At 70.1% G+C, this 113,503-nt stretch carries 99 protein-coding genes (2 of these 99 cut by a window edge); 60 read left to right on the top strand and 39 right to left on the bottom strand.

What is annotated here, in order from left to right:
- Positions 1-175 carry the final stretch of a YkgJ family cysteine cluster protein gene (locus BB334_RS06190; RefSeq protein WP_068805754.1) on the top strand. The gene continues 185 nt to the left of window position 1, outside the view, so 175 of the gene's 360 nt are visible here — the last part of the coding sequence; the start codon falls outside the window, past its left edge; it ends in the stop codon at positions 173-175.
- Between the two features lie 15 nt (positions 176-190).
- On the opposite strand, the gene BB334_RS06185 is transcribed toward BB334_RS06190, so the two are convergent.
- Positions 191-1,072 carry an ATP adenylyltransferase family protein gene (locus tag BB334_RS06185; RefSeq protein WP_068805751.1) on the bottom strand — a complete coding sequence of 294 codons (882 nt, stop codon included), beginning with the start codon at positions 1,070-1,072 and terminating at the stop codon, positions 191-193.
- 83 nt (positions 1,073-1,155) lie between these two features.
- On the opposite strand from BB334_RS06185, the gene BB334_RS06180 reads away from it, so the two are divergent.
- Positions 1,156-1,377: an RNA-binding S4 domain-containing protein gene (locus BB334_RS06180; RefSeq protein WP_068805748.1), complete on the top strand. Its 222-nt coding sequence runs from the start codon at positions 1,156-1,158 to the stop codon at positions 1,375-1,377.
- Between the two features lie 83 nt (positions 1,378-1,460).
- A complete protein-coding gene (locus BB334_RS06175; RefSeq protein WP_068805745.1) occupies positions 1,461-2,639 on the top strand; it encodes a glutaredoxin family protein in 1,179 nt (392 codons plus the stop codon).
- A gap of 28 nt (positions 2,640-2,667) precedes the next feature.
- On the opposite strand, the gene BB334_RS06170 is transcribed toward BB334_RS06175, so the two are convergent.
- Complete coding sequence (locus BB334_RS06170; RefSeq protein ID WP_068805743.1) at positions 2,668-3,057, bottom strand: YchJ family protein; 390 nt, start codon at positions 3,055-3,057, stop codon at positions 2,668-2,670.
- Positions 3,058-3,194: 137 nt separating this feature from the next.
- Here BB334_RS06170 and BB334_RS06165 point away from each other — a divergent pair, with 137 nt between their 5' ends.
- The gene (locus tag BB334_RS06165) at positions 3,195-3,875 is read left to right on the top strand and encodes a DUF502 domain-containing protein (protein ID WP_068805740.1); all 681 of its coding nucleotides are present in this window, start codon (positions 3,195-3,197) and stop codon (positions 3,873-3,875) included.
- A gap of 92 nt (positions 3,876-3,967) precedes the next feature.
- Here BB334_RS06165 and BB334_RS06160 read toward each other — a convergent pair whose 3' ends face one another.
- The 3 genes from BB334_RS06160 to acnA all read right to left on the bottom strand — a co-directional run bounded on the left by BB334_RS06160 (position 3,968) and on the right by acnA (position 7,422).
- The gene (locus tag BB334_RS06160) at positions 3,968-4,276 is read right to left on the bottom strand and encodes a type II toxin-antitoxin system RelE/ParE family toxin (protein ID WP_068805737.1); all 309 of its coding nucleotides are present in this window, start codon (positions 4,274-4,276) and stop codon (positions 3,968-3,970) included.
- Between the two features lie 2 nt (positions 4,277-4,278).
- Positions 4,279-4,563, bottom strand: a complete 285-nt coding sequence (locus tag BB334_RS06155; protein ID WP_068805734.1) for a ribbon-helix-helix protein, CopG family — start codon at positions 4,561-4,563, stop codon at positions 4,279-4,281.
- Between the two features lie 147 nt (positions 4,564-4,710).
- The gene (gene acnA, locus BB334_RS06150; RefSeq protein ID WP_068805730.1) at positions 4,711-7,422 is read right to left on the bottom strand and encodes an aconitate hydratase AcnA; all 2,712 of its coding nucleotides are present in this window, start codon (positions 7,420-7,422) and stop codon (positions 4,711-4,713) included.
- A 495-nt stretch (positions 7,423-7,917) separates the two neighbouring features.
- On the opposite strand from acnA, the gene acnB reads away from it, so the two are divergent.
- Positions 7,918-10,515, top strand: a complete 2,598-nt coding sequence (acnB, locus tag BB334_RS06145; RefSeq protein WP_068805728.1) for a bifunctional aconitate hydratase 2/2-methylisocitrate dehydratase — start codon at positions 7,918-7,920, stop codon at positions 10,513-10,515.
- A gap of 101 nt (positions 10,516-10,616) precedes the next feature.
- Here the strand turns inward: acnB and BB334_RS06140 are convergent, their stop codons facing one another.
- Positions 10,617-11,507: an MBL fold metallo-hydrolase gene (locus tag BB334_RS06140; RefSeq protein WP_068805725.1), complete on the bottom strand. Its 891-nt coding sequence runs from the start codon at positions 11,505-11,507 to the stop codon at positions 10,617-10,619.
- A gap of 123 nt (positions 11,508-11,630) precedes the next feature.
- On the opposite strand from BB334_RS06140, the gene BB334_RS06135 reads away from it, so the two are divergent.
- From BB334_RS06135 to BB334_RS06115, 6 genes are all read left to right on the top strand, one after another.
- Complete coding sequence (locus tag BB334_RS06135; RefSeq protein WP_068805722.1) at positions 11,631-12,602, top strand: GlxA family transcriptional regulator; 972 nt, start codon at positions 11,631-11,633, stop codon at positions 12,600-12,602.
- A 153-nt stretch (positions 12,603-12,755) separates the two neighbouring features.
- Positions 12,756-13,709, top strand: coding sequence for a restriction endonuclease (locus tag BB334_RS06130; protein ID WP_068805719.1), 954 nt, complete (start codon positions 12,756-12,758; stop codon positions 13,707-13,709).
- Between the two features lie 826 nt (positions 13,710-14,535).
- Positions 14,536-15,078, top strand: a complete 543-nt coding sequence (locus BB334_RS06125; protein WP_158014366.1) for a hypothetical protein — start codon at positions 14,536-14,538, stop codon at positions 15,076-15,078.
- An 85-nt stretch (positions 15,079-15,163) separates the two neighbouring features.
- Positions 15,164-16,294, top strand: a complete 1,131-nt coding sequence (locus BB334_RS06120; RefSeq protein WP_083200306.1) for an ISAs1 family transposase — start codon at positions 15,164-15,166, stop codon at positions 16,292-16,294.
- A gap of 37 nt (positions 16,295-16,331) precedes the next feature.
- Positions 16,332-16,853 (top strand): hypothetical protein, encoded by a 522-nt coding sequence (locus tag BB334_RS18125; RefSeq protein ID WP_158014365.1) that lies wholly within the window; start codon positions 16,332-16,334, stop codon positions 16,851-16,853.
- Between the two features lie 57 nt (positions 16,854-16,910).
- Entirely contained in the window at positions 16,911-18,041 is a 1,131-nt protein-coding gene (locus BB334_RS06115) for an ISAs1 family transposase (protein WP_083200305.1), read from the top strand.
- Between the two features lie 265 nt (positions 18,042-18,306).
- Here the strand turns inward: BB334_RS06115 and BB334_RS06110 are convergent, their stop codons facing one another.
- The gene (locus BB334_RS06110) at positions 18,307-22,179 is read right to left on the bottom strand and encodes a DUF3427 domain-containing protein (RefSeq protein WP_068805707.1); all 3,873 of its coding nucleotides are present in this window, start codon (positions 22,177-22,179) and stop codon (positions 18,307-18,309) included.
- Between the two features lie 207 nt (positions 22,180-22,386).
- On the opposite strand from BB334_RS06110, the gene BB334_RS06105 reads away from it, so the two are divergent.
- Genes BB334_RS06105 through BB334_RS06095 form a run of 3 tightly spaced genes read left to right on the top strand, consistent with a single transcriptional unit; the run spans position 22,387 to position 26,713 of the window.
- Entirely contained in the window at positions 22,387-24,453 is a 2,067-nt protein-coding gene (locus BB334_RS06105; protein WP_068805704.1) for a TonB-dependent receptor plug domain-containing protein, read from the top strand.
- A 2-nt stretch (positions 24,454-24,455) separates the two neighbouring features.
- Complete coding sequence (locus tag BB334_RS06100; protein WP_088179158.1) at positions 24,456-25,388, top strand: ABC transporter substrate-binding protein; 933 nt, start codon at positions 24,456-24,458, stop codon at positions 25,386-25,388.
- A complete protein-coding gene (locus BB334_RS06095) occupies positions 25,385-26,713 on the top strand; it encodes a diguanylate cyclase (RefSeq protein ID WP_068805698.1) in 1,329 nt (442 codons plus the stop codon). The genes BB334_RS06100 and BB334_RS06095 overlap by 4 nt, the downstream gene beginning before the upstream one ends.
- A gap of 42 nt (positions 26,714-26,755) precedes the next feature.
- Here the strand turns inward: BB334_RS06095 and BB334_RS06090 are convergent, their stop codons facing one another.
- Together BB334_RS06090 and BB334_RS06085 are read right to left on the bottom strand one after the other, a co-directional pair.
- Complete coding sequence (locus tag BB334_RS06090; RefSeq protein WP_068805695.1) at positions 26,756-28,147, bottom strand: hypothetical protein; 1,392 nt, start codon at positions 28,145-28,147, stop codon at positions 26,756-26,758.
- Positions 28,148-28,203: 56 nt separating this feature from the next.
- Complete coding sequence (locus BB334_RS06085) at positions 28,204-29,115, bottom strand: LysR substrate-binding domain-containing protein (protein WP_068805692.1); 912 nt, start codon at positions 29,113-29,115, stop codon at positions 28,204-28,206.
- 143 nt (positions 29,116-29,258) lie between these two features.
- Here BB334_RS06085 and BB334_RS06080 point away from each other — a divergent pair, with 143 nt between their 5' ends.
- The 26 genes from BB334_RS06080 (at position 29,259) to BB334_RS18415 (ending at position 65,375) form a co-directional block, all read left to right on the top strand.
- Positions 29,259-30,638 carry an L-serine ammonia-lyase gene (locus BB334_RS06080; RefSeq protein WP_068805689.1) on the top strand — a complete coding sequence of 460 codons (1,380 nt, stop codon included), beginning with the start codon at positions 29,259-29,261 and terminating at the stop codon, positions 30,636-30,638.
- Positions 30,639-30,719: 81 nt separating this feature from the next.
- A complete protein-coding gene (gene sstT / locus BB334_RS06075) occupies positions 30,720-31,958 on the top strand; it encodes a serine/threonine transporter SstT (protein WP_068805687.1) in 1,239 nt (412 codons plus the stop codon).
- Positions 31,951-32,238, top strand: a complete 288-nt coding sequence (locus BB334_RS06070) for a hypothetical protein (protein ID WP_232756661.1) — start codon at positions 31,951-31,953, stop codon at positions 32,236-32,238. Before sstT ends, BB334_RS06070 begins: the two co-directional genes overlap by 8 nt.
- A gap of 309 nt (positions 32,239-32,547) precedes the next feature.
- Entirely contained in the window at positions 32,548-32,796 is a 249-nt protein-coding gene (locus tag BB334_RS06065; RefSeq protein ID WP_068805680.1) for a hypothetical protein, read from the top strand.
- A gap of 22 nt (positions 32,797-32,818) precedes the next feature.
- Positions 32,819-33,406 (top strand): DUF4255 domain-containing protein, encoded by a 588-nt coding sequence (locus tag BB334_RS06060; protein WP_068805678.1) that lies wholly within the window; start codon positions 32,819-32,821, stop codon positions 33,404-33,406.
- Positions 33,403-34,221 carry a hypothetical protein gene (locus BB334_RS06055; protein WP_068805675.1) on the top strand — a complete coding sequence of 273 codons (819 nt, stop codon included), beginning with the start codon at positions 33,403-33,405 and terminating at the stop codon, positions 34,219-34,221. Before BB334_RS06060 ends, BB334_RS06055 begins: the two co-directional genes overlap by 4 nt.
- A gap of 25 nt (positions 34,222-34,246) precedes the next feature.
- Positions 34,247-36,004 (top strand): phage tail sheath subtilisin-like domain-containing protein, encoded by a 1,758-nt coding sequence (locus tag BB334_RS06050; protein WP_068805672.1) that lies wholly within the window; start codon positions 34,247-34,249, stop codon positions 36,002-36,004.
- Between the two features lie 17 nt (positions 36,005-36,021).
- The gene (locus BB334_RS06045) at positions 36,022-36,465 is read left to right on the top strand and encodes a phage tail protein (RefSeq protein ID WP_068805669.1); all 444 of its coding nucleotides are present in this window, start codon (positions 36,022-36,024) and stop codon (positions 36,463-36,465) included.
- Positions 36,466-36,516: 51 nt separating this feature from the next.
- A complete protein-coding gene (locus BB334_RS06040) occupies positions 36,517-38,127 on the top strand; it encodes a hypothetical protein (RefSeq protein ID WP_068805668.1) in 1,611 nt (536 codons plus the stop codon).
- A complete protein-coding gene (locus BB334_RS06035; RefSeq protein WP_083200304.1) occupies positions 38,127-38,645 on the top strand; it encodes a phage tail protein in 519 nt (172 codons plus the stop codon). The genes BB334_RS06040 and BB334_RS06035 overlap by 1 nt, the downstream gene beginning before the upstream one ends.
- A 1-nt stretch (position 38,646) precedes the next feature.
- A complete protein-coding gene (locus tag BB334_RS18775; RefSeq protein WP_068805665.1) occupies positions 38,647-39,843 on the top strand; it encodes a CIS tube protein in 1,197 nt (398 codons plus the stop codon).
- 27 nt (positions 39,844-39,870) lie between these two features.
- Entirely contained in the window at positions 39,871-40,044 is a 174-nt protein-coding gene (locus BB334_RS18120; protein ID WP_158014364.1) for a hypothetical protein, read from the top strand.
- A 37-nt stretch (positions 40,045-40,081) separates the two neighbouring features.
- A complete protein-coding gene (locus BB334_RS06025; protein ID WP_068805662.1) occupies positions 40,082-41,167 on the top strand; it encodes a phage late control D family protein in 1,086 nt (361 codons plus the stop codon).
- Positions 41,167-41,853, top strand: coding sequence for a phage baseplate assembly protein V (locus BB334_RS06020; RefSeq protein ID WP_068805660.1), 687 nt, complete (start codon positions 41,167-41,169; stop codon positions 41,851-41,853). The genes BB334_RS06025 and BB334_RS06020 overlap by 1 nt, the downstream gene beginning before the upstream one ends.
- A complete protein-coding gene (locus tag BB334_RS06015) occupies positions 41,847-43,649 on the top strand; it encodes a hypothetical protein (protein ID WP_068805656.1) in 1,803 nt (600 codons plus the stop codon). The genes BB334_RS06020 and BB334_RS06015 overlap by 7 nt, the downstream gene beginning before the upstream one ends.
- A complete protein-coding gene (locus BB334_RS06010) occupies positions 43,646-44,059 on the top strand; it encodes a GPW/gp25 family protein (protein WP_068805653.1) in 414 nt (137 codons plus the stop codon). Before BB334_RS06015 ends, BB334_RS06010 begins: the two co-directional genes overlap by 4 nt.
- A 1-nt stretch (position 44,060) precedes the next feature.
- Complete coding sequence (locus BB334_RS06005; protein ID WP_068805650.1) at positions 44,061-46,382, top strand: baseplate J/gp47 family protein; 2,322 nt, start codon at positions 44,061-44,063, stop codon at positions 46,380-46,382.
- Positions 46,382-48,967: a phage tail protein gene (locus BB334_RS06000; RefSeq protein ID WP_068805647.1), complete on the top strand. Its 2,586-nt coding sequence runs from the start codon at positions 46,382-46,384 to the stop codon at positions 48,965-48,967. The genes BB334_RS06005 and BB334_RS06000 overlap by 1 nt, the downstream gene beginning before the upstream one ends.
- Positions 48,968-49,004: 37 nt before the next feature.
- Entirely contained in the window at positions 49,005-49,316 is a 312-nt protein-coding gene (locus BB334_RS05995) for a hypothetical protein (RefSeq protein ID WP_068805644.1), read from the top strand.
- A 16-nt stretch (positions 49,317-49,332) separates the two neighbouring features.
- Complete coding sequence (locus BB334_RS05990; protein WP_068805641.1) at positions 49,333-49,695, top strand: hypothetical protein; 363 nt, start codon at positions 49,333-49,335, stop codon at positions 49,693-49,695.
- Complete coding sequence (locus BB334_RS05985; protein WP_068805638.1) at positions 49,692-50,681, top strand: hypothetical protein; 990 nt, start codon at positions 49,692-49,694, stop codon at positions 50,679-50,681. Before BB334_RS05990 ends, BB334_RS05985 begins: the two co-directional genes overlap by 4 nt.
- A gap of 70 nt (positions 50,682-50,751) precedes the next feature.
- A complete protein-coding gene (locus BB334_RS05980) occupies positions 50,752-52,827 on the top strand; it encodes a hypothetical protein (protein ID WP_068805635.1) in 2,076 nt (691 codons plus the stop codon).
- A gap of 46 nt (positions 52,828-52,873) precedes the next feature.
- Entirely contained in the window at positions 52,874-57,892 is a 5,019-nt protein-coding gene (locus tag BB334_RS05975) for a hypothetical protein (RefSeq protein ID WP_068805634.1), read from the top strand.
- 6 nt (positions 57,893-57,898) lie between these two features.
- A complete protein-coding gene (locus BB334_RS05970; RefSeq protein WP_158014363.1) occupies positions 57,899-59,746 on the top strand; it encodes a hypothetical protein in 1,848 nt (615 codons plus the stop codon).
- Complete coding sequence (locus tag BB334_RS05965; RefSeq protein ID WP_083200303.1) at positions 59,743-61,752, top strand: ATP-binding protein; 2,010 nt, start codon at positions 59,743-59,745, stop codon at positions 61,750-61,752. The genes BB334_RS05970 and BB334_RS05965 overlap by 4 nt, the downstream gene beginning before the upstream one ends.
- Positions 61,749-65,375 carry an eCIS core domain-containing protein gene (locus tag BB334_RS18415; RefSeq protein ID WP_068805626.1) on the top strand — a complete coding sequence of 1,209 codons (3,627 nt, stop codon included), beginning with the start codon at positions 61,749-61,751 and terminating at the stop codon, positions 65,373-65,375. The genes BB334_RS05965 and BB334_RS18415 overlap by 4 nt, the downstream gene beginning before the upstream one ends.
- On the opposite strand, the gene BB334_RS05955 is transcribed toward BB334_RS18415, so the two are convergent.
- The 3 genes from BB334_RS05955 to BB334_RS05945 all read right to left on the bottom strand — a co-directional run bounded on the left by BB334_RS05955 (position 65,372) and on the right by BB334_RS05945 (position 67,968).
- Positions 65,372-65,710: a hypothetical protein gene (locus BB334_RS05955; RefSeq protein WP_068805623.1), complete on the bottom strand. Its 339-nt coding sequence runs from the start codon at positions 65,708-65,710 to the stop codon at positions 65,372-65,374. The two genes, BB334_RS18415 and BB334_RS05955, sit on opposite strands and share 4 nt — an antisense overlap.
- Positions 65,711-65,909: 199 nt before the next feature.
- A complete protein-coding gene (locus BB334_RS05950; protein WP_068805620.1) occupies positions 65,910-66,266 on the bottom strand; it encodes a hypothetical protein in 357 nt (118 codons plus the stop codon).
- 22 nt (positions 66,267-66,288) lie between these two features.
- A complete protein-coding gene (locus BB334_RS05945) occupies positions 66,289-67,968 on the bottom strand; it encodes a hypothetical protein (protein ID WP_068805618.1) in 1,680 nt (559 codons plus the stop codon).
- Between the two features lie 435 nt (positions 67,969-68,403).
- On the opposite strand from BB334_RS05945, the gene BB334_RS05940 reads away from it, so the two are divergent.
- The 3 genes from BB334_RS05940 to BB334_RS05930 all read left to right on the top strand — a co-directional run bounded on the left by BB334_RS05940 (position 68,404) and on the right by BB334_RS05930 (position 70,973).
- Complete coding sequence (locus BB334_RS05940; protein WP_068805616.1) at positions 68,404-69,381, top strand: sigma-54 interaction domain-containing protein; 978 nt, start codon at positions 68,404-68,406, stop codon at positions 69,379-69,381.
- Positions 69,382-69,473: 92 nt separating this feature from the next.
- Positions 69,474-69,965 carry a globin family protein gene (locus BB334_RS05935; protein ID WP_068805613.1) on the top strand — a complete coding sequence of 164 codons (492 nt, stop codon included), beginning with the start codon at positions 69,474-69,476 and terminating at the stop codon, positions 69,963-69,965.
- A 78-nt stretch (positions 69,966-70,043) separates the two neighbouring features.
- Positions 70,044-70,973 (top strand): ATP-grasp domain-containing protein, encoded by a 930-nt coding sequence (locus BB334_RS05930; RefSeq protein ID WP_068805610.1) that lies wholly within the window; start codon positions 70,044-70,046, stop codon positions 70,971-70,973.
- A gap of 90 nt (positions 70,974-71,063) precedes the next feature.
- Here the strand turns inward: BB334_RS05930 and BB334_RS05925 are convergent, their stop codons facing one another.
- From BB334_RS05925 to BB334_RS05915, 3 genes are all read right to left on the bottom strand, one after another.
- Positions 71,064-72,059, bottom strand: coding sequence for an LLM class flavin-dependent oxidoreductase (locus tag BB334_RS05925; protein ID WP_068805608.1), 996 nt, complete (start codon positions 72,057-72,059; stop codon positions 71,064-71,066).
- Between the two features lie 112 nt (positions 72,060-72,171).
- A complete protein-coding gene (locus BB334_RS05920) occupies positions 72,172-73,161 on the bottom strand; it encodes an HpcH/HpaI aldolase/citrate lyase family protein (RefSeq protein WP_068805606.1) in 990 nt (329 codons plus the stop codon).
- A gap of 101 nt (positions 73,162-73,262) precedes the next feature.
- Entirely contained in the window at positions 73,263-74,252 is a 990-nt protein-coding gene (locus BB334_RS05915) for a malate dehydrogenase (RefSeq protein WP_068805603.1), read from the bottom strand.
- Between the two features lie 212 nt (positions 74,253-74,464).
- Here BB334_RS05915 and BB334_RS05910 point away from each other — a divergent pair, with 212 nt between their 5' ends.
- From BB334_RS05910 to zapE, 11 genes are all read left to right on the top strand, one after another.
- The gene (locus BB334_RS05910; protein WP_068805600.1) at positions 74,465-75,193 is read left to right on the top strand and encodes a GntR family transcriptional regulator; all 729 of its coding nucleotides are present in this window, start codon (positions 74,465-74,467) and stop codon (positions 75,191-75,193) included.
- 96 nt (positions 75,194-75,289) lie between these two features.
- Positions 75,290-75,679, top strand: a complete 390-nt coding sequence (gene sdhC / locus BB334_RS05905; protein ID WP_068805597.1) for a succinate dehydrogenase, cytochrome b556 subunit — start codon at positions 75,290-75,292, stop codon at positions 75,677-75,679.
- Complete coding sequence (gene sdhD / locus BB334_RS05900; protein ID WP_068805594.1) at positions 75,673-76,023, top strand: succinate dehydrogenase, hydrophobic membrane anchor protein; 351 nt, start codon at positions 75,673-75,675, stop codon at positions 76,021-76,023. Before sdhC ends, sdhD begins: the two co-directional genes overlap by 7 nt.
- Positions 76,024-76,025: 2 nt before the next feature.
- Positions 76,026-77,819: a succinate dehydrogenase flavoprotein subunit gene (gene sdhA, locus BB334_RS05895; protein ID WP_068805591.1), complete on the top strand. Its 1,794-nt coding sequence runs from the start codon at positions 76,026-76,028 to the stop codon at positions 77,817-77,819.
- A 19-nt stretch (positions 77,820-77,838) separates the two neighbouring features.
- Entirely contained in the window at positions 77,839-78,549 is a 711-nt protein-coding gene (locus BB334_RS05890; RefSeq protein WP_068805588.1) for a succinate dehydrogenase iron-sulfur subunit, read from the top strand.
- 15 nt (positions 78,550-78,564) lie between these two features.
- Positions 78,565-78,801, top strand: a complete 237-nt coding sequence (locus BB334_RS05885; protein WP_068805585.1) for an FAD assembly factor SdhE — start codon at positions 78,565-78,567, stop codon at positions 78,799-78,801.
- Positions 78,802-78,870: 69 nt separating this feature from the next.
- On the top strand, positions 78,871-80,163 hold the full coding sequence (gltA, locus tag BB334_RS05880; RefSeq protein ID WP_068805582.1) for a citrate synthase: 1,293 nt from the start codon (positions 78,871-78,873) through the stop codon (positions 80,161-80,163).
- Between the two features lie 168 nt (positions 80,164-80,331).
- Positions 80,332-83,184 (top strand): 2-oxoglutarate dehydrogenase E1 component, encoded by a 2,853-nt coding sequence (locus BB334_RS05875; protein WP_068805579.1) that lies wholly within the window; start codon positions 80,332-80,334, stop codon positions 83,182-83,184.
- 23 nt (positions 83,185-83,207) lie between these two features.
- Positions 83,208-84,404, top strand: coding sequence for a 2-oxoglutarate dehydrogenase complex dihydrolipoyllysine-residue succinyltransferase (gene odhB / locus BB334_RS05870; RefSeq protein ID WP_068805576.1), 1,197 nt, complete (start codon positions 83,208-83,210; stop codon positions 84,402-84,404).
- 75 nt (positions 84,405-84,479) lie between these two features.
- Entirely contained in the window at positions 84,480-85,904 is a 1,425-nt protein-coding gene (lpdA, locus tag BB334_RS05865) for a dihydrolipoyl dehydrogenase (protein ID WP_068805573.1), read from the top strand.
- Positions 85,905-86,006: 102 nt separating this feature from the next.
- Positions 86,007-87,122 (top strand): cell division protein ZapE, encoded by a 1,116-nt coding sequence (gene zapE / locus BB334_RS05860; protein WP_068805570.1) that lies wholly within the window; start codon positions 86,007-86,009, stop codon positions 87,120-87,122.
- A gap of 10 nt (positions 87,123-87,132) precedes the next feature.
- On the opposite strand, the gene gspN is transcribed toward zapE, so the two are convergent.
- The 13 genes from gspN to BB334_RS05795 all read right to left on the bottom strand — a co-directional run bounded on the left by gspN (position 87,133) and on the right by BB334_RS05795 (position 99,947).
- Positions 87,133-87,906, bottom strand: coding sequence for a type II secretion system protein N (gspN, locus tag BB334_RS05855; RefSeq protein WP_068805566.1), 774 nt, complete (start codon positions 87,904-87,906; stop codon positions 87,133-87,135).
- Positions 87,903-88,400: a type II secretion system protein GspM gene (gene gspM / locus BB334_RS05850; RefSeq protein ID WP_068805564.1), complete on the bottom strand. Its 498-nt coding sequence runs from the start codon at positions 88,398-88,400 to the stop codon at positions 87,903-87,905. Before gspM ends, gspN begins: the two co-directional genes overlap by 4 nt.
- Positions 88,401-88,475: 75 nt before the next feature.
- Complete coding sequence (gene gspL / locus BB334_RS05845; protein ID WP_068805562.1) at positions 88,476-89,669, bottom strand: type II secretion system protein GspL; 1,194 nt, start codon at positions 89,667-89,669, stop codon at positions 88,476-88,478.
- A 3-nt stretch (positions 89,670-89,672) separates the two neighbouring features.
- Positions 89,673-90,608 (bottom strand): type II secretion system minor pseudopilin GspK, encoded by a 936-nt coding sequence (gene gspK, locus BB334_RS05840; protein WP_068805560.1) that lies wholly within the window; start codon positions 90,606-90,608, stop codon positions 89,673-89,675.
- On the bottom strand, positions 90,589-91,176 hold the full coding sequence (locus BB334_RS05835; protein ID WP_068805557.1) for a type II secretion system protein GspJ: 588 nt from the start codon (positions 91,174-91,176) through the stop codon (positions 90,589-90,591). Before BB334_RS05835 ends, gspK begins: the two co-directional genes overlap by 20 nt.
- Positions 91,173-91,556, bottom strand: a complete 384-nt coding sequence (gene gspI / locus BB334_RS05830) for a type II secretion system minor pseudopilin GspI (RefSeq protein ID WP_232756660.1) — start codon at positions 91,554-91,556, stop codon at positions 91,173-91,175. Before gspI ends, BB334_RS05835 begins: the two co-directional genes overlap by 4 nt.
- On the bottom strand, positions 91,553-92,056 hold the full coding sequence (locus BB334_RS05825) for a prepilin-type N-terminal cleavage/methylation domain-containing protein (protein ID WP_083200302.1): 504 nt from the start codon (positions 92,054-92,056) through the stop codon (positions 91,553-91,555). The genes gspI and BB334_RS05825 overlap by 4 nt, the downstream gene beginning before the upstream one ends.
- Positions 92,044-92,475: a type II secretion system major pseudopilin GspG gene (gene gspG, locus BB334_RS05820; protein WP_068805555.1), complete on the bottom strand. Its 432-nt coding sequence runs from the start codon at positions 92,473-92,475 to the stop codon at positions 92,044-92,046. Before gspG ends, BB334_RS05825 begins: the two co-directional genes overlap by 13 nt.
- A gap of 4 nt (positions 92,476-92,479) precedes the next feature.
- Positions 92,480-93,682, bottom strand: a complete 1,203-nt coding sequence (gspF, locus tag BB334_RS05815; protein ID WP_068805552.1) for a type II secretion system inner membrane protein GspF — start codon at positions 93,680-93,682, stop codon at positions 92,480-92,482.
- Between the two features lie 4 nt (positions 93,683-93,686).
- Positions 93,687-95,162: a type II secretion system ATPase GspE gene (gene gspE, locus BB334_RS05810; RefSeq protein ID WP_068805550.1), complete on the bottom strand. Its 1,476-nt coding sequence runs from the start codon at positions 95,160-95,162 to the stop codon at positions 93,687-93,689.
- Positions 95,159-97,324 (bottom strand): type II secretion system secretin GspD, encoded by a 2,166-nt coding sequence (gene gspD, locus BB334_RS05805; protein WP_083200301.1) that lies wholly within the window; start codon positions 97,322-97,324, stop codon positions 95,159-95,161. Before gspD ends, gspE begins: the two co-directional genes overlap by 4 nt.
- Before the next feature lie 11 nt (positions 97,325-97,335).
- Positions 97,336-97,848 (bottom strand): type II secretion system protein N, encoded by a 513-nt coding sequence (locus tag BB334_RS05800; protein ID WP_158014361.1) that lies wholly within the window; start codon positions 97,846-97,848, stop codon positions 97,336-97,338.
- 95 nt (positions 97,849-97,943) lie between these two features.
- Positions 97,944-99,947, bottom strand: coding sequence for a PhoX family protein (locus tag BB334_RS05795; protein ID WP_068805542.1), 2,004 nt, complete (start codon positions 99,945-99,947; stop codon positions 97,944-97,946).
- Between the two features lie 235 nt (positions 99,948-100,182).
- Here BB334_RS05795 and BB334_RS05790 point away from each other — a divergent pair, with 235 nt between their 5' ends.
- The 5 genes from BB334_RS05790 (at position 100,183) to moaE (ending at position 104,709) form a co-directional block, all read left to right on the top strand.
- Positions 100,183-102,135: an ATP-dependent DNA helicase gene (locus BB334_RS05790; protein WP_068805539.1), complete on the top strand. Its 1,953-nt coding sequence runs from the start codon at positions 100,183-100,185 to the stop codon at positions 102,133-102,135.
- Positions 102,136-102,275: 140 nt separating this feature from the next.
- A complete protein-coding gene (gene mobB / locus BB334_RS05785) occupies positions 102,276-102,770 on the top strand; it encodes a molybdopterin-guanine dinucleotide biosynthesis protein B (RefSeq protein ID WP_068805535.1) in 495 nt (164 codons plus the stop codon).
- On the top strand, positions 102,767-103,972 hold the full coding sequence (locus tag BB334_RS05780; RefSeq protein WP_068805532.1) for a molybdopterin molybdotransferase MoeA: 1,206 nt from the start codon (positions 102,767-102,769) through the stop codon (positions 103,970-103,972). The genes mobB and BB334_RS05780 overlap by 4 nt, the downstream gene beginning before the upstream one ends.
- A gap of 11 nt (positions 103,973-103,983) precedes the next feature.
- Positions 103,984-104,238: a molybdopterin converting factor subunit 1 gene (moaD, locus tag BB334_RS05775; RefSeq protein WP_068805529.1), complete on the top strand. Its 255-nt coding sequence runs from the start codon at positions 103,984-103,986 to the stop codon at positions 104,236-104,238.
- 3 nt (positions 104,239-104,241) lie between these two features.
- Positions 104,242-104,709, top strand: a complete 468-nt coding sequence (gene moaE / locus BB334_RS05770; protein WP_068805526.1) for a molybdopterin synthase catalytic subunit MoaE — start codon at positions 104,242-104,244, stop codon at positions 104,707-104,709.
- Between the two features lie 101 nt (positions 104,710-104,810).
- Here the strand turns inward: moaE and BB334_RS05765 are convergent, their stop codons facing one another.
- The 8 genes from BB334_RS05765 to BB334_RS18110 all read right to left on the bottom strand — a co-directional run bounded on the left by BB334_RS05765 (position 104,811) and on the right by BB334_RS18110 (position 110,316).
- On the bottom strand, positions 104,811-105,320 hold the full coding sequence (locus BB334_RS05765) for a phasin family protein (protein WP_068805523.1): 510 nt from the start codon (positions 105,318-105,320) through the stop codon (positions 104,811-104,813).
- Between the two features lie 217 nt (positions 105,321-105,537).
- Entirely contained in the window at positions 105,538-106,083 is a 546-nt protein-coding gene (locus BB334_RS05760; RefSeq protein ID WP_068805521.1) for a TPM domain-containing protein, read from the bottom strand.
- 1 nt (position 106,084) lies between these two features.
- Positions 106,085-107,017, bottom strand: a complete 933-nt coding sequence (locus BB334_RS05755) for a TPM domain-containing protein (RefSeq protein WP_083200299.1) — start codon at positions 107,015-107,017, stop codon at positions 106,085-106,087.
- On the bottom strand, positions 107,014-107,631 hold the full coding sequence (locus BB334_RS05750) for a LemA family protein (RefSeq protein WP_068805516.1): 618 nt from the start codon (positions 107,629-107,631) through the stop codon (positions 107,014-107,016). Before BB334_RS05750 ends, BB334_RS05755 begins: the two co-directional genes overlap by 4 nt.
- A gap of 157 nt (positions 107,632-107,788) precedes the next feature.
- Positions 107,789-108,103, bottom strand: a complete 315-nt coding sequence (locus BB334_RS17850) for a hypothetical protein (protein WP_068805513.1) — start codon at positions 108,101-108,103, stop codon at positions 107,789-107,791.
- A gap of 116 nt (positions 108,104-108,219) precedes the next feature.
- Entirely contained in the window at positions 108,220-109,203 is a 984-nt protein-coding gene (locus BB334_RS05740; RefSeq protein ID WP_068805510.1) for an SGNH/GDSL hydrolase family protein, read from the bottom strand.
- A gap of 177 nt (positions 109,204-109,380) precedes the next feature.
- Positions 109,381-109,953, bottom strand: coding sequence for a glutathione peroxidase (locus BB334_RS05735; RefSeq protein ID WP_068805507.1), 573 nt, complete (start codon positions 109,951-109,953; stop codon positions 109,381-109,383).
- A 180-nt stretch (positions 109,954-110,133) separates the two neighbouring features.
- Positions 110,134-110,316: a hypothetical protein gene (locus BB334_RS18110; protein WP_158014360.1), complete on the bottom strand. Its 183-nt coding sequence runs from the start codon at positions 110,314-110,316 to the stop codon at positions 110,134-110,136.
- A gap of 64 nt (positions 110,317-110,380) precedes the next feature.
- Here BB334_RS18110 and BB334_RS05730 point away from each other — a divergent pair, with 64 nt between their 5' ends.
- Positions 110,381-111,217, top strand: coding sequence for a gamma-glutamyl-gamma-aminobutyrate hydrolase family protein (locus tag BB334_RS05730; protein WP_068805500.1), 837 nt, complete (start codon positions 110,381-110,383; stop codon positions 111,215-111,217).
- A 31-nt stretch (positions 111,218-111,248) separates the two neighbouring features.
- Here BB334_RS05730 and BB334_RS05725 read toward each other — a convergent pair whose 3' ends face one another.
- The 3 genes in view from BB334_RS05725 to BB334_RS05715 are tightly spaced (at most 4 nt apart) and all read right to left on the bottom strand, a layout consistent with a single transcriptional unit that may run on beyond the window.
- The gene (locus BB334_RS05725; RefSeq protein WP_068805485.1) at positions 111,249-112,649 is read right to left on the bottom strand and encodes a sensor histidine kinase; all 1,401 of its coding nucleotides are present in this window, start codon (positions 112,647-112,649) and stop codon (positions 111,249-111,251) included.
- Entirely contained in the window at positions 112,627-113,292 is a 666-nt protein-coding gene (locus tag BB334_RS05720; protein ID WP_068805482.1) for a response regulator transcription factor, read from the bottom strand. Before BB334_RS05720 ends, BB334_RS05725 begins: the two co-directional genes overlap by 23 nt.
- 4 nt (positions 113,293-113,296) lie before the next feature.
- Positions 113,297-113,503 carry the 3' portion of a PepSY domain-containing protein gene (locus BB334_RS05715; RefSeq protein WP_068805480.1) on the bottom strand. The gene runs 126 nt beyond the window's last position, so the window shows 207 of its 333 coding nt (coding positions 127-333); its start codon lies beyond the right edge, outside the window — the gene reads right to left on this strand; its stop codon occupies positions 113,297-113,299.

Raw genomic sequence — 113,503 nt, 5'->3', positions numbered from 1 at the left:
CTCCGGCACGGTGGGCGAGCAGGTCGCGTGCACGATCTACGAGAACCGGCCGACGCCCTGCCGCGAGTTTCCGGTCTATTTCGAGGACGGCAGTCCCAATCCCAAGTGCGACGAGTTGCGGGCGACGATCGGCCTGCCGCCCTTGCCCGACTTTTCGCTGCCGCACGCCGCCTGAGCGGGGCCGATCCCCTTACCCGTTCGCGGGGAAGCAGACCGCCGCCAGTACCGCGAGCGGGCCGGCGGCGCGGATGCGCTCGATCTGGCCGCAGTTGCGCGCGAAAAGCGAGCCGGCGAAGCCGAGCGAATTGACCGAGACGTCGGTCCACTTCTCGCAGCGACGCGGTACCAGCAGCAGCCAGTCACGGATCACCAGCAGGTTGTAGGGGGGCATCGGGTCGGCCGCAGGCGGCAGCCCGACGCGCGCGCAGGCGGCGGCGAAGGCGTCCGCCAGCATCGCGCCGCCCGCCTCGGCGGATGGCCACGCGCGCGGCAGGCGGACCAGGGCGTGGCGCCAGGGCAGCAGCGCGCTGCTCACCACCTCGCCCTCGCGCACGTCGGGCAGACTGGCGGCGAGCGCACCCAGGCCATGGTCGGGCACCCACTGCAGGTGTTTGTGGGCCTGGCTGGCGCCGGCCTCGGTGCCGCCGTTGTAGAAGCCGAGCCCGCCGTGGCAGCGGATCACCGCCGCGAGCGCGTCGAAGTCGGCGGCGGTGAGCGGCGCCGTCTGCGCCTCGTAACGGCGGGTGACGATCAGCAGGTGGCGCGCGATCACCGGGAACTTGTTGAGCACCACGAGGTGGTCGGTGCCGAGTTCGGCCACGGTCAGCGCCGGCTCGGGCGGGAGGAAGGGATTGAAGGCCGGGTCGCGCCGGATCACGGTGTCGACCCGCGCCTGCTCCTTGAGCGCGAGCGACGAGATCCAGCGTACAGAAAAGGGCAGGCCCGCCTCGCTGAGCTCGGTGCACTCGGTGCGGATCGGCTGCAGCGCGCCGCTCTCCAGCGCAAGGGTGGTCACCCGGTCGGCCCGGGCAAGGAGGTCGTCGTCAGCGGCGAAAGGGTACGGGCTGTTCATCTTGGCGGGTGGCGGGAGACAATCCCGTAATTCTGACATGGCCGCGGCGCCCTTTGCCGGGTGCCGCCTGCGGGAGCAAGACGATGACGATCACCTTTGCCGTGCGCGGCGACCACATCCAGCTCGACCAGCTGCTGAAGGCCTGCGGCTTGGTGGATTCGGGCGGCGCCGCCCATGCCGCGGTGGAGTCCGGCCAGGTGCGGGTCGATGGTCGCCCGGAGAACCGCAAGCGCGCCAAGTTGCGCGCCGGGCAGCGGGTCCGCTTCGGCGACCAGGACATCGTGCTGGTCGCCGCCCAAACCTGAACCCCGCGTCGCGCCGGCCGCGGGCCGGGCCGCCATTGCCCGTGGTCAACGCCCGACGCGCCGGTGCGGCCTATGCTGTCTCCATGACCTGGCTGCGTGCGCTCGTCTTCCTGTTGAGCTGCCTGTCCGTGCCGGCAGCGGCGGCGGAAGTGGCGGTGCATCTGTTCGAGCGCGAGGGCTGTCCGCACTGCGCGCTCGCCGCCGCCGAACTCGAGCGTCAGGTGGGGCAGGGCGTCGACGTCGTGCTGCGCCGCCACGAGATCGATGGCGACGAAGCCGCACGCCAGCGCTTTGCCGCGCTGGTCGCGCTGTTCGGCATCGAACGGCCGGCGGTGCCGCTGGTGCTGATCGGCAGCCGCGGCTTCATCGGCTTCGACGATGCCGGGGGCGTGGGTGCCGCCTACGCCGAGGCGATCGCCGCTTGCCGCCGCGACGGTTGCGAGGACCTCGTCGCGGGTCTGGCTGCGGAGGGCGGCACGGAAGGGGATGTCGGCGCCGCCACGGCGCCGGTGCGCAGCCGCGTCAGCCTGCCGCTGTTCGGCGAGGTCGAGCTCGCCAACCTGTCGCTGCCGCTGCTCACCGTGGTGCTCGGCGCCCTCGACGGCTTCAACCCCTGCGCGATGTGGGTGCTCGTCTTCCTGCTCGGCCTCCTGCTGCCGATGCAGGACGCCGCGCGGCGCTGGATCCTGGGCGGCGCCTTCATCCTCGCCTCGGCGGCGGTCTACTACGGGTTCATGGCGGCCTGGCTCAACGCGCTGCTGCTGCTCGGCATGTCGCAATGGGTGCGGCTGGCGGTCGCGCTGGTGGCGCTCCTCGCCGGTGCACACTACCTGCGCGAGTGGCTGCGCAACCCGGCGATGGTGTGCGAGGTCACAGCGCCCGAGCGGCGGCGGGCGGTGTTCGCGCGACTGCGTGCCGCGGCGGGTCAGCCCGGCCTGCTGCTCGCGCTCGCCGGCATCGTCGGCCTCGCGGTGGCGGTGAACCTGGTCGAACTATTGTGTTCGGCGGGCCTGCCCGCGGTGTATGCGCAGATGCTGACGATGAGCGCGCTGCCGGCCTGGCAGCACTACGCCTACCTCGCGCTCTACGTCTTCGTCTTCATGCTCGACGACTTGCTGGTGTTCATGATCGCGATGACGACCCTGCGCATCACCGGCGCCTCGGCGCGGCTGACCCGGGCCTCGCGCCTGCTCGGCGGGGTGCTGCTGCTCGCCATCGGCCTGGCGATGCTGTTCCGGCCGCAGTGGCTCGCCCTCGGCTGAGTCCTGCGGGCGGGGCCGCGCGGCGGCGTCAGTCCGCGTGGATGTCGCCGTCGACGTAATACCAGCGGCCGTCCTCGCACACGAAGCGGCTCGTCTCGTGCAGGCGATGGGCGCGGCCGCCGATGCGGTAGCGGGCGACAAACTCGACGGTGGCTTGCGTCGCGTCCCGCTTCGCGTGCGCCTTCAGCCGGAGGCCGATCCACTTCGGCCGCGGCTCCTCGTCGAGCGCGAGCTCGGCGGGCCGGGTCGAAGGGTGCCAGGTGGCGAGGAGGTAGGCGGCGTCGCCGAGGGTGAACGCGGTATAGCGCGAACGCATCAGCGCAGCGGCGTCGGCCGCCGGGCGGGCGCCGGCGAGCGCCGGGCCGCAGCACTGGTCGAAGGGCTTGCCGGTGCCGCAGGGACAGGGGGCGGGCTTCATGGAAGGTGGGGGGCGATCGGGGAGGGGTGCGGAGGCCGCCATTGTGCCGCGTCCTTCGGTCGCCGGCGCAGCGCTGTTCGTGGCGGCGCCATGTCGATGCGGTATGCTCGGCCGGTTCGAACTCTCGCCTGCCCGCCATGCAACCCGAAACCCAAGTGCGGATCCGCCACACCCGCCGCTATCTGCTGCTCGGCCTGCTGACCGCGGCGCCGCTGTGGGTGACCTGGCTGGTGTTCGACTTCATCTTCTCCCAGCTGTCGCGGCTGGGCGCGCCCGGCGTCGCGGCGATCGCGCGCGGCCTGCGGCGCAACTGGCCGGAGATGGCCGATTTCGTGCTGCTGCCGGTGTTCCAGTCGGTGCTCGCGGCGGTGTTCACCCTGCTGGTGTTCTACGTGCTCGGCTGGTTCGCCTCGCACGTGATCGGGCAGCGCATCATCGGCTGGCTCGAGCGCCTGGTGCAGAGCATCCCGCTGGTGGCGGCGATCTACGGCGGCACCAAGCGCCTGCTCGCGGCGGTCAAGGAAAAGCCCGCCGGGGTGCAGCGGGTGGTGCTGATCAACTTTCCCTCGTCGGAGATGAAGGCGGTGGGCTTCGTCACCCGGGTGATCCAGGACGAGCACAGCGGCGAGGATCTCGCCGCTGTGTACGTGCCCACCTCGCCCAACCCCACCTCGGGCTACATCGAGATCGTGCCGGTGTCGCAGGTAGTGTCGACCGACTGGACGATGGACGAGGCGATGAGCTTCGTCATGACCGGCGGCGCCACCTCGCCCGACCGGATCCGCTTTCGCAACCCGCCATCGGGGCCGGGCGCCTAGTCGGCCAGACAGCGCATTGCTCCGGGATTTCGCCCGCTTCCCCAATCGCACCCTTTGCCCAACTCCAGCGGGTGCGCCGATGTCTACGCGCTTCAGGTATTCGGGGCCTGGCTCGGGTAGCCGGCTTCGCGCTGGCTTCGGATGGCGAGAATGAAGACGGTGTCGATCACTTCAACGTAGCGATACAGCGCAACGTAGCCACGTTCACGCCGTCCGATGATCAGTTCGCGTTTGCCGGCGCGCACTGGCCGTCCGATCTGCGGGCTGTGCGCCAGCACGTCGATGGCATCAATGATGTCGCGGATGCGCCCCTCAGGATCTCGCGCCTGATGGCGCTCGAGGTGATCGAGGATACGGTCGAAGTCGTCGGCCACCTTGGGCGCCAGTTCGATCGTCGCCATCCCTAAGGGGTGGGCTTGCGCACGGCGGGCCGCGCTGCGGTTTCACCGCGAACGCGAGCCTCGAGGTAGCGGCGCATTTCGCTCCAGGAGATCGTTTCGCCACGCTGGATCAGTGTGGCGTACCGCTGATCGGCTTCAGCGTCGAATGCGTTTTGCCGCTCGGCTTGCGCCGTCTTCTCGGCAATCGCCTCCAGGATGAAGCCGTGCGCGCTTGTGCCCGCCCGCGCTGCGGCCGCAGCGACCCGGGCCTTGAGCTCTTCCGGTAGGCGGATGGTCGTGGTGGACATGGCTTTTCCTGGCGATTTCTCTCCCGGTCAATGTAGCACATGCGTGTCACAACCGAGACCCGAATGATCGCCGCTGAAGCGCCTTGTGGGGTCTGCTGCGCGGCCCGCCGACATCCGGTCCGGCGGGCCGCCAGCCGGCCCCCTTCATCAGTCGGCGAGGATCTCCCGCAACACGTAGGGCAGGATGCCGCCGTGGCGGTAGTACTCGATCTCGATCGGGGTGTCGATCCTGCACAGCAGCGGCACCGCCAGCGTCGAGCCGTCGGCGCGGCGCACCTGCAGGGTCAGCGTCTGCTGTGGTTCGAGCCCGCTTGCGATGCCCTCGAGGGTGAAGTGCTCGCTGCCGTCGAGACCGAGGCTCTGCCAGCTGTCGGCGGCGGCGAACTGCAGCGGCAACACCCCCATGCCGACCAGGTTGGAGCGGTGGATGCGCTCGAAGCTCTTCGCCACCACCGCCTTCACCCCGAGCAGCGCCGTGCCCTTGGCTGCCCAGTCGCGCGAGGAGCCGGTGCCGTATTCCTCGCCGGCGAACACGATCGTCGGCACGCCGCGCGCCATGTAGTGCGTGGCGGCGTCGTACACCGTGGTCTGCTCGCCGTCGATGAGCGTGTAGCCGCCTTCCACCCGGGTGCCGTCCGGATTGAGCGGCAGCATCAGGTTCTTCACCCGCACGTTGGCGAAGGTGCCGCGCACCATCACGTCGTGGTTGCCGCGGCGCGAGCCGTAGGAGTTGAAGGCCTCGCGCGGGACGCCCTGTTCGAGCAGCCAGTGGCCGGCCGGGCTGGTCTCGCGGAACGAGCCCGCGGGCGAGATGTGGTCGGTGGTCACCGAGTCGCCGAGCAGCAGCAGCGCCTTCGCGTCGCGGATGTCGCCCACCGGCGCGGGCGTCATGGAGAAGCCGTCGAAGAAGGGCGGCTTGGCGATGTAGGTGGAGGGCGGCCAGTCGTAGACCTGGCCGTTGGGCGCGGCGATCGCGTTCCACAGGTCGTGGTCGCGGGTGAAGTCGGCGTACAGGCGGCGGTAGGTCGCCGGGTCGGTGGCGAAGGGCATGACCTCGGCGATCTCGTCCGAGCTCGGCCACAGCTCGCGCAGGAACACCGGCTCGCCGTCGCTGCCGGTGCCGAGCGGCTCGGTGGTGAGGTCGATGTTGGCGCGACCGGCGAGCGCGAAGGCGACCACCAGCGGCGGCGAGGCCAGGTAGTTGGCGCGGATGTTCGGGTGGATGCGGGCCTCGAAGTTGCGGTTGCCCGACAGCACGGCCGCCACCACCAGGTCGTGCTCGACGATCGTCTCGTTGAACTCCCGCGCGAGGTCGCCCGCGTTGCCGATGCAGGTGGTGCAGCCGTAGCCGGCGAGGGCGAAGCCGAGCGCGCCGAGCGGCTCGAGCAGGCCCGCCTTGTCGAGGTAGTCGGTGACCACGCGCGATCCGGGCGCGAGCGAGGTCTTGATGTGCGGCTTCACCTGCAGGCCGCGCAGCACCGCCTTCTTCGCCAGCAGGCCGGCGGCGATCAGCACCGCCGGGTTGCTGGTGTTGGTGCACGAGGTGATCGCGGCGATCAGGACGTCGCCGTGGCCGAGATCGATGTCGTCACGCCCGCTGTCGAAGCGGTCCACCAGCTGGCCGGGCTCGTGGCCGAAGCCGTTCTCGGTGACCGGCGCGGAGAACAGGGTCTCGAACGCGTGACGCATCGCGGGCAGGGCGATGCGGTCCTGCGGACGCTTCGGCCCGGCGAGCGAGGGCACGATGGTGGCGAGGTCGAGCACCAGGCTGCGGCTGTAGTCGATCTCGCCCGCGCGCGGCACGCCGAACAGGCCCTGGGCGCGGAAGTAGGCCTCGAGCAGCGCGCACTCGGCCTCGTCGCGGCCGGTGGCGCGCATGTAGGCGACGGTCTTGTCGTCCACCGGGAAGAAGCCCATCGTCGCGCCGTACTCGGGCGCCATGTTGGCGATGGTGGCGCGGTCGGTGACCGACAGGCTGGCGGTGCCCTCGCCGTAGAACTCGACGAACTTGCCCACCACCTTCTCGCGGCGCAGCATCTCGGTGACGGTGAGTACCAGATCGGTGGCGGTCGCGCCCTCGGGCAAGCTGCCCTTGAGCTCGACGCCGACCACGTCGGGTGTGAGGAAATACACCGGCTGGCCGAGCATGCCGGCCTCGGCCTCGATGCCGCCCACGCCCCAGCCGACGACGCCGACGCCGTTGATCATGGTGGTGTGCGAATCGGTGCCCACCAGGGTATCGGGGAAGACGAGTTCGCCGCCGTCGCTCGCCAGGCTGCGCACGCCGCGGAAGAGGTATTCGAGGTTCACCTGGTGCACGATGCCGATGCCCGGCGGCACCACGCGGAAGGTGTCGAAGGCCTGCATGCCCCACTTCATGAACTGGTAGCGCTCGCGGTTGCGCTCGAACTCGAGCTCCATGTTCTGGCGCAGCGCCTGCGGCGTGCCGTAGTAATCGACCTGCACCGAGTGGTCGACCACGAGGTCCACCGGCACCAGCGGCTCGATCAGCTTCGGGCTGCGCGCCTGCTGCACGGCGACGTTGCGCATCGCCGCGAGGTCGGCCAGCAGCGGCACGCCGGTGAAGTCCTGCAGGACCACGCGCGCGACCACGAAGGGAATCTCCGCGCTGCGCTCCGCGTTCGGCTTCCACGCCGCGAGTTCGCGCACGTGCTCTTCGGTGACCTTGCGGCCGTCGCAGTGACGCAGCACCGCTTCGAGCACGATGCGGATCGACACCGGCAGCCGAGAGATCGCACCGAGGCCTGCGGCCTCGAGCGCGGGCAGCGAGTAGTACTGCGCGCTGCCGCCGTCAGGCTTGGTGAGGGGCTTGAGCGTGTCGAAAAGGTTGTGCGGCATCTGCGTTCTCCTTGTTCTGCCGGTGGGATAGGGAAGGAATAGCATACAAACATGCGACTTGCCCCCACCGCGAGCGTTCCCCGCGGGGAGACGCGTCGCCCCCGGCAAGCCGCGGTAGGAGCGCAGCCCTCTGCGCGATGGCGGCGCTTGTGCGGGCGACGCGGCTGCTATCGCCCTGGGGGCAGGGCTCCTACACGGGAGGGCGGTGGCGGGTAGCGGGTGGCGGGGTAGGAGCGCAGCCCTCTGCGCGATTTGGCGGCTGTGCTGGCGATGACGGCTGCTATCGCCCTGAGGGCAGGCCTCCTACGGGGCGTCGCGGGCGCGTGCTGCGCGGGGCCGCGGGGAGTAGAATTCGCGGCTGTTGTGCCGCTTTTTGGCGAATCGGTGGTGCGCTGCACCGCAAGTCTTATAAAAGACATATAATTCGCCCCGATCCGCGCGGGAGACCCCCGTGGGGAGCCCTGATCACCGCCACGAACAAGTGAGGAAGTCACCGTGCTTGAAGCCTACCGTGCCCATGTCGCCGAACGTGCCGCCCTCGGCATCCCTGCGCTGCCGCTGAGCAAGCAGCAGGTCACCGAGCTGGTCGAACTGCTTAAGAACCCCCCCGCCGGCGAGGAGGACTTCCTCGTCGAGCTGCTGACCTACCGCGTGCCGGCCGGTGTGGACGACGCCGCCAAGGTCAAGGCCGAATTCCTGGCCAAGGTCGCCAAGGGCGAGGAAAGCTGCGGCCTGGTGTCGCGCGCGAAGGCCACCGAACTGCTCGGCACCATGCTGGGCGGCTTCAACATCAAGCCGATGATCGACCTGCTGGGCGACGCCGAGCTCGGCGAGATCGCCGCCGAGGGCCTCAAGAAGACCCTGCTGATGTTCGACTATTTCCACGACGTCAAGGAACTGGCCGAGAAGGGCAACGCCAACGCCAAGGCCGTCATGCAGTCGTGGGCCGACGCCGAGTGGTTCACCAGCCGCCCGGAAGTCCCCGCCTCGCAGAAGCTCACCGTGTTCAAGGTCACCGGCGAAACCAACACCGACGACCTCTCGCCCGCCCCCGATGCCTGGTCGCGCCCCGACATCCCGCTGCACGCGCTGGCGATGCTGAAGAACCCGCGTCCGGGCATCGAGCCGGAAGAAGCCGGCGTGCGCGGCCCGGTCAAGTTCCTCGAGGAGCTGCGTGCCAAGGGCAACCTGGTCGCCTACGTCGGTGACGTCGTGGGGACCGGCTCCTCGCGCAAGTCCGCCACCAACTCGGTGCTGTGGTTCACCGGCGAGGACATCCCCTTCGTCCCCAACAAGCGCTTCGGCGGCGTATGCCTCGGCTCCAAGATCGCCCCGATCTTCTTCAACACCATGGAAGACGCCGGCGCGCTGCCGATCGAGATCGACGCCGGCAACATGGAGATGGGCGACGAAATCGAGCTCCAGGTCGACGACAAGTCGGGCAAGGTCACCGCGCTCAAGAACGGCGAAGTGATCGCAGAATCCCAGCTCAAGACCCTGGTGATCCTCGACGAAGTGCGCGCCGGCGGCCGCATCCCGCTGATCATCGGCCGCGGCCTCACCACCAAGGCGCGCGAAGCGCTCGGTCTGCCGCCCTCGACCCTGTTCCGCCTGCCGCAGGCGCCCGCCGATTCCGGCAAGGGCTTCTCGCTGGCGCAGAAGATGGTCGGCCGCGCCTGCGGCATGCCGGAAGGCCAGGGCGTCCGTCCGGGCACCTACTGCGAACCGCGCATGACCACCGTCGGCTCGCAGGACACCACCGGCCCGATGACCCGCGACGAACTCAAGGACCTCGCCTGTCTCGGCTTCTCCGCCGACCTGGTGATGCAGTCCTTCTGCCATACCGCCGCCTATCCGAAGCTGGTCGACGTCAAGATGCACCGCGAGCTGCCGAGCTTCATCAGCACCCGCGGCGGCGTCTCGCTGCGTCCGGGCGACGGCGTGATCCACTCCTGGCTCAACCGTCTGCTGCTGCCCGACACCGTCGGCACCGGCGGCGACAGCCACACCCGCTTCCCGATCGGCATCTCCTTCCCGGCCGGCTCCGGCCTGGTCGCCTTTGCCGCGGCGACCGGCGTGATGCCGCTCGACATGCCGGAATCGGTGCTGGTGCGCTTCAAGGGCACGATGCAGCCGGGCGTCACCCTGCGTGACCTGGTCAACGCGATCCCGCTGTACGCGATCAAGGCCGGCCTGCTCACCGTCGAGAAGAAGGGCAAGAAGAACATCTTCTCGGGCCGCATCCTCGAGATCGAAGGCCTGCCGGACCTCAAGGTCGAACAGGCTTTCGAGCTCACCGACGCCTCGGCCGAGCGCTCCGCCGCCGGCTGCACGGTCCACCTCAACAAGGAACCGATCGTCGAGTACATGAACTCGAACATCACCCTGATGAAGTGGATGATCGCCAACGGCTACGAGGATGCCCGCACCCTCAAGCGCCGCATCAAGGCGATGGAAGAGTGGATCGCCAAGGGCGAGCTGCTCAAGGGCGACGCCGATGCCGACTACGCCGCGGTCATCGAGATCGACCTCGCCGACATCAAGGAGCCGGTCGTCGCCTGCCCGAACGACCCGGACGACGTCAAGCTGCTGTCCGAAGTCGCCGGCGACAAGATCGACGAAGTCTTCATCGGCTCGTGCATGACCAACATCGGCCACTTCCGCGCCGCCGGCAAGGTGCTCGAGGGCAAGTCCGACATTCCGACCCGCCTGTGGATCGCCCCGCCCACCAAGATGGACGCGATGATCCTCAACGAGGAAGGCTACTACGGCGTGCTCGGCAAGTCCGGCGCCCGCATGGAGATGCCGGGCTGCTCGCTGTGCATGGGCAACCAGGCGCAGATCCGCAAGGGCAGCACCGCGATGTCGACCTCGACCCGCAACTTCCCCAACCGCCTCGGCATCGACACCCGCGTCTATCTGGGCTCGGCCGAGCTGGCCGCGGTGTGCGCGCTGATGGGCAAGATCCCGACCGTGCAGGAATACATGGCGCAGGTGGAAGTGGTGAACAAGAAGGCCGGCGACATCTACCGCTACATGAACTTCGACCAGATCGAGGAATTCCGCTCGGTCGCGGACACGGTGGAAGTCTGAGTCGGTAAGTAGCCGGAAGGCTGGGACGGCCGGGAGGCCGTCCTGGTGGAGAGACCCCTCGTCAGCGATGGCGGGGGGTTTTGCTATTGCGGCGCTCCCGGTCAGAACTTCAGGATCTCGCCATCCGCCGGAATCCGCACGCGATCCTGAATGCCATGCTGCTCGACGTATTCCTGCAACTGCTCGCGGCTCAGGGTCATGTGGTTGATCGCATCCATATGGACGGCGACGATGGTCGCATTCGGCGCGGCACGGTAGGCACGGAGCACGTCGTCCTTGCTCATGATGATCGAACCGGGGTAGCCGATCAGACGGGCGTCGCCTGCGTTGAGGAGGACCACGTCGGGGTTGAATCGGGCCAGGCTCTGCTCGACCTCGCCACGCCACACGGTGTCGCCGACGAGATAGACGGTGGGCGAATCCGGTGCCTGAAAGACGACCCCCATGGCCTCGCCCAGGAAGCCCGCCAAGCGCTCATCGGCGTACATTTCGTCGGTGCCGTGCTGGCCGCCCGTCTTCGTCAGGCGCACCCCTTCGAAATCCGTCTCCGTCCCCATCAGGCGAACATCGGTGAAGCCCTGCCCACGAATGATCTTCGCGTCGGCTTCATGCTGCACGAACAAGGGGAGGTCTTTCGGAATGTACTGATGCTCACCGCCGTCCCAGTGGTCGAGATGCGTATGCGTCACGATCACCGCATCCACGCCCTTCAGCACCTCCGGGGCCGGCATCGGCAGCTCGACCATCGGGTTGCGGCGATCGCTGCGAACCGTTCCTTCAAAGCCCGGATAGGCGCCCTTTTTCGCGAGCAGGGGGTCGATGAGGAAGACCTTGCCTGCATAGTCGATCTTCGAGGTGGCGTTGCGGATGTGCTGCATCTGCGCCGTCGCGGGGGTCGGCGTTGCGGTGTCGTCGGCGGCCTGCGCCGGCAGACCTGCCAGCCCGAGGGAGAGGGAGATCGCGAGGGTACGAAGGACTGCGGTTGGCTTCATGTTTCGGCTCCAGAAATGGCGTTGGTCGAAAGCGCCATTGTCGGCCGGTCACGGCATTCATAGAATTGGCCTGAAGGTCATCTATCGAAACATTCGGGCCACAGCACCCGGAGCGATCGTGCCATGTTGAAACCCCTTCCCGCCGTTGCGCTGATCGTTCCCCCCGGGGTCAGTGCGTTTCACTTTGCCGTGCCGTACACCGTGTTCACCCTGGCGCTGCCGGAAGGACCGCTATTCGACCTGAAGGTCGTCACCTCGGGCGCTCGAGCGCTGCGGGCCGAGCGTGCTCTGATGGTGCTGCCGGACGGCGGGCTGGAATTGACCGAAACGGCAGACATCGTCGTGGTGCCGAGCTGGCACGACCTGAGCGCGCCCCCGGAGCCCGACTTGCTCGACGCGCTGTCGCGCGCGCATGCGCGCGGCGCCCATGTCGTGGGGCTGTGCTATGGCGCCTACGCACTCGCCTATGCCGGGCTGCTCGACGGCAAGCGGGCCGCCACGCACTGGATGGCCGAACAGGATTTCTGCGTACGGTTTCCGCGCGTGAAGCTGGACATGAACGCCCTCTACGTCGAAGAGGATCGGCTGATCACCTCCGCCGGCACGGGCGCCGGGCTGGACTGCTGCCTGCATATCGTGCGCGCCTACTACGGCCCCAAGGCCGCCAACAAGGTCGCGCGGATGATGGTCATCCCGCCGCACCGGGAGGGCGGGCAGGCGCAGTTCATCGAGCAACCGATCGCCTCTTCGACGCAGGACGCACAGATCAACCGGCTTCTCGACTACCTGCGCGCCAACCTCACCGCGCAGCACAGCGTCGACGACCTGGCGGCGCAAACCGCGATGAGCCGGCGGACCTTCACCCGGCACTTCAGCAAGGCGACCAGCATGACCTTGGTCGAGTGGCTGGTGAATGAGCGCCTGCAGCGGGCCCGCGAGCTGCTCGAGACCACCTCGCTTCCGGTCGAGAAAATCGCCGAACTCGTGGGGTTCCAGACGCCGGTGTCGCTCAGGCAGCACTTCCGCAAGCGGTTTCAGGTGAGCCCGCGGGACTGGCGCCGGACATTCGGTCAAGGCGAAGCGATTCCTGCCTAGAAGGACGGTTTCAGGCGCTTCCAGATTACGCGTGCCGAATGGCAGTCGCTGACGGAGGCCACCGACCGACCGGCACTACCGGAGCCGAGAAGTAGGTCTCGCTTGGCATCAAATTCGCATATCTGCGTCTCCCGCCTTGGGGATAATCGCGGCATGAGTCGTCGTTACCACAAGTCCAGGCGCGAACCCGGCCTGATCGAAATCGCCGCCACCTCCAACTGGAAGGTGGCCGCCGGCATGTCCCTCGTGTGCGTGGTGGGGGCCCTCTTCGTCATCCCCGCCCTGTTCGGCAGCAGCAGGGTGCTCGGTGCGCTGGTGCCGATGCTGAGCGCATTCGCGTGGCTGATCGCCTGCGTCTTTGGTGCGATCTCGCTGCTCCGATTCATGAAGGAGCAATCATCCGCTCCCGTCCCAGCAGCGAACATGGCGGCCCGGCGGACGGTGCCGCCGCGCGTCGAGCCTGCTATTCGGCAGAAACCCGAAAGCAACAACGCGTTGAATTCGAACGAATGGGGGCAATCCGCCGCCGCATCCGCGACGGAGGCGAAGCCAACGAAGTGGTCGCGCGAAGTCGTCAACCGCATCGAATGGAAGCGCTTCGAGGATCTGTGCTGCGAGTTCTACAAAGTGCTGGGCATCCGCGCGGAGACCACGGCGCTCGGCGCGGACGGCGGGGTGGATGTGCGTCTTTTTCAAGACGACACCGATCCGCAGCGCTGCACCGCGGTCGTGCAGTGCAAGGCCTGGAACCAATTAGTGGGTGTGAAGGAAATCCGCGAGCTGCGCGGCGTGATGGCGCACGAGAAACTCGACAAGGCGTTCTTCATGGCGCCGAACGGCTTTACCGACGATGCGCGCGCCTTCGCCGCAGCGAACGGAATCACACTGCTGGACAGCAGGCTGTTTCTCGCGATGGTGGAGCGATTGCCGGAAGCCTCGGCTCAGCATCTTTTGACGTTCGCGACGGCAGGCGAGTGGGCGATTCCGACGTGCCCGAGTTGCGGCGACAAGATGGTCGCGCGCGACGGCAAACGCGGACGGTTCTGGGGGTGTGTCCGTTATCCGAAGTGCCGGGCGACGATGCCGATGCGGGCATCGGCATTCTGAGATTGCCGGCGCGGGAGCTGCGAACTGCGTAACAACGGCGTGCTGATCGATAGCGGATTATGCCTTTGGAGTTTTATGGTTTTCATTTCTACTGATCTCGCCTCTTGCTCTCGCAAAAGGCACAGGCTGCTTCTTTCTGGTTGCCAGCCCACGGATCAAGATCGGGGTGAAGTCGGCGGCCTATGTACAGACGTGGGCACAGAAATCACTCAGTCCGATCCGCTTTGATATTGCGCATAAGCGAGCGTGGTATGCAGAGACCAACACGTACGCGACGGAGGCAGCCCGATCCGCTGATATCTACGTGCTCTGCGTGTTCGCTGCGATCGCGCGGGCTTCCGCGAATCCGCGTGACCCCGACCAATGGTTCTTCCTCGCATGCAGGGCATCCCTTTTGAATGAGAGATTTCCGACGCAGAAGACTGTGGCCCTTTCGGCCTTAGAGAGGTTAGGCTTGGCGAGGCTGAAGTATGACGCTCTTGATGAGCATATTCGCGTGCTGGGAACTACGAATGCGATACAGCCGGGTTTGCCCTTACGGGCTTGGGGGTGGAGGTCTCAGTCCGGCCAGAAGCCGTCATTGGCAACCCAATCCGGATAGCGGCTATCCGGGCAAGGCGGTATGCTCACGGCCTTTGTGCCAGATAGGTCGCATCGCGCCGTAAGGCCGTCGGCTGCTGCTTTTCCTGAATTTTTATTCTGTGTTGCGCGTAGTTTCTGTTTCTAGACAGAAAATCGTAGAGCAAGTTATCAGGCATTCCGATGTTACGCGGCAGAAGTGCCGCCAGAAAACAAAGCTATGACTCACGAAAGGAAGGGGGGTATTTTGAGCGAAATCGTCGAACATGCTGACGGCGGGAATGGGCAGCCCGCTCGGATCGGCGACTCGAACCTGCCGGTTTCGATGAAGGTGTACCAAGACATTTACCACCAGATCACGGGACGAACCGAGCAGATTCGAAAGAGGTACACGGACAATATCCTCTTGGAGATGACAGAGCTGGAGCAGCTGCATCACAAGATTCTGCAGCTGTGCGACGTGCATGATGTCGTGGCGAGGAACGAAACCATTTCAGTGTTTCATGACAAGGAGCGAAAGGAGCAGTTCACGTCATTTGAGCGCTTTCGGAGATACAACGCGAACAGCCCTAGCCCCTGCGTCAACGTCGTCCTCAAGTACAACTTTTCCATTGTTCCCGCGGGTCGGCAGCGTCCGCAGGAGTACGTGGTAACGGTTCGCCTCACCTCTCGTGTTGCGATCCTGCGGCAAGCCGAGGAAGAGGCGCCCCCCTTTATTCGCGGCCGAGTTATTGCTCTCATTGGAGACAACACCGCAGGGCGATCGCACCGACATTGCATACCCATATGACGTAAACGGTTTACGATCATGCACTTAGAGACCCCCTGTTCACAACGTCATATTTTGTGTAGTTTCCTACCTTTTTGGGCCTCCCATGAAGGCAGGAAACGTCATGCCGCTGACGCAGGTGTTTGTCTCGATTTCCGATCCACGCAGCACACGTCACAACCGCCACGATCTGGCCGAACTGCTCACGGTTGCGGTGTGCGCGGTGCTGTCGGGCGTCGACGACTTCGTCGACATCGAGTTGTGGGCCGAGGCCAAGATCGACTGGTTGCGCAGCTTTATGAAGCTTGAACACGGCGTTCCGTCTCATGACACGATAGGCCGCGTGTTCGGCATGATCGCGCCGGACGAGTTTGAAGCCGCGTTTCGACGCTGGGTCGGCATGGTGGTGCCGGTGTTGGCCGAGGATACTGTCGTCGCCATTGATGGCAAGAGCAGCCGGCGAAGTGGGAACAAGGGCAAGACCCAAGCTAGTCCGCTGCACATGGTCAGCGCCTTCGCCGCTGGCATGGGCGTCGTGCTGGGCCAGACCGCCACGGCCGAGAAGTCGAATGAGATCACCGCCATTCCGGAACTGCTCGCTACCCTGGCGCTCGAGGGCTGCGTGGTGACCATCGATGCGATGGGCACGCAAACCAAGATCGCACGCACGATCCGAGAACGTGGCGCCCACTACGTCCTGTGCGTCAAGGACAATCATCCGAAGCTCCTTGATTCGATCCTGCTCGCGAGGCTCGGCGTGAAGGAAGTGCTCAAGCCGGCTTCGACCCACGAGACGACCACTCCCGGCCACGGTCGAATTGAAGTCAGGCGCTGTTGGGCCTTCGACGCGGTCGATCGGCTCTACCAAGGTGGAGAATGGAAAGATCTGGCCAGCTTTGCCGTAGTCGAACGCGTGCGCACTGTTGGCGATCGTACAAGTACCGAGCGTGCTTACTACATCAGCAGCCTGCCCGCGGACGCAGAGCGAATCGCTCGGGCCGTACGCAGTCACTGGGAAGTAGAAAATAGGCTTCACTGGTGTCTCGATGTGCAGTTCAACGACGACCAATCACGCGTGCGAAGCGGTCATGCCGCCAACAACCTGGCCATCGTGCGCCATATCGTGATGAACCTGCTGCGGCTCGATACCACGCGCAAAGCGAGCATCAAGTCCAAGCGAATGTTGGCTGCTACAGTTGATCATTATCGTGCTGAATTGCTAGGTGTTATGACATGAAGGTGCGATTGCCCTGGACAACACCGCTGAAGTCACGGTGGACTACGCCGACTACGTCATCGCTCGCGGCTTCTTGGAAGCCTTCGATGAGTGGATACGAGGATGCAAGTGCGTCCCGAAGAAGGACTGGTTACGCCGACTGCAAGGCTGGTCACATCTAATTCCACAGGCGCTCCAGCTTGGCGTCGCGCTCCTGATCGTTTGGTACGCACTTGCTGCGATACCTAGCTACTTCGCTTCGGGATCCTCGCCTGAGGCGTGGGCGCGATTCGTCGTCTTGTATATGGGGGCATCGTATGTGCTGCTTGCAGTGGCACAAGCGGCAGGCCGCATGATCGAGGAAGCAATCGATACGTTTCCGACGCTTTCATATCTAAAGCTCAATAAGGGCGACGAGCGAATGATCTCCGAGTTCCAACGGCGCGCTCGAGGTGCTTCGATGACGTTGGTTGGAGGTGCGGTTCTCACGGTCATTCTTGGGATCATCTCGGCTAAGCAGGGCGATCGCACCGACATTGCATACCCATATGACGTAAACGGTTTACGATCATGCACTTAGAGACCCCCTGTTCACAACGTCATATTTTGTGTAGTTTCCTACCTTTTTGGGCCTCCCATGAAGGCAGGAAACGTCATGCCGCTGACGCAGGTGTTTGTCTCGATTTCCGATCCACGCAGCACACGTCACAAACGCCACGATCTGGCCGAACTGCTCACGGTTGCGGTGTGCGCGGTGCTGTCGGGCGTCGACGACTTCGTCGACATCGAGTTGTGGGCCGAGGCCAAGATCGACTGGTTGCGCAGCTTTATGAAGCTTGAACACGGCGTTCCGTCTCATGACACGATAGGCCGCGTGTTCGGCATGATCGCGCCGGACGAGTTTGAAGCCGCGTTTCGACGCTGGGTCGGCATGGTGGTGCCGGTGTTGGCCGAGGATACTGTCGTCGCCATTGATGGCAAGAGCAGCCGGCGAAGTGGGAACAAGGGCAAGACCCAAGCTAGTCCGCTGCACATGGTCAGCGCCTTCGCCGCTGGCATGGGCGTCGTGCTGGGCCAGACCGCCACGGCCGAGAAGTCGAATGAGATCACCGCCATTCCGGAACTGCTCGCTACCCTGGCGCTCGAGGGCTGCGTGGTGACCATCGATGCGATGGGCACGCAAACCAAGATCGCACGCACGATCCGAGAACGTGGCGCCCACTACGTCCTGTGCGTCAAGGACAATCATCCGAAGCTCCTTGATTCGATCCTGCTCGCGAGGCTCGGCGTGAAGGAAGTGCTCAAGCCGGCTTCGACCCACGAGACGACCACTCCCGGCCACGGTCGAATTGAAGTCAGGCGCTGTTGGGCCTTCGACGCGGTCGATCGGCTCTACCAAGGTGGAGAATGGAAAGATCTGGCCAGCTTTGCCGTAGTCGAACGCGTGCGCACTGTTGGCGATCGTACAAGTACCGAGCGTGCTTACTACATCAGCAGCCTGCCCGCGGACGCAGAGCGAATCGCTCGGGCCGTACGCAGTCACTGGGAAGTAGAAAATAGGCTTCACTGGTGTCTCGATGTGCAGTTCAACGACGACCAATCACGCGTGCGAAGCGGTCATGCCGCCAACAACCTGGCCATCGTGCGCCATATCGTGATGAACCTGCTGCGGCTCGATACCACGCGCAAAGCGAGTATCAAGTCCAAGCGAATGTTGGCTGCTACAGTTGATCATTATCGTGCTGAATTGCTAGGTGTTATGACATGAAGGTGCGATTGCCCTGCTCGGCTAAGCTCGAGAAGATGCTGTGAAACATAACATGGCAGTCGACGCGGACGTCCTATCGGCCGGCTCTCGCCGGCCCATTGTCCGCCGGTCACTTCTACGTTAACGACAGCTTTCCCCGAAGCTCGACGGCAGCAACGGGCCGGCACCGGAAGTAGGGCGCCAGGCTCGGTTCGATTCGTGATTCGCTATCGCACCGCCATAGCATGGCTCTTGCTATTGGCCGCGAACGCTCAGTGGAGATTTCTCAGGCACGGTAATTCAAGGCCAACATGACACTCATCGGCGCACTCCCGCTATGCCCCTCATATCGCGCCTTGCCGCAATAAACGAACGGAGCAGCCTTACCCCCGGCCAGCTTGGCTTCGCGAACGAATAGATGCAGCGCGATCCCTCGCTTTTCATGCTCGATGATCTCCCGCCCGCGTTTGCTCTCCGGAGTCGTCGAATTCTGGCTCGACCACTGGAAGGTGTCCTCGTCGATCCAGCGGTCCAGATACCGATGATCTTCCGACTTGCCTTGCTTGTTCAGCGTAACCAACAGCGTGTGAGCATTGCGTTCCGGCAGCACGACATGGCCGCTGTTCCAGTTCCCCGGGTTGAATTCGACACCGAACAGTGCCGGGATCTCTTCGCGCATGAAGGATTCTCCCACCGCGAGTTCCAGGGGATCGATCACTGCCTTGAGGCGGGCGAGGGTGCGTAGCTCTTCGGCCATTTCGGTGGTGACCACAATGTCTTCGTAGTCGGGGTTGTTCGCGACGAGCACGTAGCTTCCGTCAGGTTGTTTGTTCACCACGCGCAGCAGGTATTGATCGTCGCCCGTGCGGTCCTGGCGTTCGATCGCCATGACGTTGCCGGTGATCGAGCCTGCGGTGGTGGGACTGATCAGCTCCAGCAGCAGGTAGTCGCCGTCGCGGATCGGGTTCTTGCCGCCGTTCATCGAGTTGCCCGAGGCGCGCGCGATGAAATGGCGGGCGGGGTCGAGTCTGCCGTAGCCTGGGCCGAGGCGGCGATGTTCCTCGGCGTCGGCATGGGCGGTGCGGAAGTGGCCGCAGGCGATGCGGAGATTCGGGAAGTAGGGGAGTTCGGTTCCTTCGGGCCGTGAATGCGGAAAGGCGATGACGTTGTCCGCGTTCGGCGTGGTCGCGCGCCGGGCTTCGTAGGCGGCGAAGCGGTAGTCGATGAGTTCCTGCGCCATCCCCGCCAGGATTTCCCGCCGTTCGGGTGCGACGGAAAAAGCGGGCTCGAAGCGTTCGCCCTCGATCCGAAAGAAGGTCCGCGCATTCTTGCCCTGGTTGCCGCCGATCCAGGCGTTGACCGGGTTGCTCTGCCAATAGCGTCGCCAGGCCGCGCTCGTGCCTTCTTCTGTGTCGTCGGGCGTTTCCGGTAGGTCCGCCAGCAGCGGACGGCGGCGCTGCAGGACTTGCCATGAACGCTCGGCGAGCTGTGCGAGCGTGGGGGCGGCGCGCCAGCCGTCGAGCTCCTGAAAGGCCTCGAGCAGCACCATCTTGAAGCTCTTGGTCATGGCGGTGGTTTCCAGCTCGCGGAGGAAATCCGGATGAGCGGCATGGACGGCCAATTCGGCCTCGTCGAGATCGTTCATCGACTGCACCAGACCGAACCAGCTCGTGTTTTCCTTGCGCATCCGCGCGAGGCTGGCCCCGCTGCGGTAGAACTCGGCGAGCGTCGGTCGGCGGCCGAGGCCTTTCTTCAGCGCTTCGTATTCCCGCGCGATGCCGTGGCCGTCGAGCGATTTTAGGAACTCGATCAGCTTCAGGTCGTAGTTGATGTAGCAATCCGCCGGCAGTTCGAGGCGCCGCGATTCGAGCCTGCGCGCGAACTCGGCGAGCTGCTTGTAACTGCTGCCGATCTGACCGAGCGCCTGCGATTTGTGCAGGAAGCTGTGATGGTTGCCGATGAAGTCGAGGACGACGAGGCGCTCCTTGCCTTCTGCCTTGCGCAAACCGCGGCCGAGTTGCTGCAGGAAGAGGATCTTCGACTCGGTCGGCCGCAGCATCAGCACGGTGTCGATTGCGGGCAGGTCGACGCCTTCGTTGAAGAGGTCGACCGAGAAGATCACCTTCAGGTGGCCGTCCGCGAGTTGCTCCAGTGCTTCGCCGCGCGCCAGCGTCGAGCCGGCGTAGACCGCGGCGGCGGTGATGCCCTGGAGCTGGAATTGAGTCGCCATGTACTCCGCGTGGCGCACCGATACGCAGAACGCAAGGGTGCGCTGCTGCGCCCGCTTGCCCCATTCCTTAAAGGCGTGGCGGGCGCGGGCGAGGGTGGCGAGCTTGTTGGAGAGCTTGTCCGGGTCGAAACGGCCGTTGCGCCAGGGGATCTCCTCGTAGTCCACCGACTCGTCCCAGATGCCGAAGTAGTGGAAGGGGGCGAGCAGCTCGGCTTCGATACCGGCGAAGAGGTCGCGGGTGAAGACGAGGTTGTCGTCGCACAGGGAGAGGATGTCCGACTGATCGGTGCGGTCAGGCGTGGCGGTGAGGCCGAGCAGGAAGTGCGGTGCGAAATGGGCGAGCAGGCGGCGGTAGGTCGGCGCGGCGGCGTGGTGAAATTCGTCGACGACGATGTAATCGAAGTGCTGCGGCGAGAAGCGCTCCAGATGGGTGTTGCGGCCCAAGGTTTGAACCGACGCGCACAAGACGTCCACCTGGGTGTCGCGGGTCTGCCCCATGTAGTAACCCACCCGCGCCCCCGGCCGGATGCGCACGAAGGTTTCCGCCGCCTGGGTGAGGATCTCTTCGCGGTGGGCGACGAACAACACCCGCCGGGCGCCGAGTTGGGCGGCGTCGAAGGCGGCGAGCCAGGTTTTGCCGAGGCCGGTGGCGAGCACGACCAGGCCGCGCCGGTAGCCTTCGCGACGGCTCTGGGCGAGCGCGGCCAGCGCTTCGTTCTGAATCGGCGTCGGGGGCGGCGGCGGATCGCCATCTTCGCTGCCCGGTTCGATTTGCCGGGGTGGCGGCACGCGGCGCGCTTCGTAGCGGTCGATCCAAGGGTCGCTCAGTTCGACGGTGCGGGGATCGCGGAACAGTTCCTCGAAGCGGGCGCGCGCTTCGAGAAAGCCGTCGTCGCCCGGGTAGTCGACCCGGTAGTTCCATTCCAGCCCGTCGGTGAGCGCCGCGCGGCTGATGTTGCTGGAGCCGATGAACACCGTGCCGTGCAGCGCGTTCGGATCGGGGAAGTGGGCGAACAGATAGGCCTTCATGTGAAAGCTACGCCCGCGCGATTCGAAGATTCGGACCTGCGCCCCTTGCTCCTGCAACAAGGCCAACAGCCGCAATGCCTCCGGGTCGGTGATGTCGAGATAGTCGCTGGTGAGGACGCGGACGCGGGCGGGCGGTCGCGCGCCGTCGGCGTCGCGGCCGAGCGCGTCGTGCAGGTCCGGCAACAGCAGCCGCAGGCCGCTCGCCTTGACGAAGGACACGGCCAGATCGATCTCGTCCGCTCGCGCGATGGACTGGCAAAGCTGGGGAAGGAAGGGGTGGTGCTGCTCGCCAGTGAAGAGCCGATGGACGGGACGGGCGCCGCGCCGCAGCAGCGCATTCAACCACTGCTCGCTCCGCTCGGGCCGCTGGTCCTGCGTTATCCAGCACTCCAGCGCTTCGAGCTCCGGCAGCCCGCTGGACCATTGCGCAAGGCGTTGTGCGGTCGCGTCGGTGAAATGCCGTTCGCCATCGCTGCGTTCGCCTTCGCCATGCTTGAAGCTGAGGTAGAAGACGCCGCTCGGCTTGAGGCTGGCCCAAAGCCGGGCGAGGGTTGCGGGCAACTCGGCTTCGGCCACGTGCAATAGGCTGGCGCAGGCCCAGATGCCGTCGTAGCAGGCATGCTCTCCGACGTCCTGGAAGTGTCTCACCTCCACCGCCTGGCCGATGAGGGCTTCCGCCCGCCGCGCGAGTTCGGCCGAGGCGTCGAAGGCGCGCACCCGGAAGCCGGCGTCGAGGAAGGCCTTGCTGTCGCGCCCCGAGCCGCAGCCGGCGTCGAGGATCAGCCCGCCCGCCGGAACCTGCGCCAGAAAACGTTCCTGCAGCGCCGACATGTCCACATGCAGCGTGCCCTCCACGAAGCGGGCGGCATTGCTGTCGTAATAGCGGACGGTACGGGGCATGAGCGAATGCGACCGCGAGGAATTTCCGCCTCTGGCCGGGCAAGGTTGTCGGTTCGAATGCTCGCAAGGCTACCAGGTCCCCCCATCCCACACCCGTGATCCACGACCGCCGCGCGGTTTTTCTCACTGCGCCCGCTTCTCCGGTGGACGCCGCCCGCCCGCTCATGCAAAGTTCATGCGCCCAAAAATCCGAACGGAGTCGATGCCGTGTCTTTCCGCCGTCCAGCCCGCTCTCTCGCGCTCGGCCTCGGCGCGCTCGCAGGCGCGCTCGTGCTGCACGACGCGGCCGCGGCGGATCCGTTCTTCGACGACATCCCGATCGTGCTCACCGCGTCGCGCATGGCGCAGTCGCCGGTGGATGCGCCGGTGGCGGTGAGCATCATCGACCGCGAGATGATCGAGGCCTCGGGCTTCACCGAGATCCATGACCTGCTGCGCCTGGTGCCCGGCTTTCTCGTCGCCGACTGGGCCGACGGGTCGCCCACGGTGGCCAACCACGGCGTGGGCGACGCCTACGATCGCCGGATCAAGGTGATGATCGACGGCCGCACGGTCAACAGCCCCCTGTTCGGCAACACGGCCTGGCAGGATCTTCCGCTGCGGGTCGACGACATCGAGCGCGTCGAGGTGGTGCGCGGGCCGAACGGTGCGGCCTACGGCGCGAACGCCTTCCAGGCGGTGATCAACCTCATCACCCGTCCGCCCTCGACCGAGCGCGGCGCGGCGCTCATGAGCCGCATCGGCCGGGACGGTTTTCACGACCACGGCTTCCGGCTCAACGGCAGCGCGGAAGGCGCGATCGACTGGCGGCTCTCCGGCTCGCACCGGCGCGCGGTGAATTTCCGCCCCTTTCTCAATGACAACGGCGCCCTGAACGGGCGCGAGACGATCGCGCGCTCCGTGCTCAACCTCGGCGTCGAGACCCAGCTCAACACGCGCGATGCGCTCGAGCTGCTGGTGGGGCTGAGCGAGGGCGGTAGCGAGCGCGGCATTCCGGGCGATCTCGCCGAGCCCGAGCGCGAGGACGACACGCGTTCGCGTTTCCTGCATCTGGCCTGGCGGCGCAGCTTCGCGGCCGACTCCGAGTTCTCGCTGCAGTACTATCATCAGGACGAGCGCGTCCGCGCGGGCTGGCTCAACACCGCCTACGCGCCGCTGGTGATTCCCGTGGAGCTCGACGGCGATTCCCGCCGCGACGATCTCGAGCTGCAGTACAGCGCGAGCCTCTCGCCGGCCTGGCGCCTCCTGCTCGGGGCCGGCGTGCGGCGCGAGGCGGCGCGGGTGTCGTCGATGTTCAACACCGGCAGCACCCTCAGCGGCACCAGCAGCCAGGTCTTCGGCAGCGTGGTGTGGTCGCCGCTCGCGCGCCTCAAGGTCGATCTCGGCGGCACCCTCGAGGACCACCATTACAGCGGCTCCCTGTTCTCGCCGCGCGTCGCGTTCAACTACGCGCTGACGCACGAATCCGCGCTGCGCCTGTCGGCCGGGGTGTCGTACCGCACCCCCTCGCTGGTCGAATCGCGGGCAGAGCAGGTGGTGCGGGTCGGCTCCGAGATCAAGCAGCTGCAGTTGCGCGCGGGCGAGAACATGCAGCCCGAGCGCGTGAAGCATCTCGAGATCGGCTACGCCGCGATGTATCGCGAGCTCGGCCTCGGGGTGGATGTGCGCGCCTTCTACAAGCGCTACGACGACTACATCGACGACCAGCGCTGCTTCTATCCCTCGCGGCCCTGGGAGGAGCCCGGTTCGCCGGCGGACCGGATGTGTCCGCCGCCGCCGCCGGGTTTCGCGCCCTACGAGTACGACTTCCACGTGGCGCGTAGGCCGCGCTCCTACCTGTTCCAGAACGCCGGCACCTTCTCGATGAGCGGCGGCGAGTTCAGCGTGGACTGGCGGCGTCGCGGCTGGGGCCGGGTGGTGCTGTCGCAGGCGGTGATCGACATCGACGCCGACGAGGACATCCTCGATCGCGACTTCGAGACCAGCGCGCCGCGCTCGATCACTTCGCTGCTGCTGATCAAGGACTTGTCGCCGCGCTGGCGGGCCAGCCTCGGCTATTACCACCACGCAGGGATGAACTGGCTCAACGACGGCGACCGCGTGCCCGCGGACGGGCGACTCGACCTCAAGCTGGCGCGCACCTTCGGTCCGGCGGGGTCGGACAACGAGCTGGCGATCGTGGCGCAGAGCGTGAACGGGCGGTATGCGGACTTCCATGAAGGCCGTTACCGTCACGAGCCCGCGCTGTTCGCCAGCCTGCGACTGGGGTGGTGAGGGTGCGCCTGCCTCATCGGCTCGTCCTGCACGGCTGGTTCGGGTGCGGCCTGCTGTGGCTCGGGCTGCTGCTGCCGTCGACCGTGTTCGCGCTCGAGGTGGCGGTGGTGGTGTCGCAGCCCGCCGGCCCACACCAGGCCTTCGCCGACGCTTTCGGCCGGGTGACCGCCGGTCTCGGCCACCGCATCGTCCTCGCCGGCAGCGCACGGCAGGGGGTGGACGACCGCGTGCTCGCGCGCGCCGACCTCGTGGTGGCGAGCGGCGAGGCGGCGGCGGCGGCGGTGCTCGGCCGGCATCGGCGGCCGATCCTGGCGACGATGCTGAGCCGCGAGGCCTTCGAGCGGCTGCGCCGGCGGCATCCTGAGGCGGCGCTGTCGGCCTTCACCCTCGACCAGCCCGCTGAGCGGCAGCTGCGGCTGCTGCGCGCGCTGCTGCCCGAGAGCCGGCGGGTGGGCGCGCTCGTCGGTGACGCCGGGTTCGACCGCGAAGCGCTCGCGTCGGCGGCGGACCGGGTCGGCCTCGCGCTGACGACGGCCGTGGTCGCCGGCGAGAGCGCGCTGATCCGCGGCCTCGAGAATGTGCTGCGCGACAGCGACGCCTTTCTCGCGATCCCCGACCCGTTGCTGTCGAGCCCGTCGGCCGCGCGCGCGATCCTGCTCACCAGCTACCGCTTCCGCAAGCCGGTCATCGCCTTCTCGCAGGCCTATGTGGAGGCGGGCGCGCTCGCCGCGGTGTACACCACGCCGGAGCAGGTCGCGACCGAGGTGGCGGCCTGGCTCGCCCGCGCCAGGAAGGACAAGCCGCGCCTGCCGGCACCGCGCGGGCCGGCCGCCTTCGAGATCGCGATCAATCACCAGGTGGCGCGCGCCCTCGGCGTGCGGGTGGACGACGAGGCCTCGCTTCGCCGGCTGACCGAAGGCGCGGCCTCACGATGAAAACTTCGCGTCTGAGCCTGCGCACCCGCCTCCTGCTCACCGTGCTGCTGCCGGTATCGCTGCTGCTCGCCGTGGTGGCGGGGGGGGCGGTGGTGCGCGGCGACCGCATGACCGCGAGCGCGATCGCCGAGCGCGGGCTGGCGATCGTCAGCTTTCTCGCCCCGGCCGCCGAGTACGGCGTGATCTCGGGCAACGCCGGGATCCTCGGCGACGTGCTCGCGGCGCTGCGGGCGCAGAAGGACGTCGTCGCGGCGACGCTCTACGACCGCGAAGGCAACGTGCTCGCCCAGGGCGGCAGCCCCCGCTTGCTCGACGCCGCGGCGGTGCTCGCTGCCCGCGCCCCGGTTCATCTGCACCGGGGCGCCGGACGCACCGGCTTCGCCGCCCCGGTGCTGAGCCTGCCGCTGGTGGTGGACGCGTTCGCCGCGTCCGCCGCAGCGCCCGAGCCGCAGCCGGTGGGCTGGGTGTATGTCGAGATCGACACCAGCGCCCGCGAGGCCGAGCGGCGCACGGTGCTCTTCGCCACGATCGCGGCCGCGCTCGGCGTGCTGGTGCTGACCGCGGGGCTCGCGGTGCGCCTGGCCGACTCGGTCGCCGAGCCGGTGGCGCGCCTGGTGGAGGCGGTGCGGCGGATGGCGGCGGGCGAGCTCGGCGTGCAGGTGCCCGACCGCGCCGGCAGCGAGGAGTTGCGCGAGCTGCAGCGCGGCTTCAACACCATGGCGCGTGCGATCACCGATGCGCACCAGACCATGCAGGCGCGCATCGACGAGGCCACCGCGCAGCTTGCCCATCAGGCGATGCACGATGCGCTCACCGGCCTGCCGAACCGACGCGCCTTCGAACGCGCGCTGGAGGATGCGGTGGCGCACTCGCGCCGCGCCGGCGGCCGCAGCGCGCTGTGCTTCATCGACCTCGACCATTTCAAGGAGGTCAACGACAGCGCCGGCCATGCGGCGGGCGATGCCTTGCTGCGCGCGGTGGCCGAGCTCATCGGCAGCCGGCTGCGCACGGACGACCTGGTGTGCCGGATCGGCGGCGACGAGTTCGCGCTCATCCTGCGCGGCTGTTCGCGCGAGGACGCACGGCGGATCGCGGAGAGTGTGTGCGAGGCGGTGGCCGGCCTGCGCTTCGCGTGGGAGGGGCGCGAGTTCCGCATCGGCGCGAGCATCGGCTTCGCCACCATCGACACCGGGGTGGCGAGCGTCGCGGACGTGCTGCACAAGGCCGATCACGCCTGCTACGTGGTCAAGCGCGCCGGCCGCGGGCGGGTGTCGGAGTTCGAGGCGGACGCTGACGGCGGGGCCGCGGCGCTGCCGCCGGGGTAGGCCGCGTTCGCGTTCGGGGAGGGATGCTCCCCGGCGCACCGCTCACTCCTCGCCGTCGGCCGGCATGTTCGCCCAGATCGTCTTCATCCTCGCCTCGAACAGCGCGGGGTCGGCGAGCAGCGAGGGCGTCGCCAGCCGCCGGGCGCCGCGTGGTGCGGCCATGGCCGGGAGGGCCTTGCGCACCACGTCGTCGATCACCGCGAAAACGAAGCTGCGCACCTCACGCGTGAAGATGTCGTTGTGGCCGTCCATGACGGTTTCGTCGGTCTTGAGGAAGTACAGCGGGTAGTGCGCGGGCAGGCCGCGGATCGCCGGCTGGCCGCGCAACGTGGTCCAGCCCTTCGGTTCGCAGCCGGCCGGGTTCACTGCGCACGGAGTGAGCTCGAAGCGGATGTCCTCGCCTTCGGCGCGGGCGGCGAGGCGGTGGGTGAGGAAGGGCGCGAAGTTGCCCGCGGTGGTGGCGTCGAGGTGGCGCTCGCGCAGCGGGATGCTGACCTCCGGGGCCTGGCGGTCGTAGAAGTAGCTGCGCGTGAGATCGTGCTGGCGCCAGGTGAGCAGGCCGATCGTCTGTCCGAGCGGAAAGGCGCGGTGGGTCGCGCCGTCGGCGTCGGTGCTGAGCGAGATGAAGATCGGCAGCTGGTCCGCCACGTGGCTGCGGGCGCGCGCGGCCTCGACCAGCGGCAGCACCTGGTTCGCCTCGATCGCCGGGTTGAGCACGAGCACGCCGTCGCCGAAGATGCGCGCGCCGCCGTCGGTAGCGTTGCTGATGCGCTCGGTGAGCACGTCGGCCAGCGCGCGGACGACGATCGCGCCGCCGAAGCTGTGGCCGACGACGACGAAGACGTTGCGCGGGTCGTCGGCGGTGGCACCCTCGAGCTCGAGCAGCAGGCGGGTGACGCCGCCGCTGCCGAGCTCTTCGGCGACCGCCTTGCGGTCCCAGAAGGTCAGCTGCTCGAGCACCGGAACGTCGATGCTCGCGCCGCGCCAGCCGACGTAGACGCCGATCAGCCGCCGCTTGCCCATCGCCTCCGCGTAACGCGCGTCGAGCAGCCGCGCCATGGTGTCGAGCACCGCCTTGAAGCTGCGCACGTTGCCATCCTCCTCGCTGGCGTTGTGCTTCCAGCCATGGACGAAGGCGACGACTACCGCGCCTCCGCCGTCCGCCTTGCGCCGGATCCGCTGCACCACGTCATCGACGCGGGCGTCGTCGAAGGCGTTGCCGCGCTCGCTGAACTCGACGAAGGCGACGTCGTGGGAGGCGAACTCCTGATAGTAGCTGCGCAGGCATTCGGCGCTGGCGGGGGAGGCGAGGCAGACGCCTGCGCCCGGGGGCTCGGGGTGATAGGGGTCGTTGTGCGCGCAGCCGACCAGCGTGGCGGCGAGCAGCGCGATGCCGGAGCGGCCGCGCAGGAAATCACGTCGTGTGCCGCTCATGCCCGCCTCCTGCGATGCCATCCGGTGATTCACGCTAGCTCAGGCGGGGAGGCCTTTCAAGGCGGGGCCTCGCCGACGATCCAGTCGTGGACGGTGGCCACGCGCGGGTCGGCGAGCGCACCGGCCGAATACACGAGGCAGTAGCGCTTGCCGGTGGACACCGGCTGCGTGAAGGGCGCGACCAGCCGGCCGCTGTCGAGCTCGTCGGTGATCAGGGTGCGGCGCGCGATCGCCACCCCCATGCCGGCGATCGCGCACTGCATGGTGATGTGGTTGCGGTTGAACATGTAGCCGCGTCGCACCTCGACCTGCGGCGCACCTATCGCGCGCAGGTAGCGTTCCCATTCGGCGTAGGGCGGGCTGCCGCGCCAGGCGGTCATGTCGTGCAGCAGCGGGTAATGGCGCAGGTCGTCGGGCGTGCGCAGCGGCGGGCGGCCCTCGAGGAGTTGTGGCGCGCAGACGGGGAAGATCTCCTCTTCGAGCAGCACCGTGCTCTGGAAGCCGGGGTAGGTGCCGTCGTTGAGGTCGATCGCGAGGTCGAACTCGCCGTCGCGCAGCGAGTAGGTGCTGTCCTCGGCCACCACCTGCAGCTCGATCTGCGGAAAGCGCGCCATCAGGCGCGGCAGCCGCGGCGCCAGCCAGGTGGCGAGGAAGGAGGGCAGGGTGCGCACCCGCACCACGCCACTCAACGCGCCGCCGCGCAGGCGGTCGATCGCGAGCTCCACCGCCGCGTACGCCGGGTCGACCGCGGCGAGCATGCGCTTGCCCGCGTCGGTGAGCTCGAGCCGGCGCGGCAGGCGGCGGAACAGGCGCTGGCCGAGCCAGTCCTCGAGCAGCTTGATCTGCTGGCTCACCGCGCCGGTGGTGATGTGCAGCTCCTCCCCCGCGCGGGTGAAGGACAGATGGCGCGCGGCGGCGAGGAAGACGCGCAGCCGGGTATGGACCTGGGTGGAGCCGCCTGTGCTCATGGTTTAGCCACGCTAAAGCCGCGATGAAAAACAATCGATTGAGTGCCTGCCGGTACCGCAAGAGAATCCGCTTGATGCAGCCATAAGCATTTTCATGCTTAGCGGAATTAAAGCAAGACCGTTTCTCCACCGGAGCGCCCACCATGTCAATCAGCGTCCTCGACCTCTTCAAGATCGGCGTCGGCCCATCCAGCTCGCACACCGTCGGGCCGATGCGCGCGGCGTACGATTTCGTCGTCGAGCTGGCGCGGCACACCCCGCTCGACGCGGTACGGCGGATCGAGGTCAGGCTCTACGGTTCGCTGTCGGCGACCGGTATCGGCCACGGTACCGATCGCGCGGTCGTCGCCGGCCTGATGGGCGCGCGCCCGGACGAAGTCGATCCGGATTTCCTGGTCGACGCGGTGGACGCGGTGCGCATCGATGCTCGCCTGCCCCTGCCCGGCGGGATGGTCGTGCCCTTCGACTGGGCGCGCGACATGCGCCTGCTGCCGGTGAGCCTGCCTTACCACCCCAATGCGATGCGCCTCGCCGCGCATGGCGAAGCGGGTGTGCTGTACCAGAACACCTACTACTCGGTCGGCGGCGGTTTCGTGGTCGACGAGGCGCAGGCACAGTCGGGCGCGCCGGTCGTGGCGGCGGTCGACGTCCCCTATCCCTTCGAGGACGGCGCCGAACTGCTCGCGCAGTGTCGTCGACACGGTCTGCGCATCAGCGAGCTGATGATCGCCAACGAAAGCGCCTGGCGCAGCGAAGCCGAGACGCGCGCCGCCCTGCAGCGCATCTGGGCCGTGATGCGCGCCTGCGTGAAGCGCGGCGTCGGCCACGAGGGCGTGCTGCCCGGCGGGCTGAAGGTGCGCCGTCGCGCGCCCGCGCTGCATCGCAAGCTCAGCCAGCAGACCGCCGGACGCAACATGATCAGCGACTCGATGGCGGCGCTCGACTGGGTCAATCTCTATGCACTGGCGGTCAATGAAGAGAACGCCGGCGGCGGCCGGGTCGTCACCGCGCCGACCAATGGCGCGGCCGGCATCATCCCGGCGGTGCTGCACTACTACATGAAGTTCATGCCCGGCAGCAGCAGCGGCGACGTGGAGGATTTTCTCCTCGCCGCCGCCGCGGTCGGCGTGCTGTGCAAGAAGAACGCCTCCATCTCCGGCGCCGAGGTCGGCTGCCAGGGCGAGGTCGGCTCGGCGTGCGCGATGGCCGCCGCCGGCCTCACCGAGGTCCTCGGCGGCACGCCCGAGCAGGTCGAGAACGCCGCCGAGATCGGCCTCGAGCACAACCTCGGCCTCACCTGCGATCCGGTCGGCGGCCTCGTGCAGGTCCCCTGCATCGAGCGCAACGCGATGGCCTCGATCAAGGCGATCAACGCCGCCCAGCTCGCCCTGCGCGGCGACGGCGCGCACACGGTGTCGCTCGACCAGGTGATCCGCACCATGCGCGACACCGGCCGCGACATGCTCGACAAGTACAAGGAAACCTCCCGCGGCGGCCTCGCCGTCAGCTTCCCCGAGTGCTGAGGGCGGCGCCTGCGCGCGTCCCGCATCCGCCGATCCGGGCGACCGACCAGCCACACAAGACACCCCACGAGGAGACACTCGATGACCACCGCAACTCCGACGGCCCTGCAGCGCGTGATGCGCCTGAGCCTCATCTCCCAGATCGCCATCGGTCTGGCCCTGGGCGTCGCCTTCGCCCTGATCGCGCCCGGCGCCACCCGATCGGTCGCCCTGCTCGGCGATCTCTTCATCGCGGCGCTGAAGGCGGTCGCGCCCATCCTGGTGTTCGTGCTGGTGGCGGCCGCGATCGCCAATCACAAGCACGGCCAGCCCACCCACATCCGCCCGGTGCTGATCCTTTACCTGCTCGGCACGCTCGCGGCGGCGCTGCTGGCGGTCCTGGTGAGCTTCGCCTTTCCGACCACGCTGGTGCTCGATGCCCCGGCGGCCACCGGCAACCCACCGGGCGGCATCCTGCTGGTGCTCAAGAACCTGCTGCTGAGCGCGGTCTCGAACCCGGTGAAGGCGCTCACGGACGCCAACTTCATCGGCATCCTGGCATGGGCGATCGGCCTGGGCGTCGCGCTGCGCCACGCCAGCGACGGCATGCGCAGGGGGCTCAACGAGCTCGCCGACGCGATCTCGAAGATCGTGCATGTAGTGATCCGTTTCGCGCCGCTCGGCATCTTCGGCCTGGTCGCCGCAACGCTGGGCGAGACCGGCTTCGACGCGCTGCTCGGCTACGGCCGCCTGCTGCTGGTGATCGTCGGCTGCATGCTGGTCGTCGCGCTCGTGATCAACCCGCTGTTCGTGTTCTGGAAGCTGCGCACCAACCCCTATCCGTTGGTGTTCGCCGCCCTGCGCGGCAGCGCGGTCACCGCCTTCTTCACCCGCAGCTCGGCCGCCAACATCCCGATCAACCTCGAGATGTGCCGCCGCATGGGCCTGCACGAGGACACCTACGCGATTTCGATCCCGCTCGGCGCCACGATCAACATGGCCGGCGCGGCGATCACGATCTCGGTGATGACCCTGGCCGCTGCCCACACCCTGGGCATCCCGGTCGACATCCCCACCGCGCTGCTGCTGTGCGTCGTGTCCTCGCTGGCCGCCTGCGGCGTCTCGGGGGTGGCCGGCGGCTCGCTGCTGCTGATCCCGATGGCCACCGCGCTGTTCGGCATCGACGCCGACGTGGCGATGCAGGTGGTGGCGATCGGCTTCGTCATCAGCGTGGTGCAGGATTCTGCCGAGACGGCGCTCAACTCCTCCACCGATCTGGTGTTCACCGCCGCCGCGAGTGCGGCCGCGACCGGCGAGCCGCTGAAACTGGAGCGTGCCTGACTGCCATGCCAGGCATGCAACATTTCGCCAGCGACAACTACGCCGGCGTCTGGCCGCCGGGCTGATGCAGGTGCCGGGGGCGAAGCTGATGTTCCCGGTCGAGGCCAACGGGGTCTTCTGCGAGCTGCCGCCGGCCTTGCTCGACGGCCTGCGCGCGCGCGGATGGCGCTTCTATACGTTCATCGGCGCCGGCGGCGCACGTTTCATGTGCGGCTGGGACACGCTGCCCGACAGCGTGGATGCGCTGCTCGCGGACGTGCGCGCATTGTCGGGCGCGTAATCTCGACTCGATCAGCCCCCGGCGGGGTCGCCGCGCGCTCCGCTGCGGCATGAGTCTCCCCGACCCGGGTCATGGATGACCCGCTGCGGTCCGGACCGACCCAGGCACCGGTCGCGACCCGGGACGGCGCTTGTGCCCGAAGTGGGCAGTGGGCGCCCAGCGCGCCGTGGGTCTGAAACGACCCGGCGCGATTGCCTCCAGATCCGCGGCCCGCCTCCGAAACCCGCGCCAGCGCTGGGTCGCGCGCCTCCCGCGACGCCTGGCCCGCCTCTTGCGTATCCATTGCCGACACAACCCGGAGTCGGCCCGATGTCCGATGCCAAGCTCTCGAGGGTGGTCGAGGCGATCGAGGCTTACTTCGCCCGCCACCCGGACGCCGCCGACAGCGCCGAAGGCATCGCGAGCTGGTGGCTGGCCGGCGCCGGGATCGAGGCGAGGGCGGACGAGGTGCGCAACGCGCTCGCGATCCTCGCCGAGCGCGGCACGGTGGTGGCGCGGCGCATGCCGGACGGGCGACTGATCTACGTCCGTGGGCCGCGCCGACGGGACATGCATTGAGGGAGCTCGACGGCAGGCGACGATGGCGAACGTGTTCGGGGTGCATTCGGTCGGCAGTTCGATAGCGACCTTCCTGCGCAACACCTATCCGCAGGCGCTGGCGGGGCGCGCGATGCCGGCCTGCGAGTTCGCGCTCGCCAGCGCGGGGCAGCTCGCCGGCGAGCCGGAGGAGGGCAACCGCGTGACCCTGTTTCTCTACCGCATCGCGATCAACGAGCACGGACGCCAGCGCGGCCGTCCGGGCGTGCCCACCGAAGGCGCGGGCGGGCTCGGGCTCGACCTCCACTATCTGATGACGGCCTGGGGCATGACCCCGCAGGACGAGCAGGTGGCACTGACCTGGGCGCTGCGCCAGCTCCACCAGTACCCGGTGCTCGACGCCTCATCGCTTTCGCCCGAGGCCGGCTGGGCGGCCGACGAGGTGATCCAGATCGTGCCTTCCGAACTCTCCACCGAGGACATGATGCGGATCTGGGATGCGCTCACGCCGTCCTACCGGCTGTCGGTGTCCTGGGTGGCGCGCCTGGTGCGGATCGACCCGGACGACGCCGGCGGCAGCGCGCGACCGGTGGTGGCCGGACGCTTCGCCTTCGGCGAGGAGGCGAGATGAAGGCCGCGGCGCTGCACGAACTCGAGCGGGTGGAATGGCGCGTGCTGGGCGCGCTGCGACCGGTCGACGGCGTCACCGGGATGCCGCTCGGGCGTGACTGCCCGGCGCTGCAGCTCGCCGGGGAGGGCGCTCGCTTCGTGCGCAACCGAAGCGGGCTCTACGTGATCCGTGAATGGGCGCAACTCGCTGCCCACGCCGGGAGCTTCGAGCAGCCGCCGGCCGCGCCGGCGCCGGGCAGCCGCAGCCTCGAGATCGCGTTCGATGATCCCTCCGGCCGCTGGCTGCCGCGGCTGGTGCGCGTCGCCCTGCCGCGCGACCCCGACCCGGGCGCCGCTGCCGGCGATTCGCTGTTCTCGCCGATCGATCTGCCGCTCTATCCCTCGCCAGCCGCCGAGCTCGGCACCAACTGGTGCGCGCTGCGCCTGAGCGTGGCCGATGCCGCCGACGGCGCTGCACTCGGCGGCGTGCTGTTACGGGTGCTCGCCGGCGGCGCGGTGCTCGCCCGCGGCCTCAGCGACTGGCGGGGCGAGGCGCTGGTGCCGGTGGCAGGCGTGCCGGTCACCACCTGGTCGGAAGACGAGGACGCGGTGGTGGTCAGCACGGTCGCCGCCACCGTCGAGGCGATCTTCGACCCGGCGCGCGGCCGCCGCACCGCGCGCGCCGCAGTGGCCGCCGGCCGTGCGCCGGCGCGCCTGCCGCGGGTCGATCCCGACGATCTCGAACGCCGCCGCGCGAGCCTGCCGGGCGCCACGGCCGACGTGAACCTCGCCGCACGCGGCGCCCTCCACCTCAACCTGGGCCTCGACCTGTCCTGAGCTCGTCGCCCGAAGGAGACCCACCATGCCCGAGTACCTCGCACCCGGCGTCTATGTCGAGGAAACCAGCTTCCGCGCCAAGTCGATCGAAGGCGTGGGCACGAGTACCACTGCCTTCGTCGGTCCGACCCGCAAGGGACCCTACCGGACCGGCGAGGACGCGCAGGAGGTGCCCGAGCTGCTCACCAGCTTCGGCGACTTCGAGCGCATCTATGGCGGCATCGGCGATCTCGCGCTGAGCGCGAACGCGCCGCGCACTAACTATCTCGCCCACGCGGTGCGCGCCTTCTTCAATGAGGGCGGCTCGCGGCTCTACGTGTCGCGCGCGGTCGGGGCGGATGCGACGGCGGCCAGCGGCGCGGTGACCGCCGAGGGCACGGCGGCGGACGAGGCGGTGGGCTTTCGCGCGCGCTTTCCCGGCACGATCGGCAACGGCCAGGTGGTGGTGCGCGAGGTGGTGGCGCCGGCGGCGCTGCCGGCGATGCACAACGCCCCCGCCGGCAGCCTGCTGGTCACCGGCAGCGGCGAAACGAGCGCGTATCACCTCAAGGTCGGCGAGGGCTGGCATCCGGCGGCGAACCCGACCGATGATGCCGAGTCGGCGACCACCCTGGCCGGGCTCAGCCCGCGCATCGTGACGCTGCTGGTGGTGGCGGTCGATGCCGACGGCGACAGCCTGAGCTTCGAGGGCATGGGCTTCGACCGCAGCCATCCGGCCTGGGTCGGCCATGTGATGTCGGCCGCGCCGGCGCGGCGCGCCGACCACCTGCAGAACCTGTTCGCGATCGCGATCGGCGCCAACGTCAGCGCGCTCGAACTGCGCAACGCGCTGTTCGCCGGCGCGGCGCCCAACGCCGCCGGCCAGCTCGAGCGCGGCTTCGCGCTCGCCGGCGGCAGCGACGGCGCCGCACCCACCGCGAGCGCCTATGCGCTGGCGCTCGGCGAGCTCGCCAGCCTGGAGGACGTCTCCATCGTCGCCGCGCCGGGCGCCTCCGCCTATGCCGAGGCGCAGGCGGTGAATAACCTGCTGATCTCGCACGCCGAGGCGCGCCGCGCCTACCGCATCGCGGTGCTCGACCTGCCGCCGGCGCAGATCCCCGGCCAGGCGCGCACCCTGCGCGGGCTGATCGACTCGCGCTACGCCGCGGTGTACTACCCCTGGGTGGTGGTGCCCAACCCGCTCGCGCGCCCCGGGCGCGAGGACATCCCGCGCGAGCTCGCGCTGCCGCCCTCGGGCTTCGTCTGCGGCATCTACGCGCGCAACGACGTCGAGCGCGGGGTGTGGAAGGCGCCCGCCAACGAGGTGGTGCGCGGCGCGCTGCGCTTCGAGCTCGACATCAACTTCGCCCAGCAGGAGATGCTCAACCCGATCGGGGTGAACTGCCTGCGCTACCTGTCGGGACGCGGCTTCCGGGTGTGGGGGGCGAGGCTGGCCTCGTCCGATCCGGAGTGGAAGTACGTCAACGTGCGGCGCTACTTCAACTACCTCGAGTCCTCGATCGACCGCGGCACGCAGTGGGCGGTGTTCGAGCCCAACGGCGAGCGCCTGTGGGCGAACGTGCGGCAGACGATCTCGGACTTCCTCTACAACGAGTGGCGCAACGGCGCGCTGCTCGGCACCAAGACCGAGGAAGCCTATTTCGTGCGCTGCGACCGCAGCACCATGACCCAGAACGACCTCGACAACGGTCGGCTGGTGTGCCTGATCGGCGTGGCGGTGATCAAGCCGGCCGAATTCGTCATCTTCCGCATCGGCCAGAAGACCGCCGATGCGAGTGCCTGAGCGAGGGGGACTGAACCATGGCTGAACGCACCACGCCCTACGGCGCCTTCAACTTCGTCGTCAACTTCGACGGCGGCGAGGAGTTCGGCGGCTTCTCCGACGTCTCGGGCATCGGCACCGAGCTCACCGTGGCCGAGTACCGCGCGGGCAACGACAAGGAAAACCACGTGCGCAAGGTCGCCGGCATCCACAAGGTCGCCGACGTCACCTGCAAGCGCGGCATCGTGAACTTCGACAGCCTGTGGGCCTGGATCCAGCAGTCGCGCACCGACGGCCCCGCCGCGCAGAAGACGGTGGCGATCACGATGATGGACGAGGCGCGCAAGCCGGTCCGCACCTGGGTGCTGCGCGGCTGCATCCCGATGAAGTACACCGGCCCGACGCTCGCCGCGAAGGGCGGCACCGACGTCGCGATGGAAGAGATCGTGCTGTCGGCCGAAGGCTTCGAGATCCAGGCCTGAGCCCCGCACGCCGGGATAACACGCACCGCACGAGTTCGCCACGAGTTTGCCATGAACGGCCTGCGCTTCGAGACTGCCGCACCGCTGCTGCGCCCGGATCCGAACCGGGTCGATGTCGCCTGCTTCATCGGCCACGTCGCCCGCCGGCCCGGTGCCCTGCCGCCGACCGTGATCGAAGGGCTGGCGGCGCAGGGCTGGGTCGTGCGCGACCCGGGGCTCGCGCGCGGCTGGAGGCCCGGGCCGTGGCGAGCCGATGCGGCCGAGATCGAGGCCTTGCTGCACCTGCCGGTGGCGGTGGAGAGCTGGGCCGCCTTCGACGCCCTGTTCGCCTGGGAGGCGCGGCCGCTGGAGGTGGCGGGTACGCGCCGCTGCACCACCTATCTCGGTGCCGCGGTGCGCAGCTTCTTCGCCCACGGCGGACGGCGCGCGCTGATCGTGCGCACCGGCGATCCCTGGCCGGTGCTCGAGCCGGCGGGCGGACGCGCGGCGGCGCGCGACGGCCGGCTCGCCGAGCTGCTCGGCCCCGCTTCGAGCCCGGTCGAGCCGGCGAGCTGGCGCGGGCTGGGCCAGCTCTTCGGCCTGCCCGAGGTGGCGCTGGTGGCGCTGCCCGACCTCGCCGACGCCTGCGCCGCCGATGTCGCGACGGTGGCGGTGGCGCTCGAGCCGCCGGACTCACCGGAGGTCTTCGTGGAATGCAGCGAGGGGCGCGAGATGCCGGTGCGCGAGGACGTCGGCCTGCGCAGTCTGGCGCCGCCCCGCTGCGACGAGGCGGGCTTCCTCGCCTGGCGTGACGCGATTGCCACCGTACGCGGGCGCATTGCGCGCCACCACCGTGAGATGGAACTCGTCGCCGCCTTGCCGCTGCCGCGCGCCGACCTGCGCAGCACCGCGGTGGCGGGCACGGTATGGGCGCAGGCCGACTTCGCCGCCTGGCTCGCGCGCGCCGGCATCCTCGCCGCGGGCATCGACGACGAGAAAGACGAGCGCGGCCGCGGCCGGCCCGAGTCGGCCTTCGTGCAGTTCGCCTGGCCCTGGCTGAGGACGCGACATGGCGCCGACCTGCCGTCGCTGCTCGAGCCGCCCGACGGCCTGCTCGCGGGCCTGCTCGCGCGCAACGCGCTGGCGCGCGGCACCTTCCGCTCGGTGGCGGGCACGCCGCTGGCGGCGGTGCACGGCAGCGAGCCGGTACTGAGCTGGAGCGGCGTCGCCGAGACGCCGTCCGAGCGCCTCGCCGCGCGGGTGTGCGTGGTGGCGCCGGCGGTCGACGGCTGGGCGCTGCGCTCGGACGTCAGCGCCACCGCGCTCGAGCCCTGGCGCGCGGGCGGCGTCTCGCGGCTGCTCGGCGCGGTGCTGCGCGCCGCCCGCCGGGCCGGCGAGGCGGCGCTCTTCGAGGCCAACGGTCCGGCGCTGTGGACCGAGGTGCGGCGCAGCCTGGAGCAGACCCTGCTCGCCTTCTGGCGCGAAGGGGCGCTCGGCGGCGCGAGCGCGGAGCAGGCCTTCGTGGTGCGCTGCGACCGCAGCACGATGAGCCAGAACGATCTCGACGGCGGTCGGGTGCGCGCCGAGATCGCGCTGCTGCCGGTCGCCGCGGTGGAGCGGATCACCGTGGTGCTGGAGCTCAGCGGCGGCGGTGCGGCGCTGCCCGTTCGGGAGGTGGCGTGATGGCCGAACCGATCAGCCCCCAACAGCGCGAGCGGCTGGACTACGCACCGTTGCCCGTGTTCCGCTTCCACGTCAGTTTTCGCAGGCAGGCGCTCGGGCATGCGGCCGCGAGCGGCGCGGAGCTGCCGATCTGCCAGGGCGCGTTCTCCGAGTGCACCGGGCTGGAGGCGACGATGGAGCCGAAGGTGATCAAGGTCGGCGGCGCGAACTATGGCGCCGTGCAGCGCGCCGGCCCGGTGAGCTTCGCCACCGTGGTGCTCAAGCGCGGCATGACCCGGACGCGCGACCTGTGGAACTGGTTCAGCATGGTCGGCGGCGGCGCCTACGCCTACCGGCTGATGGTCGAGATCGAGTTGCGCAACGCGCGCGACGAGGCGGTGGTGCGCTGGGCCTTGCGCCGCGCGCTGCCGGTGAAGTTCAAGGCGGCCGATCTCAACGCCAGAGGCAACGAGATCGGCATCGAGGAACTGCACCTGGCGCACGAGGGCCTCGTGCTGCTACCGGTGAGCGGAGGCTGAAATGCCCGAACTGCCCGAAGACCGCGCCGACACCCCCGCCAGCTTCCAGACCCTGACCGGCCCGCCGCTGAAGGTCGATGTGCATTTCAACCCGGCCAGCCTGCAGTACCAGGTCAGCAACACGCTGCGGGAGGAGGGGCGGGGCGCCAGGAAGAAGCAGTACGTCAGCCAGACCTCGGCCAAGCTGACGATGGAGCTGGTGTTCGACACCACCGACACCGGCACCGACGTGCGCAGCGTCACCAGCCAGATGGCGCAGATGCTGCAGCCGATCGCCGAGGGCAGCAGCAAGTTCGTGCCGCCCACGGTGAAGTTCTCCTGGGGGGCCTATTCCTTCACCGGCCTGGTCGAGCAGTACAAGGAGACGATCGACTTCTTCGCCCCCGGCGGGCTGCCGCTGCGCGCCTCGATCAACCTCACTTTGGCCAACCAGGACAAGGTCTTCGAGACCGGCGCCAGCGGCAGCCGGGCGAGCGTCGACGGCGACCTCGCGCCCGAGCCGGTGGTGGTGCCGGACGACGGCGGGCCGGTGGGCGGTGCCCAGGGCCTGGCCAACGCGCTCGGCGCGCCGCGCGCGGCGCGCGCGATCGCGGCGGCGAACGGCGCCGCCAGCCTGCGCTTCGGTGGCGGTGGCGGGCTCGCGGTGGGCGCTTCGGCGAACGCGGGTTTCTCGGCCGGCGCCTCGATGGGGGCTGGCTTCGCGGCAGGCATCGGCGCGTCGGCCGGCGCCGGGCTGGGTGCGGGCGCGAGTGTGAGTGCGAGTGTGAGTGCGAGTGGCGGCGTGAGCCTGCTGCCCGCGGCGGCCTTTGCGGCCGGCGGCGGCGCGGGACTCGGCGTGAGCGCGGGCCTCGGGGTGGGAGGCGGAGCCGGATTCGGCGTGGGCGCAGGCGGCGGGGCGGAGTTGTCGCTCGGCGGCGGCGCCGGTGCCGGGCTGTCGACCGGGGGCGGGGTGTCGCTCGGGAGCGCGGGCGCGGGCGGCTTCGCCGTCGGGGCGAGCGCCAGTGCGGGGTTTTCCGGGCTGCGCAGCGAGACGACGATGTCGAACCACGCGCTGTCGACCGGCCCGCTGCTGCACGCGGGGGTGTCGAGCTCCACCCGCGGCGCGGTCGCGGCCGGCGGGCGCCTGGTCGGGGAGGGCGGCAGCGGCCTAAAGGTGGATGTCGGGGCCGAGGCCGATTTCGTCATCGGCATCCGCTGAGCGGACTGCCGGCGAGGGAGGAAGGACATGCCGATCACGATCGAAGAGATGCAGGCCGAGATCGCGCCGGAGCGCGACGCGCCGGCCGAGCCGGCGTCGCGTGGCGGTGCCGACGGCGCGCGCGAGAGCGAACTGATGGAGCGCATCGCACGCGAGCAGCGCGTGCGCGAGGAGCGCGCGCAAAGGGTGGTGGCCGATTGACGGCCGCAGCGGAATCGATACGGGAGGAGCAGCGACAATGCCCGAAATCTCGGTCAGTGAGCAGGCGGTCTATCGCGCACGCCCGACCCTGCGCCTCGCGGGGCAGGCCGACGAGCGCGCATCGGAGCTGCTCATCGCGATGTGCGTCACCGAGGCCGAGGGCGGCATGAGCAGCGCCGAACTGCGCTTCTCCAACTGGGCGAGCACCCCGGACGGCGCCGAGAGCGGCTTCGAGGACGGCTCGCGGCTCGCGCTCGGCACCGCGATCGCGGTGTATGCGGGCGAGGAGACCCAGCCCCGCGAGATCTTTCGCGGCGTGGTGAGCGCGCTCGAGGCCGAGTTCGGCCAGGGCAGCCCGCCCGAGCTGACGGTGATGGCGGAGGATCCGCTGGCGCGCGCGCGCCTGGCCCGGCGCAGCAAGGTCTACACCGACATGGCGCCCGACGAGGTGGTGCGCGAGGTGGCGAACGAACTCGGCCTGCGGCCCACGGTACAAGGCCTCGATGCGCCGGTAGGCACCTGGGCCCAGCTCAACGAGAGCGATCTCGCCTTCCTGCGCCGCCTGGTCGGCCGCTTCGACGGCGACCTGCAGGTGGTCGGCGACGAGCTGCAGGTGGCGCCGCGTGCCGAGGTGCGCCGCGGCGATCTCAGCCTCGAGCTGCACGGCCAGCTCGCGCGCGCGCGGGTGGTGGCCGATCTCGCCCAGCAGGTCACCGCGGTCACCACCGGGGGCTGGGACCCGGTCGGCGGCAGCGCGGTGAGCGGCGAAGCCAGCCGCCTCACCCACGCCGGCCCGGGCAGCGGTACCAGCGGCGCCGACTGGCTGCGGCGCGCGCTGGACGAGCGCGCGGAGCACCTTGGCCACCTCGCGGTGAGCACCGACGCCGAGGCGCAGGCGATCGCCGAGGCCGCCTTCGACCGTCGGGCGCGCCGGTTCGTGCGCCTCGACGCGGTCGCCGAGGGCAACCCCCGGCTGCGGGTCGGCACGAACGTCGCGGTCAGCGGCATGTCGGTCCGCTTCGACAACACCTACTACGTGGTCGAGGCGAGGCACCGCTACGACGTCCATGCGGGTTACCGCACCGAATTCATCGGCGAATGCGCCTGGCTGGGAGGTCGGTGATGGATCGCGCGCCCCACTTCGAACGCAGCGCGGGCTGGATGCAGGCGGCCTATCTCGCGCGCGTGGTCGATATCGACGACCCCGAGGGCCGCGACCGCGTGCAGGTGCGGCTGTACGCCTTCGACGAGGCCGGAGGCCAGGATGCACCGCTGTGGGCGCGCGTGGTCTGCCCCTTCGCCGGGGCGGAGCGCGGCGCCTTCTTCATGCCCGATGTCGGCGACGAGGTGCTGGTCGTCTTCGTGCAGGGCGATGCGCGCCATCCGCTGGTGGTGGGCGGGCTGTGGAACGGCGCCAACGCCGCACCCGCCTCGCTGGCGGGCGGCAGCAACCGACTCAAGCGGATCCGCTCGAAGAACGGCGTCGTGGTCACGCTCGACGACGAGCAGGGCCAGGAGAAGCTCGTGCTCGAGACGCCCGCGGGCCAGAAGCTCACTCTGTCCGACGGTCCGGGCAAGGTCCGCATCGAGGACAGCAACGGCAACAGCCTGGTGATGGAGGCGGCCGGCATCACGGTGACCGCCGCGGCGCAGGTGAAGGTGGAGGCGGCCAACGTCAAGGTCAGCGCCGGCATGGTCACCGTCGATGCGGCGATGGCCAAGTTCTCGGGGGTCGTCAAGTGCGAGGTGCTGATCGCGACCTCGGTGGTCGGCACCAGCTACACGCCCGGAGCGGGGAACGTATGGTGAGCCATCACGACATCGTGCTGCGCGCGCCGCGCGGCCTCGCGAACGACCACGCGCCCGCCATCCTGCAGCGCAGCGACGAGGACTTCGTCGAGGCGGTGCTCGCCGCGCTGGGCGACGAGCAGGGCCGCGCAGCGCTGCGCGAGGATCTGGCACAGGAGGCGAGCGTCGCGACCGGCACCGACACCCGCGAGGGGGCGCGCAAGGACGGTCGCTCGCTGCTCGGGCGCCTGCTCGGCTTCGGCGCCAAGCAGGGCGCGCAGGAGAAGGCGGCACGAGGAGCTGGCAGTGCCGAGGGACCCGCTGCGGAGTCGGTCGCCGAGCTCGCCGCGCTCGCGGAAAACACGCGCCGCGTCGCCGAGCGCCGCCGCGTGCTGAAACTGTTCCAGCCGATTCAGCGCCAGTTCCATCTCGCGCTGATCGAAGCCCATTGCCTCGAGCCCAGCAACCCGCGGCTCGACCCGGCGAAAGTCGATGGCGCAGGGTTGGTCATCCGGCGCCTGCGGCGCGACGCGAAGGGGCGGGAGGTGAAGCAGGGCTGGATGCGCGCCGGCGAGCAGCTGCGCGGCTGGGCGCGGGTGGACAGCGATGGCGCCGCTGGCGGCACCGGTCGCCGCGACGATCCCGAGGCGGTGCGCCGACTCGCGCGCCCCACCACCGGCCAGCCGGTGCTCGACCGCGAAATTCTCGCGCTGCTCGGCGAGGCGCAGGACGCGCTGCTCAGCGAGCAGGTGGTGCCGATGTTCGTCGCGCCGCCGGAAGTGTGCCGCAAGGCCGGGCACACCTTCTTCTATGGCCTCGTGCCGACCACCAGCAGCGAGCGCGCCGAAGGCGGCGCGCCCGCCTTCGACAGCACCGGCTTCGGCCCGCAGTCGGCGGACTTCCTCGCCCATCTCGCCGGCCCGCTGCGCGGCCTGGCCGACAGCTTCCCGCGCGCCGGCCAGGCGCTGACCCCGGCGCTCGCGGCGATCGCGCGGCCGGCCTCGGCGGGCGACGGCGACCACGCGCGCATGAAGCGCCTGTTGCTGCTGCTGCGCCAGCTCGCGATCGAGTTCGACGCCTTCGGCGAGCATGCCGACAGCGCGGCGCTGCGCGCGGTGCTCGACCGCATCGGCCTGCCGCTGCGCGGCGACGACGGCCTGCCCTCCGGCCTCACCGTGCCAGCGGGCGCCTTCCTCGCCACCGCGAGCCGCGTCCTGCTCGACGGCGAGGCGGTGGCGACCCCGCCGCCGATGCCGATCGGCTGGCCCGCGCTCGATGCGGAGACCGTCGCCGCGCTCGCCAGCGCGCTGTCGGTGACGCTGATGAACCGCTTCGAGGCGGTGGCGGGCACCGCCGGGCGCTACGACGATCCCGAGGCGCGTTACGTGCTGCGCGCCTTCGTGCGCCTGAAGCCGGACGGACGCTGCCCGGCACGCACGGTGTGGAGCGACTACAGCCCGGCTTTCGTCATCGCGCCCTGGTACGAGGGCGGCGGCGCGCCGCCGGTGCAGGTGGCGCTGCCGGACCCGACCGACAAGGCGGTGCTGAAGAAGCTCAGGCCCAACGTCGCCTTCACCGTGCCGCCCTCGCTGCACGACCTCCTCACGGGCGATCCGCAGGACCTGCTCGACGGCAAGAAGCCCGCCGCCAGCGGCATGAAGCTGGGCTGGATCTGCAGTTTCAACATCCCGATCATCACGATCTGTGCCTTCATCGTGCTGAACATCTTCCTCTCGCTGTTCGACCTCTTCTTCCGCTGGATGATGTTCATCAAGGTCTGCATCCCCTTCCCGAAGAAGGGGGGAGGTGAGGAATGAGCCTCGACAACCCGCGCAACGGACTCCCCCGGCCGCTCATCGGCTGGCCGCTGTTCGCCGTGCCCGACGCCGACGGCCGGCTCGACTGGCCCGGGCTGGAGGCGAGCGTGCGCCAGCAGATCCGCGTCATCCTCAGCACCCGGCCGGGCGAGCAGCTGATGCGCCCCGGCTTCGGCGCCGGCCTCGACCGCCTGCTGCACGAGCCGAACACGCTCGGCACCCGCCGCCAGATCCGCGACTGGGTAATGGAGTCGCTCGAGCGCTGGGAGCGGCGCATCGTCCTCGACCGCGTCGAGGTCCTCGAGGTGGCGGGCGCGCCGGCCGAGCTCAGGGTGGAGATCGCCTACCGGCTGGCGCGCACCGGTGCGCCGGCGGCGCTCGCCGTGACCGTTCGACTGGAGGACGGCTAGCATGCCCATCCTGCCCCCCCGTCTCGACGACCGCAGCTTCGACGACCTGCTCGAGGATCTGCTCGCCCGCATCCCGGCCCATACCCCGGAATGGACCAACCCGCGCCTCGGCGACCCCGGCCGCACCCTGCTCGAGCTGTTCGCCTGGCTCGGCGACGCCCTGCTCTACCGCGCCAACCTGATCCCCGAGCGCCAGCGCCTGGTCTTCCTCAAGCTGCTCGGCCAGGGCTTGCGCCCGGCACAGGCCGCGCGCGGCATCGTCAGCCTCGCCTTCGCCCAGCCCACCGAGCTCGCCGGCCTCACGCTGGCGGCGGGCGCGCGCATCAAGGCACCGGTGCCCTTCGAGACGCTGACCGAGACCACGGTGCTGCCGATCACCGCCGAGGCCTACTACAAGCGCCCGCTGCCCGATGCCGACCGCCTGCGCCTGGCCGAGGTGCTCACCGGCCTGCAGCGGGTGCACCGCATCGCCGAGGAGGTCGCCGGCTACCTGAGCACGCCGCTGTTCGAAGGCGGCCAGGCGGTGGGCGAGGGCGTGGATGTGTTCGCCGACAGCACCGACCGCGCGCTCTGGCTCGCGCTGCTCGCGCCCGCCGCACCGCGCCCGGAAGCGCAGGCCGCGGTGAACCTCGCCGCACGCACCGCCCTCGGCGGCGGCGACAGCGGCGCGGCCGCGCTGCTGTCGGTTGGGGTGGTGCCCGCGATCGCGGCACCCGCGCTGTTCGAGGAGATCGGCCCGCGTGCGCGGGTGGCGGTGATGTGGGAGGTGGTGAGCGCGGCCGCGAACCGCATCGACGCCGACTACCTGACGGTGGAGCCGCTGCCGGGCGAGGCCGGCGACACCACCGCCGGGCTCACCCGGCCGGGCGTGCTGCGCCTGCCGATGCCCGACGAGAGCCTGATCTTCACGCCGAGCAACGACGTCGGCGACAACCCGCGCGCGGGGGTCGGCGACAATCCGCCCCGGATCGACGACCTCGCGCGCGCGGCGCGCATCGTCGGCTGGCTGCGGCTGCGGCCGGTGCCGGGCAGCGGGGTGGAGAGCCTGCGCCTGTCCTGGGTCGGCGTGAACGCGGTCGAGGTAGACCAGCGGCTCACCCTCGCCGGGCGGGTGCTCGGCGCCTCGACCGGTGCCGCCGACCAGGTGTTTCAGCTCCCGGCCGGCTCGGTCGACCCGGCGAGCCTGATCCTGGAGGTCGAGGCGCCGGGGCAGGGCTACCGGCCATGGACGCGGGTCGACGACCTCGCCGCGATCTCGGCCGATGCGGTGGTCGCGCGCGAGGCGCCGGCCTTCGAGCTCGATGCCGAGGCGGGCACGGTGCGCTTCGGCGATGGCGTGCGCGGTCGCATCCCCGAGCGCGAGATGCGGATCCGGCTGGCGAGCGGACGCTTCGGCGGCGGACGCGCGGGCAATCTGCCGCCGTCCAGCCTCACCGAGGTGTCGGCCGCGACCCTGGTCGGCCCGGCGCGTCCGATGCCGGCGATCAAGGTGTGGCAGCCGTTGCCGACCGAGGGCGGCGAGGACGCCGAGACCCTGGCGCGCGCCGAGCAGCGCATTCCCGCCCGCCTGCGGCATCGCGAGCGCGCGGTGACCGCCGAGGACTATCGCCGCCTCGCCGCCGAGACCCCCGGCACCGACGTCGGCCGCGTCGAGGTGCTGCCGCGCTTCAAGCCGCGTGAGCGCCGGCCCGGCGTGCCCGGCGTGGTCAGCGTGATGGTGCTGCCCGCGCGCGCGCCGGCGAGGCCGGGAAGCACTCCCGACGCGCCCAACCCGCGGCCCGACCGGCCATTCATCGAGCGTGTGCACGCCTGGCTGTCGGCGCGCACGCCGCTGGCGACCGAGCTCTACGTGATCGGCTGCGAGTACGTGCCGCTCGGCGTCGCGGTGGCGGTGGAGATTCGCGACGGCTTCGCCCGCGAGGCGGTGCTGTACGAGGTCCGCGAGGCGCTACGCCGGCTGCTCTGGCCCTTGCCGCCGGGCGGGCAGACGGGCAGCGGCTGGCCGCTCGATCGCGACGTGCGCGAGCGCGAGCTCGAGGTCGAGGTGTCGCGGGTGGCGGGCGTCGCGGAGGTGGCGGGCCTGAACCTGTTCGGGCGCACGACGGTGGACGCACGCGACCAGTGGGCGCTGCTGAGCCGCGCCACGGTCGACGGTACGCAGACGCTGGCGCTCGCCGCCTGGCAGCTGCCCGAGCTGCTGAGCGTGGTGGCCGTCGACGCCGCCGGCGGCACGCTGGGCGTGCCGGCCGACCTGTCCGCGGCACCGAACCCCTTCGCCAGCGACACCGCGGTGGCGGTGCCGGTGGTCCCCGAGGTGTGCTGATGGACGCCAACGGTCTGCGCTTCTGGCTCCTCGCCGACGACCGTCACTGGCCGCGGCGCAGCCATGTCGAGTGGCGCAGCGGCTGCCGCGCGCTGCGCCTGGCGAGCGAACGCACGCTCGGTGCGCCGCCGGCCGATGCCGCGGGCATCGCCGCCTCGGCGCTCGAGCGCCTGCCGTACGCGCTCGATCGCGAAGGCGCGATCGCCTGGTGGGACGCGGCGGCCGCGGCGATCGTCGCCCGCAGCCACCTGCCGGACAGCGCGCTCACGCTGGCCTTGGCCGAGCGGCCGACGGACTTCGCCGTCGGCCACGACGACGTGCTCTACGTGGCGCTGGCCGGGCGCATGCTGCTGCACGACCTGCGCGGCCGCTGGGCGGACGAGCTGCTCCCGACGCCGGAGTTCGAGCCCTGGCGGGTGGCGCCCGACCCGCGCGGCGGCGTCTGGTTGCTCGCGCGCGCGCGCGGCGCGCTGGCGCGTCTGGCCGGCTGCATGCAGCCGGCGCGGCCGGCGGCCGACTACACCCACGACACCTTCCGGCCCGCACCCGAGAACCCGGTGCCACCCCGGTCGCTGTCCTGCGAGGGGGTGAGCTGGCCGGCCGGCGAACGGCCGCAGGCGCTCGCGGTGGATGGCGAAGGCCGCGTCGTTCTGCTGTCGTGGACGGGCGACGGCGAGAGCGGCCTGCGCCTGTTCGATGCCGAGCGTGGCCGGCTCGGGCCGCGCCAGACGCTCGAGAGCGTGCGGTTCGCGTATGCGGTGGACTGGCTCGCCGGCGAACGCGTCGCGCTGCGCGTGCCCGGTCGGCGAGACGCGCCGGTGTTCGCGCCGCGCCTCGCGCTCGACGCCGACGCCGACGCGGCGATCGTGCTGCGCGCAGCGGGCGACATCTGTCCGCTCGCGAGCGATGCGGAGGAGGCGCCCTTCGCCCACCGGCTCGAGGGCCCCCCGCGCTATCCGGTGGCGGGCCGGCGGGTCGAGCCGCTGCACCGGCTCTCGCTCGCCAACCTGGCGCGGCGCGGCGAGGCGGCGAACTTCGGCGGCGCCGGGACGCCGGGCATGCACCTGATCGACAGCGGCGAGCAGCAGACGGTGTGGCACCGCCTGCATGCCGAGGCGCGGCTGCCGGCCGGCTGCGGCTTCGTCGCCTGGCTGGCGGCCACCGCCGAACCGGCGCCGCCCGCGGCGGACGACGCCGAAGCCTGGCACCCCCACCTGTTCGGCGATTCGGGCGCGCTCGAGGCCGAGACGGTGCCGGGCGGCGAGGTGGCAAGCGGCGAGGGGCCCGCCGGCGCGCTGCCGCACGCGGCTTGGGAGCGCCTGCCCTCCGAGCTGCCCGGCCATCCGGGCATGGGCGCCTGGGGTGCGCCGCAGCCGGGCCGCGCCGGCCTGTGGACCGTGCTGGTGCAGCGCCATGGCCGCCGCGTGCGGCGGCTGGTCGGACGCTATCTGTGGATGCGGGTGGTGCTGCGAGGCGACGGCCGCGACTCGCCCGAGCTCGCCGCGCTGCGGGTGTATGGCGGGCGCTTTTCCTGGCGCGACCACTACCTGCCGCGGCTGTATCACGAGACCGAGTTCGGGGCTGCCGCCGAGGCGGGCAGCGCAGCCGAGCCCGCGGTGGCGACGCCGGCCGACTTCCTCGAGCGCCAACTGGCGACGGTCGAAGGCTGGCTCACCGTGCTCGAGGACCGCGTCGCCGCCGCCCACCTGCTGAGCGACCCGGCGGTCGCGCCGGCGCCGGCGCTCGAGTGGCTCGGCGGCTGGGTCGGGATCGCCTTCGACGGTGCGCTGCCGGCCGCGCGGCGGCGCGACTGGCTCGCCCATGCGGCGGCGCTCGCCCGCTTCCACGGCACCCGCCATGGCCTGCGCCTGGCGCTCGACCTCGCCACCGACGGCGGCGTGCGCGGCGGCGAGATCGTGGTGCTCGAGGGATTCCGGCTGCGTCGCCTGATGGCGACCCTGCTCGGGGTCGAGCTCGAGAGGGAGGACGATCCGCTGCTGCCCGGCCTGGTGATCAGCGGCAACTCGGTCGTCGGCGACACCCTGATGCTCGGCGAGGCCGAGCGCCTCGAGCTGCTCGCGCTGTTCCGCGACGAGGTCGCGAGCGCGGCCGAGCGCGAGGCGGTGATCGCCTTCTACGACCGGCTCGCCTATCGCGCCCTGGTGCTGGTGCATCAGACGGTCGACGCGCAGGACCTCGGCCTCATCCGCCGCATCGTCGAGCTCGAAGCGCCTGCCCACGTCGAGGTGGAGGTCGCGACGGCGAGCTGGCCGCTGCTGGTGGGCGTCGCCAGCCTGGTCGGGGTCGACACCTACCTCGGTCCGGGGCGCGCGCCCCGGCCGGCGCGGGCGAATGTTTCCAGCCTCGGCAATGGCGACCTGGTGCTCGGCGTTGGCAGCCTCGACCCGCGTCTGTCGGGGGCGGTGGCCGAGATGCCCGGGGCGCCGCTGGCGGCGCGACCGGTCGCCGATGCCGGGCCGGATTTCAGCACGCCGCACGCACGCAGCTTCGGTCTCGACGGCTCACGCTCGTCCGCGGCCGAGGGCCGACGCATCGCGCAGTACCGCTGGCGCCGGATCGACTGAGGCGCCGTCAATAAGTCACCCAGCAAGGAGCACCGAAATGGCCGAATTCATCATCAACCAGGAAGTGAAGACCGAGACGCCGACGGTCGAGGTCACGATCAGCCCGAACGCCCCGCTGCCGCTGGGCCGCCACACCTTCCGCCTGGTGGTGGTCGACGACTCGGGCAACACCTCGGTCCCGGACGACGTCGTCGTCATCGTCGCCGACCAGGAGAACCCGACCGCGGTGCTGAGCGCGCCGCGCACCGCCGGCCTCGGACAGAGCTTCACGCTGAACGGGGAACGCTCCTTCGACGCCGGCGGCGGCCGCATCACCACCTACCTCTGGACCTATCTCGGCCAGGGCTGAGCGCGAGGCTATCGCCATGGTCACCTTCGTTCGGGGACGCCCGGTCACCACCACCAAGCCGGTGATCGAGGTTGACGCCGGCCTGCCGCTGGGCGTGCACCGCTTCCAGCTCCAGGTGCTCACCGACGACGGCCGGCGCAGCCCCGCGGACGTGGTCGCGGTATCGGTGCAGCGGTTGGTCGTCGGGCCGCTCGAGCCGGTGGTGAGGCCGACCGTGCTCGAGCCGGTGGTCCGCCCCACGGTGAGCCCGACCGTGATCGGCACCACCACCGTGATCCGGCGCGGCGCGGCGGGGCAGCCGGCGCCGGCTGCCGCTGCCGGGACGCCGCCGGCGCGTCGCGGCCGCAAGCCGCGCGCCAAACCCAGGAGCGAATCATGAACGGACCAGCCCGCCCGCCCGCGGACGACCCGCTGTACCGCCTGTCCGACGCGACCCGCCCGCACTACGCGACCGGCATGCTGCTCGACGCCGGCGACTTCGCCGCCGAGCAGGCCTACCACCGCAACCGGCTGGCGCGCGCGCTCGCTTTCGCGAGCGGCGCCGGCGGCCGCCGCCTGCCTGCCGGCGCGGGCGAAGCGCCGGGTGCCACCGGGCTCTTCGGCGGCGGCACGCTGGCCGGGCTGCGCGTCGGTCATCGGCCGGCGGCCGAGGGGCAGGTCGAGGAGATCCGCGTCGCTCCCGGGCTCGCGGTCGATCGCCTCGGCCGCCTCGTCGAGCTGCCGCGCCCGGTGTGCCTGCGGCTGCAGCGCTGGTTCGACGGCGAACTCGCGCGTGACGGTGGCGACGACCTGCGCCGCGCCGCGCTCGGCGATCCGGCCCGCTTCGCGAGCGCGCGGCTGACCGAGCAGATCGCCGCCGGCGCCGAGCCGCTGCCGGCGCGCGCGGTGATCGTCGACGTCTTCGTGCGCTTCGTCACCTGTCGCCAGGCGCTCACCCCGGCCTTCGCCAGCGGCCCCTTCGACGCCCTCGACGCGGTGGAGACCGCGCGCCTGCGCGACGCCTGGGAGGTGCATTTCGTGCCGCGCGGCGACGGCCTCGACGACGGCTTCGACGGCCTGCCGCTGCGCGACCGCGACCTCTCGGCGCTGAGTGGCGGCGAACGCCGCGACGCGCTGCAGGACGCGGTGCTCGACGGCTGGCCCGACCTCGCCGCCACGCTCGGGATCGACGGCGAAGTCGCGCCGCCGCCCGGACACCCGCCGGGGCTCGATCCCACCGCGGTCTTCCTCGCACGCGTCTTCATCGCGGTTGGGGCGGGCGACCCGCCGGCGCGCAGCGGCGCGGTCATCGTGGACAACGGCGGGCGGCGCTTCCTGCCCCACCTCGGCATCATGGCCGGCGCCCTCGGCCTCGGAGTGGACTGAAGAGCCCGGGACTGAAGGGCTCGGGACTGAACGCAAACGCGGCGCCTCGGGGCGCCGGGGAGAAACAGCCATGAACTTCACCAAGGGACCCGCCCGCGTGAGCCTGCCGGCCGCCGAGGTCGCCGCGCTGCGCAGCGTCGGCGCGCTGATCGAGGATCCCCGCCGCGAACGGCCGCGCTACTTCGACGGCCGCTTCCTCGCCGCGCGCGACCTCATCCGCGACCAGCAATACATCCTGACGCGCGAGGCCGACCTCGGCCAGGCCGCGGGCAGCGGGGTGGCGGCCGGGCTCGAGGTCGAGCCGGGCAGCGCCGGCGACCGCCTGCGGGTGGGCGCCGGCCATGGCGTGACGCCCGCGGGCGAGCTGGTGCTGCTGCCGCGCGAGATCGAGCTGCGCCTGTCCGACGTGCCGCGCGCCGAGCAGCTGTCGGCGCGCTTCGGCCTCGGGCGCATCCCGCATCCACCGCTGCGCAGCCGCACCGGGCTGTTCGTGCTCGCGCTGCGGCCGGTGGAGTTCACCGGCGGGCCGGTCGGTGCCTATCCGACCTCGATCACCGGCCCACGCACGGTCGAGGACGGCGACATCATCGAGGCGACCGCGGTGGTGCTCGTGCCCTGGGACGACGACGGCGCGGCCGATGCGCCGGCGGCGCGACGCGGGCACGCGGCAGCGACGATCTTCGCCGCCGGCGGCGGGCGCGCGCTGTCGTCCAACGTGCTGCCGCTGGCGATGGTCGCGCTGCAGAACAACCTGGTGGTCTGGGTGGACGCACCGATGGTGCGGCGCGAGCTGGGCGCCGATCGCGCCGATCTCCCCGGTCTCGGCCATGTGCCGCGTGCGCTGCGGCTCGCCCACCTGCTTCAGCACCAGCTCCACCTGGCCGATCTGCTGCGCGACAACGGCGGCCAGCCCTTCGCCGCGCACGCGCATTTCGCGGTACTGCCGCCGGCCGGCCCGCTGCCGCCGGGGCTGATCGACAGCGCCGATTTCACCCAGCGCTACTTTCCGCCCGAGATGGCGGTCGACTTCTCGATCATCCCGGAGGACGAATTGCCGGCCCTGGTGGAGGAGGCGCTGAGCCTGCCGCCGATCGATCTCGAGGCCGACAGCGAAACGCTGGAGGCGACCTCGGTGCTGATCCTCGCCCCGGTGCCGCGCAACCAGTGGCGCGCGGTGAGTTCCCGCCTGAGCACGCACATCCAGCCGCTGCGGCCGGCGGCGATCAACCTGGTGGCGACCCGGCGGCCGCTCGAGATCCTGCAGAAGCTGCGCCTGCCGCGGGTGCCGCCGGCGCTGGCGCCCGCCGATCCCTCGACCGCCGAGTGGGCGCGGCTGGCGGCGATGCCCGACCTGTGGTTCGTGCGCCGGCGCAATCTCGCCTACCGCGATGAACTCGCGGGCGCGGCGGTGCGCGTCGCCGGCCGCGAGACCCTGCGCGTCGATGTGATCGAGCGTCTCGGCACGATCGGGCTGGACGGCACCCTGAACCGGGTGTTCGAACGCGCTACGCCGCTGGCCGCGAGCGAGGCCGCCAGCCTGCTCGCCAGCCCGCGCATCGCCGATTCGCCCACCCTGACCGCGGCGGCACTCTCCGAGCTGTCGCGCGCCGAGACCATCGACCAGGCCACGGTGCTGCGCGTCGCCGCCGATCTGTCGGCGCCCGGCGTGGGCGACGGCCTGGTGCGGCTCGAACGCGCCCGCGCCGATGCGGTGCCGAGCACGCCTGCGCTGCGCGAGATCGCCGACGGCGGCGACTGGCGCGGCGCCGATACGAGTGCCGCGACCGCGACCCGCGCCGAGCTCGTCCCGCTCGCCAACAGCGTGTTGCGCCTGCAGCCGGTGCGGCCGCGGGCGGGCGAAGGGGAGGGCGGCGGCGGGGTGGTGCGGCCACGTGGGGCGCCCAAGCCCGCCGATGCGGCCGATGCGGGGACGGCGGAGGCGGCGACGAAAGCAGCAACCAAGGCGGCAAGGTCAGGCGTAGCCGCGCCCGCGACCGCTGGCGCCAGCAAGAAGGCACCTGCCGCGAAGACCGCCGCTGCGGCGAACCGCGCCAAGGTTGCGCCCGGCGAAGGCGGGGAAGGTGGCAAACGGGCCGCGACCTCGCCCTCCGGCCGCAGGCGCAAGCCCGCCGGCGGGGCGAAGTGACGCGCCGCCCCCGCGAAGGCGGCTTCAAGGACGACGGAGGTGTAGCGTGAGCATCACACCGATCAAGGCTTCACTGCCGGGCGAACAGCTGATCCACCTCGCCCCGGAGAACGCGGTCGAGCTGGCGCGCTGGTGGCTGCGCCGGCCACGGCTGTTCGCCGGCCGCACGCTCACCGGACCCACCCTCGAGGCACGCCAGCAATGGGCGGCCGCCCACGTCGCGTTGCGCGGCCAGGCCCTCACCGCCGGCGTGGTGCGCGGGCTGGAGACGGCGCTGATCGCCGGCACTGGCGGCCTCGCGAGCGCGCGCGTCGCGCTCATGCAGGGCAGCGGGCTCACGATCGACGGCCAGGACGTGCGGGTGCCGGGCGCGCTCGAGTTCGCGCTCGCCGACCTGTCGGTGGTGGCCGATCCGTCGGCCTTCGTCGCGGCGGGCGAGGGCGGCGAGGACGCCGAAGGCAGCGGTGAGTCCGAAGGAGGCGGCGCGGGCGGCGCGCTGCGCAGCAAGGCGATCGGGCCGCGGCTCGGCGATCTCGTCGCCGCGCGCCCCGACGCGGTCCCGCCGGTCGGCGTGCTGCTGTTGCAGCCGGTGAGCGCCGACCGCATCGGCGCCTTCGACGCGACCGACCCCTGCGCGCTCGCCGCCTGCGGCGAGGGTAATGCGGTTTCCTACGAGGACTGGCGCATCGGCGACGGCGCACGGCTGCTCTGGTACGCCTGGCCCGAGGAGGTCGCGGGCTTCGCCCTCGACGTCGTGCTCGCCGGCGCGCCGGCGCGCTGGCGTAACCTGCTCGCCTGGCAGGTGTTCGACGCCGAGCGCAGGCTGTACGGCGATGAAACGCTGCCTTGGGAAGCCTTCGGCGTGCCGATCGGACTGGTGTGCTGCGATTCCGCCTGGAATCCGCACTTCCTCGACCGCGCCAGCGTGGTGCGCGCCGGCGGGCGTGCCCGCTTCGCTCGCCTCGGCGGCGGCGCCGACGGCCTCGGCACGCACTGGCGCCTGCCCGGTCTGTGGCAGGCCCAGGTCGAGCAACTCGCCGAGCAGATCGCCGCCGCCGGCGATCCGCCCACGCCGCCGGCCGAACTCGCCGCCGCCTTCAGCCGCCTGCCGCCCTTCGGCCTGTTGCCGTCAAACGCGGCCGAGCTGGACGCGCTGCGCAGCGGCTTCTTCCCCGCCACCTTCGAGCTCGACGCGGTGCCGCTGCCGCTCGAGCAGCTCGATCTTGCGCTCGCCGAGGTCGCCGCGCAGACGCCGATCGACACCGCGCTCGGCGGCCGGGTGCGGCTGCTCGTGCCGGTGCCGCAGGCGGTGTACGAGCCGCGCCTGCTGCTGCGCGAAGCGATCGACCCCGAGTTCGCGCAGACCCTGGCCGAGTTCCTGCTGGTGCGCGCGCGCCGGCTGGGCGAACGCCAGGGCCTGCGCACCCGCGCTGCCCTGCTGGCGCGGGCGATCACCGGCAAGGCGCCGGCGGTGCCAGCGATCGCCGACGACGCCGACGCGCTCGAGCCCGAGACGCTCGCGCCCTGGGGGCCGCCGCCCGCAGGCGGCGGGCACCGATCGAGCTTGCGCGCGGGCATCCACCAGCACTTCTTCGAGGGCGCGACCGAGACGATGACGGTCGCAGAGGGCGAGCGCCTGTTCGCCTGGGTCCATCTCGACCCCGACGCGCCGCCCCGCACCCTGATGCTGCAGTGGCTCGCGGGCGACTGGAACCACCGCGTCTACTGGGGCGAGAACCTCGTGCCCTGGGGCGAGGACGGCAGCGCGTCGCGCCAGCGCGCGGGCGATCTGCCGCCGGTCGGTCAGTGGGTGCGGCTGAGCGTGCCGGCGGCGCAGGCGGGGCTGGTGGGCACCGAGCTCGTCGGCATGGCCTTCACCCTGTATGACGGTCAGGCCGCCTTCGCCGCCACCGGCGTCGCTGCGCCCGACGGCATCGAGCGCAAGTGGTTCTGCTCGGTGCTACCCGCCGGCGCGCTGCAGGGCGGCGACGAGGCCTGGACCTTCCTCACCCACAACGACCTGTGGTCGCCGTTCGAGCCGGCCGGGGCGCTGTTGCCCGCCGAGGGCAGCGGCGCACCGGCCGGTGGCGGCCACATCGAGCCCGCCGTCGCCGGGCTGCACCAGCACTTCTTCGAGAATGCCGCGAGCCCCTTCAGCGTCGCGGCCGGCGAGCGCCTGTTCGCCTGGGTCTTCATCGACCCGAACGAGCCGCCCACCCAGCTGATGTTGCAGTGGCACAGCGCGGGCAGCTGGGCGCACCGCGCCTACTGGGGGCTGTCGCGCATCGAGTGGGGCGAGGAGGGCTCGGCCTCGCGCCGGCGCATCGGCGCAATGCCGCGACCCGGGCGCTGGCTGCGGCTGGAGGTGCCGGCGCAGGCGGTCGGGCTCGACGGTGCTGCGCTCGACGGCATGGCCTTCACCTTCTTCGACGGCACCGCCGCCTTCGGCCCCGCCGGCGCGATGACGCCGGCGATCGCGAACGCCGCGCCGACCGAACGCGAGTGGTTCGCCGGCAGCCTGCCACCGCGCACGACGGCGCGCGGGCACTGGCAGTTCCTGTCGGCGCGCGATCTGCGGGCGCCGACCTCGGCCGGCGCGAACGGCCAGGTCGCGGCGCTCGCCCGGCTCCATGACGATCCCGCGCTCGCCCACCTGTCAGCGCACGAGCGCTACCAGCTGTTCCGCCTCGGCGTGGACGGCTTCATCGCCTACCTGAAGGGGCGCGCCGACCGCGCCGACGATCTGGTCGACTTCAACTTCCTGAAGGTGCAGACCGACATCTACCGGGTGCGCCAGCTCGTGCTCGGCAGTACTGCGGCGACCCGGCTGGCGGTGTCGCCAGCGCTGGCCGGGATCGCCCAGGCCGAGACCGCGGCGGCCTCGACCGAGCGCATCGCCGGCTTCTACGACGAACTGAAGGAGGCGTCGGCGCTGACCCAGGCACGGGCGGCCGAGGCCGCGCCGGCGCCACGTGCGCTGAACATCGCCAGCGGCGTGTCCGGCGCGGGGGTGACGCTCGGCGGCATCGCCGACACCGGCGCGAAGCGGGTCGACCTGCGCATGGACAGCGTGATCGACACCCGTGTTGCGCTGCCCGGCCTCGAGCTCGGCGAACGGATCGCCGACGTCGATGCCACCGCGGCGAAGGAGGCGGTGCGTGCCGCGGCCGAGCCGCGCTACGTGATCGGGGTGAAGGACGTGGGCGCGCGGGCCGGCTTCACCCCGGCCGACGTCGCCGAGACCGCGCCGCTGATCGGCCGGGCGGAGGTGCGCACCGTCAGCATCGCCGAGCGGCTCGCGGCGCCGAAGGCGACCGAGGCGAAGGACTACACGACCGCCACCCGCTACGAGGCGGTGCGCAGCCTGATCGCTTTCGCCGACGAGCTGCAGGCCACCGACGGCGGGGAGCCGGCGGGCCTGTTCGACGGGGTGAATTTCTACGGCGTGCGCGGCGACCCCGCGCTGTTCTATGACGAGGCGGGCGAGGTCGACAACCCCGAGCGGCCCCTGCCCAATGCCGACAGCGACGACCCGGCCCAGCAGCAGGTGCTGAACGGGATGCGCCGCAGCCTGCCCTTCAGCACCCTGCTGCAGCAGCGCTGGCGGCTGCCGCTGATGCTGCGTGCGCCCGGACGCACCAAGGTGGACGAGTCGGCGCAGTTCGCCGACGGCGCCGATCTCGCCGACAACACGGTGGCGCTGGTGCGCCAGCTCGAGGGCCGGATCAAGCTTTACCGCAACGCCATCGCCGCGAGTCAGAAGCTGCGCGACGCGCTGCGCGGCGAGGCCGCCACGCTCGCGCTGCGCCTGCGCGCGATCGAAGTGGCGCTCGCCGAGGCGCGCCACGACGTTGGGGTGACGCGCGCGCTGATCGCCGAGGAGGAGGCGCGGCTTGCAGCGATCAACGAACGGCGCGCGCAGGTGCTGCGCGAGCAGGTGCAGTTCCTCGCCTATCAGCGTCCGCGCGAGGCCGAGGCGATCGCGCGCGCGCCGCTGCGCACGCTCGACCCCGGCCTGCTCGAACCGCCGCTTCCGGCCTGCCTGCGCGAGCACCACGACGCGCCCGAGGCGCTGCGCGAGCTGCTCGCGGTGCTGCGCGACGCGCCGGGCCGCTGGTTCGTCGGCGTGCCGCCGCTGCTCGACCGGCTCGATCGGATCGAGCCCCTGGTGAAGGCGGTGCAGTCCGCTCAGCTGCGCGGCCAGCTGATGATGCTGAAATCGGCTGCGACGCCGGGGCCGGCGCGCGCCGGCGGCGAAGGGGACCTCGCCGCGGCGATCGCCAGCGTGCAGCTGCGCCAGCGGCAGGCGATACAGGGCCTGCGCGCCTCGGCGGCGCGCATCGATCCGGGTCTGCTCGGCCGGCTCGGCTGGCAGGGCGCGCGCGCCGAGGCCGAGACGGTGGTCTCGCTCGGCGACCTGATCGACGGCGAGCACGGCCGCGGCGAGGTCGCACGCCAGGCGGCCGCGCTGTTCGACCAGATTTCGCGCGTGGCGGCCTGCCTGCACGCAGGCTTCAGCGGCGTGCTGCCGGCGATCCGGCTCGAATGGGCCGAGCGCATGTCGCAGTTCGACGCCGCGCCGGCCCTGCGCAATCTCGCCGGCCTGCCGCGCTGGAGCGAGATCGGCTACGCCGAGCGTCGCCAGCTGCAGGCCGCCGCCGACTGGCTGTTCGGCCAGGTGCGGGCCGAGGTGGCGGAGGCCGAGGGCCTGATGAACGACGTCGTGCGCATCTGCCTGCTGTTGGCGAGCCACGCGCCGATCGACCGCATCGTGTCCGGCCGGTTGCCGGCGCCGGCGAGCGCGGTCCCGGGGTTGCGCCTGCCGATCCGCGTCACCGAGCCGGCGAAGCTGCGCATCGGCATGCAGGCACTGCTCTACAAGGGCGAGCGGGTGGTCGCGCGCGCGACGGTCAATGACCTCGGCGGGGGCGAGGTCGCGGCGACCGTGGTGCAGGTCGAGGGCGGACGCGTCGAGTTCGCCGCCGAGACGCGGGTGCATTTCGTCGACGCGGCGAGCCCGCTGGCGATGGGCGCGGTGCGTCGCGAGCGCTCGACGAAGCGGTGAGCATCGATGCCCGCGGAACGCACGGTCAGGCGGTTGAAGCTGCGTGCGCCGGATGCGGCGCTCGCGCGGCGCGCGCAATTCCTTCTCGAGGATGCGCTGCGCACCGCGAGTCTGCCGGGCGAGGGCGCGGCGGTGGTGCTGGTGCGGCGGATCGCATTGCCGCCCATCCGTGCCGCCGCCACCCCGCATGCGGTGGCAGCGGCGCTCGAGGCGAAGTGCCGGCAGCTCGCGCCGCTGCGGGTGGACGGCGGGGCGGCCGAGGTCGAGCTCGAGGCGGCCGCTGCGGTGCGTTTCGACGACACGGCGCATGCATGTCGCGAGCTCGCCGCTCGCGTGCTGCGTGGAGAGCGGCCGCGCGCCTGGTGCTGGCCGCTGGCGGTGAAGGGCTATCGGCCGGGAATGGGCGCCAGCGCGGCCCTGCGCACGATCCTGATGACGCTCGCCGCGCGTGACGAGGCGCCGGCGGCCGTGCCGCCGTGGTGCGAGGCGGTGGTGGCGGGCGGCGGCGCGCCGCGCATGCTGGCGGCGCTGACGACCGACGACGCCGCGGTGTTGTTGCGCGTGCTACCGGCGCACGCGGCCGCCAATCAAGGGTCGGCCGTGGCTGCCTCGCGGCAGGGCTTGGGCGTGGCCGATCCGGCGCGCGCGGCGGCGCGAGACTGGGGGGAGGCGCTGGCCTGGGCCGCCGAGGCTTTCTCCCCGCAGGACGACCGACTGCGCTGGTTCGCGGCGCTGGCGGGCGGATGCGCGGGCGTCCCGCCCGCGCCGGTGGCCGGACGTGGAGCCAAGGCGGAGGCGGTGCGGGTGCGCATGGGGCGGGCGGAGCCGCACGCGGCGCTGGCGTCCGGTGGCGGGGGGGAGGAGGGAGGGGAGCCGGAATCGTCGCAACCGGGCGCAGGCACGCGGTCTCAGCGACTGGGCGCATCCGCGCGCGGCGTCGAGGCGCGCTCGGGCAGGGCACGGAGGCGGCAGCGCGGCAGCGTCGAAAACGAGAAGATCGATGGTGGCCGGGTGGCCGTCCGGGAGGCGTCACGGCGGGGGCGAGGCGATGTGGAGACGGCAGCCGGGGCCGGTCCCGCAACGGCGGCTGCCGGCCGTGCCGCCGGCCAGGACTTGCCGCCGGACGCGGGCGGCCAGCGAGCGCGGCGACGGCCACGCACCGGTCGAATGCAGGACCTCTCGCGGGCGCTCTCGAAGGCGCGCGCGCGGACGCTCGGCGAGGGCGGCGGGGTTGCTTCGCTGACGCCTGGAAGCGGAGCAGCGGCGACGCCGTCAGCCCCGCGCGCAGGCGGTGTCTGGCCGCAAGCGCGAGCCTCGTCGGGCGTGGCGCTGCAGGCGACCGCGGCTGGCGGGCTCCTCTTCCTGTTGCCGCTGCTCGAAGCGCTGCGCTTTCCCGCCTGGCTGGCCGCGCGCGTGGAGGTCGAGCGGGCGAGGCTGGCCGCGCGTCTGCTCGGCGCCGTGCTCGACCGCCTGCGCCTGCCGATCGACGATCCCATGCGCTGCCTGACCGCGGCGGCGGTCGAAGGCGGGGTGCCGTCGAAGCCCGGCAGCCGGCTTCGCGCAGCGCGGCAGTCGCGATCGCGGGCGAGCGCTAGCGATGCGGCGGTCGATGCCGAACTCGCCGCCTGGCTCATGCGTTGCCGGCGCTGGCTGCGGGGCGTGGCCGGAATCGGACTCGCCAGCCTCGTCCTGCGTCGCGCCCTGGTCGCGATCACGCCCACCCATGTCGATGTGTGGCTCGCGCTCGATGTGGCCGACATCCGCATCCGGCGCGCGGGGCTGGACCTGGATCCGGGCTGGGTGCCGTGGCTCGGGCGGGTGGTGTGCTTCCACTATTGCAGGGAGCGGGGATGAATCAGCCGGGACCTCCGCAGCGGAATTGGCCCGCCGGGCAGGCTGCCCCGGGGGTTTCGCTGTCTCTTGCCGAGATCGCCTTGGCGCTGCTCGCGCCGGAGGAGGGGGCTGGCGCGCCAGCCACGCCGGAGGCCGCCTGGCTGGCGCAGCGCGCGGCGGCGGTAGCGGCTTTCGCGCGCGATCGCGGTCTCAGCGCGGAGTCGCGCGCGGGCGAGGTGCGCCTCGCGCTCGCCGCCTGGCAGCAAGCGCCGCCGCCCGACGACGCCCTGCTGCTCGAGCTGAGCTCGCGTTACCGCCTGAGCTTCGCGGAGAGCGTGGCGCTGGCGCTGGCGCAGGCCTGCGAGTTCACGCCGATGGTGGCCCGCGTGCTGATCTGGTTGCAGCAGCCGGTCGCCGAAACGCGGCCGACCGCGGGGCTGGTCGACACCTTGAGCGGGCGTGCCGGCGAGCCCAATGGGCTCGTGCGGCTCGCCGCGGGGGCCGCACGACGCCACGGCATGCTGGAGTCCGGTCCTGAGAGTCGGCCTTTCTGCGAGCAGTGTCTTACCGCACCCTTGCCGCTGCTGCTTGCACTCGGTGGTCACGAAGGCTTGCCGGCGGGCGTGGAGCTCGATGTCGAGGACATGCCGGCCTTGCCTCCTTCGGTGCTGGACACGGCAAGGCGGCAGGCGGCAGGCCTGATGCAGGGGGGCGCGCGCGTGCTGGTCGTGCGCAGCGGACAGCAGAGCGAGGCGCGTGCCGTGGCTGCACGGGTGGTGGGCGCCTTGGGGGCGCGTGCCGCGTTCATCACTGGCGAGCCGCCGCGCGGGCTGGGGCCGTGGCTCTGGCTGCGCGGCCTGGTACCGGTCCTGCCGCTGACGATGGCGCCCGGCGAGCGTCGTCGCCTGCCGTCGATTGCCGGTCATCACGGACCGGTACTCGTGGTTTGCGGGCTCGACGGGAGCATCGAGGCATCCGGCGCGGTCGTGCAGTGGCGCGTTCCGATGCCGTCGTCGGCGGAGCGCATCACGCTGTGGCGCATGGCGCTGGGCGAAGACGCGGACGCAGAGCGGCTCGCGACCGAGCACCGCCACGCCGCTGGCCGCATTGCCGAGCTCGCCCAGGCCGCGCGCTCGGCGTCGGCGCGTGACGGGGAGCCGTTGTGTGCGGGACACGTCGCGCGCGTGGCTCGCGCGGGCGCCGGGGTGGACCTCGGGGCGCTGGCGGAGCTGCTGCCCGACGACATTCCAGACGACGCGCTGGTGCTGTCGGCGGAGCCGCGTCTCGCCCTGGAGACGATGATCGCCCGCTGCCGCCTCCGTGACGAACTTGCGGCGACCCTGGGTGCGGCGGCGCGGGTGCGTTATCGGCCGGGCGTACGCGCGCTCTTCGTCGGCCCTTCGGGCACCGGCAAGACGCTCGCTGCAGGCTGGGTCGCCACGCGGCTGGGCCTGCCGCTCTACCGGGTCGATCTGGCATCGGTCACCAGCAAGTACATCGGCGAGACGGAGAAGAATCTTGCCGAGCTGTTCGCACGCGCGGAGCACGCCGAGGTCGTGCTGCTGTTCGACGAAGCCGATTCGCTGTTCGGCAAGCGCACGGACGTGAAGGATGCGAACGACCGTTTCGCCAACCAGCAGACCAACTACCTGCTGCAGCGGATCGAAAGTTTCGAGGGCATCAGCATCCTCACCAGCAACAGCCGTGCACGGTTCGATGCCGCGTTCACCCGCCGGCTCGACGCCATCGTCGAATTTCCCTCGCCCGGCCCCGAAGAGCGTCGGGCCCTGTGGGTGGCGCATCTCGGTGAGCGTCACCGCCTCGACATTGCGGCGCTGAACAGGCTGGCAGCGGGCTGCGACCTGGCGGGGGGACACATCCGCAACGTGGTGCTCGCCGCCGCCGCGCTGGCGCGGCAGCGCGGCACCGAGATCGATGAAGCAGCGCTTCGGGTGCCGATCGCGGCCGAGTACCGCAAGCTCGGCAAGCCGGTGCCGCCCGGCCTGCAGCCCGGAGCCGGACCGTGAGCGCGAAGCACCCCCTTGCGCCGGCGCCGGCACCGGAGCGCGCCGCGCCGGCCGAGCTTCGCGGCACCGACCCGGTCACTGACGGGGTGGCTGCGAGCAGCGGCCTGCCGCGCTTCATGAAGGGCGAAGCGGCACCGGGCGTGCCGCCCGAGGAGGATGTCCGCAAGCTCGCGCTGGGCGACTCGCACGAACTCGGCTCGAGGGAACAGAGCGTGTTCCGCGAGCGTCTCGGTGTCGATCCGGCGGCAGTGCGCATCCACGATGGGGCGCCGGCCGCGGCGGCGGCGCGCACCCTCGGCGCACGGGCATTTACGGTCGGATCGCACATCGCTTTTGCCGCTGGCGCCTATCGACCCGACACGGTGCGCGGCCATTTGCTGCTGGCGCACGAACTCGCCCACGTCGCACAACAGCGCGATGCTCGAGGCGGAGTCACCGCGCTGCAAGCGGATGTACGGGCCGAACGTGACGCCGACCGTGCCGCGCTGTCCGGAGCCTCGCCGCAGGTTCGTCTGCCGCGGCGGGGCCTGCAGCGCTTTCCGGATGGCGGCTCTGCGGACGAACTCATCGATCGATTCACGTCGTGGGGCAATCTCGACGAAGAGGGGCTGGGACAACGACTGTTCGACCTCGCCTGGATGAGTCCGAATCACTACCGCTTCGTCGTCGCAGTGATGGACGAGCTCGGCTGGGGGGATCGTGACGACGTCGCGAGTGCCTTCGTGCGCCGGGCGCGCGACGACAATCTCGATCTCTTCGCCACCGACGAGACGGGTCGGGCGATGCTGCGCCGCCTCAAGCGCGAGCTGACCGGCGGCATCACCGTCGTACACGAAGGGGCGGAAGCGATCCGGCTGCACCACGCGCTGCGCCGCGCGGAGGGCGCGGCCGCGGGCGCCACGCGAGCGGCGGAGGTGATGACCGCGGCGGCCGAGCGCGGCCGCGCGGCGACGCTCGACATCGCGATTCCGGCGGGGCTGGGGCCGGCCGAGATCGACGACCGCCTGCGGCTGCTCGATCTGCTGCTCGAACGCATCCGCGCCGCGCACGTGGACGAGGACGATGTGCTCGATGCTGTGGAGCAACTGGCGCTGCGGGTCGACATCGAGCGCGCCACGCTCACCACGATCGTGGTCGATCCCGCGTGGGCGGCGCGGCGCATCGCGATCGTGCTCGAAGTAACCGAGCGCTGCGCGCGTACCCTGGACAACCTGGGGGTGATGCTCGCCACCTACGCCGACATGAGCGTGCTCGGCGCCGCGAGCCCGCCCTACGTGGAGCTGACCGGCCGCGTGCGCGAGGCGTATCTGGCCGCGCTGGCGGCGGGCATGGATGAGGACGCGCTCGAGAAGCTGTCGATTGCCGAGGCCCTCGGGGCCGCCCTGCCGCGCGCGTTGACCGAAGTCGACCTCGGCATCCTCGCTCACCGTCACGCCGGGTACACGCTGACCGAAGGCTACTCGCAGGAGATGGTGGCCTGGGTCGAATGGGTGCGGGATCGGCTGGGGCCGCTCGAGGCCGAGGCGCATGCGCTGGCCGCGGCACGCGAGCACGGCGAGCCCGAGCTCGACGTACGGGCGGCCGAGTTCGCCGACAACGCTGCCTTGCTGCAGTACAGCATCGCGGCGATCGGGGACTGGGAGCGGGCGCTGCGGGTATGGGAAGCCCTGGTCGGCGGCGGTAACGTCATTCTCGGCGCCTACGAGGACGTCAATGCGATCCTGCTTCGCTGCCAGGCGATGCGCGATGCAGCCTATGCGGGTGATGTCGAGGATCTGCGCGAGCGGCTCGAGCGCCACCAGTCCGACCCTGCGGTCGAGCGCTTCTACCGTGCGATTCCGCTTTTCATCGGCGCCTCGGCGATGCTGGTGGGGATGGGGATCGTACTCACCGCCGCCGTGTTGTCGGCGGGCGCCGGGGCGCTGGTCGCCGGGCCGGGCGCCTCCACCACCGCCGTCGCCGGGTCGGTGGCGATCGAGGCGCTGACCTTCACCACGGTGAGCCGCGGGCTGTCGGGCGTCTTCGCCCCGCCGCCGCGCATTCCCTTCCTGCTCGATCTGGCGCTCAACATCGGCCTGTTTTCCGTGCTGCGGGCGATGGGCTCGGGCATCCGCAGCTTCCTCGGCGCGCGCGACCTCGCCGCGCTGACCGGCGTGGCGACGCACACGGCGGCGTACGGGGTGCTCAGCGGCTGGGGTGTGCTGCACTTCCGCCTGGAGGAGGGGCGCTGGCCCGACGCTGACGAGATCGCGATCATGTCGGTCCAGAACCTCGTCATGCTCGCGGGCATCGCGGTGGCTTCGCGTGCGGTCACGCGGGCGATCCACAGCCACCGCCAACTGCGCGCGCTGGAGAACTTCAACGCACGCTACGGCGCGCGGGTGGCCGCCATCGAGCTCGCGCGCACCGAACTGCGCACCCGCTTCGCGGCCGAACTGGCCGCGGGTCGCGGCGACGACGCGAACGTGACGGCCGAGCTGCGGGCGGAGGCCGAGGCGCTCAATGCGCGCATGCGTGATCTGGTCGAGGAGGTGCGCAATGATCCCGCCATCGGGATCGCCGAACTGCGCAGCGCACTCGCCGATCGCGCCATCGACCGCGCCGCGGTGGGGGGCGAACTGCTGGCGCGCACGCTGGGCGTGGCCGAGCGCGTCGGGCTGCAGCGGGCAGGCGGCGCCAACCTCTATACCTACGAGGCCGGCGCGACCGAGCCGCTGGTGGAGCGGCTGGTTGAACTCGGGGCGTCGGTGTCCGATTCGGTGGATGCGAGCGGGCGGCGTACCGTGGTGGCGGAGATCGAGGGGCAGGCGCCGATGTTGTTCGTCGAGCGCGCCGTCTCGGCGGAGCTCACCGCGCGTCTGGCCGAGCTCGCCGGCCTGATCGAGACGCCGGGAACGACCCGGGCGGAGCGCCAGGGCGTGATCGGGAGCCTGCGCACGCCGCACGGCGCCGAGCAACGCGGCGAGCTGGAAGGCTTCGTGCTCGATACGGTGCTGGGCGAGAACCAGCGCGCGTTTGCCGACCTGATCACCACGCTGCGCAGCGAGAACCCCGACATCATCGTCGGCATGGAGCAGGGTGGCGCCTTCCTCGCCGACGTGGTGGGCAGCGGGGACGCCGTCCTCGGGCCGCGCGTGCGCCACATGGCGGTGCATCTCGATGCGGCGGGCAAGAAGTTCGACGGACCGGCGATGCAGGCGGAGTTCCGCGCGCTGATCGATCGCGAGGGGGCGAGCCGGATCGCGATCGTCGATTCGTACATGGGTGGGACGACCGCCAGTGCGCTGCGCGACCAGGTGCTGCAGCCGCTGGCACGCACCGATCCCGGCGTCCGCTTCGATGTGCACTGGATGCGCGAGACGCTGGGCTTCGAAGCCGGTGGGACGATGGGGGCGCTGCGCGGCGCACCGCGCCGTTCGGCGCCGGGGGGCGCGCAGATCGAGGTGGATCAGCGGCAGATGCGCCTGGTGCTCGGGGACGACATGCAGATCGTCTACACCCGGGACAGCCGGGAACCGATCACGATCTTCGATCGCGACGGCCGCATCGTACGTGCGGAATATCCGCGCCCGGGCGAGACCACGCGCGACGTGCTGATCCGCTTGCTGCGGCCTGCGCCCTAGGCATCGTCGGGCAGGGTGGCGACACGGATCAGGCCGAAGGTCTCGAGCACGGCGTCGAGCTCCGGGTCGCCGGCGGGGGCGACGTCGAGGTCGTAGGTGACATTCACGTTCAGTGCCGGCAGACGGCCGCCGGTGGCGCGATCGGTGAATTCGGTCGGAACGTCGAAATCCTCGATGTCCTCCTCGTTGGCGAAGGCGATCACCTGCCAGCCCAGCCCCGGCCGCCGTGAGGCGATCTCCCGGATGTGCTGCCCCAGGGTGCGCATCAGCGCCACCGCGGCGTCGCGGTCGTGGCAACCCTGCGTGGTGGCGTAGACCCTCGTTTCCAGATTCATGCCCGCTCCTCCTGCGTTGGCGGTCGTCGCGTTGCGGCCTGCTCCCGGGGTGGTGGCGCGATGGGGCACACGCCGAGGAAGGTGTGGCAGGGAGTCGCCCTATTGAAGCACAGGCGCTCGCGTCCGGCCGTATTGCATCGAAGCGTGCTGCCGCGGCGGCCGCGACCGGCACACTGACCGCCTTCGCCTCCTCAGGCCGCTAGCGCGCCGGCTCGATCGACTCGACTTCGATACAGGGCCCGCCCATCGCCGACGCCTGGGGCGGGTCGTCGGGGTTGCGGGGCATGTTCCTGTGATAGCGCCCGGTCACGCGTACCGGCTTGCCGAGGAAGCGCGCAATCTCGGCCTGCGGGCGAATCGCTTTCGGGCTCCAGAAGGGATCGAGGAACGGACCGAGGCCATCCTCGAGTTCGATGCGCACCGCGCGCGGCGCGGCCGAATAGTCGATGCCCGGCACATCCGGGAAGTGGCAGTAGAGGCCTGCCACCACGATCCGCTCGCCGTCCCGCGCATTGCAGGCGGCCAGCGTGGAGCAGGTCGGCGGGGTGTGATTCATGGTGCGTTCCGGTGGCTGCGCGCTAGCGGTCGAACTCGGCGGTAGTGTGGTATTCGGCGTCGTCCCTGGGTCGGTTGTCGCTCACCGGGCCGTTCCGCAGGTCGATGTCCGAGATGAGATCGTCCCAGATCACATCCGATTCGTAGACCTTGACGCTGATCGTGCCGCTCACCGGCACCAGCGCGCTGAGTGGAATCCAGAAGGTGTTGCGGTCGCCGCCGCGCATGTCCAGCGCGCCCGTCTCGCGCGAGCGGCCGCCATGCGCGGCACGGACATAGACCTCATCGGTGCTCTCCTGCGCACTGACGACTTCGACGGTGACCCTGATCCAGCGCGTGCGCAACTCGGCGTCGAGCGCCATTCGCTCGCCTTCCTGGGTCGCCGCCGCGCGGCGGGTGATCAGGTCGGCGGTACTCAGCGCCGGCGTTCCCGGCGTGTAGGCGGACGGGTCGGCCGAGGTCCGGGTGGGGATGGTCATGCTGCCCATGCCCGGCGCACCGACGCCGACGCCTTCGCGTCCCGTGCCCTCCGCCCAGCGTTCGTGCCAGGTCTGACCGGCCTTGGACGGCGGCCCGTACATGTCGAAGTACCACAGCAGGTTGCGCGTGCCGTAGGTCGTGCCCGGGCGGGCGAAGTTCTCGAAGGTGACGCGGTCGCCGCCGGCGACGAGGATCACGCCGCCCCAATGGAAGTTGAAGCCGGCGGTGGAGAGCGCATCGTTGCGCACCGACATGTAGGACTCGCCGACGTTCGGCGCGGCATGTCGGTCGAGGCCGTGCGCCTGGGCGAACGCATCGCGCGCGGCCGGATCCATCGCCTCGTAGGCCGCCCGTGCGGACGCCGGATCCGCGCCCAGGCCGGCCCCGACGAGGACCTCGTCGCGGATGCTCGTCGTCCCGCCCGGGCTCGTCTCGCGCTCGGTTCCACCGCCGTCGCGGTAGATGCCGCGCGCCGGCGTGTCGGTGCCGGCGATCCCCTGCACTTCGCGCGACATGCGCCCGCAGTCGCTCCACACCTCGCCGCCGGCGGTGGCCGAGCGCACCTGGGCGATGCATTCGACCGTCGATCTGACCCCGCTGCCGTCGGGCGCGGATCCGCTCGGGCCGGCGGCGCCCGGGCGCAGCCGGACGCCGGACTGCTTCGCCCGCAGGATCAGGTCTGCCGACGCGATCAGGGCGGGGTCGGCATAGCACACGTGGCGGTCGGTAACCGAAGTGACCGCGAGCCCGTTGTCGGCAACGCGCGCGTCGCTACCGATCATCCACTGGCTCGTCGCGGTCTGCGTGGCGGCCGGTATCTCGGTATAGGGCCGCAAGGCGGGCGCCACGCTGCTGCCTCGTGCGCCGAGCAGCGGACGCGGGCTGGTGCCCGAGACGACGGCATCGGCGACCGCGTGGGCGTGCGGCTCGGCGCCCATCCCCGCATCGCGGGTGCGCCCCGCATGCTGGAGCTGGTGTGCGGCTTCGTGGGCCGCGACATGAAGCGCGGGCGTCGGGGTGGCGAAGTGGCTCACCTCGCCGTCGGTGAAAGCCGTAACGCCAAGCCTGGCACAACCGGCCCGGTCGTGGATCGACACGCCCGGAATGGCGAGACCGGTCGCGGCCTGGATCGCAGCCGCGTGCGGATACGTCATCGCGCCAGGCGGCCGTGCCTCGGCAGCGCGCTCGGACGCAGTGCCGGTTGCACTCAGGAAGATCGGCATGCCCTTCCGGCTGGGCGAACCGTCTTGAACGGATCGCCCAGCGCCCGGCCGCGCCGTTTCTCTATCCCGGGATCTGGACAGGGTCGCCTGCATGCTTGCCCTCCTTTGCTTGATTCAAGACCCGCCGTGCCGAGACTGCAAGTCGCGCGCAACACCTGTCGTGCACCCATGCGCGTGAACAGGGCCGGATGGAGTCAAGGCGCTGTGTAAAGCGCCTTGACCTTGGGGAAAGCATATTCCACATTGAATCAGGGTGCTCGCATTGGGTAATCGCACCTGCCCCGTGGGGCAGGTCGGTCGGGAAAAGCGCGCGTTGGCGTCCGTCCAGGGCGCACGAGAAGCGGGGGGGCCATGTCCGGAAGCGGGGGAAACCGAGAAGCCCCGTCGGATCGATCCGAGCGGGAGACAGAACGCAAGCAGGCTGGAACCGACGAGATGCTGGTCGGGCTGGGGCTGCTTGGGCGCTCACCCGTTTTCGCCGAGGCCTTGCGGCTGACCCGCCGCTTCGCCGAAACCTCCGCCCACGTCCTCGTCCAGGGCGAGACCGGCACCGGCAAGGAACTGGTGGCGCGGGCGCTGCACTACCTCGGCGACCGCCGCTTCAAACCCTTCGTGCCGGTCAATTGCGGCGCGCTCCCGGACAACCTGATGGAGAACGAGCTGTTCGGCCATGGGCGCGGCGCCTTCACCGACGCGCGCGAGCGCCAGCGCGGCCTGATCGCGAGCGCCGAGGGCGGCACGCTGTTCCTCGACGAGATCGAGTGCCTGTCGCTGAAGGGCCAGGTGGCGCTGCTGCGCTTCCTGCAGGACGGCCGCTACCGTCCGCTCGGCGGGCATGAAGAGCTTCGCGCCGATGTGAGGGTGATCGCCGCGAGCAACCAGGATCTCGGCGAGCTGGTGCGCGGCGGGCAGCTCCGCCATGACCTCTACTACCGCCTCGCGATCATGGCGATCGAGCTGCCGCCGCTGCGCCGGCGCGGCGGTGACGTGCTGCTGCTGATCGAGCATTTCCTCGCCCGATTCGCGCACGAGTACGGCCGGCCGCAACCGCGGCTGAGCGAGGCGGCGAAGGCCGCGGCGCTCGCCCACGACTGGCCGGGCAACGTGCGCGAGCTGGAGAACGTGGTGCACCGCCAGTTCCTGCTCGCCGAGGCGGGCGTGGTGAGCCTGGCGCCGCCGGCGGTCGCCCGCGCGGGCGGCGCGCGGGACCAGGAGCGCCGGATCGACTTCAGCGGCATGGACATGAAGCTGGCGAAGGCTGAGGTCATCGCGCGCTTCGAGCGCGACTACCTCGAGCAGGCGATCGCGCTCACCCGCGGCAACGTCTCGCTCGCCGCCCAGCACGCCGGCAAGGAGCGGCGCGCCTTCGGCAAGCTGCTGAAGAAGTACGGGATCGACCGCAGCCGTTTCTAGCGGGTGAGAACCACGTCACATGAACCGGAGGCGAATTGCCCAATCATGGCGGGCGCATAACAACGAACGACCCCCTTCACGAGGACACCGCCATGACCCCCGCACAGATTGCCTTGGTAGAACAATCCTATGCCGAAGTGAGACCGATCGCCGGGCTTGCCGGCAAGCTGTTCTACGAGCGGCTGTTCGAGATCGCGCCCGAGCTCGCGCCCCTTTTCAAGGGTGACATCGAGGAGCAGGGCCGCAAGCTGATGGCGGTGCTGACGACCGCGATCAGCCTGCTTCGGCACCCGGACCGTCTGCAGCAGGCGCTGGAGGATCTGGGACGCCGGCATCGCGCCTATGGCGTCGATGCCGCGCATTTCGCCCCGGTAGGCGAGGCCCTGATCTGGACGCTCGAACAGGGCCTGCAGGACCGCTTCACCCCCGAACGGCGCGAGGCCTGGCTGGCGCTGTATCAGGGCGTGACCGCGACCATGCTGCGCGGCCTGAATGGCGCGGAGGAGATGCCGTCGCACCTGGCCGCGCGCCGCCACCCCCAGCCGTGGTGGCAGCGGCTGGTGTTCTTCTGGCGGCGCGCCTGAGCCCGTCCGGGGTTCGCCCCGAGGGGGGCGCTCGCGCCTGCTAGAATCGGCGGCCGTTCCTCCGCCATTCGCAGTGTGATGACCGCCCCCGCCATCGACGTCCTCATCCTCACCGAGGAGCGCTACCGCGATCCCGATCCGGCTGACTGGTATCAGGGGCAGATCGCGCGCGAGGAGGGCTTGCTGGCCGAGGCGCTCGCGGCCCAGGGTCTGGTCGCGGCGCGCCGGCCGTGGTCCGATCCCACGGTGGACTGGCGGCGCTGTCGCAGCGCGCTGTTTCGCAGCACCTGGGACTACTTCGACCGCTTTGCCGAGTTCTCGTCGTGGCTCGGACGCGTCTCGGCGTGCACCCGGCTGTTCAACCCAGCCGATCTGATCCGCTGGAACATCGACAAGCGCTACCTCGGCGAGCTGGGGCGACAAGGCGTGGCGATCGTGCCCACCCGCTTCGTCGAGCGCGGCGAGGCGGCGACGCTGGCCGGGGTGATGGACGCGTGCGGCTGGACGGAAGCGGTATTCAAGCCGGTGGTGTCGGGCGCGGCGCGGCTGACGCACCGGGTGCGCCGCGAGCGGCTTGACGCACATGAGGCGCTTTTCGCGCGCTGCGTGGCGGCCGAGGCGATGATGGTGCAGGCCTTCGAGCCGGCCATCCTCGACGAGGGCGAGCTGTCGCTGGTGGTGATCGCCGGACGCACCACCCACGCGGTGCGCAAGACCCCGCGCGCGGGCGACTTTCGCGTGCAGGACGACCACGGCGGCAGCGTGCATGCCCACCTTCCCAGCGTCGAGGAGTGCGTCTTTGCCGAGACGGCGGTCGCCGCCTGTCCGTCGGCGCCGGTGTATGCGCGGGTCGACGTCGTCCGCGGCGCCGACGGCGGGCTGCGCCTGATGGAGCTCGAGCTGGTCGAGCCCGAGCTGTTCTTTCGCTTCCATCCGCCGGCGGCGCAAGCGCTCGCCACCGCGATCACCGCCGCGCTTGGGGAAGACAGCCGCAGGGCAACCGCATGACGTGCCGGCGATGTCCGCCGTCATCGCCCTGGGGGCAGGGCGCCTACAGAGGGCATCGGCCGCGCCGCGCCGAGCAGGGATCAGCGGCAATCAGGCGGCCTTCAGGCCCCAGACCTCGGCAGCGATCTCGTAGGAGCGCAGGCGCGCCTGATGGTCGAAGATCTGGCCGGCGAGGATCAGCTCGTCGGCGCCGGTTTCGGCCCGGATGTGCTCGAGGCCGGCGCGCACCGCCGCCGGGTCACCCACCGCGGAACACGAGAGCGCCTCGTCGGCGTAGCCGAGCTCGCCCGGCCCGAACTCCTTCTCGATGTCGCGCGAGGGGGCCTCGAGCTGGCCGCGCACGCCGCGCGCCATGTTGGCGAAGCGCTTGCGCGCCGAGCTCAGCAGGTACTCGGCTTCCTCGTTGGTGTCGGCGGCGACGACGTTGGCCCCCACCATCACGTAGGGTTCGTCGAGCACTTCCGACGGCTTGAAGCGGCTCCGGTAGACGTCGATCGCGCGCATCAGCATGCGCGGCGCGAAATGCGAGGCGAAGGCGAAGGGCAGGCCGAGGTGGGCGGCGAGCTCGGCGCTGTAGGTGCTCGAGCCGAGCAGCCACAGCGGCACCTCGAGGCCGGCGCCGGGCACCGCGCGCACCGCCTGGTCGGGCTCGGCCGGCTTGAAGTAGTGCTGCAGCTCGAGCACGTCGTGCGGGAAGCTTTCGTCGCTGCCGGCGAGGTGGCGGCGCAGCGCATGCGCGGTGCGCTGGTCGGTGCCGGGCGCGCGCCCGAGGCCGAGGTCGATGCGTCCCGGGAACAGGCTTTCGAGCGTGCCGAACTGTTCGGCGATCACCAGCGGCGCATGGTTGGGCAGCATGATGCCGCCGGCGCCGACGCGGATGCGCTCGGTGGCGCCGGCGATGTGGCAGATCACCACCGAGGTCGCGGCGCTGGCGATGCCGGTCATGTTGTGGTGCTCGGCGAGCCAGTAGCGGTTGTAGCCCCAGCGGTCGGCGTGCTGGGCGAGGTCGCGGCTGTGCGCGAGCGACTCCGCCGGCGTGCTGCCGACGGTGATCGGGGAGAGGTCGAGGATCGAGAGCGGGATCATGGGCGAAGGTCGTTGCAAAGGGAGAGGAGCGCATTACGCCACAGCGCGCCGGCGATGGCCAGTGCCGAAGATCCGCAGTGAGGTGTGCGGCGGCGGCCGTCCGGCCTTTGCCTCAGCGCGAGAAGAACCGTTGCACGACGTCCTCCGACAGCTCCATGCCGGTCTGGCGGGCGCGCTGCAGCAGCTCCCAGTAATAGCGGAACGAGGCGCGGTCGTGGAGGCGGCCGTTGTGCTGGATCGGGCCCCATTCGCCGTCCTGCGCCGAGCACAGGATCTCGACCGCTTCCTCGACCTCGGAAAAATCGGGACGCATCGCGGCGACGATCGGCAGGATCTGGTTGGGGTGGATGCTCCACATGCGCAGGTAGCCGAACTCGCTGCGCGCGCGCTCGGCGTCGGCGCGGATCACGGTGATGTCGCGCAGCTCGGTGGTGACGTTGTGCGAGGCGATGACGCCATTGGCGAGCGCGGCGGCGGCGATGTCGGCCTTGGCGCGCACGATCAGCGGATGCTCGAACTGGCCGGGACTCTTCATCGCCGAGCCGGGAATGGCGCCATGGTGGGCGGAGACGAAGTCCATGAGGCCGAAGTCGAGCGACTCGACGCCGTCGAGCGCGGCGATCTCCCAGGCCTCGCGCAGCGCGCCGTGGGTCTCGATCAACACGTGCACCGGCAGCTGGCGGGTGAGACCGCTGGCGGTCTCGATGCGGCGCAGCGCGGCGATCTGGGTCGCGGCGTCGGCGGCGGAGCGCACCTTGGGCAAGGTGACGAAGGCGAGGCGCTCGCCGGCACCGCCGATGAGAATCTCGAGGTCGCGCTCCCAGTGCGGGTGGGTGATGTCGTGGATGCGGGTGCCGACGCGGCCGAAGTGGTTGTCGGGGCTGTTGACCATCGCCACCACCATCTGCGCGTGTTCGGTCTCGGCGCCGGCGCGTGCGCCGTCCTCGCAGTCGCAGGTGAGGTCGAAGATCGGCCCCATGACCTGCTGCATCGAGAGCGCCTTGAGCATCATCTTTTGCGAGCCGGCGTAGTGGTCGACCGCGGGCAGGGCGGGGAACGGCTTTTCGCCGGCCAACAGGACCTCGTCGGGATGCAGCGCCATCCTGGACTCTCCTCGAAACGCAATGGACAAAAGAAAACGGGCCGGGGGATTCTACCCCCGACCCGTTGCACCCGGTGACCCGGGCGAATGCCTCGTCCCGCTTACTTCAGCATGTCGGCGACGGCCGCGCGCTCTTCCTCGAGTTCCTTGAGGGTGGCGTTGATCTTGCCTCGCGAGTACTCGTCGATCTCGAGGCCCTGGATGATCTTGTACTGGCCGTCCTTGCACTCGCACGGGAAGCCGAAGATGACGCCCTCGGGGATGTCGTAGGAGCCATCGGAAGGCACGCCCATGGTGACCCAGTCGTCCGAGCCGAGCACCCAGTCATGCACGTGGTCGATCGCGGCATTGGCGGCCGAGGCGGCCGAGGAGAGGCCGCGCGCCTCGATGATCGCCGCGCCGCGCTTGCCGACGGTGGGCAGGAAGACGTCGTTGTTCCAGGCGTGGTCGTTCACCAGGTCCTTGACGCTGTCGCCGTTCGACTCGCAGAAGCGGTAGTCGGCGTACATCGAGGGCGAGTGGTTGCCCCACACGACCATCTTCTTCAGCGAGGACACCGGGCGGCCAGTGCGATTGGCGAGCTGAGACAGGGCACGGTTGTGGTCGAGACGCAGCATGCCGTGGTAGTTGGCCGGGTTGGTGCGGCCGACCTTGATCGCGGCGGCGCGCGCGATGTAGGCGTTGGTGTTGCACGGATTGCCGACGACCAGCACCTTGACGTCTTCCTTGGCGTTCTCGGCGATCGCCTTGCCCTGGACGGTGAAGATGGCGCCGTTCGCGGTCAGCAGGTCGGCGCGTTCCATGCCGGGGCCGCGCGGACGGGCACCGACCAGCAGGCAGACGTCGGCGTCCTTGAAGGCGACGTTCGGGTCATCGGTGGCGACCATGCCGGCCAGCAGGGGGAAGGCGCAGTCCTCGAGTTCCATCATGACGCCCTTGACGGCCTTCTGGGCCTGGGGCAGGTCGAGCAGCTGCAGGATGACCGGCTGGTCCTTGCCGAGCATTTCGCCGCTGGCGATGCGGAACAGCAGGCTGTAGCCGATCTGGCCGGCGGCGCCGGTCACGGCGACGCGCATGGGAGCTTTGCTCATATTTCAATACTCCTTGGAAGAAGACGTCTTGGTGTAAGCGCAACGATGTGAGGACTGCGCCTCGGGTACGAGGCGCGGCTGCTCGTCGCGTCCCTGCGAAGCGCGAGAATGTTAAGGGCCGGCACACCGACTGTCAATAATGAACTTATGTCTTATATAAGACATAAGACAACTCGTAGACCTATCGCGATTTTTGTGATCCAATGCCGCCCATGGCTCAGGAATCCCCCACTTTCAGCCCGCTCTACCGCCAGATCAAGGCCCTGATCCTTCAGGCGCTTGAGGCAGGGGAATGGCGCCCGGGTCAGGCGATTCCGAGCGAGCAGGAACTCGCGCTGCGCTTCAGCGTATCGCAGGGTACCGTGCGCAAGGCGATCGACGAGATGGCCGCCGAGAATCTCCTCGTGCGCAAGCAGGGCAAGGGCACCTTCGTCGCCTCCCATAGCGACCCGCGCGCGCTGTTCCGTTTCCTGCGCCTCGTGCCGATGGATGGCGATCTTTCGCATCCGCGCAGCGAGCCGCTCGATTGCTGGAAGGCACGGGCAGGGCAGGAGGCCTCGCGCATGCTGGGCATCGAGCCGGGGGCGCCGATCATCATCGTGCGCCGCCTGCTGCGCTTCAAGCAGAAGCCGGTCGTCATCGACGAGCTCTATCTCTCCGGGGAGGTCTTTCCCGGCCTGACGATGGAGGTTCTCCAGGGCTGGAACGGCTCGCTCTACAGCCTGTTCGAGGCGCGCTACGGCTTGCGCATGATCCGCGCCCAGGAGCGTCTCCGCGCCGTCGCGGCCGACCGCTCGACCGCCGACGTCCTGAATGTCGCCGAGGGTACGCCGCTGCTGTCGGTCGAGCGCCTCACCTATACCTATGGCGACAAACCGGTCGAGTGGCGGCGCGGGCTGTATTCGACTGCAGAACATTTTTATCTGAACGAGCTCAATTGAGCGTTCCTGAGCGCGCCGGACCGGGCCTCGAGACTTATAATTACGCGATTTTGGGAGTCCGCGGCGGATCGGCCGCGCTTGATAGGGGAGTCTTAAATGTCGGATGTGACAGTGCGCAAGCAGAGGCCTAAGTACCTGGCCCTGAACGAGATCCGGTTGCCGTTGCCGGGCATCGTGTCGATCTTTCACCGTATCAGCGGGGCGGGGCTGTTCCTGTTGTTGCCCTTCCTGCTCTACCTGTTCGACCGCAGTCTCGGCTCCCCGGAGACCTTCGCCACCTTCTCCGCGGTGGTGGACAACTTCCTGGTCAAGCTGCTCCTGCTCGGCCTGCTGTGGGCCTACCTGCACCACTTCTGTGCCGGCATCCGCTTCCTGCTGCTCGATCTGCACATCGGCGGCGATCTCCAGCCGGCGCGCCAGTCCGCGCGCCTCGTGTTTATCGTGAGCCTGGTGCTCACCGTGCTGATCGGGGTGAAACTATGGTGAAGCAACGCATCGTCGTCGGTGCCCATTACGGCCTGCGTGACTGGATCGCCCAGCGCGCCACCGCCGTCTGGATGGTCATCTATTCGCTGATCTTCGGCGTCGCCGCGCTGATGCTGCCCGAGTTCAGCTACGAGGCCTGGTCGGGGATGTTCTCCGGCGGCCTGTTCAAGTTCTTCACCTTCCTGTTCTTCCTCGCGCTGTTCTACCACGCCTGGATCGGCGTGCGGGACATCTGGATGGACTACATCAAGCCGACCGGTGTGCGCCTCGCGCTGCACCTGGTCACCCTCTTCCTGCTCGTCGGCTACGCCGGCTGGGTGGCCCAGATTCTTTGGAGGCTGTAAGCGTGAACGTCGCGAAGCGTACCTTTGATGCGGTCATCGTGGGCGCCGGCGGTGCCGGCCTGCGCGCGGCCCTGCAACTTTCCGAATCCGGCCTGAAGACGGCCGTGCTGTCCAAGGTCTTCCCGACCCGCTCGCACACCGTGGCGGCGCAGGGTGGCGTGGCGGCCTCGCTCGGCAACTCCACCGAGGACAACTGGCACTGGCACATGTACGACACCGTCAAGGGGTCGGACTGGCTGGGCGACCAGGATGCGATCGAGTTCATGTGCAAGAAGGCGAACGAAGTCGTCATCGAGCTCGAGCATTACGGCATGCCGTTCGACCGCACCGACAACGGCAAGATCTACCAGCGTCCGTTCGGCGGCCACTCGATGAACTACGGCCAGGCACCGGTGATGCGCTCCTGCGCCGCCGCCGACCGTACCGGTCACGCCATGCTGCACGCGCTCTACCAGCGCAACGTGCGCGCCAACACCCAGTTCTTCGTCGAGTGGATGGCGCTCGACCTGATCCGCGACGCCGACGGCGACGTGGTGGGCGTGACCGCGCTCGAGATGGAAACCGGCGAGGTGTCGATCTTCCACGCCAAGGCGACCATCTTCGCCACCGGCGGCTCGGGCCGCATCTACTATTCCTCGACCAACGCCTTCATCAATACCGGCGACGGCGTGGGCATGGCCGCGCGTGCGGGCATCCCGCTCGAGGACATGGAGTTCTGGCAGTTCCACCCGACCGGCGTGGCCGGCGCGGGCGTGCTGATCACCGAGGGCGTGCGCGGCGAAGGCGGCATACTGCGCAACAGCAGCGGCGAGCGCTTCATGGAGCGCTACGCCCCGAACCTGAAGGATCTGGCCTCGCGTGACGTCGTCTCGCGCTCGATGGTGACCGAGATCAACGAAGGTCGCGGCTGCGGTCCGGACAAGGACCACGTGATGCTCGACATCACCCACCTGTCGCCCGAGACCATCATGAAGCGGCTGCCCGGCATCCGCGAGATCTCGATCCAGTTCGCCGGGGTCGATCCGATCAAGGCGCCGATCCCGGTGGTGCCGACCTGCCACTACCAGATGGGCGGCATTCCGACCAACTTCAAGGGGCAGGTGGTGGTGCCGAAGGATGGCAACCCGAACACCCCGGTGGTCGGTTTCTACGCCGCCGGCGAGTGCGCCTGCGCCTCCGTGCATGGCGCCAACCGCCTCGGCACCAACTCGTTGCTCGACCTGCTGGTGTTCGGCAAGTCGGCCGGCGAGACCGTGGTCGAGGATCTGCAGTCAGGCAACCTGCGCCTGAAGCCGCTGCCGGCCGACGCCGCCGACGTCTCGCTCGCCCGCCTGAACCGCCTCGAGAACCAGAAGAACGGTACCCAGGTACACGACGTTCGCCTGGCGATGCAGCGCACCATGCAGAAGCATGCCGGCGTGTTCCGCTTCAACGATCTGCTCAAGGAAGGCGTGCAGCGCATCCTGGAAGTTGCCGAGCAGGCCAAGAACACCGAGATCAAGGACAAGTCCCAGGTCTGGAACACCGCGCGCACCGAGGCGCTCGAGCTGGACAACCTGATCGAGGTGGCGAAGGCGACGATGATCTCCGCCGAGGCGCGCAAGGAATCGCGTGGCGCCCACGTGCGCGACGATGCGCCCGACACCGCCGAACATCCGAACGGCCGCGACGACGAGAACTGGCTGAAGCACTCCCTGTGGTTCAGCGAAGGCAATCGTCTCGACTACAAGCCGGTGAACCTGAAGCCGATGTCGGACGACGTCGAGCCGATCGCGCTCGCCAAGCGCACCTACTGAGCGCGGGAGAAGAGAACAAATGATCAAGCGTACCGTTCAATTCAAGATCTATCGCTACGATCCGGACAAGGACGAGAAGCCGTACATGCAGGACATCTCGGTCGAGCTCGAGCCGTCCGACAAGAAGCTGCTCGACGCCCTGGTGCGGCTCAAGACCAAGGACGACACCCTGTCGTTCCGCCGCTCCTGCCGCGAAGGCGTGTGCGGCTCCGATGCCATGAACATCAACGGCAAGAACGGCCTGGCCTGCCTGACCGACGTCGACAACGTGGCCCAGCCGATCGTGCTTCGCCCGCTGCCGGGCCTGCCGGTGATCCGCGACCTCATCGTGGACATGACGCAGTTCTTCAAGCAGTACCACTCGATCAAGCCCTACCTGGTCAACAACGACCCCGCGCCCGAGCGCGAGCGGCTGCAGACCCCGGAAGAGCGCGAGGAGCTCAATGGTCTGTACGAGTGCATCCTGTGCGCCTGCTGCTCGACCTCCTGCCCGTCGTTCTGGTGGAACCCGGACAAGTTCGTCGGTCCGGCCGGCTTGCTCAATGCCTATCGCTTCCTTGCCGACACCCGCGACCAGGACACCGCCGCGCGCCTCGACGACCTCGAGGATCCGTACCGGCTGTTCCGCTGCCACAGCATCATGAACTGCGTCGACGTCTGTCCGAAGAATCTGAACCCGACCCGCGCGATCGGCAAGATCAAGGACATGATGGTCCGACGTGCGGTCTGAGTGAGCGTGCAAACGATGAGCATCAATCGGGGACGCGTGCGCTGGCAGTGTCGTCGGGCTCTGCTCGAGCTCGATCTGGTCTTCGCGCGCTTTCTCGAGCGTCACTTCGATCGTCTCGACGAGGATCAGCTGGCGGACCTCGATGACCTGCTGCGTAGCGACGACTATGACATCTGGGCCATGGTCAACGGCAGCAAGCCGTGCGAGAACGAGCGTTGGAAAGAGATGGTGAGCCTGCTGCGTCAGACCTGACACGGCAGCTCGTTCCCGAATCGCCGCAGCACAAACATGCAAACGGAACGTAGAGGAAGAGGAGAATTCATGAACACTGAACGCAAGGCTACGCTGAACGTCGACGGCAAGACCGTCGAATTCCCGGTGATGACCGGCACGCACGGCAACGATGTGATCGACATTCGCACCCTGGGCGGGAAGACCGGCTTGTTCACTTACGACTCCGGTTTCCTCTCGACCGCCAGCTGCAAGTCGAGCATCACCTTCATCGACGGCGACAAGGGCGAGCTGCTCTATCGCGGCTACCCGATCGAGCAGCTTGCCGAGCAGTGCAACTTCCTCGAGGTCGCCTACCTGCTGAAGAACGGTGAGCTGCCCAACGCGACCGAGAAAACCGAGTTCGAGAACCTGATCAAGCGTCACTCGATGCTGCACGACCAGATGACCAAGTTCTACTCGGGCTTCCGCCGCGACGCGCACCCGATGGCGGTCATGGTCGGCGTGGTCGGCGCGCTGTCGGCCTTCTACCATGACGCGATGGACTTCTCCGACGCCGAGCACCGCAGCATCTCGATCAACCGGCTGATCGCCAAGCTGCCCACGATCGTCGCGATGGCCTACAAGTACAACAAGGGCGAGCCCTTCATGTACCCGCGCAACGATCTCGGCTATACCGCCAACTTCATGCACATGATGTTCGGCACGCCGTGCGAGTCGTACGAGCCGAACCCGGTGCTGGTGCGTGCACTCGACGTGATCTTCACGCTGCACGCCGACCACGAGCAGAACGCTTCGACCTCGACCGTCCGCCTCGCCGGTTCGTCGGGCGCGAACCCCTTCGCCTGCATCTCTGCCGGCATCGCCTGCCTGTGGGGTCCGGCCCACGGCGGCGCGAACGAGGCCTGCCTCAACATGCTCGAGGAGATCGGCGACGTCTCGCGCGTCGGCGAGTACATCAAGCGTGCTAAGGACAAGGACGACAGCTTCAAGCTGATGGGTTTCGGCCACCGCGTATACAAGAACTTCGATCCGCGCGCCAAGTTGATGGCCAAGGTGTGCTCCGAGGTGCTGGGTGAACTCGGTCTCGAGAACGACCGCCTGTTCAAGCTCGCCAAGGAGCTGGAGCGGATCGCGCTCGAAGACGAGTATTTCGTCGAGAAGAAGCTCTACCCGAACGTCGATTTCTACTCGGGCATCGTGCAGAAGGCGCTGGGCATCCCCACCTCGATGTTCACCTGCATCTTCGCGCTCGCGCGCACGGTGGGCTGGATCACCCAGTGGGAAGAGATGATCACCGATCCGGAATACAAGATCGGCCGTCCGCGCCAGCTCTACGTCGGGGCTGCGCGCCGCGACGTGCCGTCGATCGACAAGCGCTAAGACCAGAGCGTCGGACAGGGGGAGAGGAGACTCACCCGCGCTGAATCGGAAACGGGATGGTCGTGCGCTTTGCGACCATCCCGTTTTCCCATCGGCGGCGGGGGCCGCGCCGCCCGTGCCCGACTCGATCGCACCCAGGGATATAGACCTCGATAGGTGGGTTTCACAATGACGAAGCAGTTCCAATCCTCTTCGCACCTGTTCGGCTCGAATGCGCCGTTCATCGAAGAACTCTACGAAAACTATCTTGCCGACCCGGCCTCGGTGTCCGACAAGTGGCGCACCTATTTCGACGGCCTGCAGAGCCAGGCCGGCGCGGCGGTGCGTGACGTCGCTCACGGCCCGATCATCGCGGCCTTCGAGCAGATCGCCAAGCGCGGGCCGATCCGCACCGTGATGGTCGAGAGCGGCGAGGACAAGCTGCAGGTCTCCGCCCTGCAGCTGATCAACGCCTACCGCTTCCTCGGCAACCGCTGGGCCAACCTCGACCCGCTCAAGCGCACCGAGCGTCCGCAGGTGTCCGAGCTCGAGCCGTCCTATTACGGCTTCACCGAGGCCGATCTGTCGCGCACCTTCAACGTCGGCTCCTTCCACGGCTTCTCGACCGAGCACGCCAGCCTGCGCGAGATCCTCGAGGCGGTGCGCCAGACCTACTGCGGTTCGATCGGCTCCGAGTACATGTACATGTCGGACATCCAGCAGAAGCGCTGGATCCAGAGCCGGCTCGAGAGCGTGCGCGGCACGCCGAAGTTCTCGGTCGAGATGAAGAAGCGTCTGCTCGAGCGGACCACCGCGGCCGAGACGCTGGAGCGCTACCTGCACACCCGCTACGTCGGCCAGAAGCGCTTCTCGCTCGAGGGCGGGGAGTCGGCGATCGTCTCGATGGACGAGGTGATCCGCGTCGCCGGCGGGCTCGGTACCCAGGAGATCGTCATCGGCATGGCCCACCGCGGCCGCCTCAACGTGCTGGTCAACACCCTCGGCAAGTCGCCCGCAATGCTGTTCTCGGAATTCGAGGGCAAGGGCGCGGCCGAACTGACCTCGGGTGACGTGAAGTACCACATGGGCTTCTCCAGCGACGTCATGAGCCCGGGCGGCCCGGTGCACCTGACGCTCGCCTTCAACCCGTCCCACCTCGAGATCATCAACCCGGTGGTCGAGGGCTCGGTGTATGCGCGCCAGGTCCGTCGCGGCGACACCGACAAGGACGAGGTCCTGCCGGTGCTGATCCACGGCGACGCAGCGGTGGCCGGCCAGGGCGTCAACCAGGAGATGCTGAACTTCTCCCAGACGCGCGGCTACGGTACCGGCGGCACGGTGCACATCGTCATCAACAACCAGATCGGCTTCACCACCTCCGATCCGCGCGACTACCGCTCCTCGCTGTACTGCACCGACATCTTCAAGATGGTCGAGGCGCCGATCTTCCATGTGAACGGCGACGATCCGGAGGCGGTGGCCTTCGTCACCGCGCTCGCAGTCGAGTTCCGCCAGGAGTTCAAGAAGGACGTGGTGGTCGACATCGTCTGCTACCGCAAGCTCGGCCACAACGAGCAGGACGAGCCGATGGTCACCCAGCCGCTGATGTACCGTAAGGTGCAGCAGCATCCGGGTACCCGCAAGCTCTACGCCGATCGTCTGGTCGCCGAGGGCGTGTGCGCCGCGGACGAGCCGGACGCCATGATCGCGGAGTACCGCGAGCACCTCGACAAGGGTCAGCTGCTGTACAACCCGGTGCTCTCCGGCCACCAGCGCAAGTACGCCTCCGACTGGCGCCCCTTCCTCGGCAAGCCCTACACCGATGACTGCGAGACCGCCATCCCGGCGCAGGAGGTCAAGCGGCTGGCCGAGCGCCTGAGCACGATCCCGGAGTCCTTCACGCTGCACTCGCGCGTCAAGAAGATCATCGACGACCGCGCCGCGATGGGCCGTGGCGAGCTGCCGTTCGACTGGGGCATGGGCGAGAACCTCGCCTACGCCAGCCTGCTCGCGCAGGGCTATGGGGTGCGCCTCTCTGGTGAGGACGTGGGCCGCGGTACCTTCTTCCACCGTCACGCAGTGCTGCACGACCAGAACCGCGAGCGCTGGGACGAGGGCATCTACAAGCCGCTCGACCACATCCAGGAAGGCCAGGAGAAGTTCCAGTGCTTCGACTCGGTGCTGTCCGAGGAAGGCGTGCTCGCCTTCGAATACGGCTACGCGACCACCGAGCCCAATGACCTCGTGGTGTGGGAAGCCCAGTTCGGCGACTTCGTCAATGGCGCCCAGGTCGTGATCGACCAGTTCATCAGCTCGGGCGAGGCCAAGTGGGGCCGCTTGAGCGGTCTCGTGATGATGCTGCCGCACGGCTACGAGGGCCAGGGCCCCGAGCACTCGTCGGCGCGTATCGAACGCTTCATGAACAACTGCGCCGAGAACAACTGGCAGGTCTGCGTGCCGACCACGCCGAGCCAGATCTTCCACCTGCTGCGCCGCCAGATGGTCCGCCGCCTGCGCAAGCCGCTGGTGATCATCACGCCGAAGTCGCTGCTGCGTCACAAGGAGGCGATCTCCTCGATCGAGGATCTCTCCAACGGCCAGTTCAAGCCGGTCATCCCCGAGACCGAGCAGCTCGACGCCAAGAAGGTCAAGCGCGTCGTTCTGTGCCAGGGCAAGATCTACTACGAATTGCTGGCCTACCGCCGCGAGCACAACATCACCGACACCGCGCTGGTTCGCGTCGAACAGCTCTATCCCTTCCCGGCGCAGGAGTTCAGCGACGCGATCGGCGCGTTCCCGAACGCGAAGGAAGTGGTGTGGTGCCAGGAAGAGCCGCGCAACCAGGGTCCGTGGTACTGGCTGGCCTCGCGCCAGCACCTCGTCAGCGTGCTCGGTCCCAAGCGCAAGCTGCTGCTGGTCAGCCGTCCGGCGGCGTCCTCGCCTGCGGTCGGCTACTACGCCAAGCACAACCTGCAGCAGAAGACGGTCCTCGAGAACGCCTTTGGTCCGATCCAGGACGCGACCCCGCAATCGCCCAACTAATAGAACAACGGGAGGAATGATTCATGCTGATCGAAGTCAAGGTACCGCAACTGTCCGAGTCCGTTTCCGAGGCCTCGCTCGTCGCCTGGCACAAGAAGGAAGGTGAGGCCGTCGCACGCGACGAGAACCTGATCGACATCGAGACCGACAAGGTCGTGCTCGAGACCCCGGCGCCCGCCGCCGGCGTGCTGGTGAAGATCCTCAAGGGCGACGGCGACAGCGTCACCTCGGGCGAGCTGATCGCCCAGATCGACACCGAAGCGACCGCCACCGCCGGCGCGCCTGCCGCCGAGGCGGCACCCGCCGCCGCCGCCCCGGCCGCCGCTGCCGCTTCGAGCGGCGGCGCCGGCGAACCGAGCCCGGCCGCGCGCAAGATCCTGGAGGAGAAGGGCATCGCCGCCGTCGAGGTGGCCGGCAGCGGCCGTGGCGGCCGCGTGACGAAGGAAGACGCGGTCGGCGCCCAGCCCAAGTCCGCCGCCGCAGCACCGGCTGCCGCCCCCGCGGCCGCGCCGGTCGGCGAGCGCCCGGAAGAACGCGTGCCGATGACCCGCCTGCGGGCGCGCATCGCCGAGCGGCTGATCCAGTCGAAGAACGAGAACGCCATCCTCACCACCTTCAACGAGGTGAACATGGCGCCGGTGATGGCCCTGCGCAAGCAGTACGGCGAGAAGTTCGAGAAGGCCCACGGCGTTCGCCTCGGCTTCATGGGCTTCTTCGTCAAGGCCGCGGTCGCCGCGCTCAAGAAGTTCCCGATCCTGAACGCCTCGGTCGATGGCAACGACATCATCTACCACGGCTACATCGACATCGGCATCGCGGTCGGTTCGCCGCGCGGCCTCGTGGTGCCGATCATCCGTGACGCCGACCAGATGTCGATCGCCGACATCGAGAAGAAGATCGGCGAGTTCGGCGAGAAGGCCAAGAACGGCAAGCTGTCGCTCGAGGAGCTCACCGGCGGCACCTTCTCGATCTCCAACGGCGGCGTGTTCGGCTCGATGCTGTCGACCCCCATCATCAACCCGCCGCAGTCGGCGATCCTCGGCATCCATGCCACCAAGGACCGGGCCGTGGTCGAGAATGGCCAGGTCGTGGTGCGCCCGATGAACTACCTCGCGATGTCCTACGACCACCGCATCATCGACGGCCGTGAAGCGGTGCTCGGCCTGGTGACGATGAAGGAAGCGCTGGAAGATCCGGCCCGCCTGCTGCTCGACGTCTGATCGGGGACGGGGCGGGCGCGGCCTGGCCGCCGTCCGCCCCGTGGCCGGTAATCCTTCCCGCCTAACGGAGAACCCATGTCCAAGGAATTCGACGTACTCGTCATCGGTGGCGGCCCCGGCGGCTATGTCGCCGCGATCCGCGCCGCGCAGCTCGGCTTCAAGACCGCCTGCTGCGAATCCAACCCCTATGCCGATCCGAAGGGCGAGCCCCGCCTCGGCGGCACCTGCCTGAACGTCGGCTGCATCCCGTCGAAGGCGCTGCTCCACACCTCGCACCTGTTCGAGGAAGCGGGCCACGCCTTCGAGGACCAGGGCATCAGCGTCGGCACGCCCAAGATCGACGTCGGCAAGATGATCGGTCGCAAGAACACGATCGTCGGCCAGCTCACCGGCGGCATCAAGGGCCTGTTCAAGAAGAACAAGGTCACCCTGCTCAACGGCCACGGCGCCTTCGTCGGCAAGGTCGAGGCGGGCTGGCAGGTCCAGGTCGGCGACGAGGTCGTCACCGCGAAGCAGGTCATCGTCGCCACCGGCTCGTCGCCGCGCCATCTGCCGGGCATTCCGGTCGACAACAAGATCGTGTGCGACAACGTCGGCGCGCTCGACATCGACGATGTGCCGAAGAAGCTCGCCGTGATCGGCGCTGGCGTCATCGGCCTCGAGATGGGTTCGGTGTGGCGCCGCGTGGGGGCCGAAGTCACCGTGCTCGAGGCGCTGCCCGACTTCCTCGGCGCGGCCGACCAGGACGTCGCCAAGGAGGCGCTCAAGGTCTTCACCAAGCAGGGCCTGAACATCAAGCTCGGGGTGCAGATCGGCGAGGTCGAGGTCGGCAAGAAGCACGTGGTGGTCAAGTACACCGACAAGGACGGCGCCGAGCACAAGCTCGAGGCCGATCGCCTGATCGTCTCGGTGGGCCGCGTGCCCAACACCGAGGGGCTCAACGCCGGAGCGGTGGAGCTGAAGATCACCGAGCGCGGCATGATCGAGGTCGACGAGCACTGCCGCACCAACCTGCCCGGCGTGTGGGCGGTGGGCGACGTGGTGCGCGGCCCGATGCTCGCGCACAAGGCGATGGAGGAGGGCGTGATGGTCGCCGAGCTGATGGCGGGCCAGGCCGGTCACTGCAACTTCGACACCATCCCCTGGGTGATCTACACCAGCCCGGAGATCGCCTGGGTCGGCAAGACCGAGCAGCAGCTCAAGGCCGAGGGCGTCGCCTACAAGGTCGGCAAGATCCCCTTCCTCGCCAACGGCCGCGCGCTCGGCATGGGCGACCCGACCGGCTTCGTGAAGATGCTCGCCGACGCCGAGACCGACCGCATCCTCGGCGTGCACATCATCGGCGCCAATGCCTCCGAGCTGATCTCCGAGGCGGTGGTGGCGATGGAGTTCGCTGGCTGCAGCGAGGATCTCGCCCGCATCTGCCACGCCCACCCGACGCTGTCGGAGGTGGTGCACGAGGCGGCGCTGGCCTGCGACAAGCGCCCGCTGCACTTCTGAGCACGGGCTGAGGCGCGAGGGGTGAGGTGCGGGCTTGCTCGCACCCACCCCTTTTTGCGTTAACCTGCAGCCCCCTCGACCAACGCTCCCGACCGATCCTCCATGCCTCATCCCATTCTCAACGTACCCCAGCACGGCATGATCGACGCCTACGAAGCCGAGCTGAAGGCGCGTGGTTTCCAGTCCGATCCGGCCCAGCGCGCTGCCGCCCAGCGGCTCCAGGGCCTGTATGCCGAACTGATCGGCTTCAAGGCCGCCCGCCGCGGCAGCCGCTTGAAGCAGTTCTTCAACAAGCCGCAGATGCCGCGCAGCGTGTACTTCTGGGGCGGCGTGGGCCGTGGCAAGAGCTTCCTGATGGACTGTTTCTACGAAGCGGTGCCCTACAAGCGCAAGCGCCGGGTGCATTTCCACGCCTTCATGCAGGAAGTGCAGAACGACCTCAGGCAGCTCAATCACGAGGCCGATCCGCTGCAGAAGGTGGCCGACCGCATCGCCCGCGAGACCCGGCTGCTGTGCTTCGACGAGTTCCACGTCTCGGACATCGCCGACGCGATGATCCTCGGCCGCCTGCTCGAGGCGCTGTTCGCCCGCGGCGTCATCTTCGTGATGACGTCCAACTATCCGCCGGACGGTCTCTATCCCAACGGCCTGATGCGGATCAACTTCCTGCCGACGATCGAGATGATCAAGCAGCGCTTCGACGTCGTCGAGGTCGACAACGGCACCGATTACCGCCTGCGCACGCTCGAGGCGCTCGAGATCTATCTGGTGCCGCACGACGTCGCGGCAGAGCGCAAGCTGGCCGACGACTTCGTCCGCCTCGCCGGCGGCGAGGGCGAGCGCGGCGAGATCGAAGTGCTCGAGCGCCGCCTGCCGGTGGTGCGCCGGGCGCCCGGGGTGATCTGGTTCGGCTTCGACACTCTGTGCGGCGGGGCGCGCTCGCAGAACGACTACCTCGAGATCGCGCGCGAGCACCACACGCTGATCCTGTCCGACGTGCCGAAGATGCTGGCCGGCAATGCCTCCGAGGCGCGCCGCTTCACCTGGCTGATCGACGTCCTCTACGACCATCGCGTGAAACTGATCATGAGCGCCGCGGTGCCGGCCTACGAGCTGTACACCGAAGGCCACAATGCCCATGAATTCGTGCGCACGGTCAGCCGGCTGATCGAGATGCGCACCCGCGACTACCTCGCCGAACCACACCGCCCCGAGTGAGCGTCGGCGCTCAGCGAATGCGCAGCGTGACCTTCGCCGGGTCCTCGCCGGCGAAGGCGATGCCGTCGAGCACCGCGGGCAGGCGGCCGACCAGGCCGGGCTCGCCCGCCACGCTACCCTCGAACGCCAGCCGCCCGCCGAACGGCAGGCTGCCCTCGCCTGTGATTCTGAGCAGGCCCTCGGGCGTGCGGACGCCGAATTCCAGGTCGCCCTCCCGGAACGCCGTTCGGACGCGGTAGCGCCCGAGCCGTGCCTGCGGCAGCAGAGCGCTTGCCGCATCGCGCCATTCGAGGGCGAGCGCGCCACTGCAGCGCGCCGTCCAGTCGCAGTGCAGTTCTTCGCTTTCGGCCTGCAGGCTGCCGCCCCAGCCGGCGTGGGCCAGCGGATGCTTGCTTGCCGCGGCCAGGGTGCGCAGCGGCAGGGTGAGCGACAGCGCCTCGAGGGCGACGCCGTCGGCCGCCACGCGGATCGAGCCTGCGGCACGCGAGGCGGCATCGACCGACCAGGCAAGTTCGCCGCGCAGCAGCCCGGACGGCGAGAAGGTCCACGCCAGCGGTAGCAGAGCGGCGAGTTCGCCGCCGTCGACTTCGCGCCCGGCGAGCAGCGCACTGCCGCGCCACAGCGTGCCGCGCGCTTCGGCCAGGCGCAGGCCGCCGTCGGTCAGGCGGGCGAGGGCTGCATCGACCAGGCCGGCCGGCAGGCGTGCGAGCAACAGCGCGGCCAGAAGCACCAAGAAGGAGAGCGCGCCCGCGATCCGGGCCAGGGCGCGGCGCACCGCGCTCACGACGGCTGTCCCGCGAACACGGCGTCGATCTCGAGCGCATCGCCTACCCGACGCAGCTCGACCCGCACCGCGCGCAGGCCGAGCGTCTCATGGAGATTCGCTACCCATGCGAGCAGGGGGGCGGCGGCGACCGTACCGCGTGCCTGGATGCCCTCGGGGACGGCGGAGAGTTCGAGGGCGAGGCCCTCGGCCGCAGCGGCGGCGCGGGCGGCTGCAAGCGGATCGCCGCCGACCCGGCGCGGCGCACTCGCACGCAATGCGGCGAGCTCGGCGGCGTCGCGCTGCATGCGCTGGTAGTCGGCGCGGGTCTGGGGGAGGGCGCGCCGGAGGCGTTCGCGCTCGGCGAGGCTCCAGTCGATCAGGCCGTACAGCGCGGCGCCGGCGACGAGCAGCGCGGCCAGGGTGACCAGCTTGCGCTCGCGCGGAGCGAGGCGGGACCAGGTGGCGGCGAGGCGGGCGAGCGGGGAGGCGAGGGCGGGCGGAATGGGGCGCATGGACGTGGGCAGTGGTGCTGGGCGTGGTGACGGTTCGGTTGGGGGACGTCGGACGGTCGGGTGCAGCGCGGACGATCAGCGCAACGGCACCGGGCTGAGCTCGAGTACGCCCGATCCGCCCGGGCCGGGGCGTGCGACGAGTCCGGTGGCACGAAGCGCTTCGAGTTCGTCCGTCGGGATCCGTGCGCCGGCGAAGTCGAGCTCGAGTCGGCCGTGCTCGTAGCGAAGCGCGACCGGCGCCGAGGGCGGCGCCTGCTGGGCGTAGCGTTGCAGCAGGCCGAGGAAGTCGTCCTCGCGCAGCAGGCCGCGCTCGGCGCGCAGCTGGTCGAGCGCGCGCGCGAGTTGCTGCGCCGGCGCGATCGCCGGGGTGCCGGGCAGCGTCGTTGCAAGCACGCGCGCCATGCGGATCCGCAGGTCGGCGAGTTCGGCGCGCTGGCTGACGATGCCAGCGAGGGTGGCGAGCCACAGGGCGGCGAGCGCGGTTCCCGCGAGCACGGCCGGCCCCTTCAGCGCCCTCCGCCAGCGGCGGCGTTCATGACTGGGGAAGAACTCGTCGTGCAGCAGATTGGTGGCGCGCGCCGCGTCCTGCCACCACGGGGGCGGGGCGTCGGTTTCGATTTCGCTGCCGGGCGGCAGGGCGGCGGCGAGCTCGGAGACGAGCGGATCGTCGCCGGTCGCCAGCACGCGCGGCGGCAGCGGCGGCGCGTCGCGGCCGAGCAGGTGGGCGAGCAACGCGATCGCGGTGTTGCGGTCGTGGGCGGTGGCGGGCGCGTCACCGTAGCGCAGGTAGCAGGCGGCGCCGGCACCGGCGCCCGCGGCGAGCTGCCAGGCGCCTGACTCGGCCGACGGGAGCGCCTCGATCGCAAGGCCGACGCGCGACGGGAGCCTGCCGAGGGCCTCGAGCGCGGCGAGGAGGGCGGCGAGGCGGGCACGGGCGATGACCAGCACGTCGAGGAGCACGCCATCCTCCCGCGGGCTGCGGCGGCTGACGGTCAGGTGCTGGGCGTCGGCGTCGTGAACCAGTTGCTCCTCGAGTGCGTAGGCGAGCAGCCGCGGCTCGTCGCGGCGCGGCGCATGCGGCAGCCGCAGGCGCAGCCAGCTCGCCTGCGGGCCGCCGAGCATCACGTGCACACGTCGGGCCTGGGGCCACTGGCGGGGGGTGGAGTTGCCTTCGGCCACCGGCGTTCCGGCAGCGTCGAGCAGCACCCAGGGGGCGGCGGGTGTCGCGGGCCAGTCGTTTTCGAGATGGAGGACGAGGGTTTCGCTCATGGTTCAGGGCAGGCGTTGCCAGAGAATCTCCGGCCAGGTTTCGGTGCGCTCGAGCAGGGCTTCGAGCCGCACCATGGAGAGGCCGTGGCGCGCGCGCCCGGTGACGAGGAAATGCGTGCTGGCGACGCCGAGGCGGCGCGGATCGGGCGGCTCGGCGTCGTCGGGCAGGAGGCGTGCGAAATCGGCGAGGTCGCGCGCCCAGGCGGTGCGCCGGCGCGCGACCAGGCTGCGCGCTGCTTCGAGCTCGAGGCCTTCGATCGCGGCGGCGAGCACCTCGGCCGGTGCGGTATTCACATTGATCCGGCTCGGAGCCGGCAGCGCGGTGACGAAGGGCTGCAGCCGCCGCAGCAGGGCGGCGTCGAAGCCGGGCAGGCGGCCGAGCTCCTCGAGCTGCAGCAGCGGCGCATCGGGCAGGCCGGCGGGCTCGCCACCGCGACCGTCGGCCCCGGTGCGATCGGCGTCGATCGCGTCCTGCAGCCGCTCGGCGAGCGCGACCGCACGGGGCGGCGGCACCTCTAGCATGACGAGCAAGCGCGCGAAGGCGAGCGCCGCCTGGCGGTCGGAGCGGCCCTCCGGCGCCAGGTTGTTGAGGTTGAAGCGACCCGAGAGGTCGACGATCTCGCCGCTCAGCTCGCCGTGGGCGTCGCTGCCCGGGTCGCCGACCGGGGTTGGCGGCACGCGGATCGCCCACGGTTCGAGCAGGTGGTCGGCGCTGCTCGTCATCGCGTCGTCAGCGAGCACGTTGCGCGCCCAGTCGATCGCGCCGCGCGCCAGCAGACGCGCCTGTGCCTGATCGCGGCGACCGGCGGCGGCGTCGATCGCGGCGTCGACCGCCGCCACCGCGGCGGCGGCGAGGCCGGTGGCGAGCGCCACGGTCAGCATCGCCATGATGACGGCGGTGCCGCGCTGGCGGTGGCGTTCAGCGCAGCGCGAAGACACGGGCGATGCGGCCGGCGTCGGCCAGCTCGAGTTCGATTTCGACCGCCGCGGGCAGGCGATGGGCAGGGGCGTCCGCCGGTGGCCAGGTCAAAGTCGATTTGTGCTCCGAGAAAAAGCGCCAGCCCAGGCCGGTGACGTCCTCGAGCAGGTGGTCGGCCTCCGGGGTGCCGCCGGTCTCGCGCATCGGCCAGCGCCGCCACTGCAGCATGCCGTCGACCAGCAGGAAGGCTTCGCGCCGCGTGCCGGCGGCGGCGAGTGCCTGGAAGCCGAGTTCCGCCGTGGGATCGCTCGGGTCATGGCGCAGCACCGCCTGCCGTCGGCCGGCGGCGGGCGTCTCGTAGGCGGCGGCCTGCAGCAGGCGGCTCTCGATCCGGTGCAGGGCGCGGTCGATCGCGCGCCAGCGTGCGAGTTCGGCCTCGATCCGGGCCTGGCCGTCGGCGATCCGCGACAGGCCCTGCCAGGACAGCACGCCGAGCACCGCGAACACCGCGACCGCGACCATCAGCTCGATCAGGGTCATGCCGGCGCTCGGTCGCGCGTGGCGGCGGCGGAGGCGCGACGTCTTCATCGCAGGGGCTGGACGGCGAAGCCGTGCAGGCTCAGCAGCACCCGATCCCCGTCGGCGGGCAGCACCTCGACCTCGATCTGGCGGAACAGCGGATTCGGCGTGCCGCGGATGGTCTGGCGCCAGCGATAGCGCCGCCCGGCCTGCTCGGCGACGCCCTCGCTGCGTCCCACCGGCGGCCAGGCCTGCTCGGCGCGCAGACGGGCGAGCCGATCCTGCGCCACCCAGCGCGCCAGCATGTGCTCGCGCAGGGCCTCGGCGCTCTGTGCGCCGTTGCCGAGCGCGCGGATCGCGCCGCTCAGCGCCACCGCGAGAATCGCGAGGGCGACCAGCACCTCGAGCAGGGTGAAGCCGCCAGCCCTGCCGGCGCGGCGGATGCTCACGGGCGCTCCTCGCCCGCGAGCAGGCGGACCTCGCCGCTGGCGAGTCCGAGCAGGCGATGGCGGCGTCCGTCCGCGGTGAGCGCGAGCGCGAAGGGGACCGGATGTGCGCCGAAAGTGAGCCGATCCTGTGCGGCGAGCGGGCGGCCGGCCTGCTCTGCCTCGCCCCAGGCGAGGGGCGCGGGCAGGCGCGTCTCGGTGAACAGCGGCGCTTCGTCGAGCAGGCGCCAGCGGTCGTCGATGCTCTGAATCCAGAAGCGATACCCATCGGGCAGGCGCTCGAAGGCGAGCGGCTGGCCGCGCACCTCGGCGCGCTCGACGCCGGCCTCGAGCACCAGGCGCAGGCGGGCGACCGCGCGCTCGGCGTCGCGCCCCGCGAGCGCCCCCAGCCCGAGGCCGAGGGTGCCGGCCAGCGAGCCGACGATGACCAGCACCACCATCACCTCGATGAGAGTGAAGCCGTCCGCTCGCGGCGCGCGGCGGACGGGCCTCAGAGCGACCACGAGCCGATGTCCGCGTCGAAGTCCTCGCCGCCGGCGAGCCCGTCGGCACCGAGGCTCATGACATCGACCTCGCCCTGCAGGCCGGGGTTGAGGTACTGGTAGGGCGAGCCCCAGGGGTCGAGCGGGAGGCGGTCGAGGTAGGGCTTCCAGTTGGCGGGCGCGGGCGCGCCAGCGGGCCGCTCGACCAGGGCCTGCAGCCCCTGCTCGGCGCTCGGATAGCGGCGGTTGTCGAGCTTGTACAGCTTGAGCGCCTGCATCAGCGAGGCGATGTCCTGTTTTGCGGCGACGACGCGAGCCTCGTCGGGACGGCTCATCACGCGCGGCACGACGAGGGCGGCGAGTACGCCGAGGATGACGATCACGACCATGACTTCGATCAGGGTGAAGCCGGCGGTGGGGGCGCGGAGCGATGGTTTCATGGGCTTACCTCAGCAAGGTGTTGATGTCGATGATCGGCTGCATGACCGCGACCACGATCAGCATGACGACGCCACCCATCGTCAGCAGGAGCACCGGCTCGAGCAGGGTGGTGAGGGCGGCGGTGCGGTTTTCGAGTTCCTGCTGCTGCAGGCGAGCGGCGCGCGCGAGCAGCTCGTCGAGGCGGCCGGTGGCCTCGCCGTTGGCGATCATGTGGATCAGCAGCGGCGCGAAGGCGCGGCCGGCGCCGAGCGCGCGCGCCAGACCCTGGCCTTCGCGCACCCGTTCGGCGGCGGCGCGCACCGCGTCCTGCAGTGGCAGGCGGCTCATCACCTGGCGGCCGGCCTCCAGCGCGGCGAGGAGGGGGACGCCGCTGCCGGCGAGGATGGCGAGGGTGGCGGCGAAGCGGTGGGAATCGAGCGCGCGCAGATGGCGGCCGAGCAGCGGCAGGCGGAGCAGCATCGCGTCCCAGCGGCGTCGCAGCACGGGGTCGCGGAGCGCGAGGTGGAGCGCGCCCAGCCCGGCGCCGAGCGCGAGCAGCATCGCCCAGCCCCAGTCGCGCAACAGCGCGCTCGCGAAGATCAGCGCCTGCGTCAGCGGCGGCAAGGCCTGCTTGCCGTTCTGGAAGGCGCCGACCACCTGGGGCACGACCCAGGTCATCAGGCCGACGATGACCAGCAGCGCCACCACGGCGACGATCGCCGGATAGAGCAGGGCCTGCAGGGTGCGGCTGCGCAGGCGGCCGCTCTGCTCGAGATGGTCGGCGAGCTGGAGCATGATGCGGTCGAGCTCGCCCGACTTTTCGCCGGCGGCGATCGAGGCGCGGTAGATCTCGGGGAAGGCGTGGGGGTGGCGCTCGAGCGCGGCGCGCAGGCTGTGGCCGGCGAGGATCTCGGAGCGCACCGCGGCGAGCAGCCGGCGCGGGCCTTCGTCCTCGGCCTGCTCGATCAGCGCGGCGAGGCTGGCCTCCACGGTCAGGCCGGCGCCGAGCAGGGTGGCCCACTGGCGGGTGAGCAGGGCGAGGGCGGCCTCGCCGATGCGCAGCCGGCCGCGGCGGCCTCGGGTGCCGGTGGCGACGCTGCCGACGTCGAGCGGAAACAGGCCACGCTCACGCAGCAGGGCGCGGGCGGCGCGCGCGGCGTCGGCTTCGATGACGCCGCGGATCTCGCGGCCGCTGGCGTCGAGGGCGCGGTACTGGAAGGCGGCCATGGCGTCAGTCCCGCGTCGCGCGCAGCAGTTCCTCGACCGAGGTCGTGGCGTCGGCCAGCAGGCGCAGGCCGTCGTCGCGCAGGCTGCGGCTGCCGCTCGCGCGCGCGCGAGCGCGCAGCGCTCCCTCGTCGGCGCCGTCGTGGATCAGGCGCGCCATCGTCTCGTCGACCGCGATCAGTTCATGGATGCCGCATCGGCCCGCGTAGCCGAGGCCGCCGCAGGCATCGCAGCCGTGCGGTTCGCCGAGTTGCGGCGGACAACCGGCGCCGAGCAGCTCGCGCTCGCGCGCAGCGGACGCACGGCTGCGGCGGCAGGCCGGGCACAGCCGGCGCACCAGGCGCTGGGCGAGGACGCCGCGCAGGGTGGAGGCGAGCAGGAAGGGCTCGATGCCCATGTCCACCAGGCGGGTGACCGCAGCGGCAGCGTCGTTGGTGTGCAGGGTGGCGAGCACGAGGTGGCCGGTGAGGCTCGCCTGGACCGCGATCCGGGCGGTCTCGAGGTCGCGGATCTCGCCGATCATGATGACGTCCGGGTCCTGGCGGAGCACCGCGCGCAGGGCGCGGGCGAAGCTCAGCTCGATGCGCGGATTGACCGCGATCTGGCCCACGCCGGGGAGGTCGAACTCCACCGGGTCTTCCACGGTGACGATGTTGAGCCGGCTGCTGTCGAGGGTCTGCAGGGCGGCGTAGAGGGTGGTGCTCTTGCCCGAGCCGGTGGGACCGGTCACCAGCACGATGCCGTGCGGCTGGGCGAGCAGGCCGGCGAATTGCGCGCGGGTGTCGGTCGCCATGCCGAGCGCGTCGAGGCCGAGGCGCGCGGCGTCCTTGTCGAGCAGGCGCAGCACGATGCGTTCGCCGTGGCTGGTGGGCAGGGTCGACACCCGAACGTCCACCGTGCGGCCGGCCAGGCGCAAACCGAGGCGGCCGTCCTGGGGCAGGCGCTTCTCGGCGATGTCGAGCTGGGCCATGATCTTGATGCGCGAGGCCATCGCCGCGTGCAGCGCGCGGTGCGGGCGGGCGATCTCGCGCAGCATGCCGTCGCGGCGCAGGCGCACCACCGAGCCGGCCTCGTAGGGCTCGATGTGGACGTCGGAGGCGGCGTCGCGCACCGCCTGCGTCAGCAGCGCGTTGATCATGCGGATGATCGGGGCGTCGTCCTGGGTCTCGAGCAGGTCCTCGACCGCGGGCAGCTCCTGCATCATCCGTTCGAGGTCGATCTCCTGGCCGGCATCGGCGACCACCGCGGCGACCACCGCGGCAGCGTCGCCGTCGGCCGCACCATAGGCTTCGGCCAGGCGCGCGTCGAAGGCGGCGCGTGGCAGGAACTCGGGTCGCAGCGGCAGGCCGAGGCAGCGCCGGGCCTCGGCCAGCGCCGCCGGGCTCGCATCCTCGCGCAGCAGCACGTCGGCGCCGTCGGCATCGCGCCCGAGCACCAGCACGCCATGGGCGCGGGCGAAAGCGTAGGGCAGACCGGCGCTCATCGCAGTCCGGCGGCGGCGACCGGCATCACCACCGCGTCGGTGATCGGCGCGCGCTGGAACTGGCCGTCGATCGGTGGCAGCAGCGGTGGCGCGTTCTCGACCATCAGCGGATTGCCGCCCTGGCCGCTGGCGCGCTGGCGGCCGATCACGTAGTCGTAGCGGCTGCGGGTGAGATCGTCGTAACTGCCCGCCTCGCGCAGGATCACCGGACGCAGGAACACCACGAGGTTGGTCTTGGTGCGCTTGCGGCTGTCGTAGCGGAAGAGCTGGCCGGCGAACGGGATGTCGCCCAGCAGCGGCACCTTGTCCTCGCCCGCGCTGTAGCTGTCCTCCATCAGGCCGCCGAGGGCGATGATGCTGCCGTCGTCGACCAGCACGGTCGATTCGATCGAGCGCTTGTTGGTGATCGGCCCGGCCGGGTTGTTGACCCCGCTCACCACCGAGGACGCTTCCTGGTAGATCTGCAGCCGCACCGCGCCGCCTTCGGAGATCTGCGGCTTGATCCGCAGGGTCAGGCCGACGTCGCGCCGCTCGATGGTCTGGAAGGGGTTCTCCGGCGTGCTGCCACCGCCGGTGTTGACGTACTGGCCGGTGACGAAGGGCAGGTTGCGGCCGACGACGATCTTCGCCTCCTCGTTGTCGAGGGTGACCAGGTTCGGCGTCGACAGGATGTTGGCGCGGGTCTCGCTTTCGAGGAAGCGCGCGAGCAGGTTGAGGTCGAAGAACTTCACGCCGTCGATCTCCATCGCGAGCTTGCCGACCATGATGTTGAGGCCGGTGCCGCCGCCGCTGTCGGTGCTGGCGCCGGGACTGAAGATGTTCTGCCCGCTGCCGCCGAAGTTGGTGCCGCCGAACACGCCGCGCTCGCCGACCTGGGTGGGCTGGGTCGAGCTCTGCCACTGCACGCCGATCTCCGCCGCCTTGTCGGAGGAGATCTCGGCGATCAGCGCCTCGACGTACACCTGGGCGCGGCGGCGGTCGAGCTGGTCGATGACGTAGCGCAGGCCGCGATAGACCGCCTCGGGCGCGGTGATGATCAAGGCGTTGCTGGCGGGGTCGGCCTGGACGATGCCGCTGCCGGGCTCGACGCCGGGGTCGGCGAAGCTGGGGCCGGCGTCGATGCCCAGGCCGCCGCTGTCGCCCCCGACCGCCGACAGCGCGCCCTCGGCCTCGGTGGCGGCGGCGCGCTGCAGGCGAGGCGCGGGCATCGGCGAGCTGCCGCGCCCGCCCCCGCCCGTGCCGCCCGACAGCGCGGCGTTGAGCGTCGCAGCCACCTGCACCGCTTCGGCGTTGCGCAGGTAGACCACATGGAGGTTGCCGGCGGCGCCGGGCTTGTCGAGGCTGGCGACGAGCTGGCGCACTGCGCCGAGCTGGGCGGCGCTGGCGGCGCGCACGAGCAGACTGTTGCTGCGCGTCTCGGGGACGATCGCGACCTGCTGAGAAGGGTCGGCCGGCTGGCCGCCAGCGCCGCCGCCGAGCAGGCGGTTGAGGGTCGGCGCGAGGTCCGCGGCCGCGGCGTGGCGCAGCTCGAGCACCATCAGGTCGCCCTGCGGCACATCGATGGAGCCGATGATGCGCGCGATGCGGGCGATGTTTTCGGCGTAGTCGGTGACCACCAGCGTGTTGTTGGCGGCGAAGGCGCTGATCGTGTTGTTGGGCGACACCAGCGGCCGCAGCACCGGCACCATCTGCGCGGCCGACTCGTGCCTGAGCACGAAGACCTGGGTGATGAGGCGGTCACCGCCCCCCGCGCCTGCGCCGCTGCGCACCGGCATGCCGTGCAGCTTGGCGTCGGCTTCGGGCACGATCTTGGTCACGCCGCGCCCCTCGACCGCGGCGAAGCCCTGCAGGCGCAGGGCGGAGAGCAGGATGTCGTAGCTCAGCTCGGGCGGTACCGGTGCATGGGTGACGATATTGATGTTGCCCTTGACCCGCGGGTCGATCACGAAGTTGCGCCCCGAGATGCGGCCGATGGCGTCGATGACCGAGCCGATCTCGGCGTTGGCGAAATTGAGCGAGACCTCGCGGCCGCCAGGGGCCGCCTGGGCGCCGGCGGGGAGCGGGGTGGACAGGGCCAGCAGCAGGCAGGCAAGGGCGGCCGGGGCGCGCAGGGCACGGCCGCGGAGGGCTGCGATCGGGCGCAGGTGGTGGGTGATGGACATCGGCTCGGGGGTCAGTCTTCTTCCAGGATGGGTTCCGCCGCCGCGCTGCGCGCGTGGGCGCTGCCGCGCTCGAGCGCGAGGCTGCTGAGGACGCCGGCGCGCATGATCTCCACGCGGTCGGGGAGCACGCGGTGCAGGGTCTCGCCCGGGCTCAGGCGGTCGCCGACGAGGACCGCGCGCGGCGCCCCTGCGCCCGACTGCAGGATCGCGAAGCCCGGACCGTCGCCGAAGCCGGTGGCGACGCCGAGCAGGCGGTAGGCGGTGTTCTCCACCGGGGCGGCGTTCGCTTCCGTCGCCGGACCGCCCTCGGCGAACAGCGCGCTACCGGCGATCTCCTGTGCGGCGATCGTGGGTGCGGGCAGGGCGTGCGGGGTGGCGTGCACCGGGGCGGGGGTGAGCGCGCGCAGCAACAGCTCGCTCGCGACCCAGGCCGCGAGCACGAGCGCGAACGCCCACGCGGCGATCGGCAGCACGGGGGCAAAGCGTTGGGCGAGGGTGGACAGGCCAGCGATTGGCAAGAGCACTCGAAAACAATGCGGAGCCCGCCTTGCTGCGCGGGCCTCCGGGATGTGCGGGATCGGACAGGGCCGCCGTGCGGGCGACCCTGTCCGCGACGGGATCAGGTGCCGATCACGCCGCCGTCGTCCTTGGTGACGACCACGGTGGCCGAGCGCGGACGGCCGCCGGCGGCGTCGGGCCACTGGCTGAACGCGAGCGGGTTCTGGGCGATGAACTCGTCCATCGACATGCCGGCCGGTGCGGCGGGACGGTTCGGATGGCTGCCGACCTCGCCCGGGTGCTGCACGTTGACGAACATCGTCCTGCCGTCCGGGGCGAAGGTGAGGCCGGTGATCTCGCAGCCCGAGGGGCCGACGAGGAAGCGCTTCACCTCGCCGGTTTCCGGGCTGGCGCACAGCATCTGGTTGTTGCCCTGGCCGAGGTAGTCGCCCGTGTTGCTGAAGTTGCCGTCGGTCTGGATCCACAGACGGCCGTCGCGGTCGAAGCCGATCCCGTCCGGGCTGTTGAAGGTGTTGTCGGCGGTGATCGCCTCCGAGCCGGAACGCAGATCCTTGCGATCGGGATGCGCGATCGGGTTGCCGGCGATGACGAACAGGTCCCACTCGAAGGTCTCGGCGGCGGCGTCGTTGCCGGCTTCGCGCCAGCGCACGATCTGGCCGTAGCGGTTGGCGGCGCGCGGGTTGGCGTCGTCGATCGCGTCGGGGCGGCGGCCGCTGTTGTTGGTCAGCGCGCAGTACGCCTCGCCGGTGCCCGGATGCACCGTGATCCACTCGGGGCGGTCCATCTTGGTGGCGCCCACCGCGTCGGCGGCGAGGCGGGCCCTGATCAGCACCTCGGCCTGGTCGGCGAAGCGGCCGTCGGCGGCGAGCAGCGGGTTGGCCTGCTTGTCGAGCAGGATCCATTCGCCGCTACCCATGAAGTCGCCCGCAGTGGCGCCGTCGGAGAACCTGGCCACGTAGAGCCGGCCGTTGTCGAGCAGCCTGCGGTTGTCGGCGTCCTTGCCCGGGTTGAAGCGGCCATCGGAGACGAACTTGTAGATGTAGTCGTTGGCCTGGTCGTCGCCCATGTAGACCACCACGCGGCGGTCGCGGGTGAAGGACAGCGCGGCGTTCTCGTGCTTGAAGCGGCCGAGCGCGGTGCGCTTGACCGGCGTCGATTGCGGATCGAAGGGGTCGATCTCGACCACCCAGCCGAAGCGGTTGGATTCGTTCGGCTCCTTCGCATAGTCGAAGCGCTCGTCGAACTCCTCCCAGCGGTAGCCGGTGCCGCGCGCGCTGATGCCGTAGCGCTTCATCGCATCGTCGCGACCGTCGACCCCGCTGGTGGTGCCGAAGTAACCGTTGAAGTTCTCCTCGCAGGTGAGGTAGGTGCCCCAGGGGGTGAAGCCGTTCGCGCAGTTGTTCAGCATGCCGAGCACGCGCTTGCCGCTCGGGTCGGCTTTCGTGCTCATCAGCGCGTGGCCGGCGGCCGGGCCGGCGATGTCCATCGGCGTGTTGCCGGTGATGCGGCGGTTGTACTTCGAGTCGCGGACGATCGACCACTGGCCCTTGTGCTGGCGCACGTGCAGCACCGAGGCACCATGTGCGTTCTGCGCCTTGAGCGCCTTGTCGGCGGTCCATGGCGCCATGAACTCGGCGCCGAACAGGTATTCGTAGTTCGTGTATTCGTGGTTCATGACCAGCAGGCCTTCCTTGCTCGAGTCGCCATGGAGCGGGAAGAAGTGCATGCCGTCGTGGTTGTCGCCGATCTGGCGGGCCTGCTCGTCGCCGGTGTTGCTGCCGTCAGGACGCCACGCCGGGGAGTCGGCGAAGAGCGCCTCGCCCCAGGCGGCGAAGACCTGCGCGCGATAACCCTGAGGCACCACGATGGTGTCGGCGGTGGAGGTCGCGACCGGCGTGAAGCCGATCTTGGGCGCCTTCTTCGGGCCGGAGGGGATGCCGCTGCCGCCGCAGGCGGCGAGCGGTCCGGCGAGGAAGGCGGCGGCGCCGAGGCCGAGGCCGCTCTTCATGAAGCCGCGGCGCGACACGGTGCGTTGGACGACTTCCTGGAAGTGCTCGTTGTCGGACAGGTTGTCCGGCAGGCCGTCGAGATCGAACTTGCTCATTGGTCTTGCTCCCTGTTCGGTTCGGATGGGTGATGAGCGCCTGGCGGGGCGAGGGCGGTGCCCGCGGGGTGTCGGCACGGGGGCGGATTGTCTGGTCGGCATGTTGCAGGGATGTGAAGACCGCGTTACGGGAAAATCCCGGACAATGACAAAGCGATAATCCGTGAGTCGTGCGGACCACCCGCGCGGGGGGTAGAATTGCGCGCTTTCCAGCCGTTCGCCGCAACCCGACCCGATGTCCGATCCCGCCCAGATGTTCGCCCCCGATGGCCCGCTCGCCGCCGCGATCCAGGGTTTTCGCGCCCGTCCGCAGCAGATCGAGATGGCGCAGCGGATCGCCGAAGCGATCAAGGGGCACCGGGTGCTGGTGGCCGAGGCCGGCACCGGCACCGGCAAGACTTTCGCCTACCTGGTGCCGGCGCTGCTGTCGGGCGGCAAGGTGATCATCTCGACCGGCACCAAGACGCTGCAGGACCAGCTCTTCAACCGCGACCTGCCGACGGTACGCGCCGCGCTAAAGGTGCCGGTGACGATCGCCCTGCTCAAGGGCAGGGCGAACTACGTCTGTCCCTACCATCTCGAGCGCAACGCGCGCGACGGCCGCTTCCTGACCGCGCAGGATGCCGCCGACCTGCGCGCGATCGCCCGCTTCGCGAAGATCACCCAGAGCGGCGACAAGGCCGAATGCACCGACGTGCGCGAGGATTCGGCGGCGTGGATCGCGGCGACCTCGACGCGCGACAACTGCCTCGGCCAGGACTGCCCGAACGTCAAGGAGTGCTTCGTCATGCAGGCGCGGCGCCTCGCGATGGAGGCCGACCTGGTGGTGGTCAATCACCATCTGTTCTTTGCCGACGTCATGTTGCGCGACGAGGGCATGGGCGAGCTGCTGCCCTCGTGCAATACGGTGATCTTCGACGAGGCCCACCAGCTTCCGGAGACCGCAAGCCTGTTCTTCGGCGAGACGGTGTCGACCGCGCAGGTGCTCGAGCTCGCGCGCGACACCCGCTCGGAGACGCTGGCCGGCGCGCGCGACTGCATCGCCCTGATCGACGCCTCGCGCGAACTCGAGAAGGCCGCGCGCGATCTGCGCCTGGTGTTCGGCAGCGAGACCGCACGACTGTCGGTGACACAGGCGGCCGAGCGTTCCGGCTTCGACGAGGCGGTGGAGGTGCTGGCGAAGACGCTCGAGAACTTCGAGACGGTGCTCGACACCCAGGCCGAGCGTTCCGAGGGCCTGGCCAACTGCCTCCGGCGTGCGCAGGAGATGGGCGAGCGCCTGCAGCGCTGGCGCACGCCGAAGGAAAAGGAACTGATCCGCTGGGTGGAGGTGTTCTCGCAGTCACTCGCGCTCAACGGCACGCCCCTGCATGTGTCGGACGTGTTCAAGCGCCAGCTCGAGGCGCAGCCGCGGGCGTGGATCTTCACTTCGGCGACGCTCGCGGTGGGCAAGGACTTCGGCCATTACTGCCGCGAGCTCGGTCTCGCGTGGATGGAGCCGCCACCGCTGACGGCGGTATGGGGCAGTCCCTTCGACTATGCCGAGCAGGCCCTGCTGTATGCACCGCAGGGCATGCCCGATCCGAACTCACCCAATTACAGCGAGGCGGTGGCGCGCCGCGCGCTGCCGCTGATCCGCGCTGCCCGTGGCCGCGCCTTCGTGCTGTGCACCTCGCTGCGGGCGATGCGCCGCATCCACGAGCTGCTGGTGGAGGGGCTGCAGCAGGCGGGCGACGCGCTGCCGGTGCTGCTGCAGGGAGAGGGGTCGCGCACCGAGCTGCTCGAACGCTTCCGCCGCCTGGGTAATGCGGTGCTGGTGGCGAGCCAGAGTTTCTGGGAAGGGGTGGACGTGCCCGGCGATGCGCTGTCGCTGGTGGTGATCGACAAGCTGCCGTTCGCCTCGCCGGACGATCCGGTGCTGGCGGCGCGCGTCGAGTACATGCAGAGGCAGGGTCTCAGCCCCTTCATCCACCACCAGCTGCCGCGCACGGTGATCAACATGAAGCAGGGCGCCGGCCGCCTGATCCGCAGCGAGGGCGATCGCGGCGTGCTGTGCATCTGCGATCCGCGCATGATCGACAAGTCGTACGGCAAGGTGGTGTGGCGCAGCCTGCCGCCGATGCGGCGCACGCGCGAGGAGGCGAGCGCGGTCGCCTTCCTCGAGAAACTGCCGCCGCCGCGGACCTGAGCCGTATCGCAGCGGATGCGCCGCGAGATCGGCAGTGACGCGGCGTTCGCCGCTGCTTCCGGGGTGGGCGCCGGGGCACGCGCTGGCGGCGCTCCTGTATCATGCGGGATTCGCTTCCGGCGGCAAACGAACATCCTGCGATGAAAGTCTTCGGCATGGCCGGCTGGTCCGGCTCGGGCAAGACCACCCTGGTCGAGAAACTGATCCCGCAATTCACCGCGCGCGGCCTGCGCGTTTCGGTGATCAAGCACGCACACCACGGCTTCGACCTCGACCGTCCGGGCAAGGACTCCTGGCGCCACCGTGAGGCGGGCGCCACCCAGGTGCTGATGCTGTCCGGTGAGCGCTGGGTGTTGATGCACGAGCTGCGCGGCGCCCCCGAACCGAGCCTGGAGGAGCAGCTGCGCCTGCTGCAACCCTGCGACCTGGTGCTGATCGAAGGCTACAAGGAGGCCGCGGTGCCGAAGATCGAGATCCATCGGCCCGCGCACGGCAAGCCGCCCTTGTGGCCCGAGAATCCGCACGTGGTGGCAGTGGCGAGCGACGCCGAGATCGATTGCCCGCTGCCGCTGCTCCCGCTCAACGATCCGGCGGCGGTGGCCGCCTTCATCCTCGACCATCTGGACGCGCAATGAACGGCAACATGCTTTCCTTCGACGAGGCCTACGAGAAGCTGCTCGGCTTCGCCCGCCCGGTGCGGGAGATCGAGCAGATCGACACCATGTCGGCCGCGGGCCGGGTGCTGGCGCAGAGCCTGCGCTCGCCCTTCGATCAACCACCGATGGACAATTCGGCGATGGACGGCTATGCGCTGCGGGTGGCCGACGTGCCCGCGCCCGGCACTCGGCTGCCGGTGAGTCAGCGCATCCCGGCCGGTAGCGTCGGCCATGAACTCGCGCCCGGCACTGCCGCCCGCATCTTCACCGGGGCGCCCTTGCCGCCGGGGGCGGACGCGGTGGTGATGCAGGAGCTGTGCGAGCACGACGGTGACGCGGTGATCGTCAATCATGTGCCGCAGGCGGGCGATGCGATCCGCCGCGCGGGCGAGGACATCGCCGCGGGCGCGGTCATCCTGCCCGAAGGCCAGCGCCTGCGCGCGCAGGACGTGGCCCTCGCGGCCTCGATCGGGCTGGCGGAACTCCCGGTGCTGCGTCGGGTCCGGGTGGCGATGTTTTCCACCGGCAGCGAGCTGGCGATGCCGGGTGAGCCCCTGCCGCCCGGCGGTATCTACAACTCCAATCGCTACATGCTGCGCGCGCTGCTCGCCGGCCTCGGTTGCGAGGTGGCGGACTTCGGTATCGTCCCCGACCGGCTGGATGCGACCCGCGAGACCCTGCGCGAGGCGGCCGAGGGCCATGATCTGATCCTCACCAGCGGCGGGGTGTCGGTCGGCGAGGAGGACCACGTCAAGCCGGCGGTCGAGGCCGAGGGCAGCCTCGACCTGTGGAGGATCGCGATGAAACCGGGCAAGCCGCTCGCCTACGGTCGGGTGCACGGCGCCGCCTTCATCGGGCTGCCGGGCAATCCGGTGTCGAGCTTCGTGACCTTCCTGCTGATGGTGCGGCCCTTCCTGCTCGCCACCCAGGGGGCCACCGAGATCGCACCACAGGCGCTGCAGCTGCGTGCCGACTTCGACTGGACACGGCCCGACCGCCGGCGCGAGTTCCTGCGGGCACGGCTCAACGCCGAGGGCGGCGTGGAGCTCTTTGCCAACCAGGGTTCGGCGGCGCTGAACTCGACGGTGTGGGCGAACGGGCTGGTCGACATTCCCGCCGCGACGCCGGTGGTGCGCGGCGACACCGTGCGCTTCCTGCCTTATGGCGGGCTGCTGAACTGAGGGAGACGAAAATGAAGATCAGGATCCTGTATTTCGCCAGCCTGCGAGAGGCGGTCGGTCAGGCCGAGGAGGAACTGGGGCTGCCCGAGGGCGTGGCGAGCGTCGGCGGACTGCGCGAATACCTGGTCGCCCGCGGCGAGGCCTGGCAGGCGCTCGGCGCCGGGCGCAGCGTGCGCGCGGCGGTCAACCAGCGCATGGCGGGGCCCGAAGCGGCGATCGAGGCGGGCGACGAGGTGGCGTTCTTTCCGCCCGTGACCGGAGGCTGAACGATGTCGGTGAGCGTGCAGGAGGCGGATTTCGACGTCGGCGCGGAGATCGCCGCGCTCAGCGCGGGTCGGTTGGAGGTCGGCGGACTGGCGAGCTTCGTCGGCCTGGTGCGCGAGGCCAATGACGGCAGCCGGGTGTCGGCGATGAGCCTGGAGCACTACCCCGGCATGACCGAGCGCGCGCTGGGCGAGATCGTCGAGCAGGCCAAGGCGCGCTGGCCGCTGATCGGCGTGCGGGTGATCCATCGCGTCGGTGGGCTGCAGGTAGGCGAGCGCATCGTGTTCGTCGGCGTGGCGAGCGCCCACCGCGGCGCCGCCTTCGAGGCCTGCGAGTTCATCATGGACTACCTGAAGACGCGCGCGCCGTTCTGGAAGCGTGAGGAGACGCCCGCGGGCGGGCGCTGGGTGGAGGCGCGCGACAGCGACGACACCGCGGCGTCGCGCTGGGAAACGGGCGGCGCCGAGGAGTGAGCCGCCCCGCTTATCTCGTGCAGGACCGGTAGACGAAACAACGGCGCCCTCGGGCGCCGTTTTCGTGTCGCGCAGGGCGCTTGAAGCGCCCCGTTCAGCGATCACTTGCCCTGCTTGGTACCCGCCTTGGTGAAGGACTGGAAGGCTTCGGTCGAGGCCTTGGTCATTTGCTCGAAGGCGGCGCGGGTGGTATCCATCGCGGCCTGCATCGCGCCGAGGGCGTTCTGGTCGGCGATCGGCATGCCCTTGAACATCTTCTGCATGGCTTCGAACATGTCGGTGCCGCCGGTGCTCAGCTGCTCGCCGACCAGCTTGCCGAACTCGGCCTGGGTCTTGCTGGTGATTTCGGCGATCTCGCGGGCGCAGGCGAGCATCTTCTCGGTGGTCGTCTGGGCGTAGTTCGTGCGCAGCTCGAGCGCCTGCTTCGGATCCTTGGCGGCGGTGATCGCCTTGGCGTTCTCGACCCCTTCCTCGAACAGGTTCTTCGCCGTGTTCACCTGAATTTCCATGATGCGCTGGGAGTTCTCGATGGAGAGCTGAGCCAGGCGCATCGCCGCTTCAAGATTCTTCTTCTGGAGTTCGTTGAATTGTTCTTGCTTATTGGTCGCCATAGGTCATTTTCTCCACGCACGTGTTGATCGAAATCGAGGGGCGCCGCTTGGGGCTGCCCGCAAGGATGCCGCGATCGGGAACGTGTCCCGGCTCCCGCCGTCCGGAGCGACAATAACACAGGAGATTCACGAAATCAGAGCGGGTTGTGATGCAGGGCAAGAATTCCTGCGCGTCGCGTGTGCCCGAAGCGCCGGGCACGGGCCTGCAGGCCCGCGCTCAACGGAAGGTGGGGCGGTTGGGCAACTGGTCGCGCCCGTCAGTGCGGACGTCGCCATCGGCCGACAAGGCGGGAAAGCACGTTTCCAGGGCGCTGCCCACGGCGTCGACCGCCCGCTGCAGACCGGCCTCGTAGCGCCGGGCGCGAAAATCCTCGCCTGCTTCGTCGAGCGTCGTCTGCCAGCTCGCACAGCGCGTCTTTGCTGCGAGCCCGCGGTCGGCGACGATCTCGATCCGATGCTCGGCGAGCTGGACGTAGATCAGCACGCCGTTGTTGAGCTCCGTGTCCCACACGCGCAGTTCGCCGAACAGGGCGAGAGCGCGCTGATGCACGGCCGAGTCGACCGTTTCGGCGCCGAGCACGATACGCCAGACGTCGGCCAGCGGCAGGCTGGCCTCGACGCAGATGCAGATCTCGCCGAGGTGACGGTTCTCGCTGTCGCGGATGCGCTGTTCGAGGTGCGTGATCGCGGCCTCGCCGAGCGTCTTGCGTGCGTCGTCGGCGTCAAGCCAGAGATGTCTGCAGAGTCGGGTGAGGGCGTTCATGTCACCACCTTCCCGAGGCGCCGCCGCCGCCGAAGCTGCCGCCGCCGCCCGAGCCGAATCCGCCACCAAAGCCGCCACCGAATCCTCCGCCGCCCCGACCACCGAAGATCACGGGGCCGCTGCGGCCGATCCGTCCACCCGGTCCACCGCGGCCGCCGCCGCCCACGCCGAGCGCAAGCACGATGACGATCGCGACCGCGGCAGCGAGCAGGCCGAGCAGCAGGCTGCCCGTCATCAGCTTGCCGAGCAGGCCGACCAGCCCGCCGGTGGCGACCGAACCCAGCTTGCGACCGAACATGCCGATCAGTACCGAACCGAGAATCGGGACACCGACGAACAGAATGGCGGCGAGGTCGGCGAACTGGAAGTCGTCCGCCCGCGCCTGGCGGGCGCTGGGAAGGGGCAGGGATTCCCCCCGGATCAGGCTCATCAGCGCGACCACCCCGGCCTCGATGCCGCCGGCGAAATCGCCCTGGCGGAAGGCGGGGCTGATGATGCGATCGATGATGTGGAAGGCGGCGAGGTCGGGGACCGCGCCCTCGAGCGCGCGCGCGACCTCGATGCGGATCGTGCGGTCCTCCTTCGCCACCACCATCAGCAGGCCGTCTCCGACCTCGCGGCGGCCGATCTTCCAGCTGTCGGCGACGCGGAAGGCGTAGGCGGCGATGTCCTCGGGGGCGGTGGTCGGCACCAGCAGCACGACGATCTGGCTGCCGCGTTCGCTCTCGAAGGCGGCGAGCCTGCTCTCGAGGCGCTGCAGTTCGGCTGCCGACAGGGTCCCGCTGCGGTCGATGACGCGCGCGTTGAGTGCGGGTACCGGCTGCAGCGGCTGCGCCTGGGCCAGGCCGATCCCGAGGAGCGCAAAGAGAAGCGCGACCAGGAGCGCCTGCCAGGCGATCAGCCGCGCGAGCGGCTGGGACGGGATGCGGTTCAACGCGCGCCCTGGGTGCCGAAGTCGACGGTGGGCGGACGCGAGATCGCCGCCTCGTCTGCGACGGTGAAGCCGGGCTTCACCTTGTAGCCGAACAGCATCGCGGTGAGGTTGGTCGGGAAGCTGCGTGCCAGCACGTTGTACTGCTGCACCATCTCGATGTACTTGTTGCGCGCCACGGTGATGCGGTTCTCGGTGCCTTCGAGCTGCACCCGCAGATCCTGGAAAGCCTGGTTGGCCTTCAGGTTGGGGTAGTTCTCGGCGACCGCGAGCAGGCGCGAGAGCGCGCCGCCGAGCTGGCCCTGGGCCTGCTGGAAGCGCTCCATCGCCTGCGGGTCGTCGAGCATCTCGGGGGTGACCTGGATCTGAGTGGCGCGGGCACGTGCCTCGATGACCTGGGTCAGCGTCTCCTGTTCGAAGTTGGCCTCGCCCTTGACCGTCGAAACCAGGTTGGGAATGAGGTCGGCGCGGCGCTGGAACTGGTTCAGGACTTCGGCCCAGGCGGATTTCGTCTGTTCGTCGAGGCGCTGGAAATCGTTGTAGCCGCAGCCGGACAGGCCGAGCAGGGCCGTGATGGCGAGAACGAGGGGAAAGCGACGCAGGAAACGGGCGAGCATGAAGATGTCCTCGGGTCAGGTTTAGCCGGCGCCACGGTCAGCGATCCGGTGCAGTGGGCAACGGGGCAGGAGCTGCGAAGGGGAGAACGCCGGATAGCATATGCCCGCGCGCTGCTTACGCCAAGTCGACCCCCGTTGGGTGGTCGAGGGTCGCGGCTCAGGGCTTGCGGCGGGTGCTTCCGCCGCCGTTCGGCGGCGTGTGCTTGCGGCCCGGATTGCCGCCCGCATCCCGCCTGGGCCCGGACGAGGACGGGCTGGCCGGCTCTGGCGGGCGGTTGTAGCGGGCGTGGATCTCGGTCGCGTCGGCCTCGGCGCGCGCCTGGGTGCAGATGGAGGGGTCGTCGTCGTGGGCACTGAAGAAGCCGTCTTCCTGCGCGCGCATGACGATCCTGATCGCGGCCTTCTCGCTGAGGTCGTGGCGTTCATAGAGCAGGGTGGCGATTTCGTCCAGATGGGCTTCGTAGGCGGGCATGTGCGGTCTCGGGTCGGGTGTCGCCGGGATTGTCGTCGATCGGCTGCGTCCCGGCGAGATGCGCGACTGCGTTCGGGCGCCCGCCGCGGCGTGAGCGCCGTTTTCTCGTCGCTCGCCTAGCGCGCCTGCATCGCGCGCCGGACACCCAGTGCCGAGATCAGCGCGATCGCCAGCAGTGCAACCGTCGAGGGCTCGGGCACACGTCCGAAGAAGCGGTCGCCCAGGAGCTGGTGGAAGGCCGCGGTCGGATGTCTGTCGTCGAAGAACACGTAGGAATCGCAATTGCTGACGGTGCCGGCCTCCAGTGCGCTCAGGCATGGGGTGGTGGCGTCGCTGAAGCCGAAGTGTTCTGGACTGGCGATGACGTGATCCCAGAAGGCGTTGGTGTCGAAGCCCATCAGCCTGAGGCCTGCGGGCTGGCTGTCACGGATCTGCTCAAGCGCGGATGCGAGCGTCTGGTTGGCAGCGATCGTCAGCATCGAAAGATCGGCCCGTTGTTCCTCGGTCAGCAGCGTCCTCGCGAACGGGGTGTGGGCAAGGTGCGGCAGGTCGGGCACCAGAAGATCGGTCGCGCCGGCCCCGACGAGCGCACCAACCATCCCGATCAGGTTGGTGATGGCCGCGCTCGCCGCATCGACGGGATCACGGCCCTGCGCGAAGGCGAGACTCAGATCGTTCGAGCCACCCCAGACGAGGAACAGCGACGCCGCCGGATCGAAGGCGGGCGGGCTGGCGAGGAAGCCGGCGACCTGGGACTGCATTCCCGTGAATTCGAGCGCAGGAGGCAGACCGGGTGGGATCTCCAACTCGTAGCCGAGGTTGAGGGTGCTCGTGGTGGCGCCGCCAACCGCGAAGTTTGTGCCACCCTCCACTGAGGGGGCGAGCGCGATGCCGAGGCGGTCAGCGAGATACTCGGCGGCAGTCGGGCCGTCCGTGAAACGCTCGGCATAGGGCGGCGAGGGAGGGTAGGCTCCTTCGCTTAGCGCGTAGAAGTTTCCGTTATCGAGCAGGCTGTCGCCGAACACGTAGAGCGAGGAATAGGCAGCCTGGCCGAGCGGACTGAACCCCAGGGCGACGCAGAGCAGGAGGGTACGCAACATGTCGATCTCTAAGAAGATTGGGAAATCCCGCCGATCGGAGTCTGACCGGATTCATCGGGCATGGGAAGCAAGAGTTGCGCCAAGATTCCGCAGGTCAATGATAACAGGCGCTTGAGGTGTCCCGCGGAGGTCGCGGGCCGCGGCCTGTAACTTCGCCCGACATACGCTCCGCAGCGGCTAGAGCGCCTTCTCGATGGCCTCGCGCAGTTCCGGTGCGTCGGGTTCGACCCGGCTCGGGAAGGCAGCGACGACGCGGCCGTCGCGGTCCACCACGTACTTGTGGAAGTTCCACCGCGGCTCGGCCGACTGCCGTGCGAGTTCGCGGAACAGCGGATGGGCTCGCGGACCGCGCACGTGGATCGGCGCGTACATGTCGAAGGTGACGCCGTAGTTCAGGAAGCAGACTTCCGCTGCCTTCGCTTCGTCGTCGGCCTCCTGCTTGAAGTCGTCGGACGAAAAGCCGGCGACCTTCAACCCCTTGTCCTTGTAGCGCTGGTGCAGGGCCTCCAGTCCCTTGAACTGGCCGGTGTAGCCGCAATGACTGGCGGTATTGACCACGAGCACCGGATGACCCGCATAGCGTGGCGCGAGCCTGACGACTTCATCCGAGTGCAGGCGACGCAGTTCGTGGTCGAACATCGGCACCGCGGCGGTAGGGGAGGGGGCCGGCGGTGCCGGTTCGGCGGCGATCGCGAGGCTGGCGAACATCAGCGCCGAGAGCGGCGCGGTGAGGCGGGCGAGGGAAGGCATGCGGAGTTCTCCGTTGGGATGCTGCTTTCGACCGTGGCCGGCATCGACGGTTCTGCGGCACCCCAGGATTCGGGCCTGTGTGGGGCGCCGCGCATGCAATCCGACTGGGCCGTTCGTGACCCGGTGTCATGCTCGGCGCGTAGCCGGCCTGGAAGCTGCTGTCGCGCCGGCGCGATCCGCTTACACCTTGCGACGCAATCCTTGCCGCTTGCAGCCCTCGAAGCGCTGCGCGAGGAAGCGATAGTCCGGCAAAATACGCGCGTGGATGTCCGCCGCCGCGAGCTCTGCGGCGGATGGAGACCACGCGCCACCGCCGAACCCGCATTGCTTCGCTCCCGAGAACCGTTCAAGTGCCCGCACCATTCCGCCCCTCCCTGGCCCGTCCGGACCGCCACCCCACCGCACGCATGAGCGGGAGGGCAGGACGATGAGCCGCGCCCCGCTTCGCATCGGACTCACCGCGCGCCTGATGCACGCGCCGCCGGCCGAACTCGGCTTTCCCGGCAAGACTCTGCAATATCTCGAGCAGTCGATGGCGCACTGGATCATGTCGCGTGGCGGCCTGGTGTTCATGGTGCCCACCATCGGGGAGCATCTCGGCGTGCGCCCTGCGCAGATCTCGGTGCGCGACTACGTCGCCGCGCTCGACGGCCTGGTGCTGCAGGGCGGCGCCGATGTCAGCCCCGCCTCCTACGGAGATGCCCCGCTGCGGCCGCAGTGGGGCGGAGACCGGATCCGCGACCTCTACGAAATCGAGCTGCTGTGGGAGTTCGCGCGTCAGGGCAAGCCGGTGCTCGGGATCTGCCGCGGCGCACAGCTGATCAACGTGGCATGCGGTGGCACGCTGTGGCAGGACATCGACGAACTCGTGCCGGGGGCTGCGATCCACCGTGACGATTCGCTCTATGACAGTCTGGGGCACGAGATCGACTTCGTGCCCGGCAGCGGGCTGGCGGCCCTCTATCCCGAGATGGCGAAGGCACGGGTCAGCAGCATCCACCACCAGGCGGTGCGCGAACTCGGGGGCGAGCTGGAAGTGGAGGCGCTCTCCTGCGGCGACCGCGTGGTGGAGGCGATCCGCTGGCGGGGGCCGAGCTACATGTTCGGCTGCCAGTGGCACCCCGAATTCCATCGAGACACCTCCGGCCTGCTCGACAGCGGGCCGATCCTGCGCGAGTTTCTCGATGCGGCGGCACGGGCGCGGGGTGAGGATCCGGTTTCCGCCGCAGCCGCGTCCAACCGCGAAGCGCTCGACCCCGCCTGAGGGGACGAAACCTGGGGTCCGGACCCTGGCGCTAGTGCGGCGGCAGCGGCAGGCGGACATCCACCCGCAGGCCGCCGAGCGCTTCGGAGCGCCCGTAGTGCGCGCTGCCGCCGTACTGGGCGACGATGTCGGCGACGATCGCCAGTCCGAGGCCGTGTCCGGGGCGGCCCTCGTCGCTGCGCAGGCCGGCGGTGCCGAGCCGCTCGAGCACCGCCGCGTCCGCGCCCGGGCCGTCGTCCTCGACGCTCGCTTCGAGCGACTCGGCCGTGGCGCCGGGGTCCGCGAGGGTCAGGATGACGCGCTGCCGTGCCCACTTGCAGGCGTTGTCGAGCAGGTTGCCGAAGAGTTCCAGCATGTCCTCGCGGTCCAGGGGAAAGCGGCGCGCCGGCACCGCCAGCTCGATCTGCAGCGTGCGCTCACGATGCAGGCGTCGGATCGCATCTGAGAGCGCGGTGAGCTGAGTGCGCGCTTCGAAGCCCTCGCCGCTCGGGTCGCCGCCGGCGAGGCGGGCGCGGCGCAGCTCTCGCTCGATCGTCGCACGCATCGTGGCCAGTTCGACACGCATGCGCCCGGCCAGCTCGCCCTCGCCGCGTGCGGCGAGCTCGTCGGTGGCCTGTCCGAGCACGGCAAGCGGCGTCTTCAGCGCATGCGAGAGATTGCCGGCGGCGTGACGGATGCGACCGAGACGCTGCACCTGATGGCGGGACAGGCGATCGAGGGCTTCGAGCATCGGCCGCACCTCGGCCGGCGCCTCGGTGTCGAGCACCAGGCGCTCGCCGCGTTCGAGCCGGCGGCAGGCCTCGGCCGCCGCGCCGAGCGGGGCGAGTCCGTGCACCAGCAGCCGGCGCTGGAGCAGCAGCAGCAGGCCGAGTGCGAGTGCGAGACCGATCGCCATGCGCTCGCGAAAGCGGTCGATCGCGTCGTCGAGCCTGCCGAGGTCGTCGGTGACGGTGATCGCGATGCCCTCGCCGGGCGGCGCGAAGCGTTTCGTGTACACGAGCAGCTTCTGGCCCGCGGGTCCGCCCATGCGCAGGATTTGTGCGCCCTCGGCGGCCGGCGGCAATGCGAGCTCCTCGTCCCACAGGGAGCGCGAGAGGATCCGCTCCGCGCCGCGTTGGACGATGAAGTAGTGGCCCGACAGCGGCAGGCGATAGGGCGCGCCCACCGCCTGGTCTGCCGCCGCGGCGAGCGCCCCGGGCGGGCCGTCGGCGGCCTCGAGCACGCGGGCGTAGAGGTGGTCGGCGTCGTGTTCGAGGCGGGACAGCATGTAGTCCTCGACCAGGCGGCGCGGGAACTCCTGCAGCGCGAACGCGAGCAGACCGCCGGCGGCGAGCAGCACCAGCGCGAGCGCGAGCGAGAGGCGGTTGCGCAGCGAGCCGGCGCGGCGCCGTGCCGGCGTGCGGCCCGCCTCAGGACCGGCTGCGGAAGACATAGCCCTGGCCGCGGCGGGTCTCGATGCGCTCGGCGCCGAGCAGGCTGCGCAGGCGGCGAACGTAGACCTCGATCACGTTGCTCTCGCGCTCGGCGTCGTAGTCGTACACATGCTCGCTGAGGCGGGTCTTCGACAGCACCTCGTCGGGGTGGCGCATGAGGTAGCGCAACAGGCGGAACTCGGTCGCGGTCAGAGTCTGCTCGTGGCCGTCGTCGGCGACCAGGCACTGGCGGGCCTCGTCCAGCCGCCATTCGCCGGCGCGCATCTCCAGCGCGCGCACCGGGGCCGCGCGCCGCAACAGGGCCTGCAGGCGGGCGAGCAGTTCCTCCTCGTGGAAGGGTTTGCCGAGGTAGTCGTCGGCGCCCGCCTGCAGGCCCTCGACGCGCTCGGCCCAGCCGTCGCGCGCGGTGAGGATCAGCACCGGCACCTCGTTGCCGGCGGCGCGCCATTCACGCAGCACGGCCAGGCCGGGCTTGCCGGGCAGGCCGAGGTCGAGGACCACCGCGTCGTAGGGCTCGGTGGCGCCGAGATGGCCGCCGTCGATGCCGTCGGCGGCGAGGTCGACCGCGTAGCCTTCGCGCAGCAGGCGGGCACGCAGGCGCTCGCCCAGCGTTGCGTCGTCCTCGACGATCAGCAGGCGCATGGCTTCAGCGCTGCTTGCGCTGGAGCACTTCGCCACTGGCGGCGTCGAGCTCGAGCTTGTGCACCCGGTCGGCGTCGTCGAGGATCTTCACCTCGTAGACGTAGCGGTCGCCCTCGCGATCGAGTTCGACTTCGAGCACCTGGCCGGGCTGCGCGTCGCGGCTGCGGACCAGGATGTCCTCCATCGGCAGGATCTTGCCCTGCTCGCGCAA

This window comes from Thauera phenolivorans, assembly GCF_001696715.1.
GTDB classification, from domain to species: Bacteria; Pseudomonadota; Gammaproteobacteria; order Burkholderiales; family Rhodocyclaceae; genus Thauera; species Thauera phenolivorans.
Note: the sequence above shows the minus strand (reverse complement) of the source record. Positions and strands in the feature narration are given on the sequence as shown.

What these genes read in the sequence shown, in the direction of transcription:
- BB334_RS06185 (WP_068805751.1), bottom strand. Translation starts at nt 1,072, where the DNA reads ATGAACAGCCCGTACCCTTTCGCCGCTGACGACGACCTCCTTGCCCGG.
- BB334_RS06180 (WP_068805748.1), top strand. Translation starts at nt 1,156, where the DNA reads ATGACGATCACCTTTGCCGTGCGCGGCGACCACATCCAGCTCGACCAG.
- BB334_RS06175 (WP_068805745.1), top strand. Translation starts at nt 1,461, where the DNA reads ATGACCTGGCTGCGTGCGCTCGTCTTCCTGTTGAGCTGCCTGTCCGTG.
- BB334_RS06170 (WP_068805743.1), bottom strand. Translation starts at nt 3,057, where the DNA reads ATGAAGCCCGCCCCCTGTCCCTGCGGCACCGGCAAGCCCTTCGACCAG.
- BB334_RS06165 (WP_068805740.1), top strand. Translation starts at nt 3,195, where the DNA reads ATGCAACCCGAAACCCAAGTGCGGATCCGCCACACCCGCCGCTATCTG.
- BB334_RS06160 (WP_068805737.1), bottom strand. Translation starts at nt 4,276, where the DNA reads ATGGCGACGATCGAACTGGCGCCCAAGGTGGCCGACGACTTCGACCGT.
- BB334_RS06155 (WP_068805734.1), bottom strand. Translation starts at nt 4,563, where the DNA reads ATGTCCACCACGACCATCCGCCTACCGGAAGAGCTCAAGGCCCGGGTC.
- acnA (WP_068805730.1), bottom strand. Translation starts at nt 7,422, where the DNA reads ATGCCGCACAACCTTTTCGACACGCTCAAGCCCCTCACCAAGCCTGAC.
- BB334_RS06140 (WP_068805725.1), bottom strand. Translation starts at nt 11,507, where the DNA reads ATGAAGCCAACCGCAGTCCTTCGTACCCTCGCGATCTCCCTCTCCCTC.
- BB334_RS06135 (WP_068805722.1), top strand. Translation starts at nt 11,631, where the DNA reads ATGTTGAAACCCCTTCCCGCCGTTGCGCTGATCGTTCCCCCCGGGGTC.
- BB334_RS06130 (WP_068805719.1), top strand. Translation starts at nt 12,756, where the DNA reads ATGAGTCGTCGTTACCACAAGTCCAGGCGCGAACCCGGCCTGATCGAA.
- BB334_RS06120 (WP_083200306.1), top strand. Translation starts at nt 15,164, where the DNA reads ATGAAGGCAGGAAACGTCATGCCGCTGACGCAGGTGTTTGTCTCGATT.
- BB334_RS06115 (WP_083200305.1), top strand. Translation starts at nt 16,911, where the DNA reads ATGAAGGCAGGAAACGTCATGCCGCTGACGCAGGTGTTTGTCTCGATT.
- BB334_RS06110 (WP_068805707.1), bottom strand. Translation starts at nt 22,179, where the DNA reads ATGCCCCGTACCGTCCGCTATTACGACAGCAATGCCGCCCGCTTCGTG.
- BB334_RS06095 (WP_068805698.1), top strand. Translation starts at nt 25,385, where the DNA reads ATGAAAACTTCGCGTCTGAGCCTGCGCACCCGCCTCCTGCTCACCGTG.
- BB334_RS06090 (WP_068805695.1), bottom strand. Translation starts at nt 28,147, where the DNA reads ATGAGCGGCACACGACGTGATTTCCTGCGCGGCCGCTCCGGCATCGCG.
- BB334_RS06085 (WP_068805692.1), bottom strand. Translation starts at nt 29,115, where the DNA reads ATGAGCACAGGCGGCTCCACCCAGGTCCATACCCGGCTGCGCGTCTTC.
- BB334_RS06080 (WP_068805689.1), top strand. Translation starts at nt 29,259, where the DNA reads ATGTCAATCAGCGTCCTCGACCTCTTCAAGATCGGCGTCGGCCCATCC.
- sstT (WP_068805687.1), top strand. Translation starts at nt 30,720, where the DNA reads ATGACCACCGCAACTCCGACGGCCCTGCAGCGCGTGATGCGCCTGAGC.
- BB334_RS06065 (WP_068805680.1), top strand. Translation starts at nt 32,548, where the DNA reads ATGTCCGATGCCAAGCTCTCGAGGGTGGTCGAGGCGATCGAGGCTTAC.
- BB334_RS06060 (WP_068805678.1), top strand. Translation starts at nt 32,819, where the DNA reads ATGGCGAACGTGTTCGGGGTGCATTCGGTCGGCAGTTCGATAGCGACC.
- BB334_RS06055 (WP_068805675.1), top strand. Translation starts at nt 33,403, where the DNA reads ATGAAGGCCGCGGCGCTGCACGAACTCGAGCGGGTGGAATGGCGCGTG.
- BB334_RS06050 (WP_068805672.1), top strand. Translation starts at nt 34,247, where the DNA reads ATGCCCGAGTACCTCGCACCCGGCGTCTATGTCGAGGAAACCAGCTTC.
- BB334_RS06045 (WP_068805669.1), top strand. Translation starts at nt 36,022, where the DNA reads ATGGCTGAACGCACCACGCCCTACGGCGCCTTCAACTTCGTCGTCAAC.
- BB334_RS06040 (WP_068805668.1), top strand. Translation starts at nt 36,517, where the DNA reads ATGAACGGCCTGCGCTTCGAGACTGCCGCACCGCTGCTGCGCCCGGAT.
- BB334_RS06035 (WP_083200304.1), top strand. Translation starts at nt 38,127, where the DNA reads ATGGCCGAACCGATCAGCCCCCAACAGCGCGAGCGGCTGGACTACGCA.
- BB334_RS18775 (WP_068805665.1), top strand. Translation starts at nt 38,647, where the DNA reads ATGCCCGAACTGCCCGAAGACCGCGCCGACACCCCCGCCAGCTTCCAG.
- BB334_RS18120 (WP_158014364.1), top strand. Translation starts at nt 39,871, where the DNA reads ATGCCGATCACGATCGAAGAGATGCAGGCCGAGATCGCGCCGGAGCGC.
- BB334_RS06025 (WP_068805662.1), top strand. Translation starts at nt 40,082, where the DNA reads ATGCCCGAAATCTCGGTCAGTGAGCAGGCGGTCTATCGCGCACGCCCG.
- BB334_RS06020 (WP_068805660.1), top strand. Translation starts at nt 41,167, where the DNA reads ATGGATCGCGCGCCCCACTTCGAACGCAGCGCGGGCTGGATGCAGGCG.
- BB334_RS06015 (WP_068805656.1), top strand. Translation starts at nt 41,847, where the DNA reads ATGGTGAGCCATCACGACATCGTGCTGCGCGCGCCGCGCGGCCTCGCG.
- BB334_RS06010 (WP_068805653.1), top strand. Translation starts at nt 43,646, where the DNA reads ATGAGCCTCGACAACCCGCGCAACGGACTCCCCCGGCCGCTCATCGGC.
- BB334_RS06005 (WP_068805650.1), top strand. Translation starts at nt 44,061, where the DNA reads ATGCCCATCCTGCCCCCCCGTCTCGACGACCGCAGCTTCGACGACCTG.
- BB334_RS06000 (WP_068805647.1), top strand. Translation starts at nt 46,382, where the DNA reads ATGGACGCCAACGGTCTGCGCTTCTGGCTCCTCGCCGACGACCGTCAC.
- BB334_RS05995 (WP_068805644.1), top strand. Translation starts at nt 49,005, where the DNA reads ATGGCCGAATTCATCATCAACCAGGAAGTGAAGACCGAGACGCCGACG.
- BB334_RS05990 (WP_068805641.1), top strand. Translation starts at nt 49,333, where the DNA reads ATGGTCACCTTCGTTCGGGGACGCCCGGTCACCACCACCAAGCCGGTG.
- BB334_RS05985 (WP_068805638.1), top strand. Translation starts at nt 49,692, where the DNA reads ATGAACGGACCAGCCCGCCCGCCCGCGGACGACCCGCTGTACCGCCTG.
- BB334_RS05980 (WP_068805635.1), top strand. Translation starts at nt 50,752, where the DNA reads ATGAACTTCACCAAGGGACCCGCCCGCGTGAGCCTGCCGGCCGCCGAG.
- BB334_RS05970 (WP_158014363.1), top strand. Translation starts at nt 57,899, where the DNA reads ATGCCCGCGGAACGCACGGTCAGGCGGTTGAAGCTGCGTGCGCCGGAT.
- BB334_RS05965 (WP_083200303.1), top strand. Translation starts at nt 59,743, where the DNA reads ATGAATCAGCCGGGACCTCCGCAGCGGAATTGGCCCGCCGGGCAGGCT.
- BB334_RS05955 (WP_068805623.1), bottom strand. Translation starts at nt 65,710, where the DNA reads ATGAATCTGGAAACGAGGGTCTACGCCACCACGCAGGGTTGCCACGAC.
- BB334_RS05950 (WP_068805620.1), bottom strand. Translation starts at nt 66,266, where the DNA reads ATGAATCACACCCCGCCGACCTGCTCCACGCTGGCCGCCTGCAATGCG.
- BB334_RS05945 (WP_068805618.1), bottom strand. Translation starts at nt 67,968, where the DNA reads ATGCCGATCTTCCTGAGTGCAACCGGCACTGCGTCCGAGCGCGCTGCC.
- BB334_RS05940 (WP_068805616.1), top strand. Translation starts at nt 68,404, where the DNA reads ATGCTGGTCGGGCTGGGGCTGCTTGGGCGCTCACCCGTTTTCGCCGAG.
- BB334_RS05935 (WP_068805613.1), top strand. Translation starts at nt 69,474, where the DNA reads ATGACCCCCGCACAGATTGCCTTGGTAGAACAATCCTATGCCGAAGTG.
- BB334_RS05930 (WP_068805610.1), top strand. Translation starts at nt 70,044, where the DNA reads ATGACCGCCCCCGCCATCGACGTCCTCATCCTCACCGAGGAGCGCTAC.
- BB334_RS05925 (WP_068805608.1), bottom strand. Translation starts at nt 72,059, where the DNA reads ATGATCCCGCTCTCGATCCTCGACCTCTCCCCGATCACCGTCGGCAGC.
- BB334_RS05920 (WP_068805606.1), bottom strand. Translation starts at nt 73,161, where the DNA reads ATGGCGCTGCATCCCGACGAGGTCCTGTTGGCCGGCGAAAAGCCGTTC.
- BB334_RS05915 (WP_068805603.1), bottom strand. Translation starts at nt 74,252, where the DNA reads ATGAGCAAAGCTCCCATGCGCGTCGCCGTGACCGGCGCCGCCGGCCAG.
- BB334_RS05910 (WP_068805600.1), top strand. Translation starts at nt 74,465, where the DNA reads ATGGCTCAGGAATCCCCCACTTTCAGCCCGCTCTACCGCCAGATCAAG.
- sdhC (WP_068805597.1), top strand. Translation starts at nt 75,290, where the DNA reads ATGTCGGATGTGACAGTGCGCAAGCAGAGGCCTAAGTACCTGGCCCTG.
- sdhD (WP_068805594.1), top strand. Translation starts at nt 75,673, where the DNA reads ATGGTGAAGCAACGCATCGTCGTCGGTGCCCATTACGGCCTGCGTGAC.
- BB334_RS05890 (WP_068805588.1), top strand. Translation starts at nt 77,839, where the DNA reads ATGATCAAGCGTACCGTTCAATTCAAGATCTATCGCTACGATCCGGAC.
- BB334_RS05885 (WP_068805585.1), top strand. Translation starts at nt 78,565, where the DNA reads ATGAGCATCAATCGGGGACGCGTGCGCTGGCAGTGTCGTCGGGCTCTG.
- gltA (WP_068805582.1), top strand. Translation starts at nt 78,871, where the DNA reads ATGAACACTGAACGCAAGGCTACGCTGAACGTCGACGGCAAGACCGTC.
- BB334_RS05875 (WP_068805579.1), top strand. Translation starts at nt 80,332, where the DNA reads ATGACGAAGCAGTTCCAATCCTCTTCGCACCTGTTCGGCTCGAATGCG.
- odhB (WP_068805576.1), top strand. Translation starts at nt 83,208, where the DNA reads ATGCTGATCGAAGTCAAGGTACCGCAACTGTCCGAGTCCGTTTCCGAG.
- lpdA (WP_068805573.1), top strand. Translation starts at nt 84,480, where the DNA reads ATGTCCAAGGAATTCGACGTACTCGTCATCGGTGGCGGCCCCGGCGGC.
- zapE (WP_068805570.1), top strand. Translation starts at nt 86,007, where the DNA reads ATGCCTCATCCCATTCTCAACGTACCCCAGCACGGCATGATCGACGCC.
- gspM (WP_068805564.1), bottom strand. Translation starts at nt 88,400, where the DNA reads ATGCGCCCCATTCCGCCCGCCCTCGCCTCCCCGCTCGCCCGCCTCGCC.
- gspL (WP_068805562.1), bottom strand. Translation starts at nt 89,669, where the DNA reads ATGAGCGAAACCCTCGTCCTCCATCTCGAAAACGACTGGCCCGCGACA.
- BB334_RS05835 (WP_068805557.1), bottom strand. Translation starts at nt 91,176, where the DNA reads ATGAAGACGTCGCGCCTCCGCCGCCGCCACGCGCGACCGAGCGCCGGC.
- gspG (WP_068805555.1), bottom strand. Translation starts at nt 92,475, where the DNA reads ATGAAACCATCGCTCCGCGCCCCCACCGCCGGCTTCACCCTGATCGAA.
- gspF (WP_068805552.1), bottom strand. Translation starts at nt 93,682, where the DNA reads ATGGCCGCCTTCCAGTACCGCGCCCTCGACGCCAGCGGCCGCGAGATC.
- gspE (WP_068805550.1), bottom strand. Translation starts at nt 95,162, where the DNA reads ATGAGCGCCGGTCTGCCCTACGCTTTCGCCCGCGCCCATGGCGTGCTG.
- gspD (WP_083200301.1), bottom strand. Translation starts at nt 97,324, where the DNA reads ATGTCCATCACCCACCACCTGCGCCCGATCGCAGCCCTCCGCGGCCGT.
- BB334_RS05795 (WP_068805542.1), bottom strand. Translation starts at nt 99,947, where the DNA reads ATGAGCAAGTTCGATCTCGACGGCCTGCCGGACAACCTGTCCGACAAC.
- BB334_RS05790 (WP_068805539.1), top strand. Translation starts at nt 100,183, where the DNA reads ATGTCCGATCCCGCCCAGATGTTCGCCCCCGATGGCCCGCTCGCCGCC.
- mobB (WP_068805535.1), top strand. Translation starts at nt 102,276, where the DNA reads ATGAAAGTCTTCGGCATGGCCGGCTGGTCCGGCTCGGGCAAGACCACC.
- BB334_RS05780 (WP_068805532.1), top strand. Translation starts at nt 102,767, where the DNA reads ATGAACGGCAACATGCTTTCCTTCGACGAGGCCTACGAGAAGCTGCTC.
- moaD (WP_068805529.1), top strand. Translation starts at nt 103,984, where the DNA reads ATGAAGATCAGGATCCTGTATTTCGCCAGCCTGCGAGAGGCGGTCGGT.
- moaE (WP_068805526.1), top strand. Translation starts at nt 104,242, where the DNA reads ATGTCGGTGAGCGTGCAGGAGGCGGATTTCGACGTCGGCGCGGAGATC.
- BB334_RS05765 (WP_068805523.1), bottom strand. Translation starts at nt 105,320, where the DNA reads ATGGCGACCAATAAGCAAGAACAATTCAACGAACTCCAGAAGAAGAAT.
- BB334_RS05760 (WP_068805521.1), bottom strand. Translation starts at nt 106,083, where the DNA reads ATGAACGCCCTCACCCGACTCTGCAGACATCTCTGGCTTGACGCCGAC.
- BB334_RS05750 (WP_068805516.1), bottom strand. Translation starts at nt 107,631, where the DNA reads ATGCTCGCCCGTTTCCTGCGTCGCTTTCCCCTCGTTCTCGCCATCACG.
- BB334_RS17850 (WP_068805513.1), bottom strand. Translation starts at nt 108,103, where the DNA reads ATGCCCGCCTACGAAGCCCATCTGGACGAAATCGCCACCCTGCTCTAT.
- BB334_RS05740 (WP_068805510.1), bottom strand. Translation starts at nt 109,203, where the DNA reads ATGTTGCGTACCCTCCTGCTCTGCGTCGCCCTGGGGTTCAGTCCGCTC.
- BB334_RS05735 (WP_068805507.1), bottom strand. Translation starts at nt 109,953, where the DNA reads ATGCCTTCCCTCGCCCGCCTCACCGCGCCGCTCTCGGCGCTGATGTTC.
- BB334_RS18110 (WP_158014360.1), bottom strand. Translation starts at nt 110,316, where the DNA reads ATGGTGCGGGCACTTGAACGGTTCTCGGGAGCGAAGCAATGCGGGTTC.
- BB334_RS05730 (WP_068805500.1), top strand. Translation starts at nt 110,381, where the DNA reads ATGAGCCGCGCCCCGCTTCGCATCGGACTCACCGCGCGCCTGATGCAC.
- BB334_RS05725 (WP_068805485.1), bottom strand. Translation starts at nt 112,649, where the DNA reads ATGTCTTCCGCAGCCGGTCCTGAGGCGGGCCGCACGCCGGCACGGCGC.
- BB334_RS05720 (WP_068805482.1), bottom strand. Translation starts at nt 113,292, where the DNA reads ATGCGCCTGCTGATCGTCGAGGACGACGCAACGCTGGGCGAGCGCCTG.